General features: G+C 62.4%; 90 protein-coding genes (2 of these 90 cut by a window edge). 55 read left to right on the top strand and 35 right to left on the bottom strand.

Annotated elements, in window-relative coordinates:
- The 3 genes from CLV45_RS06195 to CLV45_RS06185 all read left to right on the top strand — a co-directional run.
- On the top strand, window positions 1–1,205 hold the 3' portion of the coding sequence (locus CLV45_RS06195) for a prolipoprotein diacylglyceryl transferase family protein (RefSeq protein ID WP_100335505.1). The gene continues 655 nt to the left of window position 1, outside the view; the window shows 1,205 of its 1,860 coding nt (coding positions 656–1,860); the start codon falls outside the window, past its left edge; it ends in the stop codon at window positions 1,203–1,205.
- A gap of 265 nt (window positions 1,206–1,470) precedes the next feature.
- On the top strand, window positions 1,471–2,292 hold the full coding sequence (locus tag CLV45_RS06190) for a hypothetical protein (RefSeq protein ID WP_100335504.1): 822 nt from the start codon (window positions 1,471–1,473) through the stop codon (window positions 2,290–2,292).
- Between the two features lie 65 nt (window positions 2,293–2,357).
- Window positions 2,358–4,211 (top strand): prolipoprotein diacylglyceryl transferase, encoded by a 1,854-nt coding sequence (locus CLV45_RS06185; RefSeq protein ID WP_157807319.1) that lies wholly within the window; start codon window positions 2,358–2,360, stop codon window positions 4,209–4,211.
- Here CLV45_RS06185 and CLV45_RS06180 read toward each other — a convergent pair.
- The 5 genes from CLV45_RS06180 to CLV45_RS06160 form a co-directional block, all read right to left on the bottom strand.
- Window positions 4,208–4,438 carry a DUF2905 domain-containing protein gene (locus CLV45_RS06180; protein WP_100335502.1) on the bottom strand — a complete coding sequence of 77 codons (231 nt, stop codon included), beginning with the start codon at window positions 4,436–4,438 and terminating at the stop codon, window positions 4,208–4,210. The two genes, CLV45_RS06185 and CLV45_RS06180, sit on opposite strands and share 4 nt — an antisense overlap.
- 88 nt (window positions 4,439–4,526) lie before the next feature.
- Window positions 4,527–6,002 carry a glycoside hydrolase 5 family protein gene (locus CLV45_RS06175; protein ID WP_211289907.1) on the bottom strand — a complete coding sequence of 492 codons (1,476 nt, stop codon included), beginning with the start codon at window positions 6,000–6,002 and terminating at the stop codon, window positions 4,527–4,529.
- A 12-nt stretch (window positions 6,003–6,014) separates the two neighbouring features.
- On the bottom strand, window positions 6,015–6,332 hold the full coding sequence (locus tag CLV45_RS06170; protein WP_100335501.1) for a hypothetical protein: 318 nt from the start codon (window positions 6,330–6,332) through the stop codon (window positions 6,015–6,017).
- Between the two features lie 68 nt (window positions 6,333–6,400).
- Window positions 6,401–8,212 carry a T9SS type B sorting domain-containing protein gene (locus CLV45_RS06165; protein ID WP_170061820.1) on the bottom strand — a complete coding sequence of 604 codons (1,812 nt, stop codon included), beginning with the start codon at window positions 8,210–8,212 and terminating at the stop codon, window positions 6,401–6,403.
- A 293-nt stretch (window positions 8,213–8,505) separates the two neighbouring features.
- Window positions 8,506–11,031, bottom strand: a complete 2,526-nt coding sequence (locus CLV45_RS06160; RefSeq protein WP_100335499.1) for a type IA DNA topoisomerase — start codon at window positions 11,029–11,031, stop codon at window positions 8,506–8,508.
- 434 nt (window positions 11,032–11,465) lie between these two features.
- On the opposite strand from CLV45_RS06160, the gene CLV45_RS06155 reads away from it, so the two are divergent.
- Both CLV45_RS06155 and CLV45_RS06150 read left to right on the top strand, forming a co-directional pair.
- Entirely contained in the window at window positions 11,466–13,946 is a 2,481-nt protein-coding gene (locus CLV45_RS06155; protein WP_100335498.1) for a M1 family metallopeptidase, read from the top strand.
- A 264-nt stretch (window positions 13,947–14,210) separates the two neighbouring features.
- Window positions 14,211–14,426, top strand: a complete 216-nt coding sequence (locus CLV45_RS06150; protein ID WP_100335497.1) for a hypothetical protein — start codon at window positions 14,211–14,213, stop codon at window positions 14,424–14,426.
- Window positions 14,427–14,505: 79 nt separating this feature from the next.
- Here the strand turns inward: CLV45_RS06150 and CLV45_RS06145 are convergent, their stop codons facing one another.
- Entirely contained in the window at window positions 14,506–14,877 is a 372-nt protein-coding gene (locus CLV45_RS06145) for a hypothetical protein (protein ID WP_100335496.1), read from the bottom strand.
- A gap of 229 nt (window positions 14,878–15,106) precedes the next feature.
- Here CLV45_RS06145 and CLV45_RS06140 point away from each other — a divergent pair, with 229 nt between their 5' ends.
- Entirely contained in the window at window positions 15,107–16,450 is a 1,344-nt protein-coding gene (locus CLV45_RS06140; RefSeq protein WP_100335495.1) for a DUF3696 domain-containing protein, read from the top strand.
- 3 nt (window positions 16,451–16,453) lie between these two features.
- Window positions 16,454–16,963 (top strand): hypothetical protein, encoded by a 510-nt coding sequence (locus CLV45_RS06135; RefSeq protein ID WP_157807318.1) that lies wholly within the window; start codon window positions 16,454–16,456, stop codon window positions 16,961–16,963.
- 265 nt (window positions 16,964–17,228) lie between these two features.
- On the opposite strand, the gene CLV45_RS06130 is transcribed toward CLV45_RS06135, so the two are convergent.
- Window positions 17,229–17,927: a hypothetical protein gene (locus tag CLV45_RS06130; RefSeq protein ID WP_100335493.1), complete on the bottom strand. Its 699-nt coding sequence runs from the start codon at window positions 17,925–17,927 to the stop codon at window positions 17,229–17,231.
- A 158-nt stretch (window positions 17,928–18,085) separates the two neighbouring features.
- Here CLV45_RS06130 and CLV45_RS06125 point away from each other — a divergent pair, with 158 nt between their 5' ends.
- Window positions 18,086–18,517: an EamA family transporter gene (locus tag CLV45_RS06125; RefSeq protein ID WP_100335492.1), complete on the top strand. Its 432-nt coding sequence runs from the start codon at window positions 18,086–18,088 to the stop codon at window positions 18,515–18,517.
- 280 nt (window positions 18,518–18,797) lie between these two features.
- On the opposite strand, the gene CLV45_RS06120 is transcribed toward CLV45_RS06125, so the two are convergent.
- The 3 genes from CLV45_RS06120 to CLV45_RS06110 form a co-directional block, all read right to left on the bottom strand.
- Entirely contained in the window at window positions 18,798–19,763 is a 966-nt protein-coding gene (locus CLV45_RS06120; RefSeq protein ID WP_100335491.1) for an MBL fold metallo-hydrolase, read from the bottom strand.
- Between the two features lie 547 nt (window positions 19,764–20,310).
- Window positions 20,311–21,219 carry an NAD(P)/FAD-dependent oxidoreductase gene (locus tag CLV45_RS06115; protein WP_100335490.1) on the bottom strand — a complete coding sequence of 303 codons (909 nt, stop codon included), beginning with the start codon at window positions 21,217–21,219 and terminating at the stop codon, window positions 20,311–20,313.
- A 397-nt stretch (window positions 21,220–21,616) separates the two neighbouring features.
- Window positions 21,617–22,576 carry an NAD(P)-dependent alcohol dehydrogenase gene (locus CLV45_RS06110; RefSeq protein WP_100335489.1) on the bottom strand — a complete coding sequence of 320 codons (960 nt, stop codon included), beginning with the start codon at window positions 22,574–22,576 and terminating at the stop codon, window positions 21,617–21,619.
- A gap of 160 nt (window positions 22,577–22,736) precedes the next feature.
- Between CLV45_RS06110 and CLV45_RS06105 the strand changes: the two genes are divergently transcribed.
- Both CLV45_RS06105 and CLV45_RS06100 read left to right on the top strand, forming a co-directional pair.
- Window positions 22,737–23,576 (top strand): DUF1206 domain-containing protein, encoded by an 840-nt coding sequence (locus tag CLV45_RS06105; protein WP_100335488.1) that lies wholly within the window; start codon window positions 22,737–22,739, stop codon window positions 23,574–23,576.
- Between the two features lie 200 nt (window positions 23,577–23,776).
- Window positions 23,777–24,883 carry a hypothetical protein gene (locus CLV45_RS06100; protein ID WP_100335487.1) on the top strand — a complete coding sequence of 369 codons (1,107 nt, stop codon included), beginning with the start codon at window positions 23,777–23,779 and terminating at the stop codon, window positions 24,881–24,883.
- Between the two features lie 126 nt (window positions 24,884–25,009).
- Here the strand turns inward: CLV45_RS06100 and CLV45_RS06095 are convergent, their stop codons facing one another.
- The 3 genes from CLV45_RS06095 to CLV45_RS06085 all read right to left on the bottom strand — a co-directional run bounded on the left by CLV45_RS06095 (window position 25,010) and on the right by CLV45_RS06085 (window position 28,993).
- Window positions 25,010–25,783 (bottom strand): carbonic anhydrase, encoded by a 774-nt coding sequence (locus CLV45_RS06095; protein ID WP_245882741.1) that lies wholly within the window; start codon window positions 25,781–25,783, stop codon window positions 25,010–25,012.
- A gap of 44 nt (window positions 25,784–25,827) precedes the next feature.
- On the bottom strand, window positions 25,828–27,450 hold the full coding sequence (locus CLV45_RS06090; protein ID WP_100335486.1) for a SulP family inorganic anion transporter: 1,623 nt from the start codon (window positions 27,448–27,450) through the stop codon (window positions 25,828–25,830).
- A gap of 145 nt (window positions 27,451–27,595) precedes the next feature.
- On the bottom strand, window positions 27,596–28,993 hold the full coding sequence (locus CLV45_RS06085) for a sensor histidine kinase (protein WP_100335485.1): 1,398 nt from the start codon (window positions 28,991–28,993) through the stop codon (window positions 27,596–27,598).
- Window positions 28,994–29,306: 313 nt separating this feature from the next.
- On the opposite strand from CLV45_RS06085, the gene CLV45_RS06080 reads away from it, so the two are divergent.
- A complete protein-coding gene (locus CLV45_RS06080; protein WP_100335484.1) occupies window positions 29,307–29,972 on the top strand; it encodes a sce7726 family protein in 666 nt (221 codons plus the stop codon).
- Here the strand turns inward: CLV45_RS06080 and dinB are convergent.
- Window positions 29,962–31,041 (bottom strand): DNA polymerase IV, encoded by a 1,080-nt coding sequence (gene dinB, locus CLV45_RS06075; RefSeq protein WP_100336969.1) that lies wholly within the window; start codon window positions 31,039–31,041, stop codon window positions 29,962–29,964. The two genes, CLV45_RS06080 and dinB, sit on opposite strands and share 11 nt — an antisense overlap.
- Before the next feature lie 341 nt (window positions 31,042–31,382).
- Complete coding sequence (locus CLV45_RS06070) at window positions 31,383–32,060, bottom strand: response regulator (protein WP_100335483.1); 678 nt, start codon at window positions 32,058–32,060, stop codon at window positions 31,383–31,385.
- 283 nt (window positions 32,061–32,343) lie between these two features.
- Between CLV45_RS06070 and CLV45_RS06065 the strand changes: the two genes are divergently transcribed.
- From CLV45_RS06065 to CLV45_RS05995, 15 genes are all read left to right on the top strand, one after another.
- Window positions 32,344–33,132, top strand: a complete 789-nt coding sequence (locus CLV45_RS06065; RefSeq protein WP_100335482.1) for a polysaccharide biosynthesis/export family protein — start codon at window positions 32,344–32,346, stop codon at window positions 33,130–33,132.
- Between the two features lie 152 nt (window positions 33,133–33,284).
- Window positions 33,285–35,675 carry a polysaccharide biosynthesis tyrosine autokinase gene (locus CLV45_RS06060; protein ID WP_100335481.1) on the top strand — a complete coding sequence of 797 codons (2,391 nt, stop codon included), beginning with the start codon at window positions 33,285–33,287 and terminating at the stop codon, window positions 35,673–35,675.
- Window positions 35,676–35,717: 42 nt separating this feature from the next.
- Entirely contained in the window at window positions 35,718–37,313 is a 1,596-nt protein-coding gene (locus tag CLV45_RS06055; protein WP_100335480.1) for a lipopolysaccharide biosynthesis protein, read from the top strand.
- The gene (locus tag CLV45_RS06050; protein WP_100335479.1) at window positions 37,310–38,527 is read left to right on the top strand and encodes a glycosyltransferase family 4 protein; all 1,218 of its coding nucleotides are present in this window, start codon (window positions 37,310–37,312) and stop codon (window positions 38,525–38,527) included. The genes CLV45_RS06055 and CLV45_RS06050 overlap by 4 nt, the downstream gene beginning before the upstream one ends.
- 2 nt (window positions 38,528–38,529) lie before the next feature.
- Window positions 38,530–39,639, top strand: a complete 1,110-nt coding sequence (locus CLV45_RS06045; RefSeq protein ID WP_170061819.1) for a glycosyltransferase family 4 protein — start codon at window positions 38,530–38,532, stop codon at window positions 39,637–39,639.
- Window positions 39,640–39,651: 12 nt separating this feature from the next.
- On the top strand, window positions 39,652–40,941 hold the full coding sequence (locus CLV45_RS06040; protein WP_100335477.1) for an O-antigen ligase family protein: 1,290 nt from the start codon (window positions 39,652–39,654) through the stop codon (window positions 40,939–40,941).
- Entirely contained in the window at window positions 40,928–42,001 is a 1,074-nt protein-coding gene (locus CLV45_RS06035; RefSeq protein ID WP_211289906.1) for a nucleotide-diphospho-sugar transferase, read from the top strand. The genes CLV45_RS06040 and CLV45_RS06035 overlap by 14 nt, the downstream gene beginning before the upstream one ends.
- Window positions 42,002–42,019: 18 nt before the next feature.
- A complete protein-coding gene (locus tag CLV45_RS06030; RefSeq protein ID WP_100335476.1) occupies window positions 42,020–42,862 on the top strand; it encodes a glycosyltransferase family 2 protein in 843 nt (280 codons plus the stop codon).
- Between the two features lie 48 nt (window positions 42,863–42,910).
- Window positions 42,911–43,786 (top strand): alpha-1,2-fucosyltransferase, encoded by an 876-nt coding sequence (locus tag CLV45_RS06025; RefSeq protein ID WP_100335475.1) that lies wholly within the window; start codon window positions 42,911–42,913, stop codon window positions 43,784–43,786.
- Between the two features lie 18 nt (window positions 43,787–43,804).
- The gene (locus tag CLV45_RS06020; RefSeq protein WP_100335474.1) at window positions 43,805–45,007 is read left to right on the top strand and encodes a hypothetical protein; all 1,203 of its coding nucleotides are present in this window, start codon (window positions 43,805–43,807) and stop codon (window positions 45,005–45,007) included.
- Between the two features lie 773 nt (window positions 45,008–45,780).
- Complete coding sequence (locus tag CLV45_RS06015) at window positions 45,781–48,717, top strand: Ig-like domain-containing protein (RefSeq protein ID WP_157807317.1); 2,937 nt, start codon at window positions 45,781–45,783, stop codon at window positions 48,715–48,717.
- A 299-nt stretch (window positions 48,718–49,016) separates the two neighbouring features.
- Window positions 49,017–50,129, top strand: coding sequence for a GDP-mannose 4,6-dehydratase (gene gmd, locus CLV45_RS06010; protein WP_100335472.1), 1,113 nt, complete (start codon window positions 49,017–49,019; stop codon window positions 50,127–50,129).
- 129 nt (window positions 50,130–50,258) lie between these two features.
- Complete coding sequence (locus CLV45_RS06005) at window positions 50,259–51,218, top strand: GDP-L-fucose synthase family protein (RefSeq protein WP_100335471.1); 960 nt, start codon at window positions 50,259–50,261, stop codon at window positions 51,216–51,218.
- 95 nt (window positions 51,219–51,313) lie between these two features.
- Window positions 51,314–53,266 carry a glycosyltransferase family 2 protein gene (locus CLV45_RS06000; protein ID WP_100335470.1) on the top strand — a complete coding sequence of 651 codons (1,953 nt, stop codon included), beginning with the start codon at window positions 51,314–51,316 and terminating at the stop codon, window positions 53,264–53,266.
- A 46-nt stretch (window positions 53,267–53,312) separates the two neighbouring features.
- Complete coding sequence (locus CLV45_RS05995) at window positions 53,313–54,587, top strand: glycosyltransferase family 61 protein (RefSeq protein WP_100335469.1); 1,275 nt, start codon at window positions 53,313–53,315, stop codon at window positions 54,585–54,587.
- 294 nt (window positions 54,588–54,881) lie between these two features.
- Here the strand turns inward: CLV45_RS05995 and CLV45_RS05990 are convergent, their stop codons facing one another.
- The 14 genes from CLV45_RS05990 to CLV45_RS05925 all read right to left on the bottom strand — a co-directional run bounded on the left by CLV45_RS05990 (window position 54,882) and on the right by CLV45_RS05925 (window position 71,550).
- Window positions 54,882–56,231, bottom strand: coding sequence for an NAD(P)H-dependent oxidoreductase (locus CLV45_RS05990; protein ID WP_100335468.1), 1,350 nt, complete (start codon window positions 56,229–56,231; stop codon window positions 54,882–54,884).
- Window positions 56,232–56,313: 82 nt separating this feature from the next.
- Window positions 56,314–56,883 (bottom strand): dTDP-4-dehydrorhamnose 3,5-epimerase, encoded by a 570-nt coding sequence (gene rfbC, locus CLV45_RS05985; RefSeq protein WP_100335467.1) that lies wholly within the window; start codon window positions 56,881–56,883, stop codon window positions 56,314–56,316.
- Window positions 56,884–56,933: 50 nt separating this feature from the next.
- Window positions 56,934–58,037: an NAD-dependent epimerase/dehydratase family protein gene (locus CLV45_RS05980; protein ID WP_100335466.1), complete on the bottom strand. Its 1,104-nt coding sequence runs from the start codon at window positions 58,035–58,037 to the stop codon at window positions 56,934–56,936.
- Between the two features lie 90 nt (window positions 58,038–58,127).
- Entirely contained in the window at window positions 58,128–59,012 is an 885-nt protein-coding gene (rfbF, locus tag CLV45_RS05975) for a glucose-1-phosphate cytidylyltransferase (RefSeq protein WP_100335465.1), read from the bottom strand.
- Window positions 59,013–59,212: 200 nt separating this feature from the next.
- Window positions 59,213–59,992, bottom strand: coding sequence for a WecB/TagA/CpsF family glycosyltransferase (locus CLV45_RS05970; RefSeq protein ID WP_245882717.1), 780 nt, complete (start codon window positions 59,990–59,992; stop codon window positions 59,213–59,215).
- Between the two features lie 104 nt (window positions 59,993–60,096).
- A complete protein-coding gene (locus tag CLV45_RS05965; protein WP_100335464.1) occupies window positions 60,097–61,494 on the bottom strand; it encodes an exopolysaccharide biosynthesis polyprenyl glycosylphosphotransferase in 1,398 nt (465 codons plus the stop codon).
- Between the two features lie 310 nt (window positions 61,495–61,804).
- Window positions 61,805–63,214: an NAD-dependent dihydropyrimidine dehydrogenase subunit PreA gene (gene preA / locus CLV45_RS05960; protein ID WP_100335463.1), complete on the bottom strand. Its 1,410-nt coding sequence runs from the start codon at window positions 63,212–63,214 to the stop codon at window positions 61,805–61,807.
- A 130-nt stretch (window positions 63,215–63,344) separates the two neighbouring features.
- The gene (locus CLV45_RS05955; protein ID WP_100335462.1) at window positions 63,345–64,670 is read right to left on the bottom strand and encodes an FAD-dependent oxidoreductase; all 1,326 of its coding nucleotides are present in this window, start codon (window positions 64,668–64,670) and stop codon (window positions 63,345–63,347) included.
- Window positions 64,671–64,826: 156 nt separating this feature from the next.
- Window positions 64,827–65,693 (bottom strand): nitrilase-related carbon-nitrogen hydrolase, encoded by an 867-nt coding sequence (locus CLV45_RS05950; RefSeq protein WP_245882715.1) that lies wholly within the window; start codon window positions 65,691–65,693, stop codon window positions 64,827–64,829.
- A 207-nt stretch (window positions 65,694–65,900) separates the two neighbouring features.
- Window positions 65,901–67,274, bottom strand: coding sequence for a dihydropyrimidinase (hydA, locus tag CLV45_RS05945; protein WP_100335461.1), 1,374 nt, complete (start codon window positions 67,272–67,274; stop codon window positions 65,901–65,903).
- 71 nt (window positions 67,275–67,345) lie between these two features.
- Complete coding sequence (locus CLV45_RS05940) at window positions 67,346–67,801, bottom strand: hypothetical protein (RefSeq protein ID WP_100335460.1); 456 nt, start codon at window positions 67,799–67,801, stop codon at window positions 67,346–67,348.
- Between the two features lie 148 nt (window positions 67,802–67,949).
- Window positions 67,950–69,305 (bottom strand): aminotransferase class III-fold pyridoxal phosphate-dependent enzyme, encoded by a 1,356-nt coding sequence (locus tag CLV45_RS05935; RefSeq protein WP_100335459.1) that lies wholly within the window; start codon window positions 69,303–69,305, stop codon window positions 67,950–67,952.
- Between the two features lie 219 nt (window positions 69,306–69,524).
- Window positions 69,525–70,997 (bottom strand): CoA-acylating methylmalonate-semialdehyde dehydrogenase, encoded by a 1,473-nt coding sequence (locus CLV45_RS05930; protein ID WP_245882710.1) that lies wholly within the window; start codon window positions 70,995–70,997, stop codon window positions 69,525–69,527.
- 310 nt (window positions 70,998–71,307) lie between these two features.
- The gene (locus CLV45_RS05925; protein ID WP_100335458.1) at window positions 71,308–71,550 is read right to left on the bottom strand and encodes a heavy metal-binding domain-containing protein; all 243 of its coding nucleotides are present in this window, start codon (window positions 71,548–71,550) and stop codon (window positions 71,308–71,310) included.
- Window positions 71,551–71,721: 171 nt separating this feature from the next.
- On the opposite strand from CLV45_RS05925, the gene CLV45_RS05920 reads away from it, so the two are divergent.
- The 5 genes from CLV45_RS05920 (at window position 71,722) to CLV45_RS05900 (ending at window position 76,451) form a co-directional block, all read left to right on the top strand.
- Window positions 71,722–72,327 carry a 2,3-bisphosphoglycerate-dependent phosphoglycerate mutase gene (locus tag CLV45_RS05920; protein WP_100335457.1) on the top strand — a complete coding sequence of 202 codons (606 nt, stop codon included), beginning with the start codon at window positions 71,722–71,724 and terminating at the stop codon, window positions 72,325–72,327.
- Window positions 72,328–72,407: 80 nt separating this feature from the next.
- Window positions 72,408–73,037 carry a bifunctional 4-hydroxy-2-oxoglutarate aldolase/2-dehydro-3-deoxy-phosphogluconate aldolase gene (locus CLV45_RS05915; protein ID WP_100335456.1) on the top strand — a complete coding sequence of 210 codons (630 nt, stop codon included), beginning with the start codon at window positions 72,408–72,410 and terminating at the stop codon, window positions 73,035–73,037.
- Window positions 73,038–73,348: 311 nt separating this feature from the next.
- Window positions 73,349–74,494 carry a galactonate dehydratase gene (dgoD, locus tag CLV45_RS05910; RefSeq protein WP_100335455.1) on the top strand — a complete coding sequence of 382 codons (1,146 nt, stop codon included), beginning with the start codon at window positions 73,349–73,351 and terminating at the stop codon, window positions 74,492–74,494.
- 47 nt (window positions 74,495–74,541) lie between these two features.
- Window positions 74,542–75,558, top strand: coding sequence for a 2-dehydro-3-deoxygalactonokinase (locus CLV45_RS05905; RefSeq protein ID WP_100335454.1), 1,017 nt, complete (start codon window positions 74,542–74,544; stop codon window positions 75,556–75,558).
- Complete coding sequence (locus CLV45_RS05900; protein ID WP_100335453.1) at window positions 75,555–76,451, top strand: SMP-30/gluconolactonase/LRE family protein; 897 nt, start codon at window positions 75,555–75,557, stop codon at window positions 76,449–76,451. Before CLV45_RS05905 ends, CLV45_RS05900 begins: the two co-directional genes overlap by 4 nt.
- A gap of 19 nt (window positions 76,452–76,470) precedes the next feature.
- Here the strand turns inward: CLV45_RS05900 and CLV45_RS05895 are convergent, their stop codons facing one another.
- Window positions 76,471–77,007, bottom strand: a complete 537-nt coding sequence (locus tag CLV45_RS05895; protein ID WP_100336965.1) for a YfiT family bacillithiol transferase — start codon at window positions 77,005–77,007, stop codon at window positions 76,471–76,473.
- Between the two features lie 308 nt (window positions 77,008–77,315).
- Between CLV45_RS05895 and CLV45_RS05890 the strand changes: the two genes are divergently transcribed.
- Window positions 77,316–80,039 carry an SBBP repeat-containing protein gene (locus tag CLV45_RS05890; RefSeq protein ID WP_170061818.1) on the top strand — a complete coding sequence of 908 codons (2,724 nt, stop codon included), beginning with the start codon at window positions 77,316–77,318 and terminating at the stop codon, window positions 80,037–80,039.
- Between the two features lie 16 nt (window positions 80,040–80,055).
- On the opposite strand, the gene CLV45_RS05885 is transcribed toward CLV45_RS05890, so the two are convergent.
- Window positions 80,056–80,655 carry a TlpA family protein disulfide reductase gene (locus tag CLV45_RS05885; protein ID WP_170061817.1) on the bottom strand — a complete coding sequence of 200 codons (600 nt, stop codon included), beginning with the start codon at window positions 80,653–80,655 and terminating at the stop codon, window positions 80,056–80,058.
- A 299-nt stretch (window positions 80,656–80,954) separates the two neighbouring features.
- Between CLV45_RS05885 and ccoN the strand changes: the two genes are divergently transcribed.
- From ccoN to CLV45_RS05820, 13 genes are all read left to right on the top strand, one after another.
- Entirely contained in the window at window positions 80,955–83,168 is a 2,214-nt protein-coding gene (ccoN, locus tag CLV45_RS05880; protein ID WP_100335451.1) for a cytochrome-c oxidase, cbb3-type subunit I, read from the top strand.
- A 351-nt stretch (window positions 83,169–83,519) separates the two neighbouring features.
- Window positions 83,520–83,729: a hypothetical protein gene (locus CLV45_RS05875; protein WP_100335450.1), complete on the top strand. Its 210-nt coding sequence runs from the start codon at window positions 83,520–83,522 to the stop codon at window positions 83,727–83,729.
- Window positions 83,723–84,034 (top strand): hypothetical protein, encoded by a 312-nt coding sequence (locus CLV45_RS05870; protein ID WP_100335449.1) that lies wholly within the window; start codon window positions 83,723–83,725, stop codon window positions 84,032–84,034. Before CLV45_RS05875 ends, CLV45_RS05870 begins: the two co-directional genes overlap by 7 nt.
- A complete protein-coding gene (locus CLV45_RS05865) occupies window positions 84,031–84,921 on the top strand; it encodes a cbb3-type cytochrome c oxidase N-terminal domain-containing protein (protein WP_100335448.1) in 891 nt (296 codons plus the stop codon). The genes CLV45_RS05870 and CLV45_RS05865 overlap by 4 nt, the downstream gene beginning before the upstream one ends.
- A 166-nt stretch (window positions 84,922–85,087) precedes the next feature.
- Window positions 85,088–86,500 (top strand): cytochrome c oxidase accessory protein CcoG, encoded by a 1,413-nt coding sequence (gene ccoG / locus CLV45_RS05860; RefSeq protein WP_100335447.1) that lies wholly within the window; start codon window positions 85,088–85,090, stop codon window positions 86,498–86,500.
- A gap of 331 nt (window positions 86,501–86,831) precedes the next feature.
- Window positions 86,832–87,305 (top strand): FixH family protein, encoded by a 474-nt coding sequence (locus tag CLV45_RS05855; protein WP_100335446.1) that lies wholly within the window; start codon window positions 86,832–86,834, stop codon window positions 87,303–87,305.
- Between the two features lie 76 nt (window positions 87,306–87,381).
- Window positions 87,382–88,116 (top strand): sulfite exporter TauE/SafE family protein, encoded by a 735-nt coding sequence (locus CLV45_RS05850; RefSeq protein ID WP_100335445.1) that lies wholly within the window; start codon window positions 87,382–87,384, stop codon window positions 88,114–88,116.
- Window positions 88,117–88,163: 47 nt separating this feature from the next.
- Entirely contained in the window at window positions 88,164–89,084 is a 921-nt protein-coding gene (locus tag CLV45_RS05845) for a universal stress protein (RefSeq protein WP_100335444.1), read from the top strand.
- Between the two features lie 48 nt (window positions 89,085–89,132).
- Complete coding sequence (gene hemF / locus CLV45_RS05840) at window positions 89,133–90,056, top strand: oxygen-dependent coproporphyrinogen oxidase (protein WP_100335443.1); 924 nt, start codon at window positions 89,133–89,135, stop codon at window positions 90,054–90,056.
- A 469-nt stretch (window positions 90,057–90,525) separates the two neighbouring features.
- Entirely contained in the window at window positions 90,526–91,002 is a 477-nt protein-coding gene (locus CLV45_RS05835; protein ID WP_100335442.1) for a nucleoside deaminase, read from the top strand.
- Window positions 91,003–91,063: 61 nt separating this feature from the next.
- Entirely contained in the window at window positions 91,064–91,366 is a 303-nt protein-coding gene (locus CLV45_RS05830) for a lipoprotein (protein ID WP_100335441.1), read from the top strand.
- A 207-nt stretch (window positions 91,367–91,573) separates the two neighbouring features.
- On the top strand, window positions 91,574–94,513 hold the full coding sequence (locus tag CLV45_RS05825) for a heparinase II/III domain-containing protein (RefSeq protein WP_100335440.1): 2,940 nt from the start codon (window positions 91,574–91,576) through the stop codon (window positions 94,511–94,513).
- A gap of 119 nt (window positions 94,514–94,632) precedes the next feature.
- Window positions 94,633–95,688, top strand: coding sequence for a hypothetical protein (locus tag CLV45_RS05820; protein WP_100335439.1), 1,056 nt, complete (start codon window positions 94,633–94,635; stop codon window positions 95,686–95,688).
- A 99-nt stretch (window positions 95,689–95,787) separates the two neighbouring features.
- Here the strand turns inward: CLV45_RS05820 and ffh are convergent, their stop codons facing one another.
- Window positions 95,788–97,131 carry a signal recognition particle protein gene (gene ffh / locus CLV45_RS05815; RefSeq protein WP_100335438.1) on the bottom strand — a complete coding sequence of 448 codons (1,344 nt, stop codon included), beginning with the start codon at window positions 97,129–97,131 and terminating at the stop codon, window positions 95,788–95,790.
- A gap of 282 nt (window positions 97,132–97,413) precedes the next feature.
- On the opposite strand from ffh, the gene CLV45_RS05810 reads away from it, so the two are divergent.
- A complete protein-coding gene (locus CLV45_RS05810) occupies window positions 97,414–98,709 on the top strand; it encodes a glycosyltransferase family 4 protein (protein ID WP_245882709.1) in 1,296 nt (431 codons plus the stop codon).
- Between the two features lies 1 nt (window position 98,710).
- Here CLV45_RS05810 and CLV45_RS05805 read toward each other — a convergent pair whose 3' ends face one another.
- Window positions 98,711–100,573: a hypothetical protein gene (locus CLV45_RS05805; protein WP_100335437.1), complete on the bottom strand. Its 1,863-nt coding sequence runs from the start codon at window positions 100,571–100,573 to the stop codon at window positions 98,711–98,713.
- A 183-nt stretch (window positions 100,574–100,756) separates the two neighbouring features.
- Between CLV45_RS05805 and pseB the strand changes: the two genes are divergently transcribed.
- Window positions 100,757–101,776 (top strand): UDP-N-acetylglucosamine 4,6-dehydratase (inverting), encoded by a 1,020-nt coding sequence (pseB, locus tag CLV45_RS05800; RefSeq protein WP_100335436.1) that lies wholly within the window; start codon window positions 100,757–100,759, stop codon window positions 101,774–101,776.
- Between the two features lie 66 nt (window positions 101,777–101,842).
- Here the strand turns inward: pseB and CLV45_RS05795 are convergent, their stop codons facing one another.
- On the bottom strand, window positions 101,843–104,701 hold the full coding sequence (locus tag CLV45_RS05795) for a T9SS type A sorting domain-containing protein (protein WP_157807316.1): 2,859 nt from the start codon (window positions 104,699–104,701) through the stop codon (window positions 101,843–101,845).
- A 371-nt stretch (window positions 104,702–105,072) separates the two neighbouring features.
- On the opposite strand from CLV45_RS05795, the gene pseC reads away from it, so the two are divergent.
- The 8 genes from pseC (at window position 105,073) to CLV45_RS05755 (ending at window position 114,039) form a co-directional block, all read left to right on the top strand.
- Window positions 105,073–106,236 (top strand): UDP-4-amino-4,6-dideoxy-N-acetyl-beta-L-altrosamine transaminase, encoded by a 1,164-nt coding sequence (pseC, locus tag CLV45_RS05790; RefSeq protein ID WP_100335434.1) that lies wholly within the window; start codon window positions 105,073–105,075, stop codon window positions 106,234–106,236.
- On the top strand, window positions 106,233–106,970 hold the full coding sequence (locus CLV45_RS05785) for a cytidylyltransferase domain-containing protein (protein WP_100335433.1): 738 nt from the start codon (window positions 106,233–106,235) through the stop codon (window positions 106,968–106,970). Before pseC ends, CLV45_RS05785 begins: the two co-directional genes overlap by 4 nt.
- A gap of 37 nt (window positions 106,971–107,007) precedes the next feature.
- A complete protein-coding gene (gene pseG, locus CLV45_RS05780; protein WP_157807315.1) occupies window positions 107,008–108,036 on the top strand; it encodes a UDP-2,4-diacetamido-2,4,6-trideoxy-beta-L-altropyranose hydrolase in 1,029 nt (342 codons plus the stop codon).
- Window positions 108,037–108,062: 26 nt separating this feature from the next.
- Window positions 108,063–108,635, top strand: coding sequence for a GNAT family N-acetyltransferase (locus CLV45_RS05775; protein ID WP_100335431.1), 573 nt, complete (start codon window positions 108,063–108,065; stop codon window positions 108,633–108,635).
- 28 nt (window positions 108,636–108,663) lie between these two features.
- Window positions 108,664–109,707 carry a pseudaminic acid synthase gene (gene pseI, locus CLV45_RS05770; RefSeq protein ID WP_100335430.1) on the top strand — a complete coding sequence of 348 codons (1,044 nt, stop codon included), beginning with the start codon at window positions 108,664–108,666 and terminating at the stop codon, window positions 109,705–109,707.
- A 9-nt stretch (window positions 109,708–109,716) separates the two neighbouring features.
- Entirely contained in the window at window positions 109,717–111,006 is a 1,290-nt protein-coding gene (locus CLV45_RS05765; protein ID WP_245882703.1) for a glycosyltransferase family protein, read from the top strand.
- Between the two features lie 67 nt (window positions 111,007–111,073).
- Entirely contained in the window at window positions 111,074–112,432 is a 1,359-nt protein-coding gene (locus tag CLV45_RS05760) for a DUF7033 domain-containing protein (RefSeq protein ID WP_100335429.1), read from the top strand.
- 131 nt (window positions 112,433–112,563) lie between these two features.
- A complete protein-coding gene (locus CLV45_RS05755) occupies window positions 112,564–114,039 on the top strand; it encodes an oligosaccharide flippase family protein (protein ID WP_170061816.1) in 1,476 nt (491 codons plus the stop codon).
- Window positions 114,040–114,473: 434 nt separating this feature from the next.
- Here CLV45_RS05755 and CLV45_RS05750 read toward each other — a convergent pair whose 3' ends face one another.
- Window positions 114,474–115,343, bottom strand: partial view of an amino acid permease gene (locus CLV45_RS05750; protein ID WP_100335427.1) — the 3' portion only. The gene runs 579 nt beyond the window's last position; the window shows 870 of its 1,449 coding nt (coding positions 580–1,449); its start codon lies off the right edge, out of view — the gene reads right to left on this strand; the stop codon is at window positions 114,474–114,476.

Below are 115,343 nucleotides of genomic sequence, written 5' to 3'. Positions count from 1 at the left end.
TGGGCTTGCTGCTGGCTGGCCGCTTCGTCATCGAGTTTTGGCGCGACCCAGCCGGGGAACAGGTGGGGGCGGCGGTGCGGCTGCACGGCGGCCTGGCCCTAAAACAAGTGCAGTGGGCCTTGCTGCTGCTGGCGCCCCTGGTGTGGGCGGGGTGGGCAACGCAGCTTTACCGGGCCCAGCACTCGGCCCCGGCCCCCGAGCAGCTGCCCCGGCAAAATTCACGGCGCAATCTGCTGGCCGTAGCCCTGCTGCTGGCGCTTACCGCCTGGCTGGGTCCCTGGGCCCTGACGTTGCCCGAAGTGCTGGTGATAAAAGCCCTGCTGCTGGCCGTACTGGGGCTGGAAGGCGCCCAGCTGCTGCGCGGAGCACTGGTGCGGCCCCGTCCGGCCCGCCTGGCGTTGCCGCTGGTACTGGTGGGCGTAGTGCTGGTGCTCACCAGTCAGGCCGCGGCCGACTCGACCCGGGCTACCCGCGCGGCCTACACCACGCTGGGCCTGGGACTGAGCGCCGGCTCGTTCGAGCGAAATCAGAATACCGATGGGGGCTGCGGGGGCAGCACGCCCCTGCTGCACTACCGGCACCGCTACCAGCTGGCCACCCTGGATGCCGCGCACACGGTACTGCCGGGTACCGCCGCCAACGGCAAAGTGCACAAAGCCGAAATAACCGCCGGCCTGCGCCTGCACCTGGGGGGCGACCAACAAACCCAGCAGTTCACGGATCCGCTGCTGGGCTCGGGCCTCCGGAAAAACACGCTGCTGATCAGCGCCAACCCTTACCTGCAGATTGACCGGTCGTGGTTTGGGTTGGGCCTGGGCTTGATGGTGGGTAATCTGGGCTACCACAAATACACTTTCGGTGACGAAATCAGCAGCCTGGATCTGCAGTCGTCGGTGCGCATTGGGCCCCGCCAGATTCTCTACGCCCAGGCCGATTACAACTACCTGGGCTACGGCACCGGCAACCCCCAGCAGCGCCTGGGCCTGGGCACGGGCTTTGGCGGCACGCGCTGGGAGCTGCGCACCGGGGCCGCGACGGCTAAAAATTATGCCTTACCGGCGGGTCAGAGGGCGTGGTCGGGCTTTGTGGAGGCCCAAGCCCTGCTGACCCCGCAGTGGCAGGCCGGCACCTTCCTCACCTTCGGCAACCCGCATCAGCAGCAGGTAGGCCTGCGGGTGGGGCACCGGTTTTTGCGCCGCCAGTAAGGCCCGGGGTAGCTAGGCCGGCACTGCCCCTGCGTTTCCGGCTTGGCTAAGTTCTCGTGTAGCTTACTGGCGAGTTGCTATTTGCAATTCTTAAAGTCAAATATGCACCATATAAGTACCTTATAATAAACATTTTACTTTATATCGTTTTAAATATACAAAGTCTACAAACCGCCTAATTTCGGTAGGTACCAGGCGTGCCACCCGGTATGTTAGCTGCCGTAAGCCGTGGGGCTTACACTTCCCAATTCACTGGCTACTACCGATGCGTCATTACCACCGTATTTCCCTTAGTCTGCTCCTGACCCTGCTGCTTTGTGGAGCCGCGCAGGCGGCCACCCCGGAAGATTCCGTCCGGACTTCCCCCAAGCGGCGCGGCACGACCGACTTTATTCTGGGTGGCCTACTGGGCAGCTCCCGGCAGTACTACAGCTATTCGGCCTACGCCCGGCCTTCTGCCGAACAACCCAATACTTACCGGCAGCACTACCAGCTGGTGGGCATCGGCGTGGCCCACACCTGGCCACTTCTGAAAAACTCGCAGTTCACCGTGGAGTTGCAAGCTGCGGTGGGCAGCACAAAGTTTTCGGGCACCAACGTGCTGCCCGGTGCTGGGGCCCGGCTGTACGCCCTGAGTCCTTACTTCGAAATAAGCCACCCCCGCTACTACCGGCTGGGCCTGGGAGCCGATTTGGGCACATCAGGCTACGATTTTGTGTATAAACCGCTGGAGCTGGCCCACGTGCGCCCGAAAGTATTGCTGGAAGCGGGTGTACTGTCTAAGCTCTACCTGCATCTGAGCTACGGGCACAACATGCTCGGGCTGGGCAATGGTACCGGCGTGCTGGGACTGGGCTCGGGCTTCGGCAGTGAGCGGCAGCGCCTGTTGCTCGGGGCAGCCATGGTCAACAGCGAAATCAACGCCGGTATTCTGAGCCGTACCACCTCCTCCTTTATTCCGGTGGTGCAGGCCCAGGTTTGGGTTAGTCCCAACTGGCAGCTGGAGCCCCACCTAGCCAGCAACTTCGACAACGTACACCAGCTTCGGCTGCTGGCCCGCTACCGGCTGCCGGCCAGCGCCCGGTAGACGCGTAGTTATTCCTTATTTTACCTTTTAACCCTAGCCGTATGCGCCCTGATTTACTGGCTACTATGCTGCTGCCGTCTCCCCTGGCGCACGACTATTACTCTTTCTTTTATTTGCTGGGCTTCGCCGTGGCGGGGGCGCTGCTGCTCTGGGAAGGCTGGCGGCGCCAGTATCCGCTGCGGCCCTGGCTGCTGGTGGTAGCCGGTTCCTCGCTGCTGCTGATTCTAGGCACCAAGCTCATTACCCTCTCCGGCCCCGACTGGCAGTACCTCTGGCAGCATGGGCTAAGCCAAAGCCAGGGCCAACGCTCGGTGCTGGGCGGCCTCCTGGGGGCTACCCTGGCGCTGGCCGGGCTGCGGCGCTGGCTCGGGTTTGGCCGCGGCGTCTTCGATGCCTTTGCGCTGCCCTTCATCATTGGGCTGGCCGTGCAGGGAGTGGGCTGCCTGCTGACGGGCTGCTGCTTCGGTACTGCCGCCCCCGAGCACCTGCCCTGGGCCGTGGCGTACGCGCCCGGCACCCTGGCCTTTCTGACGCAGGTAGACCAGGGCCTGCTACCCGCCGGGGCTGCTCACTCCCTGGCCTTGCACCCGGCGCAGCTTTACCAATTGCTGCTGTGTATGGGCATTGCCGGGGCGCTTATCGGCACGCGGCACCGGGCCTGGCCCGCGGGTTTACGCTTCCTGCTAATGCTGGGCCTGTACGCCGCCGGCCGGTGTGGACTGGAATTCTGGCGGGCCCCACTCGGCGACGTTGTGGGGGCCGGCAGCTGGCACGGGGTAAAGCCTGTACAAATGGCCTTGCTGCTAGCGGCCGGGGCGCTACTAGGGTACTACGCCTGGATACTGCGCCGGCCTAGGGCTGCCGTAGTGGCGGCAGAAATCGTGCCGGCCAACCAACCGGGCCGTACGCTGCCCGGCGCGGTAGCGCTGCTGGCTCTCACGGCCGCCCTGGGCCCTCAGTGGCTGGCCCTGCCCGAGCAGCTGGTGGTAAAAGCGCTGCTCTTGCCGGTAGTAGTGCTGGAACTGGGCTTCTGGCTGCTGCCTTCCCTTACTGGTCGGGCGCAACTCGCGTTGCGGGCCGGGCTGGCGGCCCTGTTCATGCTGCTGACCAGCCAGGCCCCCGCCCCACCCGATTCGGCGCGCGCCACGCCCCGGCAGTCCTACACGAGCATCAGCGTCGGCGGCACGGCGGGCAGCTCCACGCAGTTTTTTGAGTCGCCGGACTATGGCTGCTCGGGCACAACTTATCCGGTCAGCCGATACCGCCAGCGGTACACTATTGGCTCCCTGGGCGTGGCTCGTACACTACCCGTGCGCCGGAGCGGCACGCTTACGCTGGGCCTGAATGCCAGCTTGGGCCGTAGCCAGTTTCGCCCATTGCAGGACACTACTGTGTTTGTCAACGGCCGTAGCACTTTCAATACCAGGCCGTTTGAACAAGGTCACGCCCGCCTGTACGCATTTAGTCCGTACGTAGAGTTGGCGCATCCTCGCTACCTGCGCCTGGGGCTAGGAGTGCACCTGGGCAATGTTGCCTACGACCAGGTGTATAAACCAGGTGAACTAGTCCGGAGCCGAGCCCAATTTTTGTTCGAAATTGGGAAGTTCCCCCTCTTGTATTTCCATTCCAGCATCAATTACGGCCTGCTAGGCTTGGGCGATGGTACCAGCACCGTCGGCATCGGCTCGGGATTCGGGCAGGAAAACTTCCGGCTTACGGGCGGTTTGGCTTTGGTCAATAGCCAGTGGAGCGGCCTGGACCATGCGCATCCCGAATCGGAAAGAACCTTAGGGTTTATCCGCTCCTCGGTGCTGGTCAAGCAGCGGTGGGAGATTGAGCCCGTCTTCCTTACGAACCTGACCGACGTATACCGGTTTTCCCTCCAGACCCGCTACCGCCTGCCCAGCCGCCCCCGCTAACTGCCCAGGCGCCGCACGAGCCACAGGACCAGACTCAGCAACAAGCTCAGCAGCAGCATTGAGGCCAGCGGGGCGTAAAACCGGAAGCCGGGGCGCTCCACGCGAATGTCGCCGGGCAGGCGGCCAAACCAGCTGAACAAGCTGCCGCCGCCCAGCCACACCACGGCGCCCAGCACCACCAGCCCCAGGCCGATAAGAACAAGTATTTTACCAACGGACGGAGGCATTATGAGACTACGTTTTAAGTGGATTCAGCCTGCATGTATACGTGCGTGACTCAGGCCCGGCGCACGGGCTGTCAGAAGCTAACCGCAGTCAGGAATGGTCGGCAGCCGGCCCGGGTTGGGGCCTCACGGCCAGGGCTATATCCGTCACGAAAGACGGCAGGTGCAGCAGCAGGCCGCCAGCCGCCGCCGTGGCCGTGAGCTGCCCAGTGGGCCGGCCGGCCCGGGTATCCCAGCATACAATCTGGTAGCGGCCGGGCCCCAGCCCGGGCACCCTGACCTGCACCGACACGGCCGGGGCATTTTTGGGCACCAGCCGCTGCCGGTCGCGCTGATCCTGGCGCAGCAGCCACACCACGGCCTGGGCCTCGTCGCCGCAAGCAAAGCCCGTCACGGCCGATGTTGAGAGTTTCAGCTCGGCGCTGAGGTTGCGCCGCCGGAACGTAGGCCAGTCGATTAGCTTGGTAAAACTGGCCAGGCGGCGCTGGGCGGCGCGCATGCCGGGCGGCAGCGCGTGCGGTTGACGATAGGGCCAGCGCAGGCCGCCCCCCGCCCCGCCCGCGGCCAGGTGGGCCCACTGCATGTGGCGAAAGTACTCATCGTCGAAGGGCTCGGGCAAGGTGCGTTTCCGGTCTTTGAAGGCGTGAATCGGGCCGTGCTCGGAGTCGAAAAACGGCCTGCCCGGGTCGAGGTGGGCCAGGGCCTCGCGCACCAACCGGCCGGTGCAGATAGCCGAAGCCACCGTATCCCGGGGGTTGTCGATGGTAGCCTTGTCGTAGAAGTGCGTGGAGGCAAAATCCAGCTGGGGGTGCCGGAATATCACCTCGGCCACGCTGGGGTACTGGCCCAGCACGGGCCCGAACACCGACACGGTTTGGGGGTGGCTGCGCCCGTGCAGGCGCTCCTCTTCCTGACGCAAATGCTGGCTGATGTCACTGATAAACTCGTGGAATATGGCCGTATCGTTGCCGGCCTGGGCCGGGTGAATCTCGTTCCACAAATCCCAGGCAAACAGCGCCCCGCTCCCGCCCCAGCGCGCGGTGGCAAAGCTCAGGCGGTTTTTGATGGCCTGGCGCGTAGCCGGGCACAGCAGCCACTGGTTGCGGCGCCGGCAGGGCCCACCCAGCGCTTGGTTGTAGGGGTGGTGGGCCCAGCGCCGCCACATCCAGAACGTGTCGTAGGGCGTGAGCAGCAGGCGCAGACTATGCTTTTCGCAGAGGGCCAGCAAATCGTCCCAGAACCGGACCATGTTGGGCTGAAAATGCCCCACGGGCCGCTCCAGGTAGCGGTTTTCGGTCTGGCAGTATTCCAGCATAAAGCGCAGGCAGGTTACGCCGTGGGCCGAGAGCCACGCCAGGTGCCGGTCGACGGCTGCCCGGTCGCGGCGCTGAAACAGGCCGGCAAAATCAGGCCAGGTCACGGCGTCGTTCTGCCCGATGGGCGTCCAACTCTGGCCCTGGTCGGTGATGAAATAGGGTGCACCGGGGGCCACCTGCACCCAGGACAGCCCGGCGGCAGCCTGGCCGGCCGGCTCCGCCCCGTGGGCCTTGTGCAACGCGCTGCCCATCCGCCGGTTCTTTTACTGCCAATAAAAGGCGCCGACCATCAGCGCTACCAGCAAGGCCACATACACGCCCAGCGCCAGCCATTCTTCCCGGTTTTTGAAGTCGTAGGCAAACCGCTGCCGGGCCGCCTGCTGCAACTGTACCGAGAAGTAGAGCCCAGCCATGGTCAGCATCAGAGCCAGCCACTGGGGCACGAGGTTGCGAAACATCAGCAGCATGCCCACAATAGGCAGCAGCCCGACGAGGTAGCCCAGAAAGCGGGCTTTGAATAGCGCCCCGGCGGGCGGCGGAGGCGGGAGTTGCGGTTGTGGTTTCGGGGCTTTTTTGGTCATTGTGAAATAGGGGCAGAATGCCAATTGAGCTTATGAGTGGCTGTCCCCTACCGCTTTTAGGCCCAGGACTAGTGCACAACTTCTACGGCACCTTTTATTTGTTGGCCGGTTCGAGGGTTTTGCAGCAGATAAAAATACACTCCATCTGGCTGATTGGGAGCATTCCAGGAGTTGTCATAACTCGCTTTCTGGTACACCTGCCGGCCCCAGCGGTTATAAATTACCAGGTTCCAGTCGGCCGCCTGCAAGCCCTGCAGCACGAAATACTCGTTTCGATCATCCTTATTGGGCGTGATAATATTGGGTATCAACCCGCAATCCTGCTGGGTGACCAGCAGCTCATCGGTGGCCGAACAGCCGCTGGTATTGGTCACCGTCAGGCGGTAGCGGCCGGCCTTAGCCACGGTAAGCTGCGGATCAGTGCTACCATCCTGCCACCGAAACGTGGTGCCGGCGGGCTGGGCAGGAGCGCTCAGAACGCGGTTTTGCCCGTAGCAGAGGGTGAAATCCTGGCCTAAGTCAACCGCCGGGCGGGGCAAGGCTTGCACCTGTTGGGTGATGGTATAGGCCTGCCCGCTCGTGGCCGTTACCGTGAGCGTAACCGTGTAGGTACCACCCAGTGCATAGTAGTGCGCCGGCGCCTGCCCCACGCCTTTATTTAACGCGCCAGAAGCCGGGTCGCCAAAGTCCCAGGCGTAGGAAGCCGCCGCCAGGAACGGACTCAGCGAACTGGCAAACTGCGTCATGTCGCCCACACAAACCGATTTTACGGCAATCGAACCAGCCCCGGTCACGACTACCGGCCGCAGCCCCAGGTCGTTGAGTGCGTGGGGCAAGGAGGCAGTGGATTGGGTGCCCGCCGCGAAAAACAGGGCGTCTTTCTGGTAAGCCGCATTACTTCCTTTCGCGTTCGGAGCCTCAAAGCGGGCCACGCTTTTACTACTGCTGTTGACGTGATACACGTAGCCATCGGGGCCCAGTTGCAGGTTGTTGCCACTGGCCGAGTTGCTCAGCATCTTGCTGTTGGGGGCCACTACCGTGCGAGAAGCACCGATGGCCGCCGGAGTACCGGCCGTCAAGTCATACTGCCAGACGCTGGCACCGCGTAGCGTATCGGTGTACAGGCGCGACCCATCCGGGGAAAACTCCAGCCCGCCGGTGCCACCGTACGTCTGCGAGGACGAAATCCGGTAGCGCAGCGAGTCCCCGATTACGTAGCTGCTGCTAACCCGGCCGGTGCCGGCATCAAACCGGGAGATTTCCAGGTACACCATGCGTTGCATGCGGAGGCTGCCTCGGCCATCCAGGAGCAGGGAGAAATTGGCGTAGGCCAGCGTCCGGCCATCAACACTGGCTTTTAGCAGGCCCTTGAGGCCCGGCCCGGAATCCAGCCGCCGGCCCATGGGATTAGGAGTTACAACGGGCTGGGTATGCAGCCCGCGCGCGTCCAGCAGAAAGCTCAAATAGTGCTGCTGGTCATTCTTGACGACCAGCCAGACATCCCGGCCGTTCGAGTGCCGTACTGCGGCAATATCAGAACCGACATAGCCCCCGACGGTATTGTAGGGCGTCTTGACCAGGGGCAACGTGACGGCACTGTCGCCCGGCAGCACCTCGCCCAGGCCCCCTTCCCGCCGCATATCCACGATGAAGTAGGACAGATTCGGCGGTATGTACTGCACGGTGGGCGTGGGCGCAAACCAGTGCCGGGGCACAAATACGTAATAGCGGCCCGGGCGCCCGGGCTGGGGCACAGCCATTACCTCGCTGCCGGATAGGGCCGGGCTGCCCAGTTGGCCGCCTTTCATTACCCGGAAGTTGCGGTTATAGATTGTCCGGCCTTCAGCCACGAACTGCAGCGTTCCGGCACTGTCGGACATACAGCTTACGTCTAAGTAGAGGGTTGAACTACCCGGCGGTAGTGCGGTTATGGGCTTAGACAGAAAGGTAAATCCGGCCCCATCCCCAAAGTACCAGTTATAGTATTCCCGCTGCGCCACTCCGGGCGTGGCCAGCCCCAACAGCAAGAACAATACCCCCGCAACAAAACGAATAAGAAAGGAATAGCGAGCAAGTAAAGAATATAGCATAGGGAAAAGTAAGGAATAATCCGCAAGGCTAATCTGGTTTCTGCCTCAGCTTTCCCTACCTGCTTACTCTTTACTGCCGCCCGTTACCCCTTATCAAACACGGGCTCAATCCGCCCCTCTCCGTTCACCTGCAAGGCCGCTTCGTACCGATTCCCGGTTTTAGTCGACACAAAGCCGCGGATGACGCCGGTTTTGCCCTTGCGCAGCAGCTGGTTCATCTGGGTTTCGGTCAGGGTTTTGCCGCCCCACTCGAACGGGGCCCGAAACTGGCAGTCTTCGCGGAAGCGGGAGCAGCCCCAGGCCGCTTTGCCGCGCAGCATGGTACCCAGCTTGCACACCGGACACGGAATTACGCCGGGGTCCACGGGGGTAGTGGGCTTGCTTTCGGCGGCCCGCACCAGCTCCAGCCCGTGCTGGGGCGTGAGGCGCACGGCGGCGTCGAATTTGGCGCCCAGCTCGTCCACGTAGCCCTTGATGACGGGCGTGCGACCCTTGGTGAGCAAAGCCGACACCTGTTTGTCGGTCAGATTCTTGCCCTCGAACTGCGCGGGCAGCCGGAACTGGCAGTTCTCGCGGAAGCGGGAGCAGCCAAACGCCGTTTTACCCTTCAGAATATGGCCCGATTTACAGGCCGGACACGAACCCAGACTGCCGGGAATAGCCGGCGTGGCCGCCGCGGGCTTGATGGGCAGCATAGCCGCCGGGGTAGCGGCCGAAATGCCGGCCCCGGCCACCGTAATAGAGCGGCGGGAGCCGTCCTGCTTCACTTCCTGCACCATCTCGCGCACCAGCATCTTGAGCTCGTCCAGAAACAAACCCGAGTCGAGGTTGCCCGACTCAATCTGGCGCAGCTTCCGCTCCCACTGCCCCGTCAGCTCGGCCGACTTCAGCGTGGGGTTGCGAATCAGGCCAATCAGCTCGACGCCGGTGGGCGTGGGCACAATTTTCTTTTTGTCGCGGCGGATGTAGCCGCGCTTAAACAGGGTTTCGATGATGGCGGCGCGGGTGGAAGGGCGGCCGATGCCGTTTTCCTTCATGGCCTGGCGCAGCTCCTCGTCGTCCACGTTGCGGCCGGCCGTTTCCATGCCGCGCAGCAGCATGGCCTCGGTGTAGTCGCGCGGGGGCTGGGTCTGCTTCTGGTCGAGGCGGGGCTTGTGGGGGCCACTCTCGCCCTTCTCGAACGAAGGCAGCACGGTGCTCACCACGTCGTCGTCGCCCTCGCCGGGCTTGGCCGTGCTGGGAGCCTGCTGCTGGGTCGGGTCGCCGTAGACCACGCGCCAGCCGGGGTTCAGAATCTGCCGGCCCCGGACGCGGAACGGATGCGCGGCCGCCTCGGCCGTCACGGTCGTGTTCGAGACTTCGCAGTCGGGGTAAAACGCGGCCAGAAAGCGGCGCACGATGATGTCGTAGACGCTGTGCTCATTGCCACCCAGGCCGCCCGCACTGGCGCCGGTGGGGATAATGGCGTGGTGGTCGGTGACTTTGTTGTTGTTAAAAACCTTGGTACTCTTCCGGATCTTGGTGGCCAGCAGCGGCTGCGTCAGGCTGTGGTAGGCCCCCAGGCCCTGCAGGATACCGGCAATTTTGGGGTACTGGTCGTCGGGCAGGAAGGTGGTGTCGACGCGGGGGTAGCTCACCACTTTCTTCTCGTAGAGGCTCTGCACGGTTTTGAGCGTGTCCTCGGCCGAGAGGCCCAGCTGGTTGTTGCACTGCACCTGCAAGGAGGTCAGGTCAAACAACGAGGGCGGCGACTCCAGCGCCTTTTTGATTTCGACGCCCGTCACGGTCAGCGGCGCGTCTTTCACGGCCGCCATGGCGGCGTCGGCTTCCTCCTGGCTTACGAAATAACCCCGGGCTTTGAGGCGGGCCTTTTCGTCGGGCTCGTCGTCGTCCTTGCCCTTTTTAGCCAAAGCCACGTGGCTGAACATGGTACCCCGGTACTCGGTGCGCAGCACCCAGTAGGGCTCGGGCCGGAAGTTCTGGATTTCGTGGTAACGGTCGACGAGCAGGGCCAGCGTGGGCGTTTGCACCCTTCCGATGCTGAGTACCTGCTTCTGCCCGGCGGCGTACTTGAGGGTGAACAGCCGGGTGGCGTTCAGGCCCAGGAGCCAGTCGCCGGCGGCCCGGCTTTTGCCGGCCTGGTAGAGGTTGTCGAACTCCGAACCGTCGCGCAGGTTGGCAAAGCCCTGGCGGATGGCATCCTCGGTCAACGACGAAATCCAGAGGCGCTTGAAGGGCTTGCGGTACTTGGCTTCCATCAGCACCCAACGCTGAATCACCTCCCCTTCTTGGCCCGCGTCGCCGCAGTTGATGACCTCTTCGGCGGCGGCCAGCAGGTTTTTGATGACGTTGAATTGGCGCACTACCCCGTCGTCGCGGCGCATGAGCTTGATGCCGAAGTTGTCGGGCACCATGGGCAAGTCGTGGATGCTCCAGCGCTTCCACTCGGGGCGGTAGTCTTCGGGCTCGCGCAGCTGGCAGAAGTGCCCAAACGTCCAGGTGACCTGGTAGCCGTTGCCCTCGAAGTAGCCATCCATTTTGCGGCTGGCGCCCAGCACCTGGGCAATTTCCCGGGCTACGCTGGGCTTTTCGGCAATACAAACAATCACAGATTCTCGCTGAGGTTAACGCTGATTTCGCCGACGCGAAGCCGGCGGGGAAACAACAAAGATACGGCGGGAAAAGGTCGTTTTACCTGTGCCGTACCACCAAAGCCTACAGCCCCGGCCCGACCCGCTGTCCAACTGATTTTTTAGCCCAAGGCAACGGTTCCGAAATATTATCCATCCCCTATGTAGGGCTCACAGCTCCCGGGAACATAGAATAAATTTATTACAACAGTACCTTGCTTTACAAAGTACTATATCATACGTTTGCTCCGAACCGTTCCGGTAGCCCCCACCCAGGCCCGCCGGGCCGCCCCGCTCCCAGACGTGGGAGGTCGGCGGTATAGCAGCCAGGGTCAGGTATCGGCCCCCGGGCCGGAGCCGCAGCCCGACTTCCACTTTCCTTTTCCTCCATCCTCTTTCCCTCTTTCTGCGCTATGAAAACCACTGTTACCGCCCTGGCCTGCCTGTTGAGCACCGCCGCCCTGGCCCAACAAGCCCCCGCCGCGGCCCCCGCTGCCCCCCCGGCCCCGCCGCGCTACCGCGCCACCGACACCAAAATCAACGCGTTGGTACACACCAAGCTGGCCGTGGGCTTCGACTACGCCAAGCGCCACCTCAACGGCAAGGCCTGGCTGACGCTCAAGCCCTACGCTTACGCCACCGATTCGCTCCGTCTCGACGCCAAGGGCTTCGACATCAAGACCGTGGCCCTGGTGAACGGCGAGCAGCTGCAGCCGCTCAAGTACACCTACGCCGACCAGAACAACCTGCGGATTCAGCTGGGCAAAGCCATTGCCCCGGGCACGCCCTACACGGTCTACATCGAGTACACGGCCAAGCCCGACGAGCTCAAGGTGAAGGGCAGCGCGGCCATCAACGACGCCAAGGGCCTGTACTTCATCAACCCCGACAGCGCCGTGAAGGGCAAGCCCGTGCAGATCTGGACCCAGGGCGAGACGGAGGGCTCCTCCTGCTGGTTTCCGACCATCGACCGGCCCAACCAGAAGACGACTTCCGAAATCAGTATGACCGTGCCCGCCAAGTACGTCACGCTCAGCAACGGGCGCATGGTGTCGTCGACCCCAGCAGCGGCGGGTTTGCGTACCGATACCTGGAAGATGGAGCTGCCCCACTCGCCCTACCTGTTTATGCTGGCCGTGGGCGACTTTAAAGTTGCCAAGGACACCTGGCGGGGCAAGGAAGTGAGCTACTACCTGGAGCCCAAGTACGCGCCCTTCGCCAAGCAGATTTTCGGCAACACGCCCGACATGCTGGAGTTCTTCTCGACCCGGCTCGGGGTGGAATATCCCTGGAACAAGTACGCCCAGATTGTGGTGCGCGACTACGTGAGCGGGGCCATGGAAAACACCACGGCCACCCTGCACGGCGACTTCGTGCAGATGACCGACAAGCAGCTGCTGGACCGCGACTACCAGAACGAGTCCGTCATTGCCCACGAGCTGTTTCACCAGTGGTTTGGCGACTACGTGACGGCCGAGAGCTGGAGCAACCTGACGGTGAACGAGTCGTTGGCCGACTTCTCCGAGGGCCTCTACGCCGAGCACAAGTACGGGGCCGATGCCGCCGACTCCCACCGCCACCGCAACCTGCGCCTCTACCTGCGCAGCGCCCCCGACGCGGCCAAGCAGCTGGTGCGCTTTACGTATGACGACAAGGAGGACATGTTTGACGTGGTGACCTACCAGAAAGGCGGGGCCATTCTGGACATGCTGCGCACCTACCTCGGCGACGACGTGTTCTTTGCCGGCCTGCAAAAATACCTCAAGGACAACGCCCTCGGCAACGGTGAAGCGCACCAAATGCGCCTGGCTATGGAAGCCGTATCGGGCCAGGATCTGAACTGGTTCTACAACCAGTGGTACTTCGGCACGGCCCACCCCGTCGTGACCATCGACTACGGCTGGGACGCGGCTAAGAAAGTGCAGAGCGTGACGGTGAAGCAAACCCAGCCCGGCCAGGTGTTCCGGCTGCCCTTCGCCATTGATTACTACGTGAACGGCAAAGCCCAGCGCCAGCGCGTGGTCATGACCCAGGCCACCCAGACCTTCACGATGCCCCTGGCGGCCAAGCCCGCCCTGGTGGACGTGGACGCCGAGAAAACCCTGGTCTGGCAGCACACCAACAACATGCCCCTGGCCGACTTCGCCTACCAGTACGCCCACGCCCCGCTCTACGTGGCGCGCCGCGAGGCCCTGCTGGCCGCCGACGCCCTGCAGCTCACCGACCCGGCCGCGCTCAAACTGCTGCTCAGCGGTTTGCAGGACCCGTTCAACAACCTGCGCATGGTAGTGGCCGAGCGGCTCAAGCTCCAGGATAAGAACGTTGCCAAAGTGGCGGCGCCGATTCTGCGCAAGCAGGCGGCCCAGGAAAAGGAGCCCCACGCCCTGGCTTCCCTGCTCACGGCCCTGGCCAAGCTCCAGGATAAAAAGGACGAGAAGCTCTTTGCCCGGCAGCTGGCCACCAGCCCCTCGTATGCCGTGCAGGCGGCTGCCCTGCAGGCCCTGGCCGAGGTAAACCCCACCCTGGCCCTGCGCCAGGCCCAGGCCCTGGAAGGCTCCGACCAGGTCAATATCAGTCAGGCCGTGGTGGGGGTGTATGCCAAAGCCGGCGGCCTGTCGCAGTGGGCCTACGTGCGGGATAAGTTCGACGCGGCCGGAGGGCAGGACAAGGTGGGCTACTTCGAAAGCATGGGTGCCATGCTGCCCCGCCTCCAGGACGCCAAAGCCTTTGCCGAGGACGTGGACCGGCTCAAGGGCCTGGCCATCCAGTACAAGCGCTTCGGCGCCGACCAGCCCATCATCGGGATGCTGCAAGCCGCCGCCCAGCAGCAAGCCGCCACCCCCAACCAGGCCCTGGCCGAGAAAGCCGTAGCCGAAATTCAGGCCGCCCAGTAAGGCGTGATTGAGGCGTTGAATAGGCCGTAGCCCCCGGGTTACGGCCTTTTTCGTGGCCGCGTGTAGAGACGCAACCTTGCGTCTCAATCGTTGTTTACTCAGGCGGCGTGAGGACGTGTCGTTCACCGACGAGACGCGAATACGCGTCTCTACACGCGGCCGGCAAAAAGTTGCTTTACAACATAGCTCTACGCCTATAATTCACGCTTCCCTCACCCCGGCCGCCCCACCTTCGGGCATCGTTCAACCCTTTCTTTTTTCAGTATGAAAAAGTACCTGTTCCCGGTTGTCGCTCTGGCCCTGTGCAGCGCCCCCGCGTGGGCCGACGGCGGCCACCCCGTCACTCCTGCTACCCCGGCCGCCCACTCCATTCTGCTGCCCGGCGTGGAGGTGGATGCCGTGGGGCCCCACCACCCCCACGCCGCCCGGCATCACGCTCCCCGGGCCGGGCACCAAGCCTTGGCCAAGACCCGCAAGTAGCCGGCCCCAGTTCACAAAAGAGCCTCGTACTACCCGTACGAGGCTCTTTTGCGTTTAGCACCCAGGCTGTAGGGGCGCTTTACGACCGGCCCGCGGGCATTTCCTCGGGGCGGGTGAGGGCACCGGCCAGCAGCCCGAAGGCGCCCAAAACCAAAAAGGCGTTGCGGGCGGCCTTGTGGCGGGCAAAGCCAAAGAGCCAGGGCGCCCCGGCCGCCAGCAGGCCGTTGGCCACGTCCAGGGCCAGGTGGGCTTTGAAGGGCAGCTTCTTGAGGCCGCCCCACTCGGCCCGCGTAAACAGGCTGGACAGGGCCACGTTGCCGGCCAACACCTGGGTGAGCAGGGCGGCCTTTTTCTCGTGCGCAAACCCGGCCAGCTTGGGCATAGCCAGGGCCAGGGGAATGTAGCTGAAGTCGGTGAAGCCGTGCTGCTTCCGGGAAATGGGCTGATTCATAGCGTCGGGTTCTGGATAGTGAAGTACTCAGAAAGTACCCCGCCCACGGCCCGAAGGTTATAGCCGCGCTTGGGCAAGAATGCGGGTAGAGACGCATACTTGCGTCTCAATCGTTGCGGACGTTGTGGGGTTTGCGCGGCACCATATCGTTCAACGACGAGACGCGAATACGCGTCTCTACATCGTTCGGCCAGTTCCCGTACCTTCGCTACCCCTCATTCCTACAGCTATGCTTAACTCCCTGCGCATCCAAAACTTCAAGTCCTGGCAGGATACCGGCGATATTCAGTTCGGCAGTATTACCGGTTTCTTCGGCACCAACTCTTCGGGCAAGACTAGTATCCTGCAATTTCTCTTGATGCTGAAGCAGACGGTGGAATCTTCGGATAGAGCACAGATTTTGAATTTGGGGGATGAACGTTCTTATGTAGAGTTGGGTACAATGCACGACGTGATTTATAATCACTCAGAGGATAACAAACTATTGTTTCAGATAAAGTGGAATCAGACTGAGTGGATAGTACCTCCTGATGAGGATGGATTTCTTATTGATTTACCAGAAATACGTTTTGAGGCTGAAATATCACAGCAAAAAGATTTAATAGTGGTACACTATTTCAAATATGAGCAGGACGAAAGGAATATAGGAATGACAAAATCTCTAGAAACGAACGAGTACATACTAGAAGGCCGTCTGTCAGATAGCAGCAAGAAACAAAGAGTGAAAACCAAATCGGCACCACTCAAATTCTACATACCACCATATTCTTTTGGGATAGGCATAATGAATAGCGATAGTAGCCAAGACTTGATATTCGATTTTGAGAACCTGTTTACAGAAACATATTACTTAGGCCCTTTACGCGAATACCCAAGCAGGTTGTACTTATGGGGAGGTGAAAGGCCAGGAAATATAGGTAATAGAGGTGCTGGGTCTGTAGCTGCAATTCTAGCTTCTAATAAGTCGGAGCCAACAATATATATGGGAGAAGGCAATCCACGCCGTTCCCTAGAACAACACGTAGCCTACTGGTTAAAAGAACTCGGACTCATTCATTCCTTCGAAGTCCGCCCCATTGCCCCCAACCGCAAAGAATACGAAGTACGCATCAAACGCACCGCTGAATCAGCTGAAGTTTTTCTAACAGATGTAGGTTTCGGCGTCTCGCAGCTACTTCCGGTACTGGTGCTGCTGTTCTACGTACCCGAAGGCTCTACTATTATTCTAGAACAGCCCGAAATACATTTGCACCCGGCCGTGCAGGCGGGTTTGGCTGATGTATTTATTGACGCCATTAAGCGGCGCAACGTGCAGATTATTCTGGAGAGTCACAGTGAGCATTTATTGCAGCGGCTGCAGCGGCGGCTGGCGGAAGAGGCCTTGCCCACGGACCAGGTAAAGCTGTATTTCACCGATTTCGTGGGGGCGGCTTCTACCCTTACCCCGCTCGATTTGGATGAGTACGGCAACATCCGCAACTGGCCCAACAATTTCTTTGGGGATTCATTTGCCGATGCTTCCGCCATGATGGATGCCGAACTAAAGCGCCGCGAAGCCGCGGGGGAGAAATAGGCTATGCCCTCCCCTGAACCGAAGTGCATCTTAGATACCAATGTGCTGCTGACCGCCGACGGCAAATCGGACGCGGGCATTGGGTGTATCCGGGCCGCCAAGACGCGCCTGGACGAAGTGCGGCAACACGGCGGCCTCGTGCTGGACGCCGGGTTTCTGATCCTGAAAGAATACGGCAACAAGCTTAGCCCCATTGGGCCTAATACGCCCGGCAACGCTTTTCTAAAGTGGCTGTGGCAGAACAAGGCCAATCCGGCCTTTGTGGATGCCGAAGTAAGGCTGGAAACCAATGCCGACGACTCCTTCACGGCCTTCCCCACCGACCCCGACCTGGCCGCCTTCGACCCCTCCGACCATAAGTTCGTGGCCCTGGCCCTCTCCCACCCCGAGCGGCCCGTCATCGTGAATGCCACTGATACCGACTGGCACAAGGACCACCTGGCCCTGGCCCGCAACGGCGTGCGCCTGGAGTTTCTGTGCCCCGACGAAATGTTGCGCACGCGCGCCCTGTAGCAGCCTTAGGAAACCCTGAGGTGGCACCTGGGCGTCGTTTGGTAAGCATAGGATTCCCTAAGGGCCCTCCGGTAAGCCATTTTACCCCTATAGGGAATCCTATACCGCCATTCGGCTACCGGATTGCCCGCATAGGATTCCCTAAGCCACCGCCGGGCCACTTTGGAGCCTGCTCAGGAAATCCTATACGGGCTCATTGATAACAAAAAGGCCATTGAGGAAATCCTCAACGGCCCTTGTGGTAGTGTGCTAGCGCGCTACGGATTTATGCAGTAGCTGGCAGCTCGGCTTTTTTGCCTTTGGAGCCGCCCACAAACGCCTTACTCAAATCAAAGTACCCGGCTACGCGCTGGGGGCTTTCGAAGTGGGCCAACAGCAGGGTGGCATAGGCGCGGAAGAGCTGGCGGCAGGTGGCTTCGCGGCCGTCGTGGAGGTCGGTGCGGTGGGTGGCGGCGCCGGCCTGGGTGCCGTCGGCAAGCTCCAGGGCGGCTTTCAGGGCCTTGTAGACCTGCTGACCTTCGGCGCGCACGGCGGCCGGAAAGGCATTGGGACGGGCGGCAAGCGTGAGCAGAAAGGCCCCGAAGGCATCGAGCACCAGGGCCTGGGAGCTGCCGGTGAGGCCGGAGCGGCCCTTGGGGAAGATAGACTTCACGTCGGCCGAGTTTTCCTCGTAGTTGGGAATGACGTGCTTGCGCTCCACGCGCTTGACGAAGGCGGTGAAGTCGCCCAGGGCCTGGCCCACGGTGACGGTGGCGCCCTGGTCTTCGCCGGAGAGCTGGCCGGTGTGGGCGGCGGCGTAGGCGGTTAGGGCCAGCTCCAGCTCTTTGCTCAGCTCGTCGTAGCGGGCCGCGTCGGGGCTTTGGCGCAGGGCCTGGAGAGTGAAGCCGGCCATGTCGCCGAACTGGGCGCGGTTCAGGCGCAGGTTAAGAAAGAAATTGTCGAACCGGGATGCATACTTTGCCATGGGGCGGAATAGGAAAAAGGTAGATAGATAACGCCAGCCCCGGGCCTCGGAGCTGAACCGGAATATAGGAGAATCGGCATCAATAACTACTATCCGTTTGCGGGCTAAGTCTCGTATTCTCAATTACTCCCGTCGTTATTCCTTACCCCGTAGTCAGTATGTGGATTGTCTTTTCGTTGCTGGCGGCCCTGTGCGCGGCCGTAGTCGTCACCTTGTCCAAAATCGGCGTTAAAAACGTGGAGCCCAGCGTGGCCTTCGCCGTGCAGTCGGTGCTCATCATCGTCGTGGCCTGGGGCGTGGTGGCCTACAAGGGCCTGCTGCCCACCGTGGCCCAGATTGAAACCCGCACCTGGGGCTTTTTGGTGGCGGCCGGCATCATTACCTGCCTCTCCTCGCTCTTCTCCTTCCAGGCCCTAAAGCTGGGCCAGGCCTCCCAAACCTCGTCCTTCGACAAGGTGTCGTTGGTGTTTGCCATCATCCTGGCCGTGGTTTTCCTCAAGGAAAAAGTAACCTGGCAGCTCGTGCTCGGCGCCGCCCTGATGGCCGGCGGGGCCGTGCTCATCGCCTTTTCCAAGCCGGAGGCGGGCTAGCGGTGAGTGAGTGAGTGAGTGAGTGAGTGAGTTGACGTTCGGCTGGCGCGAATGGCGCAGCCGAAGCAATCCGGCCTCTGCGCAGGTAGTTCCGCCTTTTACCCGGCTGGCACTGGGCCCTATGAGCTGGCTCTTAGCCGAATTCTTAAAGCGTTCCGGCCAGAAGCCAGCACGCGTTGCGGTATTGTTGGCGGACTTTCAGCAGACGGAAAAGGATGGCACGGTGAATGGCGCATGCCCCTTACGGTAACGGCAACCACCGTTTTGCGGCACGCGTGGGTTATCCTTTACCGGGCGGCACGAAGCGTTTTACGGTAATGCTCGTTCCAATCTCAATCGTCATCAAATCTTCGCCAAGCTCCAGGGGGCCGGTGTACGTCTTGCGCGTTCGGGGGATGAGCACGTCGGCCCCCGGGGGCGGCAGGTTCGGGACGGTCGAGAGCAACACAACGTGGGAATAGACCGCCAGCCGGGGCGTGAGGCGGCTAAAGACTTTTCCTGCTTCCTCGGGTTGGGTGTGGTAGCTCAGGATTTGGCCCGCCGTTTTGGATTGTTGCAGTAGCTCTTCGGTAGCCGCGGCCACCTCGTGCACCACCACATCGACGCCCTTGCCAAACCGAATCAGGTTTTCACTAAAGCCCGTATCCCCGGAGAGGAGTACCGAGCGGCCGGCGTACTCTATCCGGTAGCCCAACGCGGGGGTAAGGTGCGGGCCGTGCGCCACGTCAAAGGCGGTGACTTTGACCCCGTCTTGGTCATAAACGACGCCTTCTTTGATGTCCTTGGCCGCCAGGGAAATGCCCGGTGCGGGCAGGTTTTCAGTGGGTCGCACGCTGGTGTCCCACGCATACGCCTGCCGGAGGGCGTCTGTCATGGCAACCGTACCGGCGGGGCCGATAACCCGCAGCGGGACGCTGCGGCCACCGAAGGGCGTGGGCAACCATCCCGTTAGCCAGAGGTCGGGAAAACCAACCACGTGGTCGGAATGCAAGTGGGTAAAAAACACCGTTTGGATCGTCCCCAGGGGAATCTTGAGCTGCCACAAGCGCTGGGTAGCGCCCCGCCCGCAATCAAACAGCAGCTTGGCCGGCCCTGCTTCCACCAGAATACTGGGCCCAAACCGGTCGAGACGGGGAATGGGGGCCCCGGTACCGAGCAAGGTTACTTTAAGGGATTGGGCCGGGGACGTGAACTGGGTGAGCACGGCCAGCGCGAGTACGACCAGGCGGGGAACGACGTAGTTCATAGCGCAAGGGAAGTAAGCGAGCAGGAGGAACCCGTTGCGGAGCCGGCCCACCGGTCGCCGTCTTCTTGCCCCGCCGACACCGGCGACCTTATGAAGGTACCATATTTACGGCGGAATGGAACCCAGCTCACCACCCATTAAGAGGGAGTACCTAGCAACCCTTGGTGGCTGCGGCAGAACCCCGCCAGCGCTTCGGTAAGCGGCCGTAGTACGACCCCAAAGCACGAGAAGCAGTCTTATCGAATGCTCCTGAGCAGGCCCGAGAAAGGACAGCCCAAAGGGTTGGGCTGGTTCAGCTTGTAGCAAGGCACGGTAAGAGCCGGGTCCAATAGATCGGGCAGCGCGAAATTCCACCTCGCAAGGCGTTGCCCGACAATCGGCCCGACAGTGCGGACGCCTCGCCAAGGGAACTTCGGGCGCCACCAGAAAAGCCCTTTACCAGCGGCGTGGCAAAGGGCTTTGTGCATTTATTTACCCTGGTCACTCAGGCGAGGAAGGTCCTTCGCTGGGCTCAGGATGACAGGATAAACAGCAGCCTGCGCTCCACCTAGAACTGCTCGTGAATCAGCTCGTGGTTCACGAAGGCGCCGACTTTGGTGCCGGCCGCCACGGCTACGGCCACCGAGCGCATGGGCGTGGTGGCGTCGCCGGCGGCGAAGATGCCCGGCACGCTGGTGCGCTGCATCTCATCGACCTGCAGCAGGCCCTGGGCCGTGAGGTCGCAGCCCAGGCTTACCGGCAGCAGGCAGTGCAGCTCGAAGGGTACGCGGGCAAACAAGGCTGTGAGCGGCACCGGGGGCGCGCCGGCCAGCATCACCTGGCGCAGGTAGCCCGCTGCGTGGTCCAGACGCTGAATTTCGGCCTCTATAATAGTAATTCCGCGGTGGTGCAGGTGCTGGGTTTGCTCCTCGGTCAGGGTAGCGGGGCCGTTGGTGAACAGCGTCAGCTGCGGGCTCCAGTGGTGAATGAGGCGGGCAAAGTCGAACCCCAGCTCCCCGTTGCCGAGCACGCCCAGGGGCTGGTCGGCCACCTCGTAGCCGTGGCAGTACGGGCAATGCAGCACCGAAATACCCCAGGCCTCGGCAAAGCCCGGCGTAGGGGGCAGCACATCTTTCACGCCGGTGGCAAATACCAGCTTGGCCGCCTCGATAGTGGCCCCATCTGCAGTGCGTACCACAAAGCCAGCGCCCTGCCGCTGGGCCGCCACGGCCTCGCCCGCCAGCAGCTCTACGGTCGGGTAGGCCAGGACCTGGGCCCGGGCCTGCGCCCGAATGGCCTCGGGTGCTTCCCCGTCGTGGGTAAGAAAGTTGTGGGCATGCGGAGTCTGGCGGTTGCAGGGCCGCCCGCTGTCCAGCACGATTACCCGGCGCCGGGCCCGGCCCAGGGCCATAGCCGCGGCCAGGCCCGCGTAGCTGCCGCCAATAATTAAAACCTCAGTATGCTGGTGTTGTGCCATCGATAGTGAATGTGTGGAGGAGCGCGGCGGGCCGCAAAGAGGCCGGATAAGGCCGCCGGGCTCGGGTGAAAACAAACGAAGGTACACAATTGCAACAATGTTGCAATTGTGTACCTTCGAAACATCCTCCAGCGAGTGCAGTACCCTGCCAGTATCAGGACAAACATTCTGCGCCGCCCGCCGAGCCGCCGCCAGCCGTCTTCGGAAACGCGCTTAGTGTACGAAAGCGAAAAACCTCTACGACCGTAGCAGTACAGGGCTTTCTGGTAAAAGGGCTTTCGTACTGCGCAGAGGACGGATTGACGCCGCTTGATGCGCGGAATGTCGGGCCGCCTCGCAAGGACAAGAAGGAAATGCTGCGCCCCTCGCGCCGGCCGCACGACAACTCACCATTTCACTATTTCACCACCTCACCATCCACCGTCAGCACGATTTTGCCCGCGGCGCGGCCGGCTTCGCTGTAGCGGTGGGCTTCGGCGGTTTCGGCGAGCGGGAAGGTTTTGTCGATGACGGGGCGCAGGGTGCCGCTGTGCAGCCAGGCCGAAATCAGGGCCATATCAGTTCCTCGGTTGGCGGCCAGGAGCATGCTCATCTTCTTAGTGGAAAATACCGATACCAGGGCGCCGGCGGCCAGGTCCTTGGGCTCGGGGGCGGTGGTTACGTAGCGGCCGTTGCGGCGCAGGGCGGGCTTGCTGGCCAGGTAGCTGCTCTTGGCCACGGCATCGAAGATGATGTCGTAGCGGCTCACGTCCTGGGTGAAATCCTGCTCGTGGTGGTTCAGGACCCGGTCGGCCCCCAGGCTGCGGACCAGCTCGGCGTTGTGGGGCCCACACACGCCGGTAACCTCGCCCGCGCCCAGGGCTTTGGCCAGCTGCACGGCAAAGGTGCCCACCCCGCCCGCCGCTCCGTTGATCAGGACCCGGTCACCGGAGAGCAGCTGGCCTTTGTCGCGCAGGGCCTGCAGGGCCGTCAGGGCGCCCAGGGGCACGGCCGCGGCTTCTTCGAAGCTCAGCTTTTCGGGAATAAAGGCGGCGGCCTGCGCGGGCAGTACGGCGTATTCGGCGTTGGCGCCCCCTACCCCGTCGGGCATGCCGTAGACCCGGTCGCCGGGCTGGAAGCGGGTCACGTTGTCGCCCACGGCGGCCACGGTGCCGGCCACGTCGCGGCCCGGAATCTTGGGGAAGCTCAGGCCCGTGACCAGCTTGAGGCTCCCGGAGCGCACTTTCCAGTCGACGGGGTTGATGCTGCTGGCGTGCACGCGCACCAGAATCTGGTCGGCCTGCGGCGTGGGCGTGGGCTGCTCGCCGTAGCGGAGCACGTCGGCCGGGCCGTAGTGGTCGAAATAAATGGCGTTCATACGAAAAGGGAAAGATGGTAGAGCAGCCTACGTAAAAAAGGGCCGGGGCGCGGTACAACGCGTTAGTTGCTGGGCCGGCCGCTTTCTTTCGGCGGACCCAAGCTCGGCGTAACCAGCAACGGCCGGGTTTGCGTACTGCAAGGACTTAGTGTATTGTGTTATGTCCTCCGCGGCTTCCGTCCTCCCCGAACTTCTGCCTGCCCCTTCCACCGGTATTCGGGCCCTGGCCCGGCTGGGCTTCTTGTCCATCGGCTTCGTGTACCTGGTACTGGGGGCCCTGACCACGATGGCCGCCATTGGGGTGCGCGGGGCCGATACGGCCGACCAGCAGCAGGTATTCCAGACCATTCAGCATTTGCCCCTGGGCCAGGTGCTGCTCTGGCTGGTGGCGGTGGGGCTGGTGGGCTACGTAGTGTGGCGCTTCACCCAGGCGCTGCTCGATACGGAAGGCAAGGGCCACGGCACGGCCGGACTGGCCGTGCGGGGCTTTTACATCTTCAGCGGGCTGCTGTACTCCCTGCTGGCGTATTACGCGGGCAAAATGGCCTGGTACGGGCACCGGGTTGCGGAAACGGGCACCACTAAATCGGTGCTGCGGGAGGCCTTGCGCCACAACTACGGGCAGTGGCTGCTGGGCCTGGCGGGCCTCACGGTGCTCGTTGCCGGCGTAGTGCAGATTTACCGGGCCCTCTCGGGTAAATTCGACACCGACGTAAACGGCCGGGAGCTGACCGACGCCCAGTGCCGGTTGGTGTACCGCACGGGTCAGGTGGGCTACAGCGCCCGGGGCGTGGTGCTCGTCATTATGGGCTACTTCGGGGTAAAGGCCGCCTTGCACGCCAACGCCAACGAAATCCGGGATACGGCCGGCACCTTCGACGCCCTGCAGGCCATGGGCCCGGCGGTGCTGGGCGTGGTGGCCCTGGGGCTGGTAGCCTTCGGAGCCTACATGCTGGTGCAGGCCCGCTTCCCAATTCTGCGGGGATTGGGCCGGAAATAGGCCGGTAAGGCTCGGGGCCGCACTATTTGCGGCTGGCTGGTGTCTACTGTATGCCGGCGGCGAAATGCTACTTCGGGGCCGGCCCTTATTCACCGTTTCTTCCCGCCTGCTTCGTTATTGCTATGCCCTTTATCCGGCCTGCCCGGCCCCGTTTCTTGCGTGTTGGGTTATTTTTTGCGGCGCTACTGACCTACTGGGCCATGATTTCGGCAGTTGCCCAAACCCAGCCGACACTTACCAGCCTGGTCCTCAAAGCTCCCGACACCAAATTGGCCAGCGCGGACTACTACATTGCCCGGGTGGTCGATGAGCGCGCCGGCCGCCCGGCCGTAGCCAGTCTGCTGCTCCCCCCGGCCCAGCCCAACCAGCCGCCCGCGCTGCGGCAGCTCGACTTGCAGGGCGGGACGCTGGCCGCGCTGCGGCAGTTTGTGGGCCAAAGTCTGCCCCGCGGTACCGGGCGGCGGCCCCTCACGCTGCGCATCAAGGAGTGCCGGCTCACCGAAACCCTGACGCCCGGGCAGCCCAAGTACGCCGATGGTACCCTGGCGTTGCACTTGGTGCTGGATTGGCAGCGCGAGGGCGAAACCGTGGCCCTGACCGAGTACCGGGGTGCGGCCCGCTACCGTCGGGCGTTGTGGCAAACGGCGGTGGCGGAACCCGCCCTGCGCCAGGGCCTCACCGAAGGGCTCCGCTACCTGCACGCCTGGGTGGTAAGCCAGGCCCCGACCAGCCTGAAGCTGGCCACCGACCTGCGCCTGCGCTTCAGGGACTACCACGACCAAACCGAGCCCGACACCGTGTTCTACGACCCCGCCCGGCCCCTGACCTGGGCCGATTTTACGGCGGCTCCGCGGCCGGGCCCGCACGCGGCGGCCGTGTTTCCGAGCTTTGCCTACGCCGGTCAGCCCCGGGTGGTGAATGGGGTTTTGCAGCTGGATATGCGCCTGAAGGTGTTCGTGGTGCGCAGCTCGTCCTGGGTGTCGGCGGCGGCGCGCGGGGCCTACGACCTCAACCACGAGCAGCGCCATTTCGACCTAGTGAAGCTGGTGGCCGAGCGGTTTAAGCGCCGCCTCACCCCCACCCGCATGACGCTCAAGGACTACGACAGTATTCTGCAGTACGAGTACCTGATGGCCTTCCAGGAAATGAACCGCGTGCAGGAGCAGTACGACGCCGAAACCCAGCACGGCCTCAACGAAGCGGCCCAGGAAAGCTGGAATCAGCGGATTGAGGCCGAGCTCAACCAATACGGCGTGACCCGGCGCGGGACGGCCGTGGCCCCACTGCCGCCCCGGTTGCCCAAGTAGCAAGGAGCATATTGTTGGCACCCGTGGGGCAATAAAAAAGACCGTAGCCAAGGGCTACGGCCTTTTCAACCACACATAGACTAGCACCGGACAGCCAGGCTGCCAGAATACTATAAACTACCTTAATTAGGCCTTGCGCGCCTGCTCTTCTTCTTCCTTGCGGGCCTTGCCGTTGGGCTTGGGCTCGGTCGGGGCGGGCTGCTGCTTGCCGGCCTGAATATCTTCTACTGCTTCCTCGGCCAGCTCAATGGCCTCCACGCCGTAGATGTGCTTGAACTCGTTGATGATATCGGTTTCCACGTTCAGGTCGTGGAGCAAACCGTCGTGAATGTCGTACACCAGGCCGTGCAGGCGGGGCGGGTTGGGCCGGCCCAGGGCATTCTGAATGATGTTGGTCGTGGCCAGGTTGCGCACCTGCTCAATGACGTTGAGCTCCACGAGGCGGCGCAGCTGCTGCTCCTTGTCGGCGATGCGCAAAAACTCGGTTTCATTCAGGCGCACCACGTCTTTGATGTGGGTCAGCCAGTTGTCAATCAGGCCCAGCTGCTTGTTGGAGGCCGCGGCGGCCACGCCCCCGCAGCCGTAGTGCCCCACGACCAGAATGTCTTTGACTTCGAGCACCTCCACGGCGTATTGCAGCACGGCCAGCAGGTTCATATCGGAGTGCACTACCAGGTTGGCAATGTTGCGGTGCACGAACATTTCGCCGGGGCCGGTGCCGGTAATGGCGCTGGCCGGCACCCGCGAGTCGGAGCAGCCGATGAACAGGTAGCGGGGCTTTTGGCCCTTGGCCAGCTTGTGGAAGTACTCGGGGTCGGCGGCTTTCTTTTCGTCAACCCACTTGCGGTTGTTTTTCAGAATCTCTTCCATCGAAGAGGACGAATCGGGGGTAGCTTTCATGGGAACGGGAATTGGCGGAAGGTTGAAATGGTGGAGCGGCAAAGTTAGTGACCTAGCACTTCCACCTGGGGAATACCGCGCAGTTCGAGGTTAATGTTGCGCTCGGCAGCCGTCACGCGGAAGTTTTCAATGGCCTCCAGCACGTCGTAGTCGATAACCTCGGAGTCGGAGCCGTCGAGGATGACGTGCGAACCGGGGGCGAGCCGCTCGAAGGTGGTCACGATGCTGGCCTTGTTCAGGAACGAGACATGCTCGCTCAGCTTCAGGTGCACCGTGCCCGGGTCCCGGGTGGGCTCGTTGTGGAAGTAGTAGGCCGACTCCAGGTTGGCTTTAAGAATGAAGAAGATGCCCACGGCCAACCCGATGCACACGCCCTTGAGCAGGTCGGTAAACAGGATGGCTACAATGGTAACGATGAAGGGCAGAAACTGTTCCCAGCCCAGGCGCCACTGCGAGCGGTACAGGGCGGGCTTGGTGAGCTTGAAGCCCACGGTGAGCAGCACCGCGGCCAGGGCCGACAGCGGAATCAGGTTCAGCACCGAGGACAAGAACAGCAGGCTACCCAGCAGCAGCAGGCCGTGAATAAAGGATGACATGCGGGTCTGGGCCCCGGCGTTGATGTTGGCTGAGCTGCGCACGATTACCGCCGTCAGGGGCAGGCCGCCAATGAGGCCGCTGACCAGGTTGCCGACGCCCTGGGCCTTGAGCTCCCGGTTCTGGGACGTATGGCGCTTGTGGGGGTCGAGCTTATCCACGGCTTCCACGCTGAGCAGGGTTTCGAGCGAGGCTACAATGGCAATGGTGAAGGCCACCACGTAAGTCGAGCCGCGGGTGAGGGCCGACCAGTCGGGCAGGCGCAGCTCCTTGGTCAGGTCGGCGAAGGAGGAAATGCTGGGCAGCTTCACCAAGTGTTCGGGGCGCACCTGCAGGTCGGGGGCCACGGAACTCAGCAGCAGGTTCAGCAGAATCGAGAGCACCACCACAATCAGGGCGCCGGGCACCAGCTTGAGGGCCGCAATGCTCTTGACGGGCTTACTATCCCAGGCCAGCAGCACGAGCAAGGACACCACCCCAATCAGGGCCGAGCCCCAGCTGATGGCGTTGCTGGCGGCAGCAATGGCGCTGAACGTGTTCTGCCCGTTGAACTGCAGAAAATCCATGTCCTCGAAGTAGTCGGTGTCGGCGCCGAGGAAGTGGGGAATCTGCTTTAGAATCAGAATCAGGCCAATGGCGGCCAGCATCCCGCGGATAACCGAGGACGGGAAATACATGCCGATGATGCCCGCTTTCAGAAAGCCCAGAATGAGCTGCAGCACGCCCGCCACCACGGTAGCGGCCAGCATGGCTTCGAACGAGCCCAGGGTGTGAATGGCGGCCAGCACAATGGCCGTGAGGCCGGCGGCCGGCCCGCTCACGCTCAGGGATGAGTCGCTGAGCCAGGACACGACGACCCCGCCCACGATGCCGGTAACGACGCCAGCCAGCAGCGGGGCGCCCGAAGCCAGGGAGATGCCCAGGCACAGGGGCAAAGCCACCAGAAACACGACCAGGCCCGCCGGGGCGTCTTTGCCCAGGGAACGGAGATAATTGCCGGACGGCGGCGTGGGGCGGGCCGCCGAGGCCGGAGGTATGGAAGGGGCCTTGGGGGCCGCAGCAGTTTGAATCATAGGAGGAGGCACACAGTAGGGGAACGGCTGCCGAAAGGCAGAACTTCGCTACGATATGCCGCAATACTAGACCCGGGTAGTTAAGACGGAGTTAAAAGAGAATTAAAAGGGCATTAAAACGCATTTGCGGCGGCGCAGGCCCTGATTAAATGTGCGTTAAGGGCAGGCGGAGCGTCACCTGGGTACCCATGCCCAGCTCACTCTCCACCCGGATGCTGCCCCCGTGCAGAGCCATAATCTTGGCCGTGAGCGGCAGCCCGATGCCGTGGCCCGGCACCGTGCGGATGGCCTCGGCCCGGAAGAAAGGCACGAATACCTGCTGCCGGTCGGCCTCAGTCATGCCCACGCCCCGGTCGCGCACCTGCAGCAGCACTTCCCGGCCCACGCAGGTCAGAATGGCCATAATGGGCTCCTGGCTGTCTTTGGAAAACTTGCAGGCATTTTCCAGCACGTTCAGCACCGCCGAGAGCAGCAGGGGCTCGTTGCCGAGCACTTCGAAGGCCCCGCCCGGCAGGGTGGGCTCCCCAAACTCCAGGTCGATGCGGCAGGTGGGCTGGCGGCGCAGTACTTCCTCGTGGGCCTGCAGCAGCAGCTCGTCGAGGCGGACCAGGGCCATGGGCACCTGAGAAGGGTCGTCGGAGGCGCGGGCAATCTGGAGCAGGCCATTGGTGAGAGCCGTGAGCATGCGGGCCGCGTCGAGGGTGCTTTGCAGCACGCGGCGGTACTCGGCCGGGTTGCGCTCCTGCAGCAGGGCCACTTCCAGCTCCCCGGTCAGCACCGTGAGCGGGGTGCGCAGCTCGTGGGAAGCGTCGCGCACGAAGGTGCGCTGCCCGGCAAAGGCCGTTTCGAGCCGGTCGAGCAAACTATTGAAGCGCTGGGCCAGGTGCGACACCTCGTCCTGCCCGTCGGCCTGGGAAAGGCGGCGGTGCAAATCGAAGGCCGTGATGGTGTCAACTTCCTGCACGATGCGCTGCATGGGCCGCAGGGCCTGGCGGGCAAAAAACCAGCCGCCGACGCCCACGATGAAAAAGCTGATGAGCAGGCCGCCGGCCAGAATGGTGCGTAACGTGCGCTGCTCCACCTGGCTGTCGGTATCCACGGACGAGGCCACCACCACGAAGTCGCCGCGGTGCGGGTCGCGGTAGAGCAGGCCCACGGTTTGGGCGTGGCCGGGCCGCAGCTCCACCAGGCTGCCGGTTTGCCGCACGCTGGTCAGCAGGCTCTCGGGCACGGGCCGGCTGGTTTGCTGGCCTTCGCGAAACACGACCCGGTTCTGGGCATCATAGACCTGCACTTCCTCATCGGGCAGGGTGCGGTAAAACTGGCGCAGGTAGCGGCGGTAGGTGGCCCGGCTGGCTTCGTCGCCGCGGTTGGCCCCGTCGAGGTAGACGTGGGCCACCACCCGGGCCCGGGCAAAGAGGTTGTCAGTGAAGTAGTTGCGCCGCGACTGGTAGGTAAAGAAGTAGATGACCAGGGAAAACAGCAGCAGCGTAACGGCCAGGATGGCGGCAAACTGCAAGGCCAGGCGCGTGCGGATGGTCACGGGCGGAGGGTTAGAAGGTGAAGCGGCCCGGCACAGGACAGGGAGACGCCAAAGGATAGTACGCTAAAGCGCAGCCCCGCCCCGAAGGTTTACGACAGTTGGGGCTACAAACATAGAAAGAAGCGCTGTGGCCGGGATGTAGAGACGCATACTTGCGTCTCAATCGTTGTTTATGTCGGGAGGATGAGGGCGAGTCGTTCAACGAGGAGACGCAAGGTTGCGTCTCTACATGTATAGGGCGCTATATAGAAGCAAAAGCTGGCCGCGTGGTTTACTTTTGAGCTGACCCCGCCCCTGCCCCGCCGCCCGCCCGATGAACGACCCGGAAATCCGCGCCCTGCTCTACCCCCTGCTCCAGGACGGCATTTACGTGGACGAGCTACCCACCGGCACCACCCGCGCCGACGTGGTCCACATCACGCCCCACTTCATGCACGGCTACGAGGTGAAAGGCGACGGCGACACCCTGCAGCGGGTCCAGAACCAGCTGCGCTGCTACGCCGAGGTCTACGACTTCGTCACGTTCGTTGTCACCGAAAAGCACCTGGATAAGCTGTTGCCGTTGCTGCCCGAGTGGGTGGGCGTGCTGGTGGCCTCCGATACGGCGCTGCGCCAGCACCGGGCCGCCGCTTACAACGCCACCGTGGAGCCGGCCCCGCTGGCGGCGCTGCTGCTGCTGGAGGAAGTAAAGCAGTTTTTGCTGGCCCGGGGCCTGGTGGGCGTCAGCCAGATGCGCAAGGCCGAGGTGCACCACTTGCTGCGCACCACCCGGGCTGTGCCCCTTTCTCACTTGGCTCAGCACGTGCGCGAGCGGCTGACTCTGCGCATGCCCCAGCGCCTGCTCGACCGGGCCGAGCGGAAACTGGAGCGGCAGCGCCTGGCCCCGCTGCGCCGCAAGCTCAAGCAGAAGCGGGCCGCCACCGCCGGCAAGCGCCGCAAGAAAACCGCCCAGAAGCGCAGCTCCCTGTTTAAAAAATAAGCGTCAGCTGCTGGCCGGCTGCGGCTTCGGTCGTCGTCAAATTTGACACCGACACGCCCAGCAGCCGCACGCCCTTGGCCAGGGGCAGCAGGGCCGCCAGCTGCTCCCGGCACACTTGCTCCAGCAGCTCCTTGCTGCTCACGGGCAGCAGCGTGGTGCGGCTGCGGGTAATTTGCTGGAAGTCGTCGTACTTGACCTTGACCGTCACGGTGCGGCCCCACACGTCGGTGCGCCGGCAGTATTCCCACACCGATTCGAGCTCGGGCTGCAGGCCGGCCACCAGCTCCTCGTAGGTGGTTAGGTCCCGCTCGAAGGTGTTTTCCGAGCCGATGGACTTGCGCAGCCGGTCGGGCTCCACGGGGCGGTGGTCCTGGGCGCGGGCAATGGCGTAGTAGTAGCGCCCGGCCTTGCCGAAGTGCTGCTGCAAAAACAGCTCCGTCTGCTGCCGTAAATCGAGGCCGGTGAAGATGCCCAGCTGGTTCATTTTGGCGGCCGTCACGTGCCCAATGCCGTGAAACTGCCCTACTTCCAGGGTTTCGACGAAGGCCAGCCCCTCGTGGGGCTTGATGACGAACTGCCCGTTGGGCTTACGGTAGTCGGAGGCCAGCTTGGCCAGAAACTTATTGTAGGAAATGCCCGCCGAGGCCGTCAGCCCGGTTTCGGCCAAAATCCGGGCCCGGATTTCCTCGGCAATGCGGGTGGCCGAGGGCACGTTTTTCAGGTTGTGGGTTACGTCGAGGTAGGCCTCATCAAGCGACAAAGGCTCAATCAGGGGCGTGTAGTCGGCGAAAATCTCCCGAATCTGGCGCGACACGGCCTTATAGACCTCAAAGCGGGGCTTGACGAAAATCAGGCCGGGGCACTTGCGCTGGGCCGTGACCGAAGCCATGGCCGAACGGACGCCAAACTGCCGGGCCTCGTAGCTGGCCGCCGCCACCACGCCCCGCTGCCGGGAGCCACCCACGGCCACGGGCTGCCCGCGCAGCGCGGGGTTGTCGCGCTGCTCCACCGAGGCATAGAAAGCGTCCATGTCGAGGTGAATGATTTTCCGGGTTTCTGCCGCCTGCACGCTGCTTTTGCTACCTGTTTGTAGCTGCAAGTTACGCCCTGCGCGGCAAGAAAAGAACGGCCAAGTCAATTAGAACAGCACCTTTTGCCGGCCCCACACCGGCTGTCATCCTGAGGGCAGCGCAGCGAAACGAAGGACCTGCCTCCCCTACCCCACTGTAGGTAATACCAACGAGCAAAAGCCCTTTACCACCAGCGTAGTAAAGGGCTTTTGCTCGTTGAAGAAAACGTATCAGGAAGGCGAGGAAGGTCCTTCGCGAAGGTTCAGGATGACAGTTACAAGTGCAACACCAGCCGAGTGAGATGCCTCGCCAAGTACGGCTTGACAATGCGGCCAGCCTTTTACTCCTCGCGCAGCACGTAGCCCATGCCCACCAGGGTATGAATGAGCTTGGGCGTGAAGTCCTTATCGACTTTTTTGCGCAGGAAGTTGATGTACACGTCGATGACGTTGGAGCCGGTGTCGAAGCTGGTTTCCCAGACCTGCTCCAGGATATCCACCCTTGACACGACCCGGCCCTGGTTGCGCAGCAGGTATTCGAGCAGGGCAAACTCGCGGGCGGTGAGCTGAATGGGCTGCCCGGCGCGCTGCACCAGCTTGCGGGAGGGGTCTAGGGTGAGGTCGGCCAGGCGGAGCAGGGTTTCGCCGGTGGGCGCCTCGTGGCGGCGGCGCACCAGAGCCCGGATGCGGGCCAGCAGCTCCTGAAAGGCAAAGGGCTTGACCAGGTAATCGTCGGCGCCGGCGTCGAGGCCCCGGATTTTGTCGTCGGTTTCGCCCAGGGCCGTGAGCATCAGAATTGGCACCGAGGAGTTTTGGGTGCGCACCTGCCGGCACACTTCCAGGCCGCTGAGGCCGGGCAGCAGGTTGTCCAGAATCAGCAAATCGTAGGGGTTGCTCAGGGCCAGGCGCAGCCCCGTGACGCCGTCGGTGGCTATATCCACGGCGTGGGTTTGCTCGGTGAGGCCCTTGTGCAGGAACGAGGCCACCTTGGGCTCGTCTTCGACCAGCAGAATTTTCATGCGCGTTAGTTTCAGCTACTACAGATGAGCAAGGTAAGATGTTCGGGGCGGACCAAAACCGGCCAAGGTGAACAGCAGGCCATTCCATCCTAATGCAATACAATTATTTATGAGAATTATTTAAATTAATCTTGACTTTATGGAATGCATCCAATATGTTTATGGAAATCTTCTATACCGAAGTTTCCTCCGCAACCCTTGTTCAGTTTCCTTTTTAGCTGCTTTTTTCTAAGACCAGCGTCTGCCGAAACTGCCTCTTCTGCCCTTCTTATCCTTCGTTGTCATGCGCCCTTCTCACCTGAATACTCTGATTCGTGTCGTGTTGTTTACTGCAGTGGGGTGGCTTAGTGGATGTGTGGCGCAGCAGCAGCTGCCTTACCTGCAGGGCAAGGATTACTCGACCAAAACCCCGGTAAACGTGCCCAATGAGCGGTTCGAGTACCGGATTCAGCCTAGCGACGTGCTCAGCATCCGGGTGCAGAGCGTGCAGCCGGCCCTGAACGACATCTTCAACATCACCGATACCCGCACCGTCTTCTCCGGCGACCCGAGCAACCTGTTTCTGGCCGGCTACTCCGTCGACGACACCGGCAACATCAACCTGCCCACGGTGGGCAAGGTGAAAGTAGCGGGCCTGACCCTGGACGGGGCCCAGGCCTTGGTCCAGAAGGAAGTCAGCAAGTACGTGCGCGACGCCAACGTGCTGGTTAAGCTGCTCAGCTTCAAGGTCACGGTGCTGGGCGAGGTGCGCAACCCCGGCCGCTACTTTATCTACAACACCCAGGCTACCCTGCTCGAAGGCCTGGGCCTGGCCGGCGACCTGACCGAGTTTGGCAACCGCCAGAACGTGAAGCTGATCCGGCAAACGGCCCAGGGCTCGGAAGTGGTACTGCTCGACCTGACCGACCCCAACCTGCTCAAGTCGAAGTACTACTACCTGCTGCCTAATGACGCGCTGTACGTGGAGCCCATGAAGGCCCGCACGGCCCGCGGCAACGCCAACAACCTGGGCCTCGTGTTTGCCGGCGTTTCGTCCCTGGTTCTGATCCTCAGCTATTTAAAGGTGTTTTGAAATAGTTATCAGTTGATAGTTGTCAGTTGTCAGGGTCAACGAATCAGCTCCTGCTTGAAGTAGGTGAATACTTAACTACCCGTCTATCCCGGCAACGAACAACCGACAGCGCCCTACTACCAATTAACCACCGAGCTCCAAACCACACACGCATGGAAACACGCCCTACTTCAACCGACGAAATCGACCTGCACGTTTTGTTTTTCAAGCTGCGCAACCGCTGGCCCATCTTCCTGGCCTCGGTGCTGCTGGCGGGCTTTCTGGGCTACGTGTACCTGCAGCTGAAGGCCCCGGTGTACGACTTCCGGGCCACCATGCTGCTCGGCAACCAAAGCTCGGGCTCCAAACGGGCCCAAGAGCTGCTCCAGATCCTGGAAGTGCAGAACAAGGGCGTCAAGATGGAGGACGAAATCGGCCTGCTCAAGTCGGCCGACGTGGTGCAGCGCGCCGTGGCCCGGCTGCCCTTCGCCGTCTCGTACTTTGCTGCCCCCGACACCTGGCTCAACACCTTTCGCGACCTGCAGGTACGGGAGCGGCTGGCCGGCTCGGTGCCGTTTCGGGTGGTGCCCGATATGCAGGCCCCGCAGCTGACCGGGGTGCGCATCTACGTGGAGCCGGCCGGGCCGGGCCGCTACCGGGTGCACGCCAAGGCCAGCAAAGGCCAGCTCTACAGCCTGCCCACCAGTGAGCTGGTGCGCGAAGTGCTCGACGTAAACCTCGACCAGACCGTGGCCGTCGGCGACACGCTGCGCCACCCCCTGCTCACGGCCGTCATTGCGCCCGAGCCCGGCTTCCCGGCCGCCGACGCCTCGGAGCAATATTACTTCATGCTCAACACCCAGGCCGCCATGACGGCCGCCCTGCAGTCGAAGCTGCTGGTTAAGCCCATCGACCACGACTCCCGCATCGTGGAGCTGCTCACCCAGGGCACGGTGCCGGCCAAGCAAATGCAGTTTCTGGACACGCTGATGGCCGTGTTTGTGGAAGATGACCTGCGGGAAAAGAATATCACGGGCGCCAAGACGGTAGCCTTCCTGGACGCCGAAATTGCCAACCTCTCCGACTCGCTGCGCCGCTCGGCCGCCGCGCTCAGCAACTTCCGCTCCTCGCGGGGCGTGGTCGACGTGGGCGTGCAGTCGGGCGAAGGAATCCGGCAACTGGGCGAGCTGGAAGCCATGCAGGCCAAGGTGGCCACCAACCGGAAGTACTACGCCAACATGCTCGGCTACCTGCGCGACAACCAGAACACGGGCCAGATGGTGTCGCCGAGCAGCGTGGGTATCGAGGATCCGGTGGTCAATAACCTGATTCTGCAGCTCACCGACCTAAACAGCCAGCGGGCGGCCCTGGGCGTGAATGCCAGCACCAACAACCCCCTGGTGACGGTGCTCGACGAGCGGATTCACACGGCCAAGCAGTCGTTGATTCAGACCCTGGTCAACATGACCCGGGCTACCGACATTGCCCTGCGCGACCTGAACCAGCAGCTGGGCCGGGTGCGGGGCACGATCAGCGCCATGCCCGAAAACGAGCGGCAGCTGGCCCGCCTCAAAGGCGAGTCGGATTTCAACGACAAGAAATACAACTTCCTGGTTGAGAAACGCTCCGAAGCCGCCATTGCCCTGGCCACCAACGCCACCGACAAGAAGGTCATTGACCAAACCAAAATGGTGGGCAACGGTCCTTCCGCCCCCAAGGCCCCGCTGGTGGCTTTGCTGAGTTTGCTCGGCGGCCTGCTGCTGCCCCTGGGCTTCGTGTTGCTGCGCGATAAGTCGAACCGCCGGATTCAGAGCAAGGAGGACCTGTCGCGCATCACCAACATTCCGCTGCTGGGCGTGGTGGCCCACGGCTCCAGCGCCGACAAGCTCACCATGCTCAAGGAAGTGAAAGGGCCCATTGCCGAGTCGTTCCGCTCGATTCGGGTAAACCTGCAGTACCTCTCGGCCGGCCTGGATAAAAAGCTGATCGGCGTCACCTCCTCAGTACCAGGTGAGGGCAAAACCTTCTGCACGGTAAACCTGGCCGCCGAAATGGCCCAGAGTGGCCGCAAGGTGCTGCTGCTCGAGTGCGACCTGCGCCGCCCCACCGTGGCCGGCTACTTCAACATTGATACCCACGCCGAGCACGGACTATCGAGCTACCTGATGGGGTTGAGCACCCTCGACGACTGCCGGCAGCCCAGCGGCGTGCCCCACCTGGACGTGATTTGCTGCGGCCCGATTCCGCCCAACCCCACCGAGCTGCTGGAGAGTGCGCGCATGGATAAGCTGTTGCAGGAGCTGCGCCAGCAGTACGACTACGTGCTGCTCGACACCCCGCCGGTGGGCTACGTGGCCGAGTTCTTCGTGCTGGTGCGCCACCTCGACGCCAACATCTACGTGGTGCGCCAGAACTACACCGACCGGGGCCTGGTGAGCCAGATCAACGAGCTCTACGCCGAGAAGAAGGTGAAGCAGTTATACATGATTATCAACGACATGCACTTCACCAAGACCTACGAGTACCGCTACAAGAAAAACGCCTACGCCTACAATCAGTCGTAGCCCCGGCGGCCTTATTCTCTCCCTCTTATTTTCTGGTATCCAATGTCTACCTCGACTGTTACTCAGCCGCGCCCCAGCCTCACCATGACCACGGTGCAGGGCGTAAAATGGAGCACGGCGGCTACGATTCTCACCGCCATTATGCAGGTGGGCTACACCGCCATTATGGCCCGTCTGCTCAGCCCGGCCGCATTTGGGGTGGTGGCCCTGGCCAACGTGGTGCTGCGCTTCGGCGGCTATTTCGCCCAGATGGGCATGGAACAGGCCATTATTCAGAAGCAGGAGCTGACCCGCCACGACGTGCGGGCCGCCTTCACGGCCTCGGTGCTGCTGGGCATCGTGTTTGGCGGGCTGCTGATCTTGCTGGCCCCGCTGTCCATCTACATTTTTCACGAGCCCGACGTGGTGCCCGTGGCCCAGGTGCTGGCCCTAAGCCTGCTGCTGACCGGTATGTCAGCCACGGCCCTGAGTTTGCTGCGCCGCGGCATGCAGTTTCGGACCCTGGCCATCGTGGAAGTAAGCTCCTACGTGGCCGCCTACGGGGGCGTGGGCGTGATGATGGCCCTGAATGGCTACGGGGTATGGAGCCTGGTGGCAGCCAGCGTGGCCCAGGGCCTGCTGGTGGGCCTGCTGGCCTACCTCGTGACGCGCCACTCGGTGCTGCCCCTGCTGAGCTGGCGGCACTACGAGCCGCTGTGGAACTACGGCAGCCGCATTTCCCTGATCAGCTTTCTGGAGTTTATCGGCAGCGCCCTGGATACGCTCATCATCGGGCGGGTGCTGGGCACGGCCCTGCTGGGCGTCTACAACCGGGCCTGGATGCTGGTGTCGCTGCCTATGTACATGCTCACGACCAGCGTGTCGAAGGTTATTTTTCCGGCCTTTAGCCAAGTGCAGGCCGACCAGGCCCGCATGCGCAAAGTGTATTTGTCGAGCGTGACGCTGGTGGCTTCCCTGATTTTGCCCACGGCCGCCGGCATGATGATGGCCGCCCCCGAGCTGGTGTATAGCCTGCTGGGCCCCAAGTGGGGCGACTCTATTCCGCTGCTGCGGGTCATGGGCTTTACTTCGGGCCTGATGCTGATAACCATGTTTGGCGGCATCGTGAGCGACGCCCGGGCCCGGCTGCGCGAAAAAACCATCATCATTCTGCAGTACCTGCTCGTGCTGCCGGGGTTGTTCTGGCTGCTGCACGGCTGGGGCCTGATGGGCTACGCCGTGGCCCTCAACGTGGGCGCGGTGCTCTACGCCGCCCTGTTTGCGCGCCTGCTGCACCAGGATTTGGCCATTCCCTACGCCCAGCTGCTGCGCCTCTACGTGCCCGGGCTGGTCAATGCCGCCGTTATCGGCCTCGTTTTCGGCGGACTGCGCCTGGTGCTGGCGTCCCTGCACCTGGCCCCCGTGCTGGCCCTGGCGGCCTTCGCCCTGACCGGGGCCCTGGTGCTGGCCGCACTGGTGTTTGTGGTGCCCCTGCCCGGGCTCCGGCGCGAGCTGTGCTCCTTTCTCGACCGGCTTTCCCACCAGCAGCCGACCAGCACCTCCGGCCGGCTGCTGGCCCGCTACCGCCGTTACCTGAACCCCGCCACCGCCGCTCCTGCCGCCCCGTATTCAGCCGTGGCCAACCCCGTGCTGCCATGAATATTCTGCTCGTATCCTACTGGGGCGAAACGGCCCCCTGCGGCGTCCGGGTACACTATATGGCCCTGGCGCAGGAGCTGCGGGAGCTGGGGCACTGCGTCACCATCGTGACGCCCAACACGCTGGGTGGCCTGCGGCGGCGCATGCTCGGAGGTTTGCAGCGCCTGCTGGCCCTGCCCGGCCCGGGCGCCGAGCACGTGGCCCGCGAGCTGTGGTACTACGCCATGATTTACGCCGCCGTGCCGCGGGAAGTCCACTTCGACCTGGTGAATGCCCACGACGTAGGCAGCGGAGCCGCCGTGCACCGGGCCCTGGGCGGCCGGGTGCCGGTCGTGGTGACGGGCCACGCCAGTGAGCATCCGGCCGAGGAAATCATTCGGCGCAACGAGCTGCAGGGCGCGGCGGCCCGCTTTATTCGCCGCTGGTACGCCTGGCTACTGCCCCACACGCAGTACTTCATTGGCGTTTCCGACAACCTGCTCAGCACGTTCCGCGCCTTTTTGCCTTCTGCACTCCTCACGCGGCGCATTTACGGCGGCAGCTCGTTTGCGCAGCCCCCGACTACCGAAGCCCCGGCCGAAGTCCTGTTTCCCGACCGGCACCTGGTCATCAACGTGGGTTACCTGGATACCAACAAAAACCAGCGCTACCTCATCGAAGTAGCCCGGGAGCTGCGCCCCCTGCGCCCCGACTTCATGGTGGGCCTGGTGGGCAAAGGGGCCGAGGAAGACGCGTTACGGGCCCAGATTGCCGAGTATGGGCTGGAAAACCACGTGGTACTGCTGGGCTACCACAGCTCGGTGGTGCCGCTGCTACGCCAGGCCAGCCTCTACGTGCACGCCGCCCACCGCGAGTCACTGGGCCTGGCGTTGGTGGAGGCCATTATGGCCGGCACGCCGGTGCTGGCCCCGGCCACGGGCGGTATTCCGGAGGTGCTGGGTGCCACGCCCGAGGCTTTGTTTGCCCCCGGTCTGCCCCCGGCCCAGCTGGCCCAGCAGGTGCACCAGCTGCTGGCCGACTGCCCGGCGCGCACGGCCCTGCACGCCCGCCAGCATGCTTACGCCACCGAACACTTCAGCCTGCGCCGGATAGCCCAGCACACCCTGCAGTTTTACCACGATACGCTTCACCACTTCCGCTCCGCTGCCCCCACCCACCAGGCTGCCCCCGCTGTCCTGTCATCTACCACACCAGTAGCTTCTTCCCTCTCATGAGAGTGCTCTACGATCATCAGGTATTCACCGTGCAGCAGGTGGGCGGCGTGTCGCGCTACTACCGCGCCCTGCTCGACCATGCCGCGCCCACCCTGCAAAGTGAGGTGGCCCTGGCGTTGTCCAACAACCTCTACCTGCAGGACGGGCAGCACAGCCGCCACCTGCGCTTTTTCCCCAACCTCGACTTTCGGGGCCGCTTCAGCTTTATGTGGCGGCTGAATGCCCGTCTGTGCCGCCGCACCCTGCGCCAGGGCCACTACGACGTGTTTCACCCCACGCTCAACGACAACGACTATTTCCTGGACGACCTGCCGGCCGATAAACCCTTGGTTATCACCATCCACGACATGATAGCCGCCATGCACCCCGAGCAGTTTCCCTGGGTCGACCAGACGGCTCTGCCCCGGCTGGCGGCGCGGGCCGCTCATATCATTACCGTCTCGGAGCATACCCGCGCCGACGTGCTGCGCCTGCTGCCCGTGGCTCCGGAGCGGGTGTCGGTTATTCACCACGGCTTTACGCCCACGGCGCCCACCACCCCGCGGCTGGCACCGGGCTACCTGCTGAACGTGGGCACCCGGGCCGGCTACAAGAATTTCGACTGCGTGCTGCTGGCCCTGGCCGAGCTGGTCCGCACGCCGGCCACGGCCGCCCTGCGCCTGGTGTGCGCCGGCGGTGGGCCGGCTACGGCCGCCGAGCTGGAACTCATCGAGCAGCTGGACCTGAGCGGGCGGGTGCACTTTACGGGCACCATCACGGAGAGTGAACTGGCCGGGCTTTACCGCCACGCGGCGGCTTTCGTCTTTGCCTCCCACTACGAAGGTTTCGGCTTTCCCATTCTCGAAGCCTTCGGGCAGCAGTGCCCCGTGGTGCTGAGCAACGCTTCCTGCTTTCCCGAAATTGCCCAGGACGCGGCCCTGTACTTCGACCCCCACCAGCCCTCGGACCTGGCCGTGCAAATCGAGCTGCTGCTGCGCGACGCGGCCCTGCGCACCCAGCTCATCGAGCTGGGCAGCCAGCGCCTGCGCGACTTCACCTGGGCCCGCACCGCCGCCCGCACCCACGAGGTGTACCGCGCCGCCTGCCGCCAAGAGCAACCCGTGCTTATCTGACCGTTACGAGCTATGAAACTGAGTCTGCGCTTCCGCTACCTGTTCGTGTTGCTGGCCGTCCTGGTGCTGGACCCAATCTTTACGCGCTTTGGCTTCGAGCAGGAGGATGACCCGATGATTCGCAGCTACTACTCCGGGCTGTTGGGTCTTTCCCTGCTGCTGATCTGGTGGGCCTGGGCCTGGTTTTCGCCCCTGATGCGGCGCTGGCTGGTAGTAGTGGGGCTGGCGTTGGTGGGCCTGATGCTGGAATCGTACGCCAACTGGGGCCAGTGGGTGGTGTACCCGCACGTGTTTGGCAAGCTCTCCGTGCTGCTGATTTTGTTCGGGGTGTACGCCTACTACCGCCGCCGGGGCATTCCGGGTCTGGGCTTCGTTATGGCCTGCCTGCCGGTGGTGGTGGTACTGAATATGGCCCTGTTCAAACCAATGTCCCTCACCCTGGGCGGCTTTCTGGCCCACGAGCGGGGTGTCAACGTTACCTCGGCCTACCTGCTGCTGCTCAGCGCCCTGTACTTTCTGAACCGCTACCTGACCGGCAGCACCCTTTTGCATCTGCTCTATTTCTTCGGCATCCTGGCCCTGATTATCTTCCTGCAGCACCGCACCGTCTGGATCTGCACCGGCGTGGCCCTTACGCTGAACACGCTGCTGCTGCTGCGCACCCGCGGCACCCGCCTGAGTTTGCTGCGCGTGTCCCCGATTCTGCTCATTCCGCTGGCGGTGGTCTTGCTCGGGGGCCTGACCATCGTGCTCAGCAACCCGGCGGTGATGCAGAAAATCGAGGATAGCGCCGAAGACATTGCCAACGCCGACAAGCAGGGCACCGGCAAGTGGCGCCTGCTGCAGTACGAGGCCTACGAGCCAATTTTGGAGGAATACCCGCTGGCCGGCATGCGCTTCCAGGGCTTCGAGCTGCCCATTCAGTTTTACAGCCCCGACTCGAATGCTCCGGTCTGGCCCGACTACACCGGCCACCACTTCCACAGCTTCTACGTCGACCGGCTGTTTTACTTCGGCTTGCTGGGCCTGGTGCTCACCACGCTGCCCATCGTGCTGCTGCTGCTGAATCATCTGTGGCAGGCCCGCTGGCTTTCACCCGAAGCCACCACCTTGGTAGCCTTCATCAGCACTGGCTTCCTCTACGGCGTTTCTTACGACTGGCCCATTTTCTTTTACGGCCTGATCGGGCTGGCGCTGGCGGCGGTAGAAATATCGGCTGCGGCCCCCGTACCGGCCGCGGCTCCGCCTGCTTCCCTCCTTGCCGCTCCACCCTCTGCTCACCTGGCTCATGCAAGCATATAATGTACCCTCGCCCGAAACCAGGCTCGATACGCCGGTGCTGTTCCTCGTCTTCAACCGCCCCGAACCCACCCGGCAGGTGTTTGAGGCCATCCGACAGGCCCAGCCGCCCCGGCTCTATGTGGCCTGCGACGGGCCCCGCCCCGGCCGCCCGGCCGAGGCTGAGCTGTGCGCCGAGGTACGCCGCCTGATTACCGAGGGCCTCGACTGGCCCTGCGAGCTGCACACGTTTTTTCGGGACGAAAACCTGGGCTGCGCCCTGAACGTATCGGCGGCCATTACCTGGTTTTTCGAGCACGAGCCCGAAGGCATTATCCTGGAAGATGACTGCCTGCCCGGGCCCGACTTTTTCCCGTTTTGCCAGGAACTGCTGGCCCGCTACCGCCACGACACCCGCGTGATGCACATCGGGGGCAACAACTACTCCCGCGAAGCCGGGTTGCCCCAGCCCGTCGATGGCACTTCCTATTTCTTCTCGGGCCACGTGCAGAGCTGGGGCTGGGCCAGCTGGCGCCGGGCCTGGCAGCATTACGACTTCCGATTTTCGCTGCTACCCGCCCTGCGCCAACAGCAGCAGCTGGCCCACCTTTACCCGTCCTGGCTGGAGCGCACTTACTGGCTGGGCAAGTTTGAGCAAATGCGCCTGAGCCGAGGCCGGCACTCTCTGCTCGATACCTGGGACTACCAGTGGCACTTTACGATTGCGGCCAACTCGGGCCTGACCATTGTGCCCCTGGTAAATCTGGTGCAGAATATCGGCTTTGGGCCCGATGCCACCCACACCCTGAGCACGGAAGACCCCTACCACGCCCGCGAGGCCCAGCCACTGCGGTTTCCGCTGCGCCACCCCGCCACCGTCCTGCGCGACTGGCCCCGCGACGAGCAAAACTTCCACGAGTTTCTGGTCAGCCGGCTGGCTTATAAGTGGCGCAACCTAACGGCCCGGCTGCCGCGCTGGCTGCGTGAGCAAAGCACCGTGCCCCAAGACCCGCCTTACCCGGTCGAAGCAGAAACGGAGCCTGCTGCCAACGCCCGTCCCTCGGTTACCTTCTCCCAGACCTAGCCCTTTTCTGCCGCCGCTATGCTCTACATCATCATTCCCGTTTTCAACCGCTGGGCCTTCACCCGGGCCTGCCTCGACTCGCTGCGGCAGCAGACGATGCCCGACTTCCGCGTTATTGTCGTCGATGACGGCTCGACCGACGGTACCGGCGAGCGGCTGCGCCAGGATTACCCCGAGGTGGAGGTGGTCGACGGCAACGGGCAGCTTTACTGGACGGCCGGCGTCAATGCCGGCATCCGCCAGGCCCTGGCCCACGGCGCCGACCGGATTCTGACCCTGAACAACGACGTGGTGGCGGCTCCCGACTTTGTGGAGCGCATGCTGTACTGGGCGAAGCGGCAGCCCACGGCTCTGCTGGGTCCGCTGGAGCTGGATGCCCACTCCCGCCGGCCCATTTTCGGCGGTGAAGTCTTTAGCTGGGTGACCCACACGCCCCGCAGCCTGCTCGACTCTCTTTCGCCCGACGACCAGCAGGGCCTGCACCCAGTGACCTACCTGCCCGGCCGCGGGCTGCTGATTCCGGCCGCCGTATTTGCCGCCATTGGCCTCTTCGACGAAAAGCGCCTGCCCCACTACCTGGCCGACTACGACTTTACCAGCGTGGCCCGGCGCAAAGGGTTTCCGGTGTATATCAACTACGACGCCCACCTGCTGACTTACCCCGAGGAAAGCGGGCAGGAGCAAACCCGCCGCCAACGCAGCCTGCGCGGTTACTACCAGCACCTGTTTGGCATCCGGGGCGGGGGCAACCTGCGCAACTTCACGCATTTCGCCCTCAAAAACTGCCCCGCGCCGCTGGTGCCGCTGTTTCTGCTCAACGGCTACGCCCGCCGCCTGACGGGCTATTTCCTGCGCGGCTAAACTGGTCCGGGCTGGGACCTTTTCTTCTCTCACTTTTCCCTTCGCGCCGTGGTTATCCTCGTCAAACGCACCGGGCAGCTGGGCAACCGGCTGTTTCTGTTTGCTCACTTTCTGGCCAACGCCGCCGAGTACGGCTACGAGCTGGCCAACCCGAGCTTCGGCGGCTACGCCCCGTTTTTTGAGGCCACGGCCACCGGCAACTTCGGCGGGCTGCCCGTGCGCCTGCACGCCTTCCGCTCCGCCCGCCTCGACCGGGTGCTGGACCTGGTGCAGCACCCGCGGGCCTTTGGGCTGCTGCAGCGCGCCAGCCGGCTGCTGCCCCGCCGCCCCGCCCTGCTCACCGACCAGCCCGACCAGGACTACGACCTCAACCAGGCCGACTACCTTACCGCCGCCCGCTCGGGCCTGGTGCTGGCCCACGGCTGGCAGTTTCGCGACAAACGCAACTTTGCCCGCCACGGAGCTTTACTGCGCCGGCTCTTTGCCCCCATCGAAACGCACCGCCGGGCCGTGGCCGAGCTGCTGAGTGGCTTGCGCGAGCAGGCCGACGTCGTGGTGGGCGTGCACATCCGGCGCGGCGACTACGCTACCTATAATAACGGGGCCTACTTCTACGACAACGCCACCTACGCCCGGGCCATGCGCCAGGTGCAGGAGCAGCTTCCGGCCGGGCAGCGCGTGCTGTTCCTGCTGTGCTCCAACGAGGCCCTGGACTTTGCCGATTTTGGCGGCCTGCACGTGCAGGCCGCCACCGGCCATTTCGTGGAAGACCTCTACGCCCTGGCCGCCTGCGACTATGTGCTGGGGCCGCCCAGCTCCTACTCCATGTGGGCCTCCTTCTACGGCCAGGTACCGCTGCTGCACCTGGAGCAGGCCGGGCAGCCCGTCAGTCTTTCGGCCTTCCAGGTGTTTCTGGACCAGTAACGCTCTTTTCCCCGTGCCATGCTTCCCCTGTTGTCACTTCGCTTCGCCTGGCTGATTAGCGGCGCCTGCCTGCTGTTTCCCGGCTCCCAGCTTACGGCGCCCGCCGAGGCCGGCACCCTTATCATTCGGCGCGGGGGTATCTACACGGGCTCCTACCGCAGCACCGATTCCGCCGTGCCCTGCATCCGGATTCTTACCACCGAGCCCGTAACCCTGCGCGCGTGTAATCTGGCCGGCGCTGGCAACCTGATTGACGCCACGGCCGGGGGCGCCACGCTCACCGTAGAGCATTGCACTGGGCTGGGACTGCCACCTAATAAGGACCAAACCCGGCGGGGCCGCTTTATCGAGATAAACTCGGCCCGCAGCCTGACGCTCGAAAACAACGCCCTGACCCAGACTTCCGGTATTGCCGTTTACCAGTGGAGCGGCGACGGCACCCCGGGCCAAACGCTCAGCATCCGGCGCAATACCGTGCGCAACATCGACGGCCGCTACCGCGACGGGGGCGGCACCACGGTTTCCTGCATTTCGCTCAACCAAGTGCACGCCGTGGCCAACGTCGACATTGCCTGGAACCAGGTGCTTAATGAGCCCAACAACTCGCTGGTCGAAGACAACATCAACATCTATAACTCCTCGGGCACGGCCCGCAGCCCGATTAACATCCACGACAACTACGTGCAGGGCGCCTACCCCTACCCCGCTACTGCGGCCAAGTTTACCGGCACGGGCCTGATTACGGATGGCAACGGCACGTCCGCCCTGACGGCCACCGGGTACGTGGAGGCTACCGGCAACCAGTTCGTGTCGACGTGTAACTCGGCCATGAACATCGCCGGAGGCCACCACGTGCGCTTCAACAACAACCGCATGGTCACCAGCGGCCTGCTGCCCGGCGGCACCAAGCTCAACGCCACCTACTGCGGCATCGCCATCTTCAACTTCTACCAGCAGGCCGTCTTCGGCAACCACCAGGTCGACAACAACACGATGGGCATGGTCAAGTGGGGCTACAACAACCCCTACCCCGACCGCAACGACAACGGCGACTACGGCTACCAGATTCACACCAACACCCAGCACCTGCCCAACCCCATCACCCTGCAGACCGAGGCCGACGAATGGACCCGCTGGAACAATAAGCTGAAAGCCAATAAAGTACAGGTAGGACCCGCCAGCCTTACCCCGCCGGTAGCTACCCGCTCAAAGCAGTTGTAGTACTCTTTCCTAGAGTCGGTCACACTATTTTGCGGGCCTAAGCCCCTAGCAAGCACCCCAACGGGTGCTTTTTTTATTTCCCCCACTGGCGCTCTGAGTATGACCAACATAGCTATGGAGTAGACGAATAGGATATATAGGTCCGCACAGATTCAAAAAACCAAAGCCTATCTATAAATAGTTATATTTACAGAATTTTGTCATGCATCTTGCATAACAAATGATTTTTATACATTTGCATTGAACCTCGATATCAGTTTTAGGACTATTACAAGTCACAAGCTGATTAACTTCTTCTAAAGTGCTCCAAATAGACGCCCATAGCGCGATTCTATTTGCACCCTAAAAAGAGTTGCAAGGCGGAAGGCCAAATGGGCACCGCTGGATGATGTTGGTCTTGTGTAGTAACAAAAACCCTTCTATTTGCGAAAAAAGGCTTTTATTACTTCCTAATCCGGGACGGCGATACGCGTGGTCGGCCTTGAAAAGTGAGGATTGAAAGTCGGTGCCGATTGCACAGTACGCATCGTACCAGAAAAAACGCAGCTGAAGCCATCTACAAGGCAATTGTAAAAAAACAAATACGGCAGATGAAACAATTTGTTCTTCTTCCGGGTTTTTCACAACATCCCTACATAGGGTTTACCTTTTTAAAAACAAACAGAATGCAAAACACCTCTGGACTCCAGTTCCGTGCAACCCGGAACGCCTCCTCTGGTACACACTTTCTGCCCCTGTTGGCGCTCGTGCTGTTGGTCTCATTGTTTTTTCCCGTGTCACTCCGGGCTCAGGGCCAAGCGCCCAATGTGACGTATTCCGGTCCGCTTACTATTACCCAGGGTGGTACCTACACGGGCAACTTCAAAAGCACCGACTCCCGGGTGCCCTGCATCAAGATTAACACCACGCAGCCGGTTATCATCGAGAACTGCATTCTGGCCGGAGCCGGCGACCTGATCCTGGCCAACACCGGCGGCCACAACCTGACGGTGCGCAACAACCGCGGCTACGGCCTGCAGCAAAGCATCGATAACGAGCGCCACGGCCGCTTTATCGAAGTAAACGGCGCCCGCTCACTGACCATCGAAAACAACTACTTTGAACATACGACCGGTATCGCCGTCTACCAGTGGAGCGGCGACGGCTCGGCCGCCCAGACGCTGAAAGTACGGCGCAACATGGCCAAGAATATTGACGGCCGCTACCGCAACGGCGGCGGCACCTTCGCCAACTTCATGAGCGCCAACCAGGTGCGTGGGCTGGCCAACGTGGAAGTAGCCTGGAACCAGATCATCAACGAGCCCAATAACTCGCTGGTCGAAGACAACATCAACTTCTACAACTCGGGCGGCACCTCTTCCAGCCCGATCAACATCCACGACAACTACGTGCAGGGTGCCTACCCCTACCCCGCTACCGGCAGCCAGTTTACCGGCACGGGTATGATCATCGACGGCACCGGCGACTCGCAGGAAGGCTACCTGGATGCAATGAACAACCAGTTTGTGTCGACCTGCAACTCGGCCATGAACATCGCCGGCGGCCACCACGTGCGCTTCAACAACAACCGCATGGTCACCAGCGGCCTGCTGCCCGGCGGCACCAAGCTCAACGCCACCTACTGCGGCATCGCCATCTTCAACTTCTACCAGCAGGCCGTCTTCGGCAACCACCAGGTCGACAACAACACGATGGGCATGGTCAAGTGGGGCTACAACAACCCCTACCCCGACCGCAACGACAACGGCGACTACGGCTACCAGATTCACACCAACACCCAGCACCTGCCCAACCCCATCACCCTGCAGACCGAAGCCGACGAGTGGACCCGCTGGAATAATAAGCTCAAGTCGAACGGTATCCTGATCGGTACTGGCACCAACACCAACGGTGGCGGCAGCGGTACGGTCACCCCGAACGTAGCCCCGACGGTAAGCCTGACCTCGCCCGGCACCTCGACCGTGACGGCCGGCACCGTGCTCAACCTGACGGCTACGGCCGCTGACGCCGACGGCTCGGTAGCCAAAGTCGAGTTCTTCAACGGCGCCACCAAGCTCGGCGAAGACACCTCGGCTCCTTATCAGCTCAGCTACACGGCCGCCGCGGCCGGCACGCTCACCCTCTCGGCCCGCGCTACCGATAATGCCGGTGCTACCGCCAACTCGGCTTCGGCCACCATCACCGTTACTTCGGTGGTAATTACGCCCCCCACGGCCGGCACCTTCTACCGCGGCATCAACATCAACGGCGGCGCCGCCACGATTGACGGCAACAACTGGCAGGCCAGCAGCGGCGCCGCCGGCGTAACGCTGACTGGTATTCCCTTCGCCAACCAGAACGTGACGCTCAACCCCGCCACCGACGCTACCCGGGCCAGCATGATTCGCTCCTCGGTGTACGGTTCCAACGCCGCCATTGCCGTGGGCAGCGTGCCCAGCGGCGCCTACCAGGTGTACCTCTACGTGTGGGAAGACAACTATGCCGAGACCTTCAACATCCTGGTGGAAGGCCAGACCGTGCGCACCAATTACTACAGCGGCGCGGCCGGCAAGTGGGAGAAAGTGGGTCCCTTCACGGCTAACGTAACCGACGGCACGCTCAACGTCTCGGTGAGCGGCGGCACGGCCAACCTCTCGGGCCTCGAAATCTGGGCCGGCTCGGCCGCCCCGGCCAACGTAGCCCCGACGGTAAGCCTGACCTCGCCCGGCACCTCGACCGTGACGGCCGGCACCGTGCTCAACCTGACGGCTACGGCCGCTGACGCCGACGGCTCGGTAGCCAAAGTCGAGTTCTTCAACGGCGCCACCAAGCTCGGCGAAGACACCTCGGCTCCTTATCAGCTCAGCTACACGGCCGCCGCGGCCGGCACGCTCACCCTCTCGGCCCGCGCTACCGATAACGCCGGTGCTACCACCAACTCGGCCTCGGTGACCGTTACGGTAGGCACGGTAACGTCGACGACCAACAACTTCTACCGCGGCATCAACATCAACGGGCCCGCGGTAACCATTGACGGTAATGCCTGGCAAGCCAGCAGCGGCGCGGCCGGTGTGACGCTGACTGGTATTCCCTTCGCCAACCAGAACATTGCCCTGAACCCCGCTACCGACGCTACCCGGGCCAGCATGATTCGCTCCTCGGTGTACGGTCGTGACGCCGCCATTGCAGTAGGCAGCATGCCCAGCGGTACGTACGACGTGTACCTCTACGTGTGGGAGGATAACTACGACGAAACGTTCAGCATTTACGTCGAAGGCCAGGCCGTACGCACCAACTACCGCAGCGGCACGCCCGGTAAGTGGGAGAAAGTAGGTCCGCTGAAGGCCAACGTAACCGATGGCACGCTCAACGTATCGGTGACTGGTGGCACGGCCAACCTCTCGGGCCTCGAAATCTGGAAGACGGCCAGCGGCACGGCTTTCCTCGACCAGTCCAGCACCTCGCTGAGTTCGAAAGCAATAGGTAGCGTAACGGCCTACCCCTCGCCGATGACCAACGAGCTGAGCATTGAGCTCAATGCGGCCCAGACCGAGACCATGCGCGTAGCCATTCTCAACCAGAGCGGCGCCGTGGTGCAGAATGCTGACGTAGCTTTCAAGCAGGGCGTCTCGACCGAGAAGCTCAACGTGAGCAACCTGCCGGCCGGTAACTACTTCCTGCGCTTCGCCAACGGCTCCTTAGCCGGCCGTAGCATCCAGGTGAGCAAATAACCCGCCCCAGCTGGCCTAGCGCCACCGTAAGCAAAAGCCTGATCCTCTGTCGAGGGTCAGGCTTTTGGCGTTTCTGGGCCTGTGCGGCCCGTTTTTGTGCTTGGCAACAGCCCAGCCGAAGCCACTGGAGGAGGAATATTATTTTGACTTTACTCATATTTAAAATAAATATTTTTATCCAAACTATTGCTTATCACGTTTTAAATGCAATAATTTGGTCATAAAGTTCTATTGAGCACAATACAGCTGCAGGGAGCTACTCAGCTGCTTTTGATTCACTCCGTCATTTTCTGGTTTCTATGAAGCGCGCACTTATTACCGGGATTACCGGTCAGGATGGTTCTTACCTGGCCGAACTGCTGCTCAGCAAAGGCTACGAGGTTCATGGCATCAAACGCCGCTCCTCACTTTTCAACACCGACCGTATCGACCACCTCTACCAGGACCCGCACGAGGCCAACGTGCGCTTCAAGCTGCACTACGGCGACCTGGCTGACTCTACCAACCTGATCCGCATCGTGCAGGAGGTGCAGCCCGACGAGATTTACAACCTTGGGGCCATGTCGCACGTGAAGGTGTCGTTCGACACGCCCGAGTACACGGCCGACGTTGACGGGCTGGGCACGTTGCGCCTGCTCGAAGCGGTACGCATCCTGGGCCTGACCCACAAAACCCGCATCTACCAGGCTTCCACTTCGGAGCTGTACGGGTTGGTGCAGCAGGTGCCGCAGTCGGAGTCTACTCCATTTTACCCCCGCTCGCCTTACGCCGTGGCCAAGCTCTACGGCTACTGGATTACGGTAAACTACCGCGAAGCCTACGGCATGTACGCCTGCAACGGCATCCTGTTCAACCACGAGTCGCCGATGCGGGGGGAAACCTTCGTGACGCGCAAAATCACCCGCGGGGTGGCCCGCATTGCCATGGGTCTGCAGCAGAAAATCTACCTGGGCAACCTCGACGCCCGCCGCGACTGGGGCCACGCCCGCGACTACGTGGAAGCCATGTGGCGCATGCTGCAGCAGGACGAGGCCCGCGACTACGTCATTGCCACCGGCGTGACGACCACCGTGCGCGACTTTATCCTGCTGGCCTTTGCCGAGCTGGGCATTGAGCTCAACTTCGTGGGCGAGGGTGTGAATGAAGTGGGCTACGTAGTGGCTTGCACCAATCCCGATTACCAAGTGGCCGCCGGCCAGGTGGTGGTAGCCGTGGACCCGGCCTATTTCCGGCCCACCGAAGTCGAGCTGCTCATCGGCGACCCGAGCCGGGCCAAGGCCGAGCTGGGCTGGGAGCCACAGTACGACCTGCCCGCCCTGGTAGCCGACATGGTGCAGGCCGACGTGCAGCTCTTCCGCCGCGACACGGTGCTGCTCGAAGCCGGCCACCAGATCCTCTACCATGATGAATAAGGTGAAATTGTGAAGTGGTGAACTGGTGAGTTTGATGTTCAAGCTGCGCATGACTGTGCAAGCGGAACGACAACTCACCAGTTCACCATCTCACCAGCTCACCATTTCACCACTTCACTCCTTCACTCTATGAACAAACACGCGAAAATATATGTGGCCGGCCACCGCGGGATGGTGGGCGCGGCCTTGGTGCGCCGTTTGCGCCGGGCCGGTTATGACAACCTGATTACCCGCACTTCCGCCGAGCTGGATTTGCGCGACCAAGCCGCCGTGGAAGAGTTTTTCGCCCAGGAAAAGCCGGAGTACGTGTTTCTGGCCGCCGCCAAGGTGGGTGGTATTCACGCCAACAACACCTACCGGGCCGACTTTCTCTACGACAACCTGATGATTCAGAGCAACGTGCTGCGCCAGAGCCAGGTGCAGGGCGTGCGCAAACTGCTGTTTCTGGGCTCGTCCTGCATTTACCCCAAGCTGGCCCCCCAGCCCATCCGGGAAGAATACCTGCTCACCGGGGCCCTGGAGCCAACCAACGAGCCCTACGCCATTGCCAAAATTGCGGGCCTGAAGCTCTGCGAGGCCTACCGCGCCCAGTATGGCTGCAACTTTATTTCGGTGATGCCCACCAACCTCTACGGCCCCGGCGACAACTACGACCTGGCCAACTCCCACGTGCTGCCGGCCATGCTGCGCAAGTTTGGGGAAGCCACCGAGCAAGGGTCGCCGCGCGTCACCATCTGGGGCACGGGCACGCCGCGCCGCGAGTTTCTGCACGTCGACGACCTGGCCGATGCCTGCCTGCATCTGATGCTGCACTACGACGGCGCCCCACCCGTGAACATCGGCACCGGCCAGGACCTGACCATTCAGGAGCTGGCCGAGCTGATTGCCGAGCTGACCGGCTTCATGGGCGAAATCATCTACGACTTCTCCCGCCCCGACGGCACGCCGCGCAAGCTCCTGGACGTGAGCCGCCTGCACGAGCTGGGCTGGCACCATCAGATTGAGCTGACCGAGGGGTTACAGGCCGTCATTGCCTCCGCCGACTGGCGCGCCGCCGTGCCGCACTCCCCGCTACAGGCCCTGGCCTAGCTCCCACCCGAAAGCCGCCGGGCTGCTCTGAGCTACCCGGTGGCTTTTCGCTTTTCGCTTCTCCTCCTCCTGTCACCTCGCCGCCGGTCCCGCTTATGCCCCCTGTTCTGCTTTCCCTCGTTACCTGGAACAGTGCTGCTTTCGTGGAAGCCTGCCTTACCGCGGCCCTGGCCCAGACCTACCGGGACTTCGAGCTCTGGGTAATCGACAACGACTCCCAGGACGACACCTGCGCCCGGGTAGAGGCCCTGGCCGCCACCGACCCGCGCCTGCGCCTGTACCGCCGGCCCGATAACACCGGCTTTTGCGGGGGCCACAACTACGCCCTCGACCATTCCGACAGCGCCTACGTGCTGCTGGTGAACCCCGACGTGGTGATGCAGCCAGACTACCTGACCCGGGCCCTGGCAGCCATCGGGCAGGACGAGCGGATTGGGGTGGTGTGCGGGCTGCTGGTGCAAACGACGGAGGCCGACCCCACCATCGACAGCGCGGGCATGACGGCCTTGCCCGACGGGCGCTACAGCCTGCGCCTGCACGGGCAGCGCCTGAGCTCCGCCAATCTTACTGCCGGCTACGTGGATGGGGCCGACGGGGCCCTGCCGCTGCTGCGGCGCCACTTCATCAACGACCTGCGGGTAGAAGGCTACTTCTTCGACCCCCGCTTTTTTGCCCACAAGGAAGACTGGGACATTGCCTGGCGCGGGCGGCTCTACGGCTGGCGCACCTGGTTTGAGCCCGCCTGCCGCGCCCTGCACCCCCGACAGTTCTTACCCGGCCAGCTGCGGCTGCGCACCCGGCTGGCGGGAGTCATGAAGCAGGATGCCGTCAAGAATCAGTGGATGCTGCTGATGAAGAACATTCCGCGCTGGCAGTTTCTGCGCATCCTACCCCGCCTGCTGCCCCGGCAGCTGGCCATCTTCGCCTATTCCCTGCTGTTTGAGCGTTCCTCCCTGCCGGCCTTCCACTACGTGTGGCAGAACTGGCAGCAGATCCGCCACACCCGCAAACTCGTCCAAAGCCGGGTCCGCCAAGGCTGGCAACCGGCACCACACTCTCCTGGCATGCCACACAAGCCTCTCCTCAGTATCTGCGTTCCGACCTACCACCGGCCCGAGCTCCTGGCCCGCACCCTGCAGTCCATCGGGCCCCTGCCCCCGGATGTGGAAGTCATTGTATCGGACAACTCCACCGACAACGACGACTGCCAGCACATGGCCCAGCGCCTGCTGGCCGGCCAGCCCGCCGACCAGTGGCACTACTACCGCAACCCGCCCGGCAGCACCATCGTCGACAATTTTGCGGTGTGCGTAAGCCGGGCCCGGGGCCACTACATCTACCACCTGCACGACGACGACTACCTGCTACCCGGCGGGCTGACCACGATGATGCGCATGCTGCGCCACGCCCGCGACGAGCACCACGTGCTGGTTTTCGGCGTGGAGCTGGTGGACAGCCAGGGCCGGGTGATGCGCCACCAGACCGTGCGCCGCCGCCAGGTGTGGCAGCCGGCCGAGGCCCTGGAGCAGGTCCTGACCAATTCGTCATTGATCCGGATGCCGGCCATTGTGGCCAGCAAAGCCGCCTACCACAAAGCCGGCGGCCCCGACCTGCAGCAGGGCAACACCGTGGATACCGACATGTGGGCCCGCATTTTTGCCCACCACCCGGTGCTGCGCGTGCCCGATAAAGTGGCCGCCTACACCATTCACGAGGGCGCGGCCACCAGCCGCATGTTCACCAAGATTACCATCGGCCAGCTGCTGCGCATTTTCGAGAAAAGCGAAGCCCTGCTGCCCCAGTCGCGCCTGCGCCGGGCCAAAGCCAAGTTTTTCCACCAGTTTATTCTGGCCGGCACCTACCGCTCCCTCAAGCAGCACGATCTGGCCTCGGCCCAGGAAATCTTCCGCCTCTTCGACGAGCCCTCGTTGCGGGAGCTGTCCTGGCCGCTGCGCTGGCTGCCGCTACGCTTGGCCTTTACCGCCCTCAACGGGCTGTATCTGTGGGAAAAGTACGTGCGGTACACACCCGAGGAACTGGTGCCCTGAAGCGGGGCCCGGACTTGCGTTTTCTTCCTTTCTACTGCCTATTGCTATGAATCACGACTTAGTAGACCGAATCCGGCGGCGGGCGGGGCGCATCCTGCGGGAAATAGTGCCCTACAACCAGCACTACCGCCCCCGCGGCGTGCAGGCCAGCAGCAAGCTGCTGGCTAGCGGCGGCCCCTCGCAGGTCAAATACCACGAGATAGTGCCCGCGCGCACGTCGTGGCTGCCCATTTCGGCGGCCTACGAGCAGGTGGCATCCGTCTACGAAGGCTCGACCCACCACAAGCCCAAAACCCAGGAGCCGGTTGATGCGGCCTTCGTGCTGGAGCTGCCCCAGGGCCGGCTCTACGCCGACAACTGGGATAGTATTGCCGTCATTGCCCCCGATGGGCAGCTGGTCGGCGACGTCTCGTTTCAGCACAACCGCAAGGGCTGGCGCCTGACCACGCCCGAGCAGAACAACATTTTCCGGCAGCGCCTTTTCCGGGCCCCGCGGCAGCTGGCCGGCACCGTGTGCAGCCTGCTGGGCGGCGGCGGGGCGGCCATGGGCAACTACTACCACTGGCTGATTGACTCCCTGCCCCGCCTGCACCTGGCCTGGGCCGCCGGCTTTGCCCAGCGCATCGACTACTACCTGATTTACAACCGTAACCACCGCTTTGCCACCGAAATGCTGCTGGCCCTGGGCATCCGGCCCGAGCAGATTATTGCCGTGGAAGAAACGCCCCACATCCAGGCCGAGCGGCTGCTGGTGACCACGCCCGTGCGCGGCACCGGCAACCACACCCCGCCCTGGGCCTGCGAGTTTTTGCGGCAGGCCTTCCTGCCGGCCCCGCCCGATACCCGCACCTTCGGGCCCCACGTCTACATTTCGCGCCGCGACGCGCAAATGCGGCAGGTGCTCAACGAGGCCGAGGTGGAAGCCACACTCCGGGAGTTCGGCTTCGAAACCTACGCCCTGGGCGAGCTGAGCTTTGCCGAAAAGCGCGCCCTCTTCAGCGGGGCCCGCCTCATTGTGAGTCCCATCGGCGCCGGGCTGGCCAACCTGGTGTTTGCCCCACCCGGCACCCCGGTACTGGAGCTCATGCCCAAGGATTTCGTGATGCCCGAGCACCTCGATATTGCCACCCGCGTGGGCCTGTCCTACCACTGGATGATTTGCGAGAGTCCGGCCCGGCCCGCCGGTATCTTCGAAGCCCGCCAGATTGACCTCATCGTCGACACCGAGCAGTTGCGCCGGCAGGTGGCTGGCATCCTGGCCGCGCCCCGGGCCGAACCGGCGCCCGTGCAGCCCCAATCGGCGGCGCCGGTAGCGGTGTAGGTAGCCGCGCAAGCTCTGGGTAGCACTATTCTCTAAAGCCCCGGCTGCGTAGGCAGCCGGGGCTTTTTGGTGCCGCCGGGCACGTATTCCGCGGCTTGGTCGTAACAAGCACCACGTCTGTACCCTATTCCGATATTTTTTTGAATAAGGTACAAGTTCTACCAGACCTGATACTTGGAATAGGCCCCGAACTCTAAGCTGCTAAATCCCGGCTCAGAGCCCAAACAAGCGGGGCCGCTCCTCCTTTCGAAGAGCGGCCCCGCGCTGGTACTCTGTTCAAAAACACCCCTAGCCTTATTCCTCCGCCAGGGCGGCAGCCTCCGTGGCCGTTACCTTGGTGGGCTTGGCCTGCCCGAAATAGGCGGCCTGCTCCTGGCGCAGCTGGTCAATCAGGCGACCCTCGGGCAGGATTACGTCGTCGTAAGTCAGCACCTGGTCCTTGGGCACGTCGTGGCGCAGGATGCAGCCCTCGGCCACTCCAATGGGCAATAGCCGCTCCTGGTCGGCCACCCCGGCATTTTCCGCCAGCCCGTAGGTGTGGTAGTGGCCAATGCCGTCCAGGGTCTGGCCGGCAAACAGCGGAATCTTAGCCGCCGTTACCACTTCCACCTGCATGGCGCCGGCCGGCGCCAGGGCCGCGTCGCCAAACAGCACGGCGCGGGCCACGGTGGTCGGCGTCTCGAAGTGGCACAGGTGGTAGGGCGTGTAGAAGCAGTACAGCGGCCCGGGTCCGAGTTTATACAGCTTCAGATAGTGCTGCTGCACCGGGTCGTCGATGGTGCCCAGCACGAACACGCCCGGGCCGGGCTCGGCGCCCACCACGTAGTCTACGATGCCGGGGCCGCCGCTGAGCAGCAACTCCTGCGGGTACCACTCGGCGGCCTTGCTGATGGGCGTACCGGGTGCCACGGTGGGGCCCAGCATGCCGCGCCGGGCCACCTGCATACCCAGGGCGTTGGCAATAACGGCCTGCTCGAAGCTGATTTTACTGCCGTCGGCAAAGCTGGTCACCATGCTCGGGTTCTGCCCCCACTGCCGGGCAAAGCCTTCTTGGGTCGTCGGGTTGCGGTAGGGGTCGTGCAGGCCCTTGATGTTGCCGCAGAGCACGGGCTTCACCCCGATGCCTTGTACGAAGCGGGCCAGGTTGAGCGTCACGCCCGGCTGGTCACCGTCGGCCACGGTGTAGACCACCCCGGCCCGGTCGGCGTACACTTTCAGAATCGGGCCCACGGTGCCGTCCAGCTCGGCGTTGAGCAGCACGATGTGCTTGCCGTGCCGGATGGCTTCGAGCACCACGTGGGCGCCGTGCTCCACGGCCCCGGTCACCTCGATGATGGCGTCGATGCCCTCGGCCCGGCTCAGCAGCAGCGCGTCGTCGGTAATAGCGGGCAGACCCTGGGCAATACAGGCTTCGAGCTGACTTACCGAGGCTACTTCGCGCGGGGCCAGGGTGCCGGCCTCCTCGTAGCAGGCCCGGGCTTTGTCGAGGGTGCGGTTGGCAATGGCCACCAGCTCCATGCCGGGCACGTAGCGGCAAATCTGCCGGGCCACGCCCTTGGCCATAAAGCCCGCTCCCACCATGCCAACCCGAATGGGCTGGCCCAGACGCTGCCGCTCGGCCAGCGCTTTATCTACTAGTATCATGCGTGTTACAAATGAGAAGTGAATACTGAAGCCGGGCAAAAAAGGCCCACCGGACCCGGCTCGGCCCGGTCCGGTGGTGCCGCTAGTCTACCAGGCGGGCTTCAACTTGGATTTCGGGCACCAGGAGCTGAAAGTCCGGGTGCTTGCTGTCTTTTTCCGACACCAGCGTGGGCTCGAAGGGCCACTGAATGTTGATGGCCGGGTCGTTCCAGCGCAGGCCCCGCTCGGCGCCCGGCGCGTACTTGGCCGACACTTGGTAGCACACGTCGGTGTTGTCGGTCAGGGTCAGAAAGCCGTGGGCAAAGCGGCCGGGCACGAACAGCATCCGGAAGCTGGAAGCCGTCAGCTCCACGCCCAGCCACTGCCCGTAGGTCGGCGACTCTTCCCGCAAGTCCACGATGACGTCGTAAATGGCGCCCTGGGTGCAGCGCACCAGTTTGGTTTCCTCGTGGGGCGGCAGCTGGAAGTGCATGCCGCGCAGGGTCCCTTTGCGCGGGTTCGACGAGACGTTGGCCTGCAGCGGGGGCATCAGGATGCCGTGGGCGGCAAACTCGTCTTCGCACCAGGAACGGGCAAAGAAGCCCCGCTCGTCGGACAGCCGGTCGACGTCGATAATGAAAGCACCCGATAATTCAGTCTCCGTGAAAATCATAGGAAAGAAGGTGTAGCGGTGGTGAAAAAGAGGTTTGGCGGATTCAGAGGTCAGGACAAGGCCAGTTCGGCGGGCTCCGTGGCCTTGGCCGGCGCGGCAACTTTCTCCGCGGCCCAACTCAGGCCTTCGTCCAGCTGCCCGCTCTCGCGCAGGGCCGTGAGCACGCGCAGCCGCATCAGGTGCGACGAGCGGAATTCTGGGTCGCGGAAGCCCATCCGAATCAGCCCGTCGCGCAGCTCGGTGATGGTGTCGGCCAGGGTGCGCTGGGGCTGGTGATTGGGGGCCAGCTGCCGGAACAAGCTAAAATCCACCCGGTACGAGCGTTTGTCGGGCGGCGCGCTGGGGTTGAGCTCCACACTGGTGCCGGGAATAATGTCGGCAATGGCCGCGGCCAAATCCCGCACCTGGTAGTTCCACTCCTCCGAGCCGGCATTGATGGCCAGAAAGCTGCCCCCCACGTCGGCGGGCCGGCCAATGGCCCACTCAATGGCCCGGGCCATGTCCTGCACGTGAATCAGGGGTCGCCAGGGCGAGCCGTCGCTCAGGATGCTGATGCGGCCCGTGGCCACGGCCCCGGCCACGAAGTCATTCACCACTAAGTCCAGGCGCAGCCGGTCGCTCCAGCCGCAGGCTGTGGCAAAGCGCAGGCAGGTCACGCGGAAGCTCTCGTCGGCCAGCGGGGCCAGTTCCTGCTCACTCAGCACCTTACTGCGGGCGTAGGCCGTCAGCGGGTTCAGCTCCGACTGCTCGGTTTTGGCCCCTTCACCGCCCGCCCCGTACATGCTGCAGGAGCTGGCAAACACGAACGACGAGACGCCGGCGGCCTTGGCCCGGCGGGCCAGCCAGATACCGGCCCGGTAGTTTATTTCCAGGGTCACGTCCTCGTAGGTCTGGCCCATCGGGTCGTTGGAAATGGCGGCCAGGTGCACCACCGCGTCTACTTCCTGCAGCAGCGAATCGGGCAGGTGGCGCACGTCGCCGAAGAGCTGCCGGTCGAGGCGCGACTCGGGCAGACGCTGGGCGCCGGTGAGGCAGTGGGCAAAGTAGCCCATGTCGTAGCCGATGAGCTCGGCCTTGGGGAATACGCGCCGCAGATGGCGCACCACGCCGGGCCCGACGTAGCCCATGTTACCAGTTATGAGGATGCGTTGCATACAAAGAAGCAGTGGAATGGAGAAAATACCGGGCAATAAGCTGCCAGCCGCGCCAGAGCGGAAAGGTGTTATTATCTGTTTACAAAGAAGTTAGGCGTTGGGCAGCAGCGTGGGGGCCGCTACGCGCTGCCCGGCCGGGGCAGCCACTGCCGACGTCAGGATGTCGGTCAGCACGGGGTCGGGCGTCGCCACGGTATTCCCCCAAATTTTCCACTGGGCCTTGCCCGTGCTCCACATTTCCTCCAGCATGTTCCGGTCGCGCAGCGTGTCCATGGGCTGCCAGAAGCCAGTGTGGCGGTAAGCCGCCAGGGCCCCATCGGCGGCCAGGCGCTCCAGCGGGCCTTTTTCCCAGACCGTGTCGTCGCTGTCGATGTAGTCGAACACGGCGGGCTCGAGCACGAAGAAGCCTCCGTTAATCCAGGGCGTCTCGCCGCCTTCGGGCTTTTCCATGAAGTTGGAAATGCGGCTAGATTCGTCGCCGAGCGAGAAAACTCCGAAGCGGCCCGGCTGCCGCACGGCCGTGAGCGTGGCCAAAGCGCCCTGCTCCTGGTGGTGGCGGATGGCGGCCTGAATATCGACGTTGCCGACCCCGTCGCCGTAGGTCAGGCAGAAGGTTTCGTTGTCGAGGTGCTCCTTGACGCGGCGCAAACGGCCGCCGGTCATGGTTTCCTGCCCGGTATCGACCAGCGTCACGGTCCAGGGCTCGGCATTGCTGCGGTGAATCTGCATTTCGTTGCGGTCCATCCGAAACGTCACATCGGAGTTATGCAAGAAATAGTCCGAGAAGTACTGTTTAATCATATGGCCTTTGTAGCCGCAGCACACCACGAAGTCCCGGATACCGTGGTGGGAATAAATCTTCATAATGTGCCAGAGAATGGGCTTACCGCCAATTTCCACCATGGGTTTGGGGCGTACGCCGCTTTCTTCGCTGATTCGGGTGCCATAGCCGCCCGCAAGAATGACTGCTTTCATGCTGTGTGGATACTAGTTAAAAAGGAATCGGAGGAGACAAGACGATGTCGGGAGTAAGGCGCGGCTTACTGGTTGCTTCTTAGCTGATGAAAGATAGTACTTATTATAATATTGTCAATAATTTTTATTAATATTTTTTAAAATAAATCAATTGCTAATAAGTATAGTCCATATAAAAATACTGCTGCCGCGTTTGCAGCTTACTCGCTTTCGGCTACTACTGGAGGCCGTCCCAGGCCGTAAGACAAAGCCCGCTGAGTGATGAGGTAAACAAACCGGGTATTGGTCTTCAAATAACGCTTCCACAGGCGCTTGGGCTCCAGATACAGGCGATAAGCCCACTCCAGCCACAGCCGCCGGGCCCAGGTGGGCAGGCGCTGCTCCAGGCCGGCATACACCGGAAAAGCCTGGCCCACGCCCAGCATGCAGCTCCGAATTCGGCCGCGGTGGGCAGCCATCCAGCGCTCCTGCCGCGGACAACCCAGGGCCACGAACAGCAAATCGGGGTCGGCGGCGTTGATGGCGGCTACTTCGGCAGCATCTTCCTCGGGGGTCAGCGGGCGGAAGGGCGGCGAATGGGTACCCGCAATTTTCAGGTCGGGCAGCTCGCGCCGGGCCCGGGCCACCATGGCGGCCAGCACCTCCTCGGTAGTACCGTAGAAGTACACCGACTGCCCCCGGCGGGCCGCTTCACTGAGCAAAGCCGGCAGCAAATCCATGCCCGCAATGCGGGATTGGGGCTGCTTGTGAAACCAGCCCACGGCTGCGGCCACCGGACTGCCGTCGGGCGTGACAATGGCGGCCTCGTCCAGAATGCGGCGAAAATCGGGGTGCTGCTGGGCTTCCACCACCATGTGCACGTTGGCGCAGCACACGTAGGCCGATGACCGGGCCGCTCCCAACGCCAGAATGGCCGTTACGAAGTCAGCCGGCGTACCGGTAGAAATCCACGAATCCAGGACTTGGCGCTTGGGCAACATCGGTGAATGAGTGAATGAGTGAATGAGTAAATGAGTGAATGAGTTGTAGTTCTATCCGCGCAGTCTGCGCCAATTGAATACTTCACTCATTCACCAGCTCACCGCTAATAGGCGTTTTTCTCGCCGCGAATCATGTTCCAGACCGTTTTGCCGATGATTTTCATGTCCAGGCCAAAGGTCCAGGTTTCCATGTACTTCAGGTCGTATTCCACCCGTTTGCGCATGGCCTGGGGGGCGCGGGTTTCGCCGCGGTAGCCGTTTACCTGGGCGTAGCCGGTGATGCCGGGCGTCACGGCGTGGCGCATCTGGTAGGTGCGAATGTGCTTGGAGTATTCCTCCAGCTGCGACACCATGTTGGGCCGGGGCCCCACTACCGACATATGGCCCAGCAGCACGTTGAAAAACTGCGGCAGTTCGTCCAGGTTGTACTTGCGCAGGTACTTGCCCACCCGGGTTATGCGCGGGTCGCCGAAGGTAGCCTGCAACTCGGTTTGGCGGTGGTCGGCGCGCATGGTGCGCAGCTTGAAGCACGGAAACAGCTGATTCCGCTTGCCGGGCCGCATCTGCTTGAAAAACACCGGCCCGGGCGAGTCGAGCTTGATCAGCAACGCTAGCAGCGGCATAATAAAGGGGAAGGCCAGCAGGATAACGGCCAGGGAAAAACCAATGTCAAACACCCGCTTTAGCACCTGGTTGGTCCGGATGCCCAGGGGCTGGTGCCGGATGGTGAGAATGGGCATATGGTCGTAGAAGTACACATTGACTTCCCGGCGCACCGTACCACGGAAGTCGGGCACAATGCGGAACGAGAGAAAATGGTCGTCGGCAAACTGCGACAGTTCCTCAATGAGCTCGTGCTGGTCGAGGGGCAGCGTGAAGTAGATTTCGTCGATGGTGGTACGCAGGCAGTAGTTTTTCAGCTCGGCCAGCGGGCCCCGCACGTAGGGGCGCAGTCCTTCCGCCACGGGCTCATCGGCAAAAAAGCCCTGAAACTGGTTACCTACCGGGTCGTGGGAAGCCAGGAAGCGGTACAGCTCCTGCCCACTTTCTCCCGCGCCCACAATCACGAAGCGGGTATGGGGCCGGGCCACGTGCCGGTGGTAGGCCCGGTAGCAAAACGTGATGAGAAACCGCGCCCCCACGACGCCGGCCACCGAGAAGCTGTACACCGCAAAAATGTAGCGCAACGACAGCCAGTTGAGCTCCAGGGCCAGCACCACAGCCAGCACGATAAAGGCGTGCAGCAGGAAAGTGCGCATCAGGTAGAGCAGCTTCTCGGGGTAGGTAATGAGCTTGTCGACCCGGTAGATGTTGGCAAACTGCCCGGATAGCAGCCACCACACCAAACCGAAAATCACGAAGCAAAAGGGCGCGTAACCCGTAAAATGCCAGGTCCCCCAAATCATGCGGCTCGCCAAGCGGAAGGCCGCAAAAATTAGGACCACGTCCACGACGGGTAGCACTAGGCGCGAAGCGTCGGAATAGTGTCGGTACCGTTCCATAAACTACTGTTGGTGAGGAGGCGAGTAAGGGATTGGGGCTCTACAGTAGGTGGGATGTAGAAGAGTAGCGAGATGAAGTAACGGATAATTTAGAATTTAAGCAATAAATAATATAACTTTTGTTTTAACATGCCTTCTACTGCTTCATACATTGGTATTTACGCAATAAAAAATTTACTTAATAGACGACCTCTTCATCAGCTTAGTGCTGAGCTATAAACGCAGTGAAGCGGCTCGGCACCGGGAAACTCCCAGCACCGAGCCGCTTGCGGCTGCCCACCGGAAAGTGGGACTTGGGTAAAATCAGCTCCTATTCGGCGCCGGCCGCGGGGGTAGCTTCCAGGGCGGCAGCATCAGCAGCGGCGTATTGCCGGGCCTTGCCGGGCAGGGTTTTATGCTTTTCCTTGCCCAGAGCCGCGGCGGGCTCGGGCACCCAGTGGTGCCGGCCCCCGGCCCGCTCATCATTAAACTCCGTGGGGATGGTACCAGCCTCGGTGCGCTCCTTCCAGGTCAGGTGCTCGGTGCCGTCGTCGCGGCGCTCCATTGTGATGCACTGCTCCACGGGGCACACCAAGGAGCACAGGTTGCAGCCCACGCAGTTTTCCTGAATGATTTCCGGCGTGCGGCTGCCTTCCTGCAGCCGAATGGCCTGGTGGGCACCATCTTCGCAGGCCGTGTAGCACAGCTGGCAGCCGATGCACTTTTCCTCGTTGATATCGGCCGTCACCTTGTACTTAAGGTTGAGGTCTTCCCAGTGCTTCACGTTGGGCAGGGCCTTGCCCACCATGTCGTATATCGTGTGGAAGCCCTTTTCGGTCATGTACTGCTCCAGGCCGCTGGTCATTTCCCGGATGATGCCGAAGCCGAAGTGCATGGCCGCCGTGCATACCTGCACGCTGCTGGCACCCAGCAGGATGTGCTCCACCGCGTCGCGCCAGTTCTCGATGCCACCAATGCCGGAAATGGGCAGCTGCACCTCGGGGTGCTGGGCGCAGTTTTTCACCATATTCAGGGCAATGGGCTTCACGGCCGGGCCGCAGTAGCCGCCGTTCGAGCCTTTGCCATCCACGATTGGGTAAGGCGCAAACAGGTCCAGGTCCACGCCCACAATGCTTTGAATGGTGTTAATCAGCGAAATGGCATCGGCGCCCCCGCGGCGGGCGGCCATGGCGGGCTCGGTAATGTCACTGATGTTGGGCGTGAGCTTGACAATGACCGGAATCTTGGCCACTTCCATCACCCACTCCACAATGGTTTGGAGTACCTCGGGCTCCTGCCCTACCGCCGAGCCCATGCCCCGCTCGCACATACCGTGGGGGCAGCCGAAGTTGAGCTCGATGCCGTCGGAGCCGGCGTTGGTTACGTCGCGCACGATGTCGTGCCACTCCTGCCGGCTCTGCACCATCAGGGAGGCAATGACGGCGTGATTCGGAAAGCGCTTTTTCACTTCCTCGATTTCGCGCAGGTTGTCCGCGAGCGGGCGGTCCGAAATCAGCTCAATGTTGTTGAAGCCGACCAGGCGCTTGTCCCGGTAATTGACGCCCCCGTAGCGGCTCGACACGTTGACGACGGGCACGCCCAGGGTTTTCCACACGGCCCCGCCCCAGCCCGCGTCGAAGGCTTTCATCACCTGGTAGCCCGAGTTGGTGGGCGGCGCCGAAGCCAGCCAGAACGGGTTGGGCGACTTGATACCGGCAAAATTTATGGACAGATCTGGCATGACAAATTGTTGATTGAACCGTCATGCTGAGCTTGTCGAAGCATCTCTACTGCAATAGTAAAATCTGTTTACCACTGCGGTAGAGATGCTTCGACAAGCTCAGCATGACGTTCTTTTTTGGCTGAATGAATTAGCAGGAAAGAAAGGCGTGAATGCCGCGGGCCGTGGCTTTGGCTTCGGCCGAGGCATTGACTACTTCGGCCCCACCGTTGCGGGCGTCGCCGGAGGTAAAGTACTTGGGATTAGTGGTTTGCCCGGTGCGCTCATCGGCCACGATGCGGCCCTTGTTGTCGACCTGCAAGCCCGGAATCAGGCTCAGCAGCTGGGTTTGCTTGGCCTGCCCCGTGGCCTTGATGACCATGTCGCAGCTTTCCACAAACTCACTGCCGGGCACCACCTGCACCTGCCCGTTGAGCGTGGCCGTGCGGATAAACCGGACGCCTTCCACCTTGCCGTTGCCCACAATTTCGACCGGGGCCACGTTGAACAAGCCTTTCACGCCCACGCCCTTGGCCAGGTCGTACTCAAACTCATAGGCGCCCATTTCCTCCTTGCCGCGACGGTAGGCCAGAATTACGTCCTCCGCGCCCATGCGCGCCGACTCCGAAGCGGCATCCATAGCGGTATTGCCGCCGCCGAGCACGATGACCTTGCGCCCGACGGCGGTTTGGTGGTGGCGCATGCGCAGCTGCTCGATGAATTCTACCGCGCCCACGCAGTTGTGGCGCTCCTCGCCGGGCAGCAACAGCGGGTTGGTGGCGCCCAGGCCGATGCCCAGGAAAATGGCGTCGTAGGATTCCTCCAGCGCCTCCAGCTCCCGGCGCGAAGTAATAGGCTGGTTGTACTGCACCCGGAAGCCAAACTGGTTTTCCAGGTAGGCCATTTCGGCCAGCACTTCCTCATTGGTGATTTTGTAGGGCGCCACGCCGTACACGGTCAGGCCCGAAGGCTGGGACTTGGCCTCGAACACGTCGACTTCGTAGCCCAGGCTGCGCAGCTCGCAGGCGGCCGAAATACCGGCCGGCCCGGCACCGATGATGGCCACTTTGCGGCCGTTGGGCGCACCGGGCCCGAAAAGCTTTTTGTCCTGCTCAATAGCCTCGCGCGTGGCAAAGCTTTGCAGGCGCCCGATTTCGATGGGCTTCACGTCCTGCAGGTTATACACGCAGGCGCCTTCGCAGAGCACCTCGGTGGGGCACACTTTGCCGCAGGCGTTACCGAAGTAGTTGGCCTCGTAAATGGTGCGGGCCGCGCCGGTGGTGTTGCCGGTATTGATTTGACGGATGAATTGGGGAATGTCGATGCCGGAGGGGCAGGCTTTGATGCAAGGGGCGTCGAAGCAGAACAAGCAGCGCGAGCTTTCAAACAACGCCTCGGAGTTGTTCATCCGGGGCTTGATCTGGGAGAAATTTGCGTGAAATTCCGGCTCGGAAGTAGGGGTTTTGTACTCGGCCATGGTACTGAAGGGAGAGGGTAACGGTGGGGCAATAGCAACAGGAAAACGTCGGGTAATAAGTAGGCAGGAGCCTACCCACTGGGCACTACAAGCGCAAGCAAGGATTGGCGTGTGACCACCAACCCTTGCTTTTCAAATACTTAGCGTATCGGCTGCTTACAGCTCGACCAGCTTTTCGTAGGTTTCGGGGCGCCGGTCGCGGAAGAACTGCCAGGTGGCGCGCACCTCGTCAATTTCGTCGAGGTCGAACTCGGAAATCAGCAGCTCGTCGTTGTCCTCCGAGGCCTGGGCGAAAATCTGCCCGCGCGGGTCCACGAAGTAGCTGGTGCCGTAGAATTTGCCCAGGTTCCAGGGCTTCTCGGTCCCGACGCGGTTGATGCAGCCCATGAAGTAGCCGTTGGCCGCCGCGTGAGCCGGCTGCTCCAGCTTCCAGAGGTACTGCGAAAGGCCGGCCACCGTGGCCGAAGGGTTGTAGACGATTTCGGCCCCGTTGAGGCCCAGCACCCGGGCCCCGTCGGGGAAGTGCCGGTCGTAGCAGATATACACACCCACTTTGGCGTACTTGGTCTGGAACACGGGGTAGCCCATGTTGCCGGGCTTGAAGAAGAACTTCTCCCAGAAGCCGGAGGTGTGGGGAATGTGGTTTTTGCGGTACTTGCCCAGGTAGGTGCCGTCGGCGTCGATAACGGCGGCGGTGTTGTAGAGGAAACCGGCGGCTTCCCGCTCGTAAATCGGCACAATCATCACCATGTTGTACTTCTTGGCGTACTCGGCCATGCGGTCCGTGGTGGGGCCGGGCACCGATTCGGCCGAGGCGTACCAGGCTTTATCCTGGCCGGGGCAGAAATATGGGGTGTTGAAGATTTCCTGCAAGCACAGAATCTGCACGCCCTGGCGGCCGGCTTCTTCGATGAGCGGAATGTGCTTCTGCACCATGGCTTCCATGATTTCGGCAATGGTGCCTTCGCCTTCACTGATGGGCAGACTCATCTGAATCAACCCGGATTTAACAATTCTTGGCATTGGGAAAGAGAGGAGAAAAGGGTTTGGGAGTATGTTGATTGTCGAGTATCAGAACGAAACTCCCCTCCTTCCTTCAAGGAGGGGTGCCCGTAGGGCGGGGTGGTCAATCGTTGAACGATTCTGGAGCAGCAGTCCTAGCCTGTCGTTCTGCCGTTTCAACCACCCCTAGCCCCTCCTTCTCTAAGGAGGGGAACTAGCTTGCTAGCTTTAAAAAGCCGTTTTACCGCGTTTGATAAACTGCCCGTAGCCGCGTCCGACTTTGGTTTCGCCGCCCTCCACGGCCACTTGGCCGCGCAGAATTACGGTGTCGATTTTCCCGGTCAGCTCCCAACCTTCGTAGGCCGAGTAGTCGCAGTTCATGTGGTGGGTGTCGGCCGAAATGGTGTGTGTTTTCTCCGGATCGAAGAGCACCAAATCGGCGTCGGCGCCGATGCTGATGGTGCCTTTGCGGGGAAACATGCCGAAGATTTTGGCCGCGTTGGTACTGGTCACTTCCACAAACTTCTGCAGGCTGATTTTACCGGTCGTTACCCCTTCCGAAAACAGCAGTTCCATGCGGTGCTCAATGGCGGGGTGGCCGTTCGGGATTTTGCTGAAGTCGTCCTTGCCCATCATTTTCTGCTCCCACATAAAGGGGCAATGGTCGGTGCCGACCACCTGTACCAGGCCCTGGTTGATACCGGCCCAGAGCGTGGCCTGATCCTTCTTTTCGCGCAGCGGCGGCGACATCACCACCTTGGCCCCGTTCACCTCGTCCTCGTAGAGCGAGGCGTCGAGCACCAGGTACTGAATGCAGGTTTCCACGAAAACGCGCTGGTTGCGCTCGGTGGCCCGCCGCACCTGGTTCAAGGCGCCCTCGCAGGTCAGGTGCACGATGTAGGAATTCACGCCGGTATAGTTGGCAATGTCGGCGAAGCGGCCCGAGGCTTCGGCTTCGGTTACTTCGGGCTGCGACAAGTAATGGTAGAGCGGCGTGAGTTTGCCCGCGGCCCGGTGCTGGGCAATGAGGGTGTCAATCATGTCGCCGTTGGTGGCGTGGGCCGTGACCAAACCGCCGTGCTGCTTGACTTCCTGCATCAGCCCCACCATTTGGGCGTCGTCAATCATGAGGGCGCCCTTGTAGGCCATGAAGGTTTTGAAGGAGGTAATGCCCTCGGCAATCATGTCCTTGATTTCCTCCTTGGTGTTGGGGTTGAAATCCGTCACGGCCATGTGGAACGAGTAGTCGCCGACGGCCGTGCCGGTGGCCCGCCCTTGCCACTCGGTCAGGGCCTCGCGCAGGCTATGGCCCTGCTTCTGCAGCACGAAATCAATGACGGTGGTGGTGCCGCCGTGCAGGGCGGCGCGGGTGCCGGTTTCGTGGGTGTCGGAGCTGAAGGTGCCCATAAACGGCATGTCCAGGTGCACGTGCGGGTCGATGCCGCCGGGCACGATAATCTTGCCCGTGGCGTCAATGATTTGGTCGGCTTGCACCGGCAGGTTGCGGCCGATGGCGACGATGGTTTCGCCCTCAATCAGGATATCGCACACGCTGTCGGAATCAGCGGTAACAACCCGAGCATTTCGTACAAGTAAAGACATTCAGAACAGAGCAGCGGGTGAGCAGAAACAGGGAGAACCGAATCGATAAGATACAGCTAAATGCTTGATTTTTAATCAGCACACAGCTGTAAATTGTAGGCTTTGGCAAATTTGCTGTCGGCCAGGTTGGCTTCTTTGCCAAGTAGAATAAGGAGCCGGTCGCCGGGCCGGGCCGGGGTGACGGGCGCAATAGCCCCGTGCTCCCGGATGTAGACGGCGTTGGTAGGCTTTTCCAACCGCAGCCAAGCCCGCAAATCGTAAGAATTGAACTCGGCTACCGACTCGAAGTAGTTCCGGCCGAAAGGGCGGCGGCCCCGAATGAGGTACAGTTCCACGTGACTCGAATCATTAGCCGCCACGGGCAAGGAGATGGTTCGGAAGCGGGAGAGCTTTTGACATTTCTCCAGGTCAAACTCTTTTCCATTTACCAGCACCACAGCCGCGGACTGAGCCACCGCGCTGCTGCCCGCCAGGGAAAGGATAATTCCTGCCAGCAGCAGTAGGGCAACCCGGAAAGTGAAGCACATATTCCTTACAATGTGAGAGCCGCCAAAAGCCCATGACAACCACCGTCGGGGCCTTGCCCCGACGGCGCTTACCGAGCTCAGGCGTAAAAACGAACTAGCTACCTCCTCTTCCGGGCGGAAAGTGAAAGGCTTGAACCGATGCGAGGAGCTACTGCGTCACGTACTCGTCGGCGACGCGGATGGCCTGGGAAATAATGTCCAGGCCTTCATCCAGCTCGTCCTTGGTGATGCTCAGGGGCGGGGCCACGAAAATGTAGTTCCAGCGCACGAAGGTGTACATGCCCAGCTCCTTGATTTTGGCGGCCACCTTATTCATGATTTCCATCTGGTTCGGGGCCGCGTTCCAGGGCGCCATCGGCTCCTTGGTTTCGCGGTTTTTCACCAGCTCGATGCAGCCAAACAAGCCCGTGTTGCGCCAGTCGCCGATGCTGGGGTGCTGCTCGATCAGCTGGGCCATCCGCTCGTCGAGGTAATGGCCCAGCGTGACGGTATTTTCGAGCAGGTTGTCTTGCTCGTAAATATCCAGCACGGCCACGGCAGCGGCGCAGGATACGGGGTGGGCCGAGTAGGTCAGGCCCAGCGGCAGGGGCTTGTCGTCGAAGGACTTGGCAATGGCTTCATCGACCATCACCGCGCCCAGGGGCAGGTAGCCGGCGGTAATGCCCTTGGCCATGCACATCAAATCCACTTTCACGCCGTGGTGGTCGGAGCCAAACCACTTGCCGGTGCGCCCAAAGCCGCTCATCACCTCGTCGGCCACGAGCAGGATGCCGTACTTGTCGCAAATGGCGCGCACCCGCTGCCAGTAGGTCGGCGGGTACTTGATACAACCCGAGGTGCCCGACTCGCCCTCCAGGATAATGGCGGCCACGCTGCCCGGGTTTTCGTACTGAATAATGCGCTCCATGGCCGCGGCGGCCCGCTCGGCACACTCTTCGGGCGTGCTGCTGTACCAGGGGCAGCGGTAGGAGTACGGGTTTTCGACGTGGACCACGCCCGGCATAGCCTGGCTGTCGACGGCAAACTTGCGCGGGTCGCCGCCGGCGCTGATGGCCCCGTACGAAGCGCCGTGAAACGACTGGTACAGGGTCACGATTTTGTGGCGGCCGGTGTAGACGCGGGCCAGCTTGATGGCGTTTTCAATGGCCTCGGCCCCACCCAGCGTAAAAAAGGCCTTGGTCAGGTTGGCGGGCGTGATTTCCGCGAGCTTCTTGCCCAAATCCCCGCGGGCCTTGGTAATCATGCCCGGGTAGACGTAGCTCAGCTCCCGCATCTGGGCCGCCACGGCTTCGGTTACGCGCTGGTCGCCGTGCCCGATGTTGACGTTCATTAGCTGGGACGAAAAGTCGATGTAGCGCTTGCCGTCCCGGTCCCAGAGGTAAACGCCCTCGGCCCGTTCGGCGCTTATCGGGTTCAGGCCAGCCTGTTTCGACCAGGAAAAAAGCGTGTGTTCCAGGTTGTCCTGCAGAATCTGGTCTTTATCGGTGTCGGTGTAGGTTTCCATTGGGGAGAAGGAGGCAAAGGTTATTCTAGAAACTAGTTCCCCTCCTTTTTTCAAGGAGGGGTGCCCGAAGGGCGGGGTGGTTAGCTAGAGCGAGAAATGGTTGGGTGATGTCGAAAAATTAGAATTAGGGCCAACTGGTCGTTCTGGCGCTTCAACCACCCCTAACCCCTCCTTATTTTAAGGAGGGGAACTAGCTTTTAGACTCTAGCTTAAAATACGCTAGCTCATCCAGTTAACGCGCGACTCGGGATTCCACTTGGTCGTGGTTTTCTTGAGCTGGGTCCAGAACTCGATGGAGCTTTTGCCGGTGATGTCGCAGGCCCCGAACTTTGACTCGTTCCAGCCACCGAAGGAAAACGGCTCCCGGGGCACGGGCACGCCGATGTTGACGCCAATCATGCCGGCCGAGGCGTGGTCCATGACGTAGCGGGCCGAGCTGCCGCTGCTGGTGAATACGGCCGCGGCATTGCCGTAAGGGTTGGCGTTTTCGATGGCCAGGGCCTCATCCAGGGTGTTGGTGCGCATGATGGCCAGCACCGGGCCGAATACTTCCTCTTGAGCAATGCGCATGTCGGGTGTCACGTAGTCTACCACGGTGGCACCCACGTAGTAGCCGCCCTCGTGGCCGGGCACCACGGCGCCTCGGCCGTCGAGCAGCACTTTGGCCCCAGCGGCTTCGGCTTCGGTGATGTGCGCTTCGATACGGGCCTTGGCTTCCTTGCTGATAACTGAGCCCAGATTCTGGCCGGGCACAATCTTGCGGGCTTCTTCCACCAGCTTGCTCACGATATGGTCGACGGCGCCCACGCCGACCATGGTAGAGCCGGCCATGCAGCGCTGCCCCGCGCAGCCCGACATGGAGGCAGCCACGTTGGAGGCCGTCATTTCGGGGTGGGCATCGGGCAGCACCATCAGGTGGTTTTTGGCCCCGCCCAGGGCCACGCAGCGCTTCAGGTTACTGGTAGCCCGGATGTAGACGACTTTGGCAATGGCCGTGGAGCCCACAAACGACACGGCCTCAATGCCGGGATGGTCGCAGATGGCTTCCACAATTTCCCGGTCGCCGTGCACGATGTTGAGCACGCCGTCGGGCAGGCCGGCTTCCTTGAGCAGCTCGGCAATCTTGCCCGCACTGAGCGGCACTACTTCCGAGGGCTTCAGAATCATGGTATTGCCCAGCACCAGGGCGTTGGGGATGGTCCAGTGGGGCACCATATTGGGAAAGTTGAAGGGCGCAATACTGGCCACCACGCCCAGGGGCTTACGCTCCACGCGGGCTTCCACGCCCTTGCTTACTTCCAGAAATTCGCCCTGGATCAGCTGGGGCATGGAGCAGGCAAATTCGGTGAGCTCAATGGCCTTTTCGACTTCGGCCCGGGCCTCGTCGTAGGTCTTGCCGTTTTCCTCGCGCACGAGGTTGGCCAGCTCCTGCATGTCGCGCTCCAGTAGGGTTTTGTAGCGGTAGAAAATCTGGACCCGCTCCTTAATTGGAATAGCCGACCACGCGGGAAAGGCCGCTTGGGCAGCATCCACGGCTTGGCGCAGGGCCGGCATCCCGCTCAGGGGCACCGTCGAAATAACGGCCCCGCTCAGCGGACTAAATACTTCCAGGCTACGCGGCGTGCTGCTGTCCACAAACTGCCCGGCCACGTAATTGCGGACCGCGGGATACTTCAACGTTTCGACTTCCATGTTAAGAAATTGTTAAGCGGCTGCAAGTAATGAGTTTGCTGCACTTATGCAAATACTTAGCTCGGCCACTAATGGGGCTAGGCGTCGCTAAAAAAGCATTTCTTGCCAATATTCAGCCTTTTCTATTCCTGTAAATAATGCAACTGAGCCAGTTTCTGCAATCGTTTGCAGGTTAAATTCAGCATCGAAAGCTAATTTTGCCTACTCTAAGAGCCCAAAAAATAAACCCCAGTCGGTAGGCAAAGGCCCCGGTTGGTACGGGTGACTTTGCCTACTGGCCGGGGCTGCGCAACGGCGAAACCGAGCGGGACTAGCTTTTTTTCTCCAGCTCCATTTCGCACACTGGGCACTTGCCGGGCTTGGGGCTCTGGCTGCCTTCGCAGCCCATCGGGCACTCGTAGAGCGCAGCTTTGGCCGGAGTAGGAGTTGACTCGGACTCGGACTTGGCCGCGGCCGACGGCGACGTAGTAGTGTCGGCGGGCTGTTGGTTGCAGCTGCTCAGCAGGACGAGGCCCGCAACAAGGGCACCAGACAGAAACGAATTGATCTTCATAAGGAGAGGCAAGGCTACTAGGAAAGAATTAAGACGGCGGGCCGAAGGGTAAAATTACGAAGGAACCCGGACCCGGCCCGCTTCGGCCCCGGGCAGCAGTGGGGGCGGCGCTTGTTCACGCGGGGTTCATGCGCCAACCGTACTATTGGGCCTCACTCTCGCTGCTTACGTATGGCAACTCTGGTTTTGGTCCGGCACGGGCAATCGGTGGCTAACTTGGCCAATGTGTTTACGGGCTGGCTCGACGTGGCCCTCACGCCCCAGGGTGAAGCCGAGGCCCGGCAGGCCGGCGCCAAGCTGCGCGCCTTGCACTTCGACCAGGCCTACTGCTCCACGCTGGTCCGCTCCCGACGCACCCTGGAGCTGATTCTGGAGCAGCTGCACCAGGCCACCGTGCCCGTGCACGCCGCCGAGGCCCTGCGGGAACGGATGTACGGGGCGCTGCAGGGTTTGAACAAGGCCGAAACCATCCGCCAGTACGGGCTGACGCAGGTGAATACCTGGCGGCGCAGCTACGAGGATGCCCCGCCCGAGGGCGAAACCCTGCACCACACCCAGCAGCGGGTAGTGGCCTACTACGAGCAGGAAATTGCGCCCCAGCTCCGGCGGGGCCGGCACGTGCTGGTGGTGTCGCACGGCAACACGCTGCGGGCCTTGCGCATGCAGCTTGAGGGGCTGAGCGTGGCCCAGGTGGAAGCCCTGGAAATTCCGACCGGGGGCGTGCGGGTATACGAGCTGGACTCGGCCCTGGCCATCGGGCAGATGCGGGATTTGTAAGCGCAGCCCTATCAACGCGGCCGGTGGTTGTTGCGTTAAGCTGACCGACCTTTTCTATTTAACCTTCTTCTTGTAGTGCTATGGCAACTTCCGTTTTATCCCATTTGCTCCAGCACCAGCTGGTTTCCATTATCCGCGGTGCCAACCCCGACGATTTGGTGAGCATTGTGCGGGCCCTGCACGCGGGCGGCATCCGCTCGGTGGAAATTACCATCAACTCGCCCCAGGCCCTGCAGGGCATCGAGAAAGTAGTTGCCGAGCTGGGCGACGAGCTGATGGTGGGTGCGGGCACCGTGCTGGACCCCGAAACGGCCCGCCTGGCCCTCAACGCCGGCGCCCGATTTATCATCTCGCCCACCCTGAACGTGAAGACCATCAGGATGACCAAGCGCTACGGGGCCATCAGCATTCCCGGGGGCTTCACCCCGACCGAAATTCTGACGGCCTACGAGCACGGGGCCGACATCATCAAGGTGTTTCCGGCCTCGTTGGGTGCCACGTATTTCAAGGACCTCAAAGGTCCGCTGCCCTTTATTCCGCTCATGCCCACGGGCGGGGTAAAGCTGGACAACATCCGCGAGTTTCGGCAGGCCGGCGCGGCAGCCTACGGGCTAGGCAGCTCCCTGGTCGATACCAGCCAGCCCGCGACGGACGAGTACCTGCAGCAGCTCACGCGCAAGGCCCAGGAGTTTGTGCAGGCCATTGCCTGAGTAGTACGGCGTTTGGTAGCATAGCACGACCTGTCGACCATTCTGCGCCTCCAGCACAGACGAGGCATCTGGTGGGCGGCCGTTGCCACACTATCTGGCATCCTGAATGAAGCAAAGCGGAATGAAGGACCTTCCCTGCCTACCCCACTCCAGTTCCTGTCAACGTACCAAGGCCCCGCCCCATCAGCACGAAAACGGGCTTTTACACATTGAATGACGGTTGTCACTCAGGCGAGCAAGATCCTTCACTCTGCTCGGGATGACCGACTGAACAATGACGTTCCCCTCCCCTACTTTCCCCTTCCTTTCCTATGAAAATTACCGGTTTTAAACTCTACCAAGTGCCGCCGCGCTGGCTGTTTCTCAAGATTGAAACCGACGAAGGCCTGGTGGGCTGGGGCGAGCCGGTGATTGAGGGCAAGGCCGCCACCGTGGCCACGGCCGTGCAGGAGCTGATGGGCAACCTCATTGGCAAGAGCCCGCTGCCGATTGAAGACCACTGGAACGTGCTCTACCGGGGCGGCTTCTACCGGGGCGGCCCGATTCTGATGAGCGCCCTGGCCGGCATCGACCAGGCGCTGTGGGATATCAAAGGCAAGTTTTTCAACGCCCCGGTTTACCAGCTGCTCGGCGGCCTGGCCCGGGACACGATGCGGGTGTACTCCTGGATTGGCGGCGACCGGCCCCACGACGTGGGTTTGGCGGCCCAGGGCATGGTCGACAAGGGCTTTACGGCCATCAAGATGAACGCCACCGATGAGATGGGCTACCTCGATAGCTACGCCAAGATTGACGCCGCCGTGGCCCGCATTGCCGCCGTGCGCGCCGTGGACCCGTACCTGGGCATCGGCGTCGATTTTCACGGGCGGGTGCACAAGCCCATGGCCAAGATTCTGGCCAAGGAGCTGGAGCCGTTCCGGCCCATGTTTATCGAGGAGCCGGTGCTTTCCCAGAACAACGAGGCCCTGCGCGACATTGCCCGCCACACCTCCATTCCCATTGCTACCGGCGAAAGGATGTTTTCCCGCTGGGACTTCAAGCAGCTGCTCATCGACGGCTACGCCGATATCATTCAGCCCGACCTCTCGCACGCCGGCGGCATTACCGAGTGCAAGAAAATCATCAGCATGGCCGAGGCTTTCGACGTGGCCGCCGCCCCGCACTGCCCGCTGGGGCCCATTGCCCTGGCCGCCTGCCTGCAGGTGGATGCCACCTGCCACAACGCCTTTATTCAGGAGCAGAGCCTGGGCATTCACTACAACGTGGGCAACGATTTGCTCGACTACCTCTTGGACCCGACCGTGTTTGAGTACCACAACGGCTACGCCAACATCCCGACCGGGCCGGGCCTGGGCATCGAAATCAACGAAGAGTACGTGATACAGCGGGCCAAAATTGGCCACGACTGGAAGAACCCGGTGTGGCGCAACACCGACGGCAGCGTGGCCGAATGGTAGCCGCTTTGCGTAGTATCCAGGACACAAACCGGGCTTAGGCCTACGCTATGGAGGAATTAACGCACTTTCTGAGCTGTGACTGGGGCACTTCGTCGTTTCGGCTGAAGCTGGTGGAGCTGCCCGGTTTGCGGGTGGTGGCCACCTCGACTTCCGACGAGGGCAACGCGGCCACGTTTGCCAAGTGGCAGGAAACCAAGCAGCCGGATGACCAGCGCCTGGGCTTTTACTTAAAGGTTCTGGCCGGGCACGTGCGCAAACTCGAAGAAGATGCCGGCCGGCCGCTTACGGGCGTGCCGGTGGTTATATCGGGCATGGCTTCCTCCACGGTGGGCATGCTGGAGCTGCCCTACAAACCGATGCCCTTCGCCGTGGACGGCGCCGACCTGGCCACCAAGCTGCTGCCCGCCACGGCCGATTTTGCCCAGCCGGTGCTGCTGATTTCGGGCGTCCGGACCCCGGACGACGTGATGCGCGGCGAAGAAGTGCAGCTCGTGGGCTGCGGCTTTGCCGCCACCGACCAGGAGCAGCTGTTTTTGCACCCCGGCACCCACGCCAAGCACGTCACGATTCGCGGCGGGCAGGCCGTGGCCCTGAAAACCTACATGACCGGGGAGTTTTTTGCCCTGCTTTCCAAGCAAAGCATTCTGGCTTCGGCCGTGGAAAAAAACGACGATTTTGAGCGGCCCGAACACCGGCGGGCTTTCGAGCGAGGCGTGCAGGCCAGCCAAACTGAGAACCTGCTGCACAACGCCTTTCTGGTGCGCACCAACCAGCTGTTCGATAAGCTCAGCAAGCCCGAGAATTTCTACTTTCTCAGCGGCCTGCTTATCGGCGCCGAGCTGCGCAGCTTTCCCGCCGACTTCCGGGGCCCCGTGGTATTGGCCGGCGAAAAAGCCCTGGTGCAGCACTACGAAGCAGCCCTGGAGCTGCTGGGCATCACCCAACGCCTGGCCGCGCTGACGATAAAAGGCGCCGAAGAAGTGACGTTGCAAGGCCAGGCGGCGGTGCTGCAACGTCTGCGCGAAGCAGGGCAGCTAACCGAACATAAAACCACCCAAGGATGACGCCCACCCTCACCTCCGCTCCGGCCGTGCGCGTGGTGCTGCCGGCCCAGGCCCAGTTGGGCGAAGGCGCCCTCTGGAACCCGCTCGACCAGCGCCTGTACTGGGTCGACATTGAAGGGCAGGCGCTCCACATTTTCGACCCGGCTACGGGCCTCGACCGGCAGTTGCCGACCCATTCCCGGGTGGGCACCGTGGTACCGGCCGGGCCCGACTCAGTGCTGGTAGCGTTGCAAAACGGAATTCACCGGCTCAATACGGTTACCGGCGAAATGACCTGCCTGGTCGACCCGCTCCACGACCCGAAGCTGCGCTTCAACGACGGCAAGTGCGACCCGGCGGGCCGGTTCTGGGTGGGCACCCTCGATAGGAGCAGCCGGCCCCACCACGCCACGCTCTACCGCCTCGACCCCGACGGCAGCCTGCACACCATGCTCACCGGCGTCACGATTTCCAACGGCCTGGTCTGGACCCCGGACCGGCGCACGATGTACTACGTCGACACGCCCACCCAAACCGTGCAGGCCTTCGACTATGACCACGCCACCGGCGCCATTACCAACGGTCGGGTAGCCGTCCGGATTCCGGACGCGGAAGGGTCGCCCGACGGTATGACCCTCGACGCCGACGGCCACCTTTGGATTGCGCTCTGGGGCGGGGCCCAGGTGGGGTGCTACGACCCAGCCACGGGCCACAAGCTGGGTGCGGTGCCCGTGCCGGCGTTGCACACCTCGTCCTGCGCCTTTGGTGGGCCCGAGCTCAAAACCCTGTTCATTACCAGCGCCCGGCAGGATCTGACGCCCGCGCAGCTGGCCCAGTACCCCCTTAGCGGCAATATATTTGCCACCGAGCCGGGTGCCGTAGGTTTGCCCGCCGACGTGTACCGGGGCGCTTAAATTCCACGAAGCACACGCCTCACCCCTCCCGGCTCAGCAGCTCAATGTGGGCCAGATGGTGGCGGCCGTGCCAGCTGTACTGGGCCAGGGCCTGGTCGAGGGTGTAAGTGCGCTGGTAGCTGGGGTGGTAAAACGTGCGCTGCCACTGCTCGTCGGTCAGGTGCCAGAGCAGCGTAACCCAGCGCGAATGCACGGCCTCCAGCAGCATGAGCGACACCGTGACGGGCGAGGCGGCCACGTCGGGCAGCTCGGCCCAGGCATTCATGTCGAAGGGCCGGATGGTGGGGTTATCCTCGGTCAGGGCCAGGCGGAAGCGCATATCGAAGTTCTGGTGCACGTCGGCCACGTGGTGCAGCACCTGCCGGCCACTCCAGCCCCCGGGCCGGTACGAGTTTTCCAGCCGGACGCCCCCGGCTTTGCGGGCCGCGGCGGTCAGCTGGGCCGGCAAGGCGGCCAGCTGATTGATGTACACCGTTCTTTCGGCGGGCGTCAGGGGGCCGTCGGGCAGCGTGGGCTTGCCAATAGGATATTGCAGATCGGGCAGGTTGGTTTCCATAATGCCAAACATACTACTGGGCCCGAAATTACGGGTTGCGGCTTATCTAACCTGCCCTTAAATGTGCTGGCAGCTTCCTATTATTATAACCGGTCGGCTACTACCTTTGGGCGGCCCTGCTCCTTCCCTAGCCACGCCGCTGCTAACTTATCCGCTGGCCGGGCCTTGCTTTTTGACTAGCCAAACCGGCAACCACGGCCGAAGCTATGGGCTGGTTTATTCATCTAATAACCTTTATAGTGCACCGCCTGTCATTATTCTACCGCTTTTACCGGCCTTTGTGGGTCCTGTTGGTACTTTTTAGCTTGTTGCTCGGCTCTACCTGGGCGCAGGCCCAGGCGCCCGGATTCGATATGGCCGTGGCAATGGGCTCGAACTCCAACTTAGCCACACTGGCCACCGACATCGTGGTGGATGCGGCTGGCAATAGCTACGTCACCGGCTTTTTTGGGGGGACTATTAACGTCAACGGCAGCAATATAACGGCCGATAAGGATGACATTTTCGTCGCTAAGCTCGACCCGGTCGGCCGCATTATCTGGTTTGCCCGGGCTGGGGGCAATGCCCAGGAGTTCAGCAATGGTATTGCCCTAGACGGCAGCGGCAACGTGTATATCACCGGCGACTTTCTGAGCCCGACCATCCGGTTTGGCAGCAGCCTGCTCACCAATTCCTTCGATGGCCCGGACTACAACAGCCGGGAGATTTACGTAGCTAAGCTAGACGCTAACGGCAACTGGGTCTGGGGCGCCATTGCGGGCGGCGCCGGCCCCGACACCGGACACGATATTGCTGTCGATGGCGGCGGCAACGCTTATATCACTGGCAGCTATATGTCGGCGGCCAGCTTCGGCAGTACACTGCTGCCCCTGGTTCGCCTGAATGGCACTTCACTTAGCCCAGAGGTATTCGTGGCCAAGCTGAGCTCCCAGGGCACCTGGCTATGGGCCCGCAACTCGGGTAGCGGCGCGGGATGCCGGGGCACCGGCATCGGGCTCGACGCCGTGGGCAACCTGTACGTGGCGGGCTCCTCGACTAACCTCTTGCCCGGGGCCTGGCTGGGGCCGTTTGGCCTACCCACCGCCGGGCTGTTTGTGGCCAAGCTCACCACCCAAAACGGCAGCCTGCTGTGGGCCACCGGCGGTACCGGGGCCACGGGCTACGGCGGCTTTGGTGCCTACACCTATTCGGGCAGCGTGAAGCTGGCCGTCGATGGGCAAAACAACCCGGTTATCAGCGGCAGCTTTATTCAGACCCTGCAGCTGGGCCCCTACGCGCTAACGGCATCTGGTTCCGGCTCCGACGGCTTCGTAGCCAAGCTCGACGCAGCCGGGGCCTACCGCTGGGCCACGCAAACCGGCGACGGGGGCCGCGACTTGTGCAACAGCATTGCGGCCGATGCTAATGGCAACTGCTTCGTGACGGGCTCCTTCGAAAACACCGCCCGGTTTGGGTCGTTCAGCCTTACTGCCGCCTCACCCAACACCACCGACGCCTTTACCGCCATGCTCGGCCCCACGGGCACTTGGCGCTGGGTGACTTCCGTGTCGGGCCCCCGGATTGACAATGGTATCTGCGTGGCCGTGGGCCCGGGCCGCACTACCTACCTGGGGGGCGAAACCCTGGGCTACCCGGTGCGGTTCGGGGACGGCAGCGGCGCGGCCATCGGCAGCGTGGCGGGCCTCCCGGGCTTCGTGGCCCGTCTGCAGCCCTACCCTTCCCTGGCGCTTTCCGGCGACTCACTGGTGTGCCGCGGCGGACAGGTGCAACTCACGGCTACTACGTCGGGCGCCGTCAGCGGCTACCGCTGGAGCACGGGCGCCACCTCCGCCAGCATTGCCGTAACGCAGCCGGGCACGTACTCCGTTACGGCCACTTTCGGCGGGGGCTACACCCTGACCGAGACGTACCGGGTGCGCAGCATCGCGCCCACCGTGCAAATCAGTGGCGGAACCGAGCCGCTGTGTCCCGGCGCTTCGGCCACGCTCACTGCCACGGCGCCGGAAGCCCGCAGCCTGCGCTGGAGCACGGGCGCCACCACGCCCGGTATCAGCGTGAGTCAGCCCGGCACGTATTCCATCACGGCCCAGTACAGCTCCGGCTGCGCCGTAACCGAGCAGGTCGTTGTGGTCGGCAATGCCTTGAACATCACTGGGCGGCAGCAGCTGTGCCCGGGCCAGAGCACCACGCTGACGGCCGCCGGCACCGGGGCCGCCGTGGTGGGCTACCGCTGGAGCGGCGGCGAAACTACCCCCACGCTGCGGGTAAGCCAAGCGGGCACGTATTGGGTGACGGCTACTTTTGCCAATGGCTGCACCCTGACCAAAGCGCACAGCGTGGGGCCACCCACGGCCAAAGTAGCATCGGTAAGCGGCGACACGCTGCTCTGCCCCGGCACTACGCTCCGGCTGACGGCCCTGAACCCCGACGCGCTAACCTACCAGTGGAACACCGGCGCCACCACTCCGGATATTACCCTCAGTACGCCCGGGCGCTACAGCGTGCTGCTCACTTACTCCGGCGGCTGCACCAGCCGCGACTCCCTCGAGGTGCAGACAGCCCCGCTGGCGCCGGTCTTCACCCTGGGCCCCGACACCACGCTGTGCCTGGAAAAAACCCTGGTGCTGCGCGCGCCGGCCGTGAGTGGCCCCGGCGTTGTGCTGCGCTGGTCCGACGGGTCTACGGGCTCCACGCTGCGGGTTAGTGAGCCCGGCCAGTACTCGTTGCGCATCACCACGCCCTGCGACACGCGCACGGCCAGCCGCAACGTGGCCTATGAACCGTGCTTCAAGGCCCCCAATATTATTACCCCCAACAACGACAACCTCCACGACACCTTCGTCATCAACGAACTGAGCCGCGGGCCCTGGCGCCTGGAAATCTACTCGCGCTGGGGCAAGAAGGTGTACCAAACCGAAGCTTACCAGAACGACTGGGGCCCAGACGCGGCCCCGGGCGTCTATTATTACCTGCTGCGCCCCGCGGCGGGCTCCGGCGAGGCCACCAGGGGCTGGCTGGAAGTAGTGCGGTAAAGCCCCAGGCGGCCGGCTACGTACGGGGTGGCCCGGCCAGCTTTTCCAGGGCCGCCTTGAACTCGGGCGTGTCGTAGTCGGCCATGCCGTCGTGGCGGGCCGCTACCTGCCCGTCGGGGCCGAGAATGACGGTGCTCGGAATCGAGTTGGAATCGAAGGGCGCGGGCAGGTTATCGGTGGGAAAGTACACGGGGAAAGTATAGCCCTTGCGCTGCACCAAGTTGCGGGCTTTGGCCGGGTTCTGGTCCAGGGAAATCATGACGAAGGCCACTTTCCGCGGGTCCAGCTTCTTATACAGAGCGTGAATGCCAGGCATTTCGGCCACGCAGGGCGGGCACCAGCTGGCCCAGAGGTTGACGAACACCACCTTGCCCCTGAGCGTGCTCAGGCTTACTTCTCGGCCCTGCATATCCAGCAGGGTCAGGTTGTGCGGGTAAGCGCTGCTGGTAGCCACCACCGGGGCTTTTTCGGGCAGCTGCGGCACATCCGCCTGCCAGAGGCCGGTAGCCAGCAATCCGCGCTGCAGGCCGCCCAGCACCGGGGTGCGCAAATCGGTGAACAGCACCACGGCCAGCAGGGCGAAAGGCAGCCACTGCAACAGGTTTTTACGATTCATAGGACAAGGGGCGCGGGTCGGGGAATAGCGGAACTGCTCCGCTAACAGCGGCGAAGGTACGGCAGTTTCTGGATGGGCCAGTTCACCAAGAACAGCCTGCCAAACGCCGCCGAAGCCCTTCTGCCGTTTCGTTTGGCTCCCCTCTCTTCCCGATAACGCGCATCAAGCATTTGCGGGGCCCGGGAGTGAGATGCCCCACCCGCCTGACATCAATCAGCCCCCCACCCTGACATTCGTCATCTTTTCAAAAACCGCCCCGCAGGACCTTTGGAGCAGTAAAACCACTACTTCTGAAGGCTATGCAAGTCGAACCACTACCGCCGGTCGTCGCGCCCCACCCGCCGCTGGTACCCACTCCCCCCGCCCGGGCCGTCGACACGTTTTTCTACGACAACAAGATCGTGCGCGACTTCGGGGTGGCCACCGTCATCTGGGGCATTATCGGCATGCTGGTGGGCGTGCTGGCCGCTTTCCAGCTGGCCCGCCCCGAGCTCAACATGGGCACGGCCTACACCACCTTCGGCCGCATCCGCCCCCTGCACACCAACGCCGTCATCTTCGCCTTCGTCGGCAACGGCATCTTCACCGGCGTCTACTACTCCCTGCAGCGCCTGTGCAAAACCCGGATGTTCTCTGACCGGCTCAGCAAAATTCACTTCTGGGGCTGGCAGCTGATTATCCTCTCGGCCGTCGCCACCCTGCCCCTGGGCTTCACCACCAGCAAGGAATACGCCGAGCTGGAGTGGCCCATCGACCTGGCCATTACCCTGGTGTGGGTGGTCTTCGGCTGGAATATGTTCGGCACCATTGCCCGGCGGCGCGAGCGGCACCTCTACGTGGGCATCTGGTTCTACATTGCCACCTTCCTCACGGTAGCCGTGCTGCACATCGTCAACTCGATGGAAGTGCCGGTGTCGTTCCTGAAAAGCTACTCGCTCTACGCCGGCGTCCAGGATGCCCTGGTGCAGTGGTGGTACGGCCACAACGCGGTGGCCTTCTTCCTGACCACGCCTTATTTGGGTTTGATGTACTACTTCCTGCCCAAGGCCGCCGGCCGGCCGGTGTACTCCTACCGCCTGAGCATCATTCACTTCTGGTCCCTGATTTTCATCTACATCTGGGCCGGCCCCCACCACTTGCTCTACACCGCCCTGCCCGACTGGGCCCAGAGCCTGGGCGTCGCCTTTAGCGTCATGCTCATTGCCCCCAGCTGGGGCGGTATGATCAACGGCCTGCTCACCCTGCGCGGGGCTTGGGACAAAGTGCGCGAAGAGCCCGTGCTCAAGTTCATGGTCGTGGCCGTCACGGCCTACGGCATGGCCACCTTCGAAGGGCCCATGCTCAGCCTCAAAAACGTCAATGCCATTGCCCACTTCACCGACTGGATTGTGGCCCACGTGCACGTGGGGGCCCTGGGCTGGAACGGCTTCCTGACTTTTGCCATGCTCTACTGGCTCTGGCCCCGCCTCTACCGCACCGAGCTGTATTCCCGCCGCCTGGCCAACACCCACTTCTGGCTCGGCACCCTGGGCATCCTCTTCTACGCCCTGCCCATGTACTGGGCCGGCTTCACCCAGGGCCTGATGTGGAAGCAGTTCAACGCCGAAGGCCTGCTGCAATACCCCAACTTCCTCGAAACCGTGATGCAGATTGTACCCATGTACTACCTGCGCGGCATCGGCGGGGTGCTCTACCTCAGCGGGGTGTTCGTGATGCTGTATAACCTCATCAAAACCGCCAACGCCGGCTCCCTGCTGGCCGACGAAAAAGCCCAGGCCGCGCCCCTGCTGCCCGCCGAGCTGGTCGAGGAGCACCAAGGCGGCCACTGGCACCGCTGGATCGAGCGCCGCCCCGTGCAGCTCAGCATCGGCGCCACCATTGCCATCCTCATCGGCGGGGCTATTGAAATGATTCCCACCTTCTTGGTCAAGTCCAACGTGCCCACCATCGCCGCCGTCAAGCCCTACACCTCCCTCGAATTGCAGGGCCGCGACATCTACATCAAGGAAGGCTGCTCCAACTGCCACACCCAGATGGTGCGCCCCTTCCGCTCCGAAACCGAGCGGTACGGCGAGTACTCCAAAGCCGGGGAGTTCGTCTACGACCGGCCCTTCCTCTGGGGCTCCAAGCGCACCGGCCCCGATTTGCACCGCGTGGGCCAGAAATACCCCCACTCCTGGCACTACAACCACATGCTGGACCCCACCAGCATGTCGCCCGGCTCCATCATGCCCGCCTACCCCTGGCTCTTCGACAATAGCATCGACTACAGCACCCTGCCCCGCAAAATAACGGTGCTCCAAAGCCTGGGCACGCCCTACCCCGCCGGCTACGCCCAGCAGGCCGTAGCCGACGCCCAGCACCAGGCCCAGGGCATCGTGCAGGAGCTGCGCAAAGAGGAAATCGAGGTCAAGTCCGACAAGGAAATCGTGGCCCTGATTGCCTACCTCCAGCGCCTGGGCACCGACATCAAGGTCAAACCCGAGCAGGTAGCGGCCGCCGCGGCTGAGTAAACAAAATTACCCGTCCTGTCGAGCCCAGCGAGACATCTCGCGTGCTGACGTTGCCACGGTAATCGGTCCTGCCACCCCGCCCGAACGGCTACCGCCTCCAACGGCGGAGCCTTTTACCCCGGTAGCGGAAGCTCCCACTCCAACGGCGGAAGCTCCCACCCCGACGGCGGAGCTTCCCACAACGACGGCGGAGCTTCCAACCACGGTGGCGGAGCTTCCCACAACGACGGCGGAGCTTCCCACAACGACGGCGGAGCTTCCCACAACGACGGCGGAGCTTCCCACCATGAAGGCGAAGCTTTCCACCCCGACGGCGGCCCGCCGCAATCCTCCCCCTAATCTTCCCAATCCATGGATAAGAACGTCCTGCAATCCATAGCCGGCATTGAGGTCTACCCCCTCATTTCCCTGGCCATCTTCTTCCTCTTTTTCGTGGGCCTGCTGGCCTACGTGCTCCTCGCCAACCGCCAGCACATCAGCACCATGAGCCAGCTCCCCCTGGCCCCCGACAACACCTCCGACGAAACCCTGTACCACCTCAACCCCGACGTGTTATGCTAACCAAGCGCGCTTCCCTGCTAACTATCCTGGGCTTGTTTACCACCTATCTGGCTTCGGCCCAAACCACCGCCGCCAGCGGCCCCCAACCCACCGACATCCTGGGCTGGCTGGCCTGGTTCGTGGCCGCCGTCGTGCTCCTCTTCGGGGTGATGACCGCCACCTCCCTAGCCGCCGTTGCCGCCGAAGCCGTGGAGGCCGACCTCCACGACCAGCCCGCTCCTGCCGGGCCCGCGGTAGCCAAAGCGCCGGTGGCTGCTCCCGCTCCCACGACCACAGTTTCCACCGAGCAACTTGTGGCGGCATGAGGTTAGTTGCAACCCTTCTGCGCGGCCCCGGCGCCCTGCTGGCCCTGACGCTGGTGGCCCGTCCGGGGCTGGCTCAGGCGGCCAACACCGCGGCCCCGGCCGGCCCCGCGGCCACCGGCACCCAACAGCTGCTGCTCTGGTTTCTGCTCGGCACCCTGGCCCTGGTTATCCTGCTCATCGGGCTGCTCACGGCCACGCTCGTGGTGCGCCTGCGGCCCCAGCTGCGCCGCCTCTACGAGCTGCCCACCGTGCGCCCCACCTGGAGCGGCCGGGTCCTGGGCCTGGCCGTGGGCGACACCACCCTGGTCCGCGGCGAAGTCCGCGACGAAGTGCTGGACCACGACTACGACGGTATCCTGGAGTTCGACAACGACCTGCCCCCGTGGTGGAAGTACGGCTTCTACGCCACCATCGTCTTTGCCCTCGGCTACCTGAGCTACTACCACCTGAGCGGCACCGGCCAACTGCAAGGAGCCGAGTACGCCGCCGAAATGCAGCAGGCCGCTCTGCTGGTTTCGGCCGATGCCGACGACCCCAACCAGCTCACCGCCTACGCCGCCCTCACCACCGCCGGCGATTTGAGCAGCGGGAAGAGCCTATTCACGACCAACTGCGCCCCCTGCCACGGCGTGAATGCCGAAGGCAAAGTGGGCCCCAACCTGACCGACGAGTACTGGCTGCACGGCGGCGAAATCAACCACGTCTACAAGACCATCAAGTTTGGGGTGCAGGGCAAGGGCATGGTCGCCTGGAAAGGCAAGCTCTCCGGCAAGCAGATCCTGCAAGTCAGCTCCTACGTGCTGAGTCTGCAGGGCTCGAAACCCGCCGGTGCCAAAGAGCCCCAGGGCGAAAAGGAAGCCCCCGCCAAGCCCGTGGCCAGGCTGTAAGCTAATGACACCCCAAAAGTCGTGTCGACCATTCTGCGCACCAAGCAGAGGGGAGACATCTCGCGGGCAATGGTAAGCTAACTACTACTGCAACCTCAGCACGCGAGATGTCTCGCCTTGCTCGACATGACAACCTCTTAAAACAAGACTTTACCTCCCCCACCCCATGCCGACCACCCAACCCCAGTCCGCCGCGTCGTTCCGCGACTCCATTGCCACGGTGGACGCGGCCGGCCAGCGGGTGTGGCTGTATCCCAAGAAGCCCCGCGGCCGGCTCTACAGCCGCCGCAAGTGGCTGAGCTACGGTTTGCTGGCGTTGCTCTTCGCCGGCCCCTGGCTGCGCCTCCACGAGTTGCCGCTGCTAATGCTGAATTTGCCGGCCCGGCGCTTTATCATTCTGGGGCAAATCTTCTGGCCCCAGGACTTCTTTATTCTGCTGCTGGCCACGCTCACCTTCGTGCTGTTTATCATCATTTTCACGGTGGTGTATGGCCGGGTGTTCTGCGGCTGGGTCTGCCCCCAGACCATCTTCCTGGAAATGGTGTTCCGCCGCATCGAGTACTGGCTCGAAGGCGACGCGCCCCAGCAGAAAGCCCTGGACCGGGCCGCCTGGGACTGGAACAAAACCTGGCGCAAAACCACCAAGCACGCCCTGTTCCTGCTTATTTCCTTTTTGATTGCCAACACTTTCTTGGCCTACATCATCGGCTCGGATGCGCTGGTCAACATCGTCACCGACCGGCCCACCGACCACCTGGGCGGCCTGGCTTCGATGATCTTGTTCACCGGCTTGTTCTACGCCGTCTTTGCGCGCTTTCGGGAGCAGGTCTGCACCATTGCCTGCCCCTACGGCCGCTTGCAGGGCGTGCTGCTCGATAAAAACAGCCTGGTCGTAGCCTACGACTATCAGCGGGGCGAGCCGCGGGAGAAGAAGCGCAAAAACCAGCAACGTACCGCCGGCGACTGTATCGACTGTAACCAGTGCGTGCAGGTCTGCCCCACCGGTATCGACATCCGCAACGGGGCCCAGCAGATGGAATGTACCAACTGCACGGCCTGCATCGACGCCTGCAACACGATTATGAACCTGGTGAACCTGCCCGAGGGGTTGATTCGCCACGCCTCGGAAAACAACATTGCCCAGGGCACCAAGCCCCGCTTTACCGGCCGCATGAAGGTGCTGTCGGGAGTGCTGGCGCTGCTGCTACTGGTACTTACCGGACTGCTCGTGTCGCGGGCCAACGTGCAGGCTACGGTGCTGCGTACCCCCGGGCAGCTGTTCCAGAAAACCGACCACGGCACCATTACCAACCTCTACAATATCTCGGTCATCAACAAAACCAATCGGGCCTACCCGCTCACGCTACGGGTGCTGGAGCCGGCCCAGGGCAAGATTTCCTTAGTAGGCACCAACGGTGGCCTGCAGCTGCCGGCCCAGGGCCTGACCGAGGGCGTCTTCTTCGCCGAGCTGCCCCGCACCGCCCTTACGCGCACCAACCAGCAACTCCGCCTCGGCCTGTATTCAGGTAACGAGCTGATTGCCGAAACCAGCACCAAGTTCCTGGGCCCGGTGCAGTAAGCAAGTTCCCGCTACAAGCCAGCCACATCGACCAGCAGGCGACGTCTCGCGTGCCGAGGTTGTTTATCCTGCCTTTTTTGGCTGTCATCCTGAGCAAAGCGAAGGACCTTCTTCGCCTACCCCACCAAAGGGTGAGCAACGTGACAAAGCTTTATTCCAACTCAGCACAAAGGGTTTGTCCCATTTAATAAGCCTTGTCACCAAGGCGAGGAAGGTCCTTCGCTCCCCTTCGCTTTGCTCAGGATGACGGGCGAAGGGCAGAGATGCTTCGCCTACGTGGCCGCCCAATCACGCATGGCCGCTCTTTTTAACACTTCCCAAGCTTCCCACTATGGCAACCGCTCCCACTTCCAAGCGCACCTTCTGGCCCTACGCCATTATTCTGGCCTTCGTGCTCTTTGCCGGCTACATCGGCTTTATGGTGCAGCAGGCCATGCGCACCAGCGTCGATTTGGTCAGCCCCGACTATTATAAGCAGGAGCTGGCCTACCAGCAGCGCATGGAAACCGAGGCCCGCACCGCCGCCCTGCCCGCCCCCGTGCAGGTAATTCTCGACGCCGACGCCCGGCGCCTCACGCTCACGCTGCCTGCTTCCCTGGCTGGCCAAGCCGTGCAGGGCCGGGTGCATTTTTTCCGCCCCTCCGACCAGCAGCGCGACTTCAGCCTGCCCCTGCAGTTTGGCCCCAATCAGCAGCAGCACATCAACACCAGCCAGATGCAGCCCGGCTACTGGCGCGTCCGCCTCGACTTCACCGCCGGCGGGCAGGCGTATTTCGTGGAAAGAAATATCACCCTGGGCACCTGATTTTCGTCATGCCCGACCCGGCGGCGGCGGCGGAACTTGCCCTCAGTTTCCGTCACGCTTCATTTCGTCTTAACCAATGCTCTGGGCCGGGTTTGTTTTTGGGTTACTGGGCAGCTTCCACTGCGTGGGCATGTGCGGGGCCATTGCCCTGGCCCTGCCCGGCCGCCCCGAGGCCGCCTCGGCTTCGGCCGGTTACGTAGGCGGCCGCCTGCTCTACAACCTGGGCCGGGTCACGACCTACTCGGGGCTGGGCGCGGCTACCGGCCTGCTCGGTCACAGCCTGCGCCTGGCTGGCCTGCAGCAAAGCCTGTCCATTGCCTCGGGCCTGCTGATTTTGCTGCTCGTTGGGCTGCCCCCGCGCTACGCCGATGCCCTGAGCGCCGGGCTGGGCCTGCGCCGGCCCCTGGTCTGGGTGAAGAACACGCTGGCCCGACTGTTTCAGCAGCATTCGTGGCGGGCCCTTTTTCTTACCGGTCTGCTCAATGGCCTGCTGCCCTGCGGCTTGGTATACCTGGCACTGGCCGGAGCCCTGAGCGCGCCGGGCGTGCCGGGCGCGGCCGCCTACATGGCCTGCTTCGGCCTGGGCACCTTGCCCCTGATGCTGGGTTTCTCCCTTACCGGCCGCCTCGTGCCGTTGCCCTGGCGCACCCGCATGCGGCGGGCCGTGCCCTACGTGGCTTCCCTGCTAGCCATGCTCTTTATTGTGCGGGGCCTGGGCCTGGGCATTCCCTACCTAAGTCCGCAGCTCCGCTCCGCTACAGCCTCCAAAAATCAGCCGGCGGCCCTGCATTCGATGCACTACTGCCGCTAACTCCGCTTCGTCATTACCGCCTTTTCCCTTTCGCTAAGCTTCCGTTCATGAAAACCATTCTCGTTCCTATCGACCACACTGCGGCGGCTGAACACACCCTGGCCTACGCCAACAAGCTGGCCGTGCGCTGGCCGGCCGAAGTGGTGCTGCTCTACTGCCACCCCACCCCGGTCGTGGCTCCAGCCCTAGCCGCCGAGCTGGCCAATGAGGAACAGCGGCTGCGGAGCCTGGTGGAGCGCCTGCGCTACCAGCAGCTTACCCGCCAGGACGGCCGCCGGATTCAGTACCGCTACCGGATCCTGAGCGGCTGCCTCCACGACCATGTGCGGCAGGAAGCCCAGCAGTGCGCTGCCAACCTGGTCGTGATGGGCCTGGAGCACATTGACTGCGGTAAGCAGGCTGCCCCCGGCAACCACGCCGCGGCCATTGCCGAGCTGGTAAGCTGCCCGGTGCTGGTGGTACCGCCCGGCCGCCGGGCCCTGCCCAGCCGCCTGGTTTTCGCCGCCGATTTTACCAGCCTGGGCGCCTCTGTGCTGCCCCGCTTGTCGGCCCTGCAGGAGGCATTTCCGGCCCACCTGGATTTGGTCCACTTTTACGCGCCCACCCAGCGGCCCCACCGCCGCCAGCTCAAGCAGGCCGTGGTAAAAGCCGCGGCCCAGTTGCCCTGGCTGGTGGTGGCGCCCAACCTGCTCGAAGACGACGCCCCGCTGGAAGGCACCAACGAGTTTTGTGCCCGCCACCAGGCCCAGCTTCTCATCATTGCCCCCGGCAGTCAGGCCCAGCTGCTGCGCTACTTCGACTCCTGCTACACCACCACTCGCGCCTACCACACCCAGATTCCGGTGCTCGTACTGCGGGCCGTGGAGCGTCAGCCTACCGTGGCTTGCTGCGACCGGTGCGCCGAACGCCTGGCCCAAACCAAGCCCCCGGTGGCGCTACCCGATTACCACGCCATTCGCTGGGCTTAGCCCCGGTTTCCTCTTCTCTCACCGCCGACTTACCCGTTTTTCCTACTTATGCATACCGTTGCCGCTCCCGCCGTTGCCCCGCCCCGGGTTATTGTTGAAAACTGGATGCGCCAGTTCCAGGACTGGCTGTGCCACCGCCTCGAATCGGCCGACGGCAGCGGCGTGCGGTTCCGGGAAGATGCCTGGCAGCACGAAGGCGGGGGCGGCGGCCTCACCCGGGTTATCCAGCACGGGGCCGTGCTGGAAAAGGGCGGCGTAGCCTTCTCGGCCGTGTGGGGTGAAATGAGCGCCAAAGCCGCCCAGCAGCTGCTCATGCCCGATGCCCGCTACTTCGCCACGGGCGTCTCGGTGGTGCAGCACCCGCGCAGCCCCCGGGTGCCCATTTCGCATATGAACGTGCGCTATTTCGAGGCCGGCAACGGGGAAGCCTGGTTTGGTGGCGGCCTCGACCTGACCCCGATTTACGTGGACGAGCAGCAGGCCCGCTGGTTTCACCAGCAGATCCGGGAAATCTGCGACCGGCACCACCCCGACTACTACGCCCGCTTCAAGCAGTGGGCCGACGAGTATTTCTACCTGCCCCACCGCCAGGAAACCCGGGGTGTGGGCGGCATCTTCTTCGACCGGCTCACCGTGGGCAAAGATGGCTCGTTTGAGGAGCTCTTCGCCTTTATTCAGGATGTGGGGGAAGTCTATGGCCGAGCTTACGGCACTATCATGCGCCAGAACGCCAAGCTCCCGTATTCCGAGCGGGAAAAGCAGTGGCAACTGGTGCGCCGGGGCCGCTACGCCGAATTCAACCTGGCCCTTGACCGGGGCACCCGCTTCGGGCTCGAAACCGGGGGCCGCCCCGAAAGCATCCTGATGAGCCTCCCCCCGCAGGCCGAGTGGCACTACAATCAGCAGCCCGAGCCCGGCTCCCCCGAAGCCGCGACCCTGCAGTGGCTGCGCCAGGGCGTAGCGTGGGCCTAGGCTGGATTCAGGGACTTATCTGGGCTCTTGGTAAGTGCGAAAACCGAAAAGTGCGGGCATAAAAAAAGGACGCCGATACGACGTCCCCTTTTCCACAACCAAAACACCTAAAAAACTATTCTTTCAGAAAATTCACGCGCAATTCCTGTGCCATAAATTGTTTTTAAGGATCTAAAAGCGGCTGATTATCTGATTATTTTTTGCTGCCATTTTCTCTCGGCATACCAAAGCTTGGTTTGACAGCACCGGGCCGGCGCGCACTAGTGGCGCCGGCTTGGGCCTACCGGGGTAGCGCTTTTTCCTTTGCACTCGGCAGCACAGCAGCAATGGTTGCCCGAATCATTTTCTTTTTCAACCACTTACCGACCAACCCAGCTACTTATATTCCTTTACTTCCATTTAAGCCCATTTGGCAAGAGTAACGGGTGTGGCGTATCTTGCAAGCTTTTCCCTCCTACTCTCCCCTCTTATGGAAGCTCCCCGCGACGAATTCATGCGCGAAGCCATTCGCCTGTCCATTGAAAAAATGCAAGCCGGCTACGGTGGTCCGTTTGGAGCCGTCGTGGTCAAAGATGGCCGCATCATCGCCCACGGCTTCAACCAGGTAACCAGCACCAACGACCCCACTTGCCACGCCGAGGTGGATGCCATCCGCAAGGCTTGCCAGGAGCTGGGCACCTTCCAGCTTGACGACTGCGACTTGTATACCAGCTGTGAACCTTGCCCCATGTGCCTGGGCGCCATCTATTGGGCCCGCCCCCGCCGCGTGTTCTACGGCAACACCAAGCAGGATGCCGCCGCCATCGGCTTCGACGACCAGTTCATCTACGACGAAATCGAGAAGCCCCTGGCCGACCGCCAGATTCCGATGACCCAGCTGCTGCGCGACGAAGCCCTGGCCGGTTTCCGGGCCTGGGAAAACAAAGAAGGCAAAACGGAGTACTAAGCGTACGACGCCCGTTTCACCGAAAAGGCCTCTGCGGAGGCCTTTTTTATGTTCTAACCTTATGAAAAAGCCTTTTTTGTTTGCTCTGACGGCCGTGTTGCTGAGCGCCTGCGGCACCACTCCCGAGGAGCAGCGGGCCATTGCGGCCGTGGAGCAGTACGTGCAAAAGCAGGTGGGCGGCAACATTACGCCCATTCACTCGGAAGCCCACACCGGCCACCAGGAAGACGCGCAGGGCCGCAACCGCAGCGGCTATACCGTGGAATACACCTTCGAAATGGAACCGACCCCAGGCAAGAAAGAGGAAGTTACGGCCGTGTACTTCGCCGATTCGGCCGGCAACGTAGTGCCTTCCACCAAGTGAAGCCACTGCACGACTAGGCGGCAAACACAGGTAGTTTCTTCAATACGTTCTATTTAATACCCAAACAGTACGAAACTATTCTCCGCGGCAGAATCTTATTCTACCAAGCCTTTTGAAGCACCATAGAGGCTTTTGCTTGGTATAATTACAATTAGATTTCTGCCTTTGAAACACGTTGCCGCTACTCTTTATCTGATATTACTATTGATGCTGCCGGCCTGGGGGCAAACCGGGAGCTGGAACCCGCCGGGTGCCGACACCTCCTACCCCCGGACGTTGCTGCGGGCGGCGGCCCTGCCCGAAGTGCAGGCCTCCCTGCTCCGGCAACCGGCCCTGGGCCTCTACCAGGGGCTCTACCAGAGTGCCTCGGCCCAGCCCACTCCCGACAATGCTTCGGCCGACGGGCGGCGGAGCCGGGCTACGCTGGCCAAAAACGCCGCCTTCGTGGCCCTGCTCGACCGGAAAGCCGAAAACAACACACTCAGCCCCCTGCCGGCCGCCGAAAAAGCGGCCCTGCTGGCCAACGCCCGCGGCCTGCTCGAAACCATCAATACCGACGTCGAAGTCTACGCCTCGCTGAGCAACCTGTCGTCGTACAACGAGTGGCAGTGGCGCTCCAAGGAGCTCATTGACTACCTGATAGCCTACGACTTGCTGCGCGGGGCAGGCGAAACGACCTCCTCCCTGGCCGCGGCCCGGCTCCGGCTGCAGGCCTTTGCCGGCAACCTCGACTCCCAGGCCGTCAAGCCCTTCCGGCCAGTGAGCTTCATGAGCTACGAGTTTTTCAAGCAGGTCAAGAACAACCACGCCCTGATGACGGCCGCCGCCCTGGGCATGGCCGCCGTAGTGCTCAACGACGTGGGCAGCGCCACCGCCGTGAGCCGGCGCCCCACCTCCTGGATTAATGACGGGCTTTACAACCTCGACAACATACTCTGGCAGGACCCGCAGCGGCAGTCGGACCCGGCGAAGGTGGCGGGCTACGCCGAGGGGCCGTATTACTTCAAGTACGCGTTTCTCAACTGTCTGCCATTTTTCCGGGCCCTGGGCCACTTCCTGCCCGACAACACGCTGACTTACACGTTTGGCGGCAGCTCCCGGATTATCCGCAACCCGTATTACGACCCGCGCTACGACCAGCTCTACGACTGGATTACGGCCATTCTGCTGCCCGATGGTCGGTTGCCCGCCCTGGAAGACTCCTACGTGGACCTGGGCATGCCCGAGCTGGCCCTCACCGGCAAGAGCCGCTACGTGCGGCCCCTGCACTTGGGCAACTTGTCGGGCCGGCAGCTCAACTCCCTGACGGCCCAACTGCGCGACGCCACCGTGGATATGCGCGCCGCTTACCTGGCCGCCAACCTCACCCCCACCGAGCCCACCAACGCCCCGCTCACGGCCCTGCCCGCCAGCGGCAACCTGGTATTTCGCTCCGGCAACGACTCATTGGCCACGTATCTGCACGTGAATGGCAAGAGCGGCGCGGCCCAGGCCAATTCCGGCGGCCACAGCCAGGCCGACGCCAGCAGCTTTTTGCTTTTTGCCCACGGTCAGCTGCTGGCCCTCGACCCAGGCTACCTCAGCTACGGCCGCCGCGACTCCCTGGGGCAGGCTACCAACCACAACATGCTGCTCGTCGACAATGCCGGGCCGGCCATTGGGGCACCCGGTGCTGCCAACGATGCGGCGGCCAGCATCCGCACCACGTTCCAGACCGAGAAGCTCAGCTACGGGGAAGTGCAAACGGCGTATAAAGCGGCCACCATTACCCGAAAAACCCTGTTTGTGCGCAACAGCTACTACCTGCTGGCCGATTTTGTGCAGGCCGGCGCAGCCCATTCCTACACCTGGCAGCTGCACGGCTACGGCCTGGAAAACGGCCCGCCAGCCACGGGTACCTTCACCGATAACCTGGCCGGGCACGAAGGCATCTGGCAGAAAAACGGCGTCAGCCTGCTGGCGCACGTCACGGCTACGGGCGGGGCCAGCAGCTACGCCAAAGCCACCAACCGCCACGAGCTGAGCTACAATCTGTCCGAAAAGCATACCACGCTGCTGGTCCAGAAAAGCGGCGCGGCGGCCACGCAGTTTCTGGCGGCGCTGGTGCCCTTCACGGCCACCGCTCCGCGCCTGACAACCAGCAGCACCGCCACCACGGCCGCCCTCACCAGCACCGCCGCCGACTTCCAGGATCTGGCCTTTGCCCAAACCGACACCGTGCTAACGACCAGCGTCAGTACCCTGCTGCCCCAGCCCGTGCAGGCCGATGGGCTGGTGAATTTCTTGTCCCTGGACGCAGCTGGCGGTTTCGCCCAACTGTTTCTGGAGCAGGGCACCACGCTTTCCTACGGCGCGGCCCCGTTCATCAGCTCGGCCAAACGGGCTACCATCAGCTGGCAGCGGACCGGCGCCACGGCCTACGCCGGCTACGTGAGCCGGGCCACCACCTTAGCCATTCCCCTGGGCACTGCGCCGACGGCCGTTACGGGCCCCGGCGTCAGCAGCTTTAGCTTCGATGCAGCCAGCCAGCAGCTCCGTATTGTTCTGAGTCAGGCCTCTGGGTTTCGCGTGACCCTGCCCGCTGCCGGCGGCAACGTGCTGCCCGTGGAGCTTATCGGCTTTACGGCCAGGCGCGTGGGCCGCGGCGTACAGCTGGCCTGGCAAACGGCGTCGGAGCACCAGAACCGCGGCTTTGCCGTGGAGCGGCGGACCACTTCGGAAAGTCAGTTCCGCGAAATTGGGTTAGTCAACGGCCGCGGCACGGCTACTACTGCCCAGCCCTACTCCTACCAAGACGCCGCTGCCCCCACCGAAGCCGTGTACTACCGCCTGCGGCAGTTGGACGAGGACGGCCACCCTACCTACTCGCCGGTTGTGGCCCTGGCGGCCGCGGCCGTGGCGCCCGGCCTGAGCGTCGCGCCCGTGCCGACCCAGGATTTTTTGGCCGTTACCCTCACCGGCACCGCCGCTCAAAGCGTGGAGCTGACGCTGCTGGACCAGCAGGGCCGGGTGGTACTGCGGCAGGCCGCGCAAGGCGAAACCCGACTGACCGTCAGTAATCTGCTGCCCGGGCTGTACTTTCTGCGCGCTACGGATGCGGCTGGCAATTTGGTGGGCAAACCCCAGAAAGTGCTGATTGCGCGGTAAACGAGCCAGGTAGCGGAGAATTCCCAGTGCCGCCGGCAGGGGCCTGTCGGCCGTTCTTTGACAGTAATGGAGTATCATTGGACTCCCAGCCATTCGCCTCCCTCCTACTTTTTACGCCAATGCCCCACCAGAACCCGGTACTTGCCCCGTATTTGGAGCAGCAAATTCAGGAGGCACTGCGGGAAACCGACCCGGTGGTTGCCAATCTGCGCATTACGCGCTGTCATTATCTGCTTTCCCAGGCGCTGGAGCAAGTTTTAGGGCCGGGGGCCGGGGCCAATTTCCACACCTGGGCCGTGTGGGGCTCGCGCAAAGCGGGCGTCACAATTCGCCAGCAGGATTTGGACCAGGCCCGCCGCGACGGTTCTATCGTCGGTGGTGTTGTGGGGGCCCTGGTGGGGGTGCTCAGCGGCTGGCTATTGCAATTTCCCCCGTTCGGGCTGCCCGCAGCGGCCTTGCTGGGCACCGGCTGCGGCATTGCCGTTGGCCAGCTGATTATCCGCCACAGCCGACGGGTATCGGCTCAGCTGATTCTGGTCGGCAACCGCACGGTGCTGGAAGACATTGGTACCCAAACAGCCCGGTTTATCGGCCGGTTTGCCCCACTAACGCGGCCCCAACCCACCGACCTGGACGATTTTCTGGCCGAATTGCACCCTGGCGTTGCGGCCGACAACGGGCAGGAGCTGCTGAGTCAGGCCTTTCGGCAGTATTTCACCGCTGCCACCACCACCGACCCGGCCCTCAAGCAACAAGCTACTTATCTGGCCAACTGCTTTGCCGTCTGGCATGAGCACGTGCGGCTGGAGCCCTACATTCGCGGGGCCATGCCGCTGATTATCCGCCGGTGCGTCACCGAGCGGCTGCTGCAGTTTGATATTGGTCCGCGGCGGCTGGCGGTGGCCCAAGACGTGCCCACGGGTGGCTCCTGCCTCCTAACGCCGGCCGCGCCCGAACAGCAGCAAGCCCTGGCCCGGCTGACTGCCGTAGGTGGCCCCATTGGTCAGCTGGCCAGCACCGCCGCCCACGACTGGACCCAGATTCAGCAGCGCATGCGCTACGTCTTTGCCTTATTTCACACCTTCCACACCGATACCCTGGTGGCTTCGGCGCCTTACAGTCCGGCGCAGCTAACTACCATCGCAGCCGGTCAGCGGCCCACTGGCGCACTATAACAGCCTGTTTTCAGCCCAACTTTAAAATACACCGGCCCGGACGCTACGAGCATCCGGGCCGGTATGATATTTAGCCTGATAGCAAATTCTAACGCGCGCCTACTTGCCGCGCATGCCCATCATTTTGGCCATTTGCTGCATGCCGCCCTTGGTCGAGCTCATCTTGTTCATGGTGCGCATCACTTTGCGCATGTCCTCGAATTGCTTCATCAGGTTGTTGACCTGCTGAATGTCGGTGCCGGAGCCTTTGGCCAGGCGGCGGCGGCGGGAGCCGTTGAGCAGCTCGGGCTGGGCGCGCTCCTGCGGGGTCATGCTCTTGATGATGGCCTCAATCGGCTTGAAGGCGTCGTCGTCGATATCCACGTCCTTGATGGCCTTGCTCATGCCCGGAATCATGCCCACCAGGTCCTTGAGGTTACCCATCTTCTTGATTTGCTCGAGCTGGGAGAGGAAGTCGTCGAAGTTGAACTGGTTTTTGCGAATCTTCTGGTTGATGCGCTTGGCCTCGTCCTCGTCGAACTGCTGCTGGGCCCGCTCCACGAGCGAAATTACGTCGCCCATGCCCAGAATCCGCTGCGCCATCCGGTCGGGATAGAACATGTCCAGGGCTTCCATCTTTTCCCCGGTGGAGATGAACTTGATGGGTTTTTCGACCACGGCCCGAATCGAGAGGGCCGCGCCGCCGCGGGCGTCACCATCGAGCTTGGTGAGCACCACGCCGTCGAAGTTCAGCCGGTCGTTGAAGGTCTTGGCCGTGTTTACCGCGTCCTGGCCCGTCATGGCATCCACCACAAACAGGGTTTCCGACGGGTTGATGGCCCGCTTCACCTGCTCGATTTCGCGCATCATCTGCTCATCCACGGCCAGGCGACCGGCGGTGTCGATGATGACTACTTTCTTGTTATTTTTCTTGGCGTAGGCAATGGCGTTCTGCGAAATCTCGACCGGGTTCTTGTTTTCCGGCTCCGAGTACACCTCCACGCCCACCTGCTCGCCCAGCACTTTCAGCTGGTCGATGGCGGCGGGGCGGTAGATGTCGCAGGCCACGAGCAGCACCGTGCGGTTTTGCTTCTTGATAAAGGTAGCCAGCTTGCCGGCGAAGGTCGTTTTGCCCGAACCCTGCAAGCCCGAGAGCAGAATCACGGCCGGGTCGCCCTTGAGCACCACGTCTTCCTTGGTGCCGCCCATCAGCTGGGTGAGCTCGTCGTACACGATTTTGGTCATGAGCTGGCCCGGCGACACGGTGGTCAGCACGTCGCGGCCCATGGCCTCATCCTTAATCTTGTCGGTGACTTCCTTGGCCACCTTGTAGTTCACGTCGGCATCGACCAGCGCCCGGCGGATTTCCTTGATGGTGGCCGCAACGTTGATTTCGGTGATGCTGCCCTGGCCCTTGAGGGTCTTGAAGGCTTTGTCGAGCTTGGTACTTAAATTATCGAACATCGGTAGATGTGCTGCTTAGTTGCGTGGGTAATGCGGCGGCCGGCAAGCAAAAACGCTACGACGGCCCGCTGATTTTGAGAAGAGAAGGAGACGGCAAAAAGCATCTTTCAGCCCCGAAAATCACTGTTCTGGTTGATGCGCGGGCTAAAATCTCCTTCTGCCATAACAGCCAAGGTACGTGAAACGTCGCCGTTCCGCTCCCAAAATTAGCCAGAAAACCCTAAAAGCCGACAGGTGCTTACCTTCGCGGTCCAAAACCGCTCAAAAACCATCCTCCGCCCTATGCGCCTGCTCGTCATTACTTACTACTGGCCACCGTCCGGGGGCGCGGGCGTGCAGCGGACGTTGAAGTTTGTCAAGCACCTGCCCACCTTCGGCGTGGAATGCACCGTGGTTACCGTCGACCCCGAGAAGGGCGCCTACCCGGTGCTGGACGAGTCGTTGGCGGCCGAAATTCCGGCCGGGGTGCGGGTCATTCGCACCGGCACGTCCGAGCCGTTTGGCTCTTACAAGAAGCTCACCGGCCGCCAGCAGATTCCCTACGGCGGCTTCGCCAACGAAAGCAAAACCAGCCTGCAGCAGCAGTTTTTCAAGTTTGTGCGCGGCAACCTGTTCATCCCCGACCCCCGCCGGGGCTGGAACGGGCACGTGCTGCGGGCCGTGGCCGAGCTGCTGGCCCAGGGCGAAACCTTCGACGCGGTGCTGACCAGCTCCCCGCCCCACTCCACCCAGCTTATCGGCCTCGCGCTCAAACAGCGCTACGGCCTGCGCTGGCTGGCCGACATGCGCGACCCGTGGACCGACATTTACTACACCAAGGAGCTCAACAAAACCCGCCTGGCCCGCTGGCTCGACGCGCGCTACGAGCGGCAGGTGCTGGAGCAGGCCGACGAAGTGCTGGTAACCAGCGCCGACACCAAGCGGCTGTTTCTGGGCAAGTCGCCGCAATTGACGGCCGCCAAGTTTCACGTCATCCCGAATGGTTACGACGAGAGTGACTTTCGGGAGCCGTCTACCCCGCCCCAAGACGCGCTGCTGATAACGCACACCGGCACGATATCGGAAACCTACCACGTCGAGGAATTCCTGCGGGCCTGCGCCGAGTGCGTCCGGCGCCATCCGGCAGTACCGCTGCGGCTGCGCTTCGTGGGCAAGGTTTCGGCGGGCCTGCAGGCGCAGATAGCGGCGGCGGGCCTGGCCGGGCGCACCGAATTTGTGGCCTTCGTGCCCCACGAGGAGTCGGTGGGCTACCTGCTGCGGGCCTCGGTGCTGCTGATGGCCATTCCCGACGTGGCCCACAATTTCGGCATCCTGCCGGGTAAGGTGTTCGAGTACTTGGCCGCCAACAAGCCCATCATCTGCATCGGGCCGGTAGGCTCCGACGCCGACAATCTGCTGCAGGAATGCCACGCGGGCCACGTTTTTGCCTACGATGCCTACGACGCCATGCTCGGCTACCTCGAAGAGCTGGCCCGGCAGTGGCAGCAAAACCCCAACCTGGATTTGCCGGCCCTCAACCACGCCCGCTACTCCCGCCGCGCCCTGACCGAGCGGCTGGCCGGGCTTATCGGCAAGTAAGTTACCGCTTCAGCTTACCCAGCAGGCCTTTGAGCTTGGCCGGCACCCGGCTGGCTACTTCGGCCCGCCAGTCAACCCAGGCCGAGCGGCTGAGCTGCTGGCCCTGCCACTGCCCGATGGCGGCAGCCGTGCGCTGGGCCAGGGTGCGGTAGTGCGGGCGCTGGTAGTGGCGCAGGTTGTTGGTCACGTCGGCCGGTGTGCGCACAAAGTCGCGCACGTCGATGATAAAGCAGTTTTCGGCCGTGGCCACGAAGTCGGCCAGGGCGTGGTTCATCTGCTCGTGCCGCTGCCGGGCCCCGGTTTCACCCGAGCCGGGCACGTCGATTTCGGCCCCGTTGAGCAGGAAAATCGGGACGGTGGCCGGAATTTGCCCGCGCAGCCACCGTAAGTTTTCCTGAAAGCGGGCTGGCGAAATCTGACCCGCAAACTCGAATTCTTGCTGGAAGTGGCGCAAAAAAGCTTCATCCAGACCCCGGAAGCGGCGCTGGGCATACTTGGCGGCCTGGGCCGCGGGCTCGGCTTGCAACAGGTTCTGATAGCCACCGAAGGGAATTTCGGCCCCGGTAGCTTTTTCGCGGTACAGCTCCTGGGTGTAGTCCATCAGGGGACTGTAGACCAATGCGTCGTAGCTCGAATCCCAGAGCCGGGTGTCAAAGGCTTCGCGGCCTAGAAAGGGCAACTCCAGGGCCAAGCGCTGCTTTTCACTTTCCGGCAGCTCCCGGCCCTGCCGCAGCAGCACGGTGTGCTCCACGTGCACCGGAATCTGGTTTTCATTGTTGAAGTTGAACTCCTCCGCCACCGTCAGCTCGTAGGCCTGCAAAAACGGGGTGAGCTGGCCCAAATCGCAGCCGCCCTTAAGTAGCACCCGCAGCTTGTCGGCCGTAGGTTTGGCGGTTGGTTGGGCTGCCGCCGCTGCTTCCGACTCAGTTTGCACGCTAATCCAGTCGGGCTGGTCGATAGTGTTGAGCGCAGTTGCTACTTCGCCCTGCACTTCCAAAGCCGGGAAACCCAGCCAGGCGTAGGTGAACTGCTCGACGCCCAAATGCAGAATCCGGCAGGAAAACACGAGCTGGACCAGGCGGTTCTCGGTCCGGTTTACTGCGTACACGCCCACCAGGCCGTAGTCGCCGAACCGGTCCTGGACCCGCACGGTGCCCCAGCGCTGCTGCGGGTCGCGCAGGTCGGCAGCCAGAGTGTCCTTGCTGACGCGCTGCTTGGTGAAGTTCAGCTGGTTGGAGCGGTTAATCAGCTCCTCAATCCGGTCCAGGTCGGGCCACACCCGGGCACCTTCCCGGAACTCGATGCGCACCTGGGAGTCGCGCAGGAAGGCCAGGTTGTCCTGGTAGCCGGAGCGGGCCTGCTGCTGCCGCTCCAGCAGCTTGTACTGCTCCAGGCGGCTGAAGGTGGGGTCTGGCTTGCCGCTGGCCCGCAGCCGGGGCGCCAGGTGGGGCAGGTCGGCGGGGTCGGCTACTTGTAACTGGGGGTTGTAGTACTGGGCCTCGGCCCGGTTGATGGGGTTGTCGTCCAAAAACAGGGCGTTGGGGGCTCGCAGCTGCATCTTTTCGAGCAGCTCCTTGATAATCGGACCCTTGGGCTGCCAGCTGATCTGGGGAAAGACGAACAGGTCCCGGATTCCGAGCTCAATGAGCTTGGTCTCGGCCAGGGCGAAGTCGTTTTTGGAAACGATGGTGTGCACGATGCCGCGGGCCGCCGTGGCGCGCACCAAGGCCAGATTTTCTTCCAGCTCCTCCACGGCCCCTTCCGAGAGGGTACCCCGCCAAAACGTGTCGTCCAGGTCCCAGATAACGACCTTGATGGGCTCGGAAACTGGATTTTCGGGGCTGATTGTTGGTTTTTCGCTCATGCAATTGGCCCGGCTGCGGGGTATTTCGAGGGCTGAGGTCCGAGAATCTGACGCCGGCGGTCAAAAACGAAAACCTGACCACCAACAACCAAGCCCCGACAAAAGTACGGAAGCTAGGCCGGGAATGCCTACTTTTGCCCTCCTTTCGCCCGCCCGTCGGGCGACAACGGCTTTCCTCTACTTATGAGCCTCGACTTAAATCATAAATCCATTCTGGTAACGGGTGGTACCGGTTCTTTCGGCAAAAAATTCGTGCAGACCGTCTTCGAGCAGTTTCCGCAGGTCAAGCGCCTGGTGGTGTACTCCCGCGACGAGCTGAAGCAGTACGAAATGTCGCAGGTGTTTCCCCATTCGAAATACCCGGCCATCCGCTACTTCATCGGCGACGTGCGCGACGGGGAGCGGCTCAAGCGCGCCTGCGAGGGCATCGACGTTATTGTGCACGCGGCGGCCCTCAAGCAGGTGCCGGCAGCCGAGTACAACCCGATGGAATGCATCAAGACCAACATTTTCGGGGCTGAAAACGTCATTACGGCCGCCCTCGACTGCGGCGTGAAAGACGTGGTGGCCCTGAGCACCGATAAGGCCGCCGCCCCCATCAACCTCTACGGGGCCACCAAGCTCTGCTCGGATAAGCTCTTCGTGGCCGCCAACAACATGAAGGGTTCCCGGGATTTGCGCTTTTCGGTGGTGCGCTACGGCAACGTAATCGGCTCCCGGGGCTCGGTAGTGCCGTTTTTCCTGCAGCGCCGCCATACCGGCGTGCTGCCCATTACCCACCCCGACATGACCCGCTTCAACATCTCCCTGGAGCAGGGCGTGGACCTCGTGCTGTACGCCCTGGAGCACGCCTGGGGCGGGGAAATCTTTGTGCCCAAGATTCCTTCCTACAAAATTACGGAAGTGGCCAAAGCCATCGGCCCCGAGTGCAAGCAGGAAATTGTGGGCATCCGCCCCGGCGAGAAGCTGCACGAGGCCATGATTACCGAAACCGACGCGCTGAGCACCGTGGAGCTGCAGAAATACTACGTAATTCTGCCCTTCACCCCGCGCTGGGACGTGGAGGAGTTTATCCAGCACTTCCACGGTAAGCGCGTGCCCGACGGCTTCTACTACGACTCGGCCAACAACGAGGAATGGCTGACTGCCGAGCAGATTCGCGAAGAAATCCGCCTGCACGTGGATGCCGAGTTTGAAGCGTAACCACTGTTTTTTACCAAAAAAGGCTCTGCCATACGGCAGAGCCTTTTTTGTTGGCTAATGGCGAAGCTATTCCACCACCAGCTTCTTGCTCGCGCTGCCGGCCGGGCTGCTGATGCGCAATGTGTATACGCCTTTGGCAACTCCGGCTAGGGCTAGGCGCATTGTGCCATCCGGGCCGGTGGCGGGCACCGCCTGCCGAAGCACCGTTTGGCCAAGCGCGTTTACCAGGCTCAGGGCGCTACCAGGCTGGCGCAGAAGGGCCGGCAAGGTGACCGTAACTTCCCGCTGAGCAGGATTCGGGTACAAGGCTACTTGGGTACTAAGCTGGGCCGTAAAGCTAGCCAACACCTGCTGGGGGCTGAATACCAGCGTGAAGCGGGTGGTCGTGTACAGCGGGGCGCCAGTGCTGAAGGCATATTCCGGCTGCTGCTGCAGGTTTACCAGAGCTCCGGTTTGCGCGTCACGCAAGTACACCGTTACGCCGGCGGGCAGGTTGAGCAGTTGGGTTGCGGCCAGGGCATAATTGCCAGCTTTGGGGACGTATACGCTCAGGGGCACCGTCACTTGACCGGCCGCCAGGGTATTAGGTAACCCACTGATGGACAGTACCTCGGCACCGGCTTGCACCGAGAGGGCGGCTACCTCGCCGGCCGTGATTTTGTAGGCGTCGTAGGCGGCATCGAAGCCGGCAGTGGCACCTTGTTCGAAGTAAACGTAGGCAGCATCGTGCCGCTCGCCGCTCACCAGATCCAGTTGCACCAGGGGCCGAGCTTCAGTGGTAGCGGGACGACTAAAGTCAGGGCTCAGATAGGTCGTGAGGCGGGCCGAGTTGGTAAAATCCAGACTACCAACGAGGTTAGGGGCTGCCACGCGCACGAAGAACGCCTGCCCGGAAGCAATGTAGCGGGCTTCCCCTACACCATTGACGTAGCTGACGTAGCTACCGTCATACTGCCCCGAGGACTTAAACACGTAGACGGAATTCAGCAGGTTAGTTGCCCCCGTGAACGTCTGGCGCCAGTCGATAGGTGCCGGATACGGGTTACCCAGTAGGTGCCAGCCGCCGTCGGCCTCCTCGTTGCGGGCCAGATTACTGCGGCTAATCGGACCGTTGTTGAGAGGGCCGTCAAACTCCAGCAGCTTGCCTGGGGCAATATTGAAGGTATAGCCCACGCCGACGCCCATCGTGTTGGTAGCTGCGCTGGGGGAATACCAGCCCGCGTTGAAGCCACTGTTGCCGGGGCTTGCGGCCGTCACGAGCCGCTGCTGATCATAGCCGTAGACAGTTGGGAAGGGCGTAACCGTGCCGGGGTAAGCCGCCGAGTTGTAGGCAGGGTTGACCACCGCGGAATAGCCCTGGTAAATAAAGCTGTCGAAGGAAACATTGCTCACCGGGCTGGAATAATGCCGGTAGCCTAGCCCGGGGTTAAGGCCAGGCGCGATATAACGCTGCACTACTGCCCGGCCAACAACGGCAAAATTGCCGTTATTGACAACCATAGCCGTGCCATTGGCGCTCGAGGCCAGCACAACGGCAGCCCGGGGCGTGTTCAGGTTTGCATTCAGCGTCAGCATACCGGTCACGAAGGTGGCCACGTTGAGCTGGGTGGTGGCCCCGGTGGCCAGCGTCAGGTTGCGGATGCTGGGCACCCGGGTACCATCAATGGTGTGGGTGCCCGTGGTAGTCATCTGCACTTCTCCGGCCCCGCTGAATGAGCCATCATTCCGAATACTTCCGGTTACGGTAAATGTGCCATCAACCGTCATCGAGGCCCCGGCATCCACCGTGAAGCTATGCACCGAGGCGCTAGTGCTGAGCACCGGCATACGCGTAGCCGTGGCCTTAATGGTCACGTCGTCGGTGCTGCCGGGTACGAAGCCCGCGCTCCAGTTGGCGGCGTCGGTGTATACGGTGCTAACCGCGCCGGTCCATTCATTGGCGAGTGGGGCAAAGGCGTTGGGAAAATTGGGCAGGCCCAGCTGACTAAGCCGGCCTCCCAAGGCGGGACCAGAATTGCTGTAGTTGCAATCAGTTCCTAAACTATTGGGGTTGTTTATTACCCCCAAGGTGAGACTGTTATAGAGCGCTGCGTAGATTTTGCCGTCCGAAGCCAACTGCAAAGCGCCGATGTAAGCCGACGCGGGCGTGCTAGTCCCAACTAAGGTAGCAGAAGCGGCAATTTCCGTTGCAGAGCCGGCCAGGACATTGAACTGGTAGATGCGGTTACCATTCAGCGTGGAGCCATACAGGCGGGAGCCGTCGGGCGAGAATTCCACCCCGTAGCTCCGAAAGTTTTGCGGCAGCGGCACGTAGTTGGAGAGCATGCCAGTAGCATTGTTGAAGTCAAACAGCTCAAAATTACCGTCTCGAATGGCCAGGGCCAGCTTGTTGCCCGCCGCAGAAGCTTTCATATACCCTACGCCATTGGCATTGTCGGTATTGCCGCCCCCTCCGCTGTGGACAGCCCCAATACTGGTAGTGACGGGCGTAGAACTGATACCGCTGGCGGTAAGCAAATAAGCATAAAAGGTGTTCGTATTCCAGCCGTGGACAACAATCCAGGTATCCTTACCATTGGCATGCCGCACGGCCGTCAGCTTCTCCGTCACTTGTACCGTCGAGAGCTGGGTAGCCCGCGCCGTAACCCCGCCCAGCCCCCCTTGCTGGGTCATGTCAACGAGCGAGTATTTTAAGCCGCCGACCAAGTAATTGTCGCAGCCATCGACGACGAACAGGTAATACTGGGAAGCATTGGCGGGGTTACGCACAATCAAAGCTCCTTGCGTAGCCGATTCATGCCCGCCCAGGTTCTGGCCGTTGGGCATCAGCTGATGGTTACGATTCCAGACGTTGACGCAGTTTGTGTAGAAGAGCAGATTGCCGGCCGGATCCGAAATAGCCGCCGCCGCCTCGTAGGTTACCATGCTGCTCGCGGTGATGGCAGTAGGTAGGCCAGTGGCAAAGCTTAACCCGGCGTTGTTACCAAAAAACCAGTTTTGCGTTTCTTTTTGCGCATAGGCAGAGCTATGCAGTAACCAAAAAAGTACGACAAGTCCCGTAAAGAGTCTTTTCATAGTATGGTGAATGTGCGAGAATAGGTGCGGACCTCAGAACAGTCCAGAGCGAATAGTATCCTACTTAGGTAAAGATAGTACAAAACGGCCCTTGCTACCGTTCTCCACGGGTTATTTGTGAGTGGGCAGGCCGCCGCAACCGTTGACCACTGGCTATATTTGCAGCCGGCCCGGCTAGTGCCCGCTCAGTGTCAGCCTTTCACTTCAGTTTCGCCTTTTCCATGCCTTTCCAGCCCAACCACCCGATTCCTTATGGGCGTCAGCACATCACCGACTCCGACATTCAGGCCGTCACCGAGACGCTTCGCTCCGATTTTCTGACGCAGGGACCGAAGGTGGGCGAGTTTGAGGAAAAGTTTGCCGCATATATAGGGGCCCGTTACGCCGTAGCCGTCAGCAACGGCACGGCGGCGCTGCACCTGTGCACCCTGGCCCTGGGCGTACAGCCCGGCCAGCGGGTCATCACGACTCCCATCACCTTTGCCGCTTCGGCCAACTGCGTGCGTTACTGCGGCGGCGAAGTGTACTTCGCCGATATTGACCCCGCCACGGCCCTGATTGATTTGGTCAAGGTTCGGGCTTTGCTGGAAGCACACCCCAAGGGATATTTTCACGGCCTCATCCCGGTCGATTTTGCCGGCTTGCCGGTAAACCTGGAAGAAGCCCGCCAGCTGGCCGACGAGTTTGGCCTCTGGATTATTGAAGACGCCTGCCACGCGCCCGGGGGCTTTTTCACTGACCGCCAGGGCCGGCAGCAACGCTGCGGCAACGGGCAGCTGGCCGACCTAGCTATTTTCTCCTTTCACCCCGTCAAGCACATTGCTACCGGCGAAGGCGGGATGGTAACCACCAACAGCCCGGAGCTCTACGAAAAGCTGCTGACGCTGCGCACCCACGGCATCACGAAGGACCCGGCCAAGATGCACCGCCACGACGGGGGCTGGTACATGGAAATGCAGACTCTGGGCTACAACTACCGGATTCCGGATATGCTCTGCGCTCTGGGGGTCAGTCAACTCGAGCGGGCCGATGCGGGCCTGGCCCGCCGCCGGGATCTGGCCGCCCGCTACGACGAGGCCTTTGCCGATATGCCCGCAGTTACTCCGCTGGCTACGGCGGCCGGGCATGCCTACCACCTGTATATTATTCAGGTAGTGGACCGCAAAGGACTGTATGACTTTCTGCGCACGAAGCAGATTTTTGCCCAGGTCCACTACATTCCGGTCCATACCATGCCCTATTACCAGGAGCTGGGCTGGAAAAATGGGGACTTCCCGCTGGCTGAGCAGTATTACGCCCACTGCCTGAGCATTCCGATGTTCCCGACTCTGACGGATGAAGAGCAGCAGTACGTAATTGCCAGCATTCGGGAGTTTGTGGCATGAGCAAAGTCGGCATCATCTCTCAGGCCCGCATGGGCAGCACCCGGTTGCCGGGCAAAGTGTTGCTGACGGCCCGGGGCCGCAGCATGCTGGACTTCCACATTACCCGCCTGCAAGCCAGCGGGTTACCGGTGTATCTGGCCACTACCACCGGCCCGGAAGATGACGTGCTGGAGCAGTGGGCCGGGCAGCACCGGGTGCCCTGCTACCGCGGCAGCTCGGCCGACGTGCTGAGCCGCTACTACGAAACGGCCACCCAGTTTGGCCTCGATACCATCGTACGCGTCACCTCCGACTGCCCACTGATTGACGGGGAGCTGATTGGCGGGGCCGTGCAACGCTACGAGGCCGCCGCCAACCCGCAGCTGTATATGAGCAACGGTCTGCAGCGTACCTTTCCCCGGGGCCTCGACTTTGAGGTTTTCTCTTACCAACTACTCACTCAGGCCCAGCAGAATGCCCGAAGCGAATCGGACCGGGAACATGTGACGCCCTATATTCATCAGAATCGGTCGGGTAAGGTGGAGTTTGCCCACGTGCTGCACCCCACCGATGCCAGCCGCTTCCGCATCACGCTGGACACGCCCGAAGACTGGGAGCTGATCAGGGTACTGCTGGAGCAGTACCAGGCTGATTCTCTGCCCACTGAAGCTCTGATTCAGCTGCTGGATACGCACCCGGAACTGGTAGCCCTGAATGCGGCTATTGAGCAGAAGAAATACGATTTTACAAAGTAGGCCCTGTTCCCACCTCCGCCACGCCACTCCTCACTGCATGCGCCTGATTTTCCGCGCCGACGGCAACTCCACAATTGGGCTGGGCCACGTAGTTCGTTCCCTGGCTTTAGCCGATATGGTCCGGGCGGTGGCCCCGTGCTGGTTTGCCATCCAGAACCCGTCGGCGGCCATCCGGGAGTTGCTCCACCAGGCCCAGGTGACGCTGCTGGAGCTGCCCACCCAGCCTACTGCCGAGGAAGCCGCGTACCTGGCCGCCCAGGTGCAACCCGATGACGTGCTGGTGCTGGACGGCTACGCATTTGATACGGCTTACCAAGCCACACTCCGGCACCGCGGCTGCCGGCTGGTCGTCATCGACGACTTGCGGGCCTGGCCTTCGGAAGCGGACTTAATCATCAACCACTCGCCGGGCGTGACGCCGGCTATGTACCAGGCCCGGCCCCACGCACGCTTTTGCCTGGGCCCCGAGTACTCGTTGCTGCGGGCTCCTTTTCTGACCAGCTTCCGCCTGCCCGCGCCGCCCGCGCCCATTGCCAAGGTCCTGCTATGCTTTGGCGGCGCCGACCCGCAGCAGCTGACCCGCCGGTTTCTGGCCGCGCTGCTGCCCCTGGAATCCGTGCGGGAAGTCGGCGTCATTACCGGCAGCGCCTTTCCTTACACCCCGCAGCTGCAGGAGCTGGCCGCCCAACATCCGGCGAAGCGGGTGGCCTTTTATCAGAATGCAGCGGCCCCGGAAATGGTGGCTTTGCTCCAAGGCCACGATGCCGTGGTGTGTCCGGCCAGTACGATTCTGATTGAAAGCCTGTTTTTGGGCAAGGCGGTGGTGACCGGGTATTACGTGGAAAATCAGCGGCACCTGGCTGCCTACGTGCAGGAGCATGAGCAGGCATTTTCCCTGGGTGACTTAAATACTATTGCCGCCGACGACTTACAAGCTACTCTTGCTCAGGTGCTCCAGCGGGCAGCGCACCAGCCGCGTCAACCCTACGTGCTGGCGCCTGGCCCCGAGCGGCTGCAGGCCGAGTTCCGTCGTTTATTGCCCGCCGGCCCCGAAATAGTGCCGTAGATTCCGAACTCGGTTATCTTTACCCAATGGAAGAAACAGCCCTGATTCACCTGAGCAAGCCCTATGTCTCGGAGCGCCTGCTGTTGCGCAGCCTCAAGCCCTCGGATATCGACGACGCTTTCCTGAGCTGGTTTCAGGATGAGGACCTGATGCGGTTTTATACCAACTCCCGCCAAACCCACACCCGGGAGTCGCTGTTACAGAGCATCGAGCAGGGTATTGCTTCCGGCACGGTCTACGTGTTTGCCATCATCGACCGGGAAACCAACGCCTGCATCGGGACCATCAAAGTGGGCCCTATCAACCGGGACCACAAGATTTCGGACCTGGTGGTGCTCATCGGCGACCGGCGCTTTCACGGCAAGGGCCTCGCCATTGAGGCCATCCGGCTGGGCAACGCCATTGCCTTCGAGGAGTTTGGTATTCGCAAGCTCTTCGGGGGCATGTTCGAAACCAACCAAAGCTCTTTTAAGGCCTATACCCGGGCCGGCTGGGTGGAGGAAGGTCGCCTCAAAGGCCATTACTTAGTGGATAACGAGCCCGTCGACCGAATCTTGGTGGCCTGCTTCAATCCCGCATTTTTCCCGGCTTCCGCCTAGGCGGGAACTCCCTTTTGTTTCGCAACGCATGTCTACTGTTTCGATAGGTGGCCGCCTCGTTGGCCCCGACCAGCCCCCGTTTATCATTGCCGAGCTCAGCGGCAACCACAACCAGTCCCTGGACCGGGGCCTGGCCATTGTGGACGCCATGGCCGCGGCCGGCGCCCACGCCATTAAGCTCCAAACCTACACCGCCGACACGATGACCTTGCCCGGCGTGCACCGCATCGAGGACCCCAACTCGCTGTGGTACGGGCGGGAGCTGCACGAGCTCTACCAGGAAGCTCACACGCCCTGGGACTGGCACCAGGTGCTCTTCGACCGGGCCAAGTCCCACGGCATGCTGGCCTTCAGCTCGCCCTTCGACGAAACGGCCGTCGACTTTCTGGAAACCCTCGACGTGCCGGCGTACAAGATTGCCTCGTTTGAAAACACCGACTGGCCCCTGCTGCGCCGGGTGGCCGCCACTGGCAAGCCCGTTATTATGAGCACCGGGGCCAGCACCCTGGCCGAAGTGGCCGAGGCCGTGGCCGTGCTCCAGGAAGCCGGCTGCCGGGAGTTGGTACTGCTCAAGTGCACCAGCACCTACCCCGCCACGCCCGAGAATACCAACCTGCGCACCATTGCCCACCTGACCCAGCTGTTTCCCGACTACCCCATCGGCCTCTCCGACCACACGATGGGCGTGGGCGCGGCCGTCGCGGCCGTAGCCCTGGGCGCCAGCGTGGTTGAAAAGCACGTGACCCTGCGCCGGGCCGACGGCGGCGTGGACTCCGCTTTTTCCCTCGAACCCGAGGAAGTGGCTTTGCTGGTAACCGAAACCGAGCGGGCCTGGCAGGCCTTGGGCCAGATTCAGTACGGCGTGCAGCGAGCCGAGAAAAACAGCCGCCTCTACAAACGCTCCCTGTACGTAGCCCAGAATATCCGGGCCGGCGAGGCCTTTACCAAGGAAAATCTACGGGTAGTGCGCCCCGGCGACGGGCTGCCCCCGCGCTACTACGACCAGCTGCTGGGCAAACCCGCCCGGCAAGACCTGGCCGCTGGTACGCCCCTAACCTGGGAGGCCCTTTAACGGCGGCGTATGACCTTGCTGGCCGCCGCCGTAGCCCGGACTCGCGACATGCTGCAGCTGCGGTTCACGGACCTGTTTGCCTCGTTGCCGGCCCGGACGCTGGCTCCCATTTCCCCGCCCAGCCCCCTGCGTCGCCTGCTCAAAGTGGCCGGCTACGCAGCTTTGCGCCTGGTAGGCAACGTATTTCGGCCCATCCGCAACCCCGAGCGGCTGCAGGGCGCGGTGTGGCTCTACGTAGTGAGCCAGAACAATTACGAGGCCCTGCACTTCCTCCGCGAGGCCCGGGCCGACAGCGTGCTGGTGGCGGGTCAGAGCAAGGAAATCGGGCGCTACAACGCGGTAGTCAACCGGCTGTCGTTGCGGCGGAAGCTGCTGTACTACTGGCAATTTCCTTTTGTCCTGGCGGGCTTGGCTAAGACCGAAGGAAGCCGGGCCTGGCGCTTTTTTGACCTGGTCTTCAACGCCATTGGCTACTACGAAGTCTACGTGCGGGCTTTGCGCCACTACCGGCCCCGGGCCATTGTGCTGGCCAACGACCACAACGACGACGCCCGGGCGCTGCTGCTGGCCGCCCGGGCCTGCGGGGTGCCCACGGCCTACGTCCAGCACGCCAGCGTGAGCACCAATTTCCCGCCCCTGGGCTTTGATCTAAGCTTATTGGAGGGCCAGGACGCGCTGGACAAGTATCGGCAGTGCGGACCCGTGCAAGGGCGCGTCGAGCTGGTGGGCATGCCCAAAGCCGATGCCTTTCTGGCCCGGAAAAACCAGCAGCCGGCCGTGCAGCGGGTGGGAATTGCCATCAACACCCTGGATGAAACCCAGGCCGTAACGGCCGCCGTGGAGTACTTGCTCCGGGAGTTTCCGGACCTGACCTTCACCCTGCGCCCCCACCCCGGCGACCGGCGCGACTTTGGCTTCCTGGCCCAGCAGCATCCCCAGCTGCGCTTTTCCAATGCCCGGGAGCAGAACGTCTTCGAGTTCCTGGGGGAACAGGACGCCCTGATTGCCGCCGACACCAGCACCCACCTCGAAGCCACTTTGCTCAACGTAGTCAGCCTCTACTTCCGCTTCGGCACCCACGGCGTGGCCGACGACTACTACGGCTACGCGGCCCACGGCCTGGTGGAGCGGGCCGAGACGCTGCCGGCACTGGCCGAGCTGCTGCGCCGCTACCAGCAGCACAAATCCCCGGACCTCTACCGCCGTGCCGCCTACTACAACGCCACCCTGGGCACCCCCGACGAAGGCCGCAGCCAGCAACGAGCAGTACGGCTACTAAACGAGTGGCTGGATTCCTGAACGATACTGCGCCCTCTGCGAAAACCACTGCGAACCTCTGCGGGAAACGCTACCAGAACGAGAAACCATGCTGCCCCCCCTGCCTACTACCGCCCCTGTATCTGCCGAAACCCGCCTGAGCTACGTGCTGGAGCACTTCCGGCGGGCGTATGCTGATGTCCCCGCCGTGGAAATTGGCTCCGTCGGCTCGTCCGCGGCGGTGCAGGTGGCGCCAGGCAGCGGAGAGTTCTTCGCCCACACCCAACCCTACCCGCCGGCGCCCAACTACCGCCCGTGGCTGGGCCAGTCGATTCCCTTTTTCTTCGACGCGGCCCCGGATAAGCCCCTGCTGGAGCTGCTCCCCGACCAGCGCGTCATCATCCACGCCGACGTTATCAGCGCGGCCTTTTATTTGCTCAGCGGCTGGCAGGAGTTTTACGGTGAGGAGCGGGACCAGCACGGCCGCTTCCCGTACGCGGCCAGCGTGCAGCACCGCTACAATTTCGTGACGGTGCCGGTGGTCAACTACTACTTCGACGTGCTCAAAACGGCCGTGGAACACGCCTCGGGCCAACAGCTCCAGCTCCGCCGGTGGCCCGCGGAAGCCCGCTGGGCCGCCTTCGTCACCCACGACATCGACAACCTCTACAGCGCCTGGAAACAGCCGGCCAAGGCAGCCCTGCGCGCCGGCAACCTGCTAGGTTTTGGGCGGCACGTCTGGCAACATCTTACCAAGCCCGACGCCTGGGACAACCTGGCCCAGGTACAAGCGGCAGTAGCTTCCTACGGGGCCCAAAGCACGTTTTTCTTTTTGCCCGCGCACCGCCCCGGGGCCAACGGCACGCCCAACGCCGACTACGAGCTAGCCAAAGTCTGGGCGAAGCTGGCCCCGGTCATCGACGGGGCGGCGGTGGGGCTGCACGCCAGCATCGGCAGGGCGACGCACGAGGCTGACCTGCGGCAGGAAGCCCAGCGGGTGCAGCACTGCGCGCCGCGGGAGCCGGTGAGGGGCATCCGGTTTCACTACCTGAGCTGGGAGCCCCGCCTGACGCCCACCCTGCTCGATGCCGTGGGCTTTGCCTACGACACGACCCTGGGCTTTGCCGAGCACTTCGGCTTCCGCAACTCCTACTGCCACCCCTTTCACCTCTTCGACTTCCACACCGGGCAGGCCCACCGCTTCCTCGAAATCCCGCTCCAGGTGATGGATGCCACCTTGCACCACCCCAACTACCTGCGCCTGGCCCCCGACGAAATCCTGCCGGCCCTGCGGCCGATGCTCCAGGATATCGAGCGGTTCGGCGGGGTCTTTACCCTGCTCTGGCACAACGAAAACTTCGACCCGGCCAACCAGCACAACGGCCCGCAGCAGTTCCACGCCATCATGGACTACCTTCGCAGCCGCACCGTGGCCTTCGTCAACGGCGGAGAAATGGTGAATGAGTGAGGTAGTGAATGAGTGAGTTGTCGTTCTATTTGCGCATACCCGCGCAGCCTGAACATCGAACTCACCAGTTCACCAGCTCACTAGTTCACCATCTCACAACTCACTCATTCACTACCTCACTCATTCACAGCTTGGGTATCGTTCAGCGGCAGGGGCTGCGCAACACGGTTATATCGTACTTTGGGCTGGCCCTGGGCTTTGTGAATACGGCCTTCGTGCTGCCGCGCCTGCTGGCGCCCGCGCAGCTGGGCCTGACCACCCTGCTCGTCTCCATTGCTACGGTGTACGCGCAGTTTGCCGCCTTTGGCTTCGCCAGCGTCGGGATTCGGTTCTTTCCCTACTTCCGCAACCGCGAGGCGGGGCACCACGGCTTCCTGCCCTTCCTGCTGGGCGTGCCGCTGCTGGGCTTCGTGGTCATTACGGCCGTGTACCTGCTTGGCAAGCCCCTAATTCTGGCCCAGTACGACCCCGACGACGTGGCCCTGCTCCAGCCGTTCTACGCCTGGGCCGCCTTGCTGGCCTTGTTTACCCTGCTCTACTCCCTGCAGGATGCCTACCTCAAAGGGCTCTACCACACTGCCTTCTCATCCTTTCTGCAGGACATTATCCTGCGCGTGCTCATTGCCGGGCTGGCGCTGTTGTATGGGAAAGGCCTGCTCACGTTTCCCGAGTTCGTGCTTTGCTACATTGGGCTCTACGGGGCCATTGCCTTGCTGCTGACTGGCTACCTGGCTTTCATCGGGGAGCTGCACCTGCGGCCGACTACGGCGGCGTTGCGGGTGCGGCCTGTGGGCGAGATTGTGCGCTTCGGGGCGTTTGCCCTGCTTTCCAGCCTCTCGGGTAGCATTCTGGGCTTTATCGACTCCTGGATGGTGGGGGCGCAGATTAGCCTGGCGGCGGCGGGCGTCTATGGCATTGCCTACAACATCAGCACGGCCCTGACCATCCCCGCCCGCTCGCTCAACAAGATTGCCTTCCCCCTGCTGGCCCAGTACTGGAAAGACCAGGACCTGCCCCGCATGGCCGACTTCTACCGCGACACGACCCGGCTCAATACCATCCTGGGCTGCTACCTGGCCCTGGGTATCGGGCTCAATCTGGACTTCATTTACTCCCTCATCAAGAACCCGGTGTACGCCACCGGCACCACGGCCGTGCTCCTGCTGCTGGCCGGCCGCCTCTACGACGGCATCACCGGCGTCAACGGCCTGATTGTGGTGACCTCGCCCCGCTACCGCTTCGACTTGATTTTCAACCTGTCCTTGGCCGGCATCACGGTAGTGCTCAACCGCCTGCTGATTCCGCGCCTGGGTATTACCGGCTCGGCCCTGGCTACGCTCTTTGCCATTGTGGCCATCAACACGGCCCGCACCTGGTTTGTGTGGTACAGCTACCGGCTCCAGCCCTTCACCTGGCGCATTCCGGTGGTGCTGGCCGTGGCCGCCGGCTCGGGCCTGCTGGTGTGGCTCGTGCCCGCCCTGCCCTCCCCGCTGCTCACCATGCTGCTGCGGGGCTCCCTGCTCACGGGGCTCTACGGCGGCACCTTGCTCGGGCTGGGTCTGGTGCCCGAAGCCCAGCCCTTGCTGAAGAAACTGCTGCGCCGCTAGCCCTCCCGCACAATGTAGAGACGCATACTTGCGTCTCAATCGTTGATGATGTTGTATCTCACAGCTTCAATAGCACGTTGCGCATCGTTCAACGATGAGACGCAAATATGCGTCTCTACACCCAACGACTGGTTACCTGTTCTTCACACGTGAATGGTAGCTCCGAAGTGCTTAGAAGGCACCCTTCACGCGTGAAGAACGCTTGTCAAGACCTTCGGAGGCACCCCGCACGTGTGCGGGGCCACTAAAAAGGGCTTGGGAGGCTATCCGCACGCGTGCGGATAGCCTCCCAAGCCCTCAACAATGATTTTGCACGCGTGCGGAAGGCATCCTAAGACCTTGACAAGCGTTCCGCACGCGTGCGGAGGCCGTCCCAAGCTCTTAACAGGCGTTCCGCACGCGTGCGGATAGGCTTTTACCCCCTCAACATGGCCTTACGCCGCGCCTTGCTCCCGGCGCAGCTTGCTGTGCTTCTTGCCGTAGCCGTAGTAGATGGCTAGTCCGATGGCCAGCCACACGAAGAGGCGCAGCCAGGTATCCAGGGGCAGGGAAACCATCATCAGCACGCAGGTTAGGATGCCTAGGATGGGCACCACCGGCACCCAGGGCGTGCGGAAGCCGCGCGGGGCGTTGGGCTCCTTCTTGCGCATGATGAGCACGCCCAGGCACACCATCACGAAGGCCAGCAGGGTGCCGATGCTGGTCATCTCGCCTACCACGGAGATGGGCACGAAGCCGGCAAAGAGGCTAATGAATACGCCCAGCAGCAGGTTGGACTTGTGCGGGGTGCTGAAGGTGGGGTGCACCTCGGCAAACACTTTCGGCAGCAGCCCGTCCTTGGACATGGAGAAGAACACCCGGCTCTGCCCCATCAAATCAACGAGGATAACCGAGGTGTAGCCAATGAGAATGGCAATGATGATGGCCGAGGACAGCCAGCCGTAGGGCGTCTTCTCGATGGCAATGGCCACCGGGGCGGCACTGTCCTTGAACTCCTTGTAGTTGGCCACGCCCGTCAGCACGTGCCCGAAGAGAATGAACAGCACCGTGCACACCAGCAAGGACCCGATGATGCCGATGGGCATGTTGCGCTGCGGATTCTTGGTTTCCTGCGCCATCGTGGCCACGATATCGAAGCCGATGAAGACGAAGAACACGACCCCGGCCCCGCGCAGGATGCCGCTCCAGCCAAACTCCCCGAACACGCCCGTGTTTTGGGGGATGTAGGGCTGGTAGTTGGCAGGGTCGATGTATTGCCAGCCCAAGGCAATGAACACGAGCACGACGGCGACCTTCAGCGTGAC

The organism is Hymenobacter chitinivorans DSM 11115 (assembly GCF_002797555.1).
Classification (GTDB): domain Bacteria; phylum Bacteroidota; class Bacteroidia; order Cytophagales; family Hymenobacteraceae; genus Hymenobacter; species Hymenobacter chitinivorans.
The sequence above is the reverse complement of the archived record's forward strand: the minus strand, read 5'-3'. Positions and strand labels throughout refer to the sequence as shown.

Coding starts and splice junctions, on each gene's coding strand:
- CLV45_RS06190 (WP_100335504.1), top strand. CDS start 1,471: ATGCGTCATTACCACCGTATTTCCCTTAGTCTGCTCCTGACCCTGCTG.
- CLV45_RS06185 (WP_157807319.1), top strand. CDS start 2,358: ATGCTGCTGCCGTCTCCCCTGGCGCACGACTATTACTCTTTCTTTTAT.
- CLV45_RS06180 (WP_100335502.1), bottom strand. CDS start 4,438: ATGCCTCCGTCCGTTGGTAAAATACTTGTTCTTATCGGCCTGGGGCTG.
- CLV45_RS06175 (WP_211289907.1), bottom strand. CDS start 6,002: ATGGGCAGCGCGTTGCACAAGGCCCACGGGGCGGAGCCGGCCGGCCAG.
- CLV45_RS06170 (WP_100335501.1), bottom strand. CDS start 6,332: ATGACCAAAAAAGCCCCGAAACCACAACCGCAACTCCCGCCTCCGCCG.
- CLV45_RS06165 (WP_170061820.1), bottom strand. CDS start 8,212: ATGTCCGACAGTGCCGGAACGCTGCAGTTCGTGGCTGAAGGCCGGACA.
- CLV45_RS06155 (WP_100335498.1), top strand. CDS start 11,466: ATGAAAACCACTGTTACCGCCCTGGCCTGCCTGTTGAGCACCGCCGCC.
- CLV45_RS06150 (WP_100335497.1), top strand. CDS start 14,211: ATGAAAAAGTACCTGTTCCCGGTTGTCGCTCTGGCCCTGTGCAGCGCC.
- CLV45_RS06145 (WP_100335496.1), bottom strand. CDS start 14,877: ATGAATCAGCCCATTTCCCGGAAGCAGCACGGCTTCACCGACTTCAGC.
- CLV45_RS06140 (WP_100335495.1), top strand. CDS start 15,107: ATGCTTAACTCCCTGCGCATCCAAAACTTCAAGTCCTGGCAGGATACC.
- CLV45_RS06135 (WP_157807318.1), top strand. CDS start 16,454: ATGCCCTCCCCTGAACCGAAGTGCATCTTAGATACCAATGTGCTGCTG.
- CLV45_RS06130 (WP_100335493.1), bottom strand. CDS start 17,927: ATGGCAAAGTATGCATCCCGGTTCGACAATTTCTTTCTTAACCTGCGC.
- CLV45_RS06125 (WP_100335492.1), top strand. CDS start 18,086: ATGTGGATTGTCTTTTCGTTGCTGGCGGCCCTGTGCGCGGCCGTAGTC.
- CLV45_RS06120 (WP_100335491.1), bottom strand. CDS start 19,763: ATGAACTACGTCGTTCCCCGCCTGGTCGTACTCGCGCTGGCCGTGCTC.
- CLV45_RS06115 (WP_100335490.1), bottom strand. CDS start 21,219: ATGGCACAACACCAGCATACTGAGGTTTTAATTATTGGCGGCAGCTAC.
- CLV45_RS06110 (WP_100335489.1), bottom strand. CDS start 22,576: ATGAACGCCATTTATTTCGACCACTACGGCCCGGCCGACGTGCTCCGC.
- CLV45_RS06105 (WP_100335488.1), top strand. CDS start 22,737: ATGTCCTCCGCGGCTTCCGTCCTCCCCGAACTTCTGCCTGCCCCTTCC.
- CLV45_RS06100 (WP_100335487.1), top strand. CDS start 23,777: ATGATTTCGGCAGTTGCCCAAACCCAGCCGACACTTACCAGCCTGGTC.
- CLV45_RS06095 (WP_245882741.1), bottom strand. CDS start 25,783: ATGAAAGCTACCCCCGATTCGTCCTCTTCGATGGAAGAGATTCTGAAA.
- CLV45_RS06090 (WP_100335486.1), bottom strand. CDS start 27,450: ATGATTCAAACTGCTGCGGCCCCCAAGGCCCCTTCCATACCTCCGGCC.
- CLV45_RS06080 (WP_100335484.1), top strand. CDS start 29,307: ATGAACGACCCGGAAATCCGCGCCCTGCTCTACCCCCTGCTCCAGGAC.
- CLV45_RS06070 (WP_100335483.1), bottom strand. CDS start 32,060: ATGAAAATTCTGCTGGTCGAAGACGAGCCCAAGGTGGCCTCGTTCCTG.
- CLV45_RS06065 (WP_100335482.1), top strand. CDS start 32,344: ATGCGCCCTTCTCACCTGAATACTCTGATTCGTGTCGTGTTGTTTACT.
- CLV45_RS06060 (WP_100335481.1), top strand. CDS start 33,285: ATGGAAACACGCCCTACTTCAACCGACGAAATCGACCTGCACGTTTTG.
- CLV45_RS06055 (WP_100335480.1), top strand. CDS start 35,718: ATGTCTACCTCGACTGTTACTCAGCCGCGCCCCAGCCTCACCATGACC.
- CLV45_RS06050 (WP_100335479.1), top strand. CDS start 37,310: ATGAATATTCTGCTCGTATCCTACTGGGGCGAAACGGCCCCCTGCGGC.
- CLV45_RS06040 (WP_100335477.1), top strand. CDS start 39,652: ATGAAACTGAGTCTGCGCTTCCGCTACCTGTTCGTGTTGCTGGCCGTC.
- CLV45_RS06035 (WP_211289906.1), top strand. CDS start 40,928: ATGCAAGCATATAATGTACCCTCGCCCGAAACCAGGCTCGATACGCCG.
- CLV45_RS06030 (WP_100335476.1), top strand. CDS start 42,020: ATGCTCTACATCATCATTCCCGTTTTCAACCGCTGGGCCTTCACCCGG.
- CLV45_RS06020 (WP_100335474.1), top strand. CDS start 43,805: ATGCTTCCCCTGTTGTCACTTCGCTTCGCCTGGCTGATTAGCGGCGCC.
- gmd (WP_100335472.1), top strand. CDS start 49,017: ATGAAGCGCGCACTTATTACCGGGATTACCGGTCAGGATGGTTCTTAC.
- CLV45_RS06005 (WP_100335471.1), top strand. CDS start 50,259: ATGAACAAACACGCGAAAATATATGTGGCCGGCCACCGCGGGATGGTG.
- CLV45_RS06000 (WP_100335470.1), top strand. CDS start 51,314: ATGCCCCCTGTTCTGCTTTCCCTCGTTACCTGGAACAGTGCTGCTTTC.
- CLV45_RS05995 (WP_100335469.1), top strand. CDS start 53,313: ATGAATCACGACTTAGTAGACCGAATCCGGCGGCGGGCGGGGCGCATC.
- CLV45_RS05990 (WP_100335468.1), bottom strand. CDS start 56,231: ATGATACTAGTAGATAAAGCGCTGGCCGAGCGGCAGCGTCTGGGCCAG.
- rfbC (WP_100335467.1), bottom strand. CDS start 56,883: ATGATTTTCACGGAGACTGAATTATCGGGTGCTTTCATTATCGACGTC.
- CLV45_RS05980 (WP_100335466.1), bottom strand. CDS start 58,037: ATGCAACGCATCCTCATAACTGGTAACATGGGCTACGTCGGGCCCGGC.
- rfbF (WP_100335465.1), bottom strand. CDS start 59,012: ATGAAAGCAGTCATTCTTGCGGGCGGCTATGGCACCCGAATCAGCGAA.
- CLV45_RS05970 (WP_245882717.1), bottom strand. CDS start 59,992: ATGTTGCCCAAGCGCCAAGTCCTGGATTCGTGGATTTCTACCGGTACG.
- CLV45_RS05965 (WP_100335464.1), bottom strand. CDS start 61,494: ATGGAACGGTACCGACACTATTCCGACGCTTCGCGCCTAGTGCTACCC.
- preA (WP_100335463.1), bottom strand. CDS start 63,214: ATGCCAGATCTGTCCATAAATTTTGCCGGTATCAAGTCGCCCAACCCG.
- CLV45_RS05955 (WP_100335462.1), bottom strand. CDS start 64,670: ATGGCCGAGTACAAAACCCCTACTTCCGAGCCGGAATTTCACGCAAAT.
- CLV45_RS05950 (WP_245882715.1), bottom strand. CDS start 65,693: ATGCCAAGAATTGTTAAATCCGGGTTGATTCAGATGAGTCTGCCCATC.
- hydA (WP_100335461.1), bottom strand. CDS start 67,274: ATGTCTTTACTTGTACGAAATGCTCGGGTTGTTACCGCTGATTCCGAC.
- CLV45_RS05940 (WP_100335460.1), bottom strand. CDS start 67,801: ATGTGCTTCACTTTCCGGGTTGCCCTACTGCTGCTGGCAGGAATTATC.
- CLV45_RS05935 (WP_100335459.1), bottom strand. CDS start 69,305: ATGGAAACCTACACCGACACCGATAAAGACCAGATTCTGCAGGACAAC.
- CLV45_RS05930 (WP_245882710.1), bottom strand. CDS start 70,997: ATGGAAGTCGAAACGTTGAAGTATCCCGCGGTCCGCAATTACGTGGCC.
- CLV45_RS05925 (WP_100335458.1), bottom strand. CDS start 71,550: ATGAAGATCAATTCGTTTCTGTCTGGTGCCCTTGTTGCGGGCCTCGTC.
- CLV45_RS05920 (WP_100335457.1), top strand. CDS start 71,722: ATGGCAACTCTGGTTTTGGTCCGGCACGGGCAATCGGTGGCTAACTTG.
- CLV45_RS05915 (WP_100335456.1), top strand. CDS start 72,408: ATGGCAACTTCCGTTTTATCCCATTTGCTCCAGCACCAGCTGGTTTCC.
- dgoD (WP_100335455.1), top strand. CDS start 73,349: ATGAAAATTACCGGTTTTAAACTCTACCAAGTGCCGCCGCGCTGGCTG.
- CLV45_RS05905 (WP_100335454.1), top strand. CDS start 74,542: ATGGAGGAATTAACGCACTTTCTGAGCTGTGACTGGGGCACTTCGTCG.
- CLV45_RS05900 (WP_100335453.1), top strand. CDS start 75,555: ATGACGCCCACCCTCACCTCCGCTCCGGCCGTGCGCGTGGTGCTGCCG.
- CLV45_RS05895 (WP_100336965.1), bottom strand. CDS start 77,007: ATGGAAACCAACCTGCCCGATCTGCAATATCCTATTGGCAAGCCCACG.
- CLV45_RS05885 (WP_170061817.1), bottom strand. CDS start 80,655: ATGAATCGTAAAAACCTGTTGCAGTGGCTGCCTTTCGCCCTGCTGGCC.
- ccoN (WP_100335451.1), top strand. CDS start 80,955: ATGCAAGTCGAACCACTACCGCCGGTCGTCGCGCCCCACCCGCCGCTG.
- CLV45_RS05875 (WP_100335450.1), top strand. CDS start 83,520: ATGGATAAGAACGTCCTGCAATCCATAGCCGGCATTGAGGTCTACCCC.
- CLV45_RS05870 (WP_100335449.1), top strand. CDS start 83,723: ATGCTAACCAAGCGCGCTTCCCTGCTAACTATCCTGGGCTTGTTTACC.
- CLV45_RS05865 (WP_100335448.1), top strand. CDS start 84,031: ATGAGGTTAGTTGCAACCCTTCTGCGCGGCCCCGGCGCCCTGCTGGCC.
- ccoG (WP_100335447.1), top strand. CDS start 85,088: ATGCCGACCACCCAACCCCAGTCCGCCGCGTCGTTCCGCGACTCCATT.
- CLV45_RS05855 (WP_100335446.1), top strand. CDS start 86,832: ATGGCAACCGCTCCCACTTCCAAGCGCACCTTCTGGCCCTACGCCATT.
- CLV45_RS05850 (WP_100335445.1), top strand. CDS start 87,382: ATGCTCTGGGCCGGGTTTGTTTTTGGGTTACTGGGCAGCTTCCACTGC.
- CLV45_RS05845 (WP_100335444.1), top strand. CDS start 88,164: ATGAAAACCATTCTCGTTCCTATCGACCACACTGCGGCGGCTGAACAC.
- hemF (WP_100335443.1), top strand. CDS start 89,133: ATGCATACCGTTGCCGCTCCCGCCGTTGCCCCGCCCCGGGTTATTGTT.
- CLV45_RS05835 (WP_100335442.1), top strand. CDS start 90,526: ATGGAAGCTCCCCGCGACGAATTCATGCGCGAAGCCATTCGCCTGTCC.
- CLV45_RS05830 (WP_100335441.1), top strand. CDS start 91,064: ATGAAAAAGCCTTTTTTGTTTGCTCTGACGGCCGTGTTGCTGAGCGCC.
- CLV45_RS05825 (WP_100335440.1), top strand. CDS start 91,574: ATGCTGCCGGCCTGGGGGCAAACCGGGAGCTGGAACCCGCCGGGTGCC.
- CLV45_RS05820 (WP_100335439.1), top strand. CDS start 94,633: ATGCCCCACCAGAACCCGGTACTTGCCCCGTATTTGGAGCAGCAAATT.
- ffh (WP_100335438.1), bottom strand. CDS start 97,131: ATGTTCGATAATTTAAGTACCAAGCTCGACAAAGCCTTCAAGACCCTC.
- CLV45_RS05810 (WP_245882709.1), top strand. CDS start 97,414: ATGCGCCTGCTCGTCATTACTTACTACTGGCCACCGTCCGGGGGCGCG.
- CLV45_RS05805 (WP_100335437.1), bottom strand. CDS start 100,573: ATGAGCGAAAAACCAACAATCAGCCCCGAAAATCCAGTTTCCGAGCCC.
- pseB (WP_100335436.1), top strand. CDS start 100,757: ATGAGCCTCGACTTAAATCATAAATCCATTCTGGTAACGGGTGGTACC.
- CLV45_RS05795 (WP_157807316.1), bottom strand. CDS start 104,701: ATGGTAACCTACGAGGCGGCGGCGGCTATTTCGGATCCGGCCGGCAAT.
- pseC (WP_100335434.1), top strand. CDS start 105,073: ATGCCTTTCCAGCCCAACCACCCGATTCCTTATGGGCGTCAGCACATC.
- CLV45_RS05785 (WP_100335433.1), top strand. CDS start 106,233: ATGAGCAAAGTCGGCATCATCTCTCAGGCCCGCATGGGCAGCACCCGG.
- pseG (WP_157807315.1), top strand. CDS start 107,008: ATGCGCCTGATTTTCCGCGCCGACGGCAACTCCACAATTGGGCTGGGC.
- CLV45_RS05775 (WP_100335431.1), top strand. CDS start 108,063: ATGGAAGAAACAGCCCTGATTCACCTGAGCAAGCCCTATGTCTCGGAG.
- pseI (WP_100335430.1), top strand. CDS start 108,664: ATGTCTACTGTTTCGATAGGTGGCCGCCTCGTTGGCCCCGACCAGCCC.
- CLV45_RS05765 (WP_245882703.1), top strand. CDS start 109,717: ATGACCTTGCTGGCCGCCGCCGTAGCCCGGACTCGCGACATGCTGCAG.
- CLV45_RS05760 (WP_100335429.1), top strand. CDS start 111,074: ATGCTGCCCCCCCTGCCTACTACCGCCCCTGTATCTGCCGAAACCCGC.